The organism is Clostridium sp. CTA-5 (assembly GCF_054768135.1).
In genome coordinates this window covers 1-115,343 of sequence record NZ_BAAAAT010000005.1, presented here as the reverse complement: position 1 = coordinate 115,343, position 115,343 = coordinate 1, and the positions used below count along the sequence as shown (strand labels likewise).

The 115,343-nt window shown below is 26.9% G+C and carries 96 protein-coding genes and 2 riboswitches (1 of these 98 running past the window's edge); of the genes, 20 read left to right on the top strand and 76 right to left on the bottom strand.

The window, feature by feature from the left end; all coding sequences use genetic code 11:
• The 3 genes from ACYUET_RS11195 to ACYUET_RS11185 form a co-directional block, all read right to left on the bottom strand.
• A protein-coding gene (locus tag ACYUET_RS11195) for a methyl-accepting chemotaxis protein (protein ID WP_460279649.1) crosses the window boundary here: on the bottom strand, positions 1-387 show its 5' end (the start). The gene continues 1,674 nt to the left of window position 1, outside the view; only the first 387 of its 2,061 coding nucleotides appear in the window; the start codon lies at positions 385-387; the stop codon falls past the left edge of the window.
• Positions 388-763: 376 nt separating this feature from the next.
• Positions 764-1,399 (bottom strand): DUF5105 domain-containing protein, encoded by a 636-nt coding sequence (locus tag ACYUET_RS11190; protein ID WP_460279647.1) that lies wholly within the window; start codon positions 1,397-1,399, stop codon positions 764-766.
• A 92-nt stretch (positions 1,400-1,491) separates the two neighbouring features.
• Positions 1,492-2,295: a nuclease-related domain-containing protein gene (locus ACYUET_RS11185; RefSeq protein ID WP_460279645.1), complete on the bottom strand. Its 804-nt coding sequence runs from the start codon at positions 2,293-2,295 to the stop codon at positions 1,492-1,494.
• A gap of 398 nt (positions 2,296-2,693) precedes the next feature.
• Between ACYUET_RS11185 and ACYUET_RS11180 the strand changes: the two genes are divergently transcribed.
• Positions 2,694-3,251: a class I SAM-dependent methyltransferase gene (locus ACYUET_RS11180; protein ID WP_460279644.1), complete on the top strand. Its 558-nt coding sequence runs from the start codon at positions 2,694-2,696 to the stop codon at positions 3,249-3,251.
• Between the two features lie 280 nt (positions 3,252-3,531).
• On the opposite strand, the gene ACYUET_RS11175 is transcribed toward ACYUET_RS11180, so the two are convergent.
• From ACYUET_RS11175 to ACYUET_RS11155, 5 genes are all read right to left on the bottom strand, one after another.
• The gene (locus ACYUET_RS11175; RefSeq protein ID WP_460279642.1) at positions 3,532-4,635 is read right to left on the bottom strand and encodes a 2-aminoethylphosphonate aminotransferase; all 1,104 of its coding nucleotides are present in this window, start codon (positions 4,633-4,635) and stop codon (positions 3,532-3,534) included.
• Between the two features lie 216 nt (positions 4,636-4,851).
• A complete protein-coding gene (gene aepY / locus ACYUET_RS11170) occupies positions 4,852-5,985 on the bottom strand; it encodes a phosphonopyruvate decarboxylase (RefSeq protein ID WP_460279640.1) in 1,134 nt (377 codons plus the stop codon).
• 2 nt (positions 5,986-5,987) lie between these two features.
• A complete protein-coding gene (gene aepX, locus ACYUET_RS11165; protein ID WP_460279639.1) occupies positions 5,988-7,286 on the bottom strand; it encodes a phosphoenolpyruvate mutase in 1,299 nt (432 codons plus the stop codon).
• Between the two features lie 14 nt (positions 7,287-7,300).
• Positions 7,301-8,035, bottom strand: a complete 735-nt coding sequence (locus ACYUET_RS11160) for a phosphocholine cytidylyltransferase family protein (protein ID WP_460279637.1) — start codon at positions 8,033-8,035, stop codon at positions 7,301-7,303.
• A 382-nt stretch (positions 8,036-8,417) separates the two neighbouring features.
• Complete coding sequence (locus ACYUET_RS11155) at positions 8,418-9,572, bottom strand: AI-2E family transporter (protein WP_460279636.1); 1,155 nt, start codon at positions 9,570-9,572, stop codon at positions 8,418-8,420.
• Between the two features lie 305 nt (positions 9,573-9,877).
• On the opposite strand from ACYUET_RS11155, the gene ACYUET_RS11150 reads away from it, so the two are divergent.
• On the top strand, positions 9,878-10,162 hold the full coding sequence (locus ACYUET_RS11150) for a hypothetical protein (protein ID WP_460279634.1): 285 nt from the start codon (positions 9,878-9,880) through the stop codon (positions 10,160-10,162).
• Positions 10,163-10,364: 202 nt separating this feature from the next.
• Here the strand turns inward: ACYUET_RS11150 and ACYUET_RS11145 are convergent, their stop codons facing one another.
• Positions 10,365-11,018, bottom strand: a complete 654-nt coding sequence (locus ACYUET_RS11145; RefSeq protein WP_460279632.1) for an HAD family hydrolase — start codon at positions 11,016-11,018, stop codon at positions 10,365-10,367.
• 517 nt (positions 11,019-11,535) lie between these two features.
• Between ACYUET_RS11145 and ACYUET_RS11140 the strand changes: the two genes are divergently transcribed.
• Together ACYUET_RS11140 and ACYUET_RS11135 are read left to right on the top strand one after the other, a co-directional pair.
• Positions 11,536-12,483, top strand: coding sequence for a ribonuclease Z (locus ACYUET_RS11140; protein ID WP_460279630.1), 948 nt, complete (start codon positions 11,536-11,538; stop codon positions 12,481-12,483).
• A gap of 138 nt (positions 12,484-12,621) precedes the next feature.
• The gene (locus ACYUET_RS11135) at positions 12,622-14,223 is read left to right on the top strand and encodes a Na/Pi cotransporter family protein (RefSeq protein WP_460279628.1); all 1,602 of its coding nucleotides are present in this window, start codon (positions 12,622-12,624) and stop codon (positions 14,221-14,223) included.
• A 201-nt stretch (positions 14,224-14,424) separates the two neighbouring features.
• On the opposite strand, the gene ACYUET_RS11130 is transcribed toward ACYUET_RS11135, so the two are convergent.
• Positions 14,425-15,411 carry a LacI family DNA-binding transcriptional regulator gene (locus ACYUET_RS11130; protein ID WP_460279626.1) on the bottom strand — a complete coding sequence of 329 codons (987 nt, stop codon included), beginning with the start codon at positions 15,409-15,411 and terminating at the stop codon, positions 14,425-14,427.
• Between the two features lie 230 nt (positions 15,412-15,641).
• Here ACYUET_RS11130 and ACYUET_RS11125 point away from each other — a divergent pair, with 230 nt between their 5' ends.
• Positions 15,642-16,247: a DUF445 domain-containing protein gene (locus ACYUET_RS11125; RefSeq protein WP_460279624.1), complete on the top strand. Its 606-nt coding sequence runs from the start codon at positions 15,642-15,644 to the stop codon at positions 16,245-16,247.
• A 119-nt stretch (positions 16,248-16,366) separates the two neighbouring features.
• On the opposite strand, the gene udk is transcribed toward ACYUET_RS11125, so the two are convergent.
• Both udk and ACYUET_RS11115 read right to left on the bottom strand, forming a co-directional pair.
• Positions 16,367-16,987 carry a uridine kinase gene (gene udk, locus ACYUET_RS11120; RefSeq protein ID WP_460279622.1) on the bottom strand — a complete coding sequence of 207 codons (621 nt, stop codon included), beginning with the start codon at positions 16,985-16,987 and terminating at the stop codon, positions 16,367-16,369.
• A gap of 306 nt (positions 16,988-17,293) precedes the next feature.
• Complete coding sequence (locus tag ACYUET_RS11115) at positions 17,294-18,301, bottom strand: hypothetical protein (protein WP_460279620.1); 1,008 nt, start codon at positions 18,299-18,301, stop codon at positions 17,294-17,296.
• A 382-nt stretch (positions 18,302-18,683) separates the two neighbouring features.
• Between ACYUET_RS11115 and ACYUET_RS11110 the strand changes: the two genes are divergently transcribed.
• Positions 18,684-19,163 (top strand): CarD family transcriptional regulator, encoded by a 480-nt coding sequence (locus tag ACYUET_RS11110; RefSeq protein ID WP_460279618.1) that lies wholly within the window; start codon positions 18,684-18,686, stop codon positions 19,161-19,163.
• A 228-nt stretch (positions 19,164-19,391) separates the two neighbouring features.
• On the opposite strand, the gene ACYUET_RS11105 is transcribed toward ACYUET_RS11110, so the two are convergent.
• The 7 genes from ACYUET_RS11105 to glnA all read right to left on the bottom strand — a co-directional run bounded on the left by ACYUET_RS11105 (position 19,392) and on the right by glnA (position 30,244).
• Positions 19,392-19,547, bottom strand: a complete 156-nt coding sequence (locus ACYUET_RS11105) for a zinc-ribbon domain-containing protein (protein ID WP_460279617.1) — start codon at positions 19,545-19,547, stop codon at positions 19,392-19,394.
• 202 nt (positions 19,548-19,749) lie between these two features.
• On the bottom strand, positions 19,750-21,345 hold the full coding sequence (locus tag ACYUET_RS11100; protein ID WP_460279615.1) for a cell shape-determining protein: 1,596 nt from the start codon (positions 21,343-21,345) through the stop codon (positions 19,750-19,752).
• A 150-nt stretch (positions 21,346-21,495) separates the two neighbouring features.
• On the bottom strand, positions 21,496-21,774 hold the full coding sequence (locus tag ACYUET_RS11095) for a hypothetical protein (RefSeq protein WP_460279613.1): 279 nt from the start codon (positions 21,772-21,774) through the stop codon (positions 21,496-21,498).
• Positions 21,775-22,158: 384 nt separating this feature from the next.
• Positions 22,159-23,631, bottom strand: coding sequence for a glutamate synthase subunit beta (locus ACYUET_RS11090; RefSeq protein WP_460279611.1), 1,473 nt, complete (start codon positions 23,629-23,631; stop codon positions 22,159-22,161).
• A gap of 12 nt (positions 23,632-23,643) precedes the next feature.
• A complete protein-coding gene (gltB, locus tag ACYUET_RS11085) occupies positions 23,644-28,218 on the bottom strand; it encodes a glutamate synthase large subunit (RefSeq protein ID WP_460279609.1) in 4,575 nt (1,524 codons plus the stop codon).
• A gap of 99 nt (positions 28,219-28,317) precedes the next feature.
• Complete coding sequence (locus ACYUET_RS11080) at positions 28,318-28,878, bottom strand: ANTAR domain-containing response regulator (RefSeq protein ID WP_460279607.1); 561 nt, start codon at positions 28,876-28,878, stop codon at positions 28,318-28,320.
• Between the two features lie 34 nt (positions 28,879-28,912).
• On the bottom strand, positions 28,913-30,244 hold the full coding sequence (glnA, locus tag ACYUET_RS11075) for a type I glutamate--ammonia ligase (RefSeq protein ID WP_460279606.1): 1,332 nt from the start codon (positions 30,242-30,244) through the stop codon (positions 28,913-28,915).
• A 411-nt stretch (positions 30,245-30,655) separates the two neighbouring features.
• On the opposite strand from glnA, the gene ACYUET_RS11070 reads away from it, so the two are divergent.
• Positions 30,656-31,966 carry an aspartate kinase gene (locus tag ACYUET_RS11070; RefSeq protein WP_460279604.1) on the top strand — a complete coding sequence of 437 codons (1,311 nt, stop codon included), beginning with the start codon at positions 30,656-30,658 and terminating at the stop codon, positions 31,964-31,966.
• A gap of 365 nt (positions 31,967-32,331) precedes the next feature.
• On the opposite strand, the gene ACYUET_RS11065 is transcribed toward ACYUET_RS11070, so the two are convergent.
• The 10 genes from ACYUET_RS11065 to ACYUET_RS11020 all read right to left on the bottom strand — a co-directional run bounded on the left by ACYUET_RS11065 (position 32,332) and on the right by ACYUET_RS11020 (position 46,178).
• Entirely contained in the window at positions 32,332-32,685 is a 354-nt protein-coding gene (locus tag ACYUET_RS11065) for a DUF1667 domain-containing protein (RefSeq protein WP_460279602.1), read from the bottom strand.
• Position 32,686: 1 nt separating this feature from the next.
• Positions 32,687-33,940, bottom strand: a complete 1,254-nt coding sequence (locus ACYUET_RS11060; protein ID WP_460279600.1) for an NAD(P)/FAD-dependent oxidoreductase — start codon at positions 33,938-33,940, stop codon at positions 32,687-32,689.
• A gap of 12 nt (positions 33,941-33,952) precedes the next feature.
• Positions 33,953-35,383 carry an FAD-dependent oxidoreductase gene (locus ACYUET_RS11055; RefSeq protein WP_460279598.1) on the bottom strand — a complete coding sequence of 477 codons (1,431 nt, stop codon included), beginning with the start codon at positions 35,381-35,383 and terminating at the stop codon, positions 33,953-33,955.
• 135 nt (positions 35,384-35,518) lie between these two features.
• Positions 35,519-37,018: a glycerol kinase GlpK gene (gene glpK, locus ACYUET_RS11050; RefSeq protein WP_460279597.1), complete on the bottom strand. Its 1,500-nt coding sequence runs from the start codon at positions 37,016-37,018 to the stop codon at positions 35,519-35,521.
• A gap of 94 nt (positions 37,019-37,112) precedes the next feature.
• The gene (locus tag ACYUET_RS11045) at positions 37,113-37,670 is read right to left on the bottom strand and encodes a glycerol-3-phosphate responsive antiterminator (RefSeq protein WP_460279595.1); all 558 of its coding nucleotides are present in this window, start codon (positions 37,668-37,670) and stop codon (positions 37,113-37,115) included.
• 325 nt (positions 37,671-37,995) lie between these two features.
• On the bottom strand, positions 37,996-39,297 hold the full coding sequence (locus ACYUET_RS11040) for a homoserine dehydrogenase (RefSeq protein ID WP_460279594.1): 1,302 nt from the start codon (positions 39,295-39,297) through the stop codon (positions 37,996-37,998).
• A gap of 266 nt (positions 39,298-39,563) precedes the next feature.
• The gene (locus tag ACYUET_RS11035; protein WP_460279592.1) at positions 39,564-40,319 is read right to left on the bottom strand and encodes a metalloregulator ArsR/SmtB family transcription factor; all 756 of its coding nucleotides are present in this window, start codon (positions 40,317-40,319) and stop codon (positions 39,564-39,566) included.
• Between the two features lie 171 nt (positions 40,320-40,490).
• The gene (locus ACYUET_RS11030; RefSeq protein WP_460279590.1) at positions 40,491-41,171 is read right to left on the bottom strand and encodes a Crp/Fnr family transcriptional regulator; all 681 of its coding nucleotides are present in this window, start codon (positions 41,169-41,171) and stop codon (positions 40,491-40,493) included.
• A gap of 344 nt (positions 41,172-41,515) precedes the next feature.
• Positions 41,516-43,993, bottom strand: a complete 2,478-nt coding sequence (locus tag ACYUET_RS11025; RefSeq protein WP_460279588.1) for a CoA-disulfide reductase — start codon at positions 43,991-43,993, stop codon at positions 41,516-41,518.
• A gap of 676 nt (positions 43,994-44,669) precedes the next feature.
• On the bottom strand, positions 44,670-46,178 hold the full coding sequence (locus ACYUET_RS11020; RefSeq protein WP_460279587.1) for a DUF1846 domain-containing protein: 1,509 nt from the start codon (positions 46,176-46,178) through the stop codon (positions 44,670-44,672).
• Positions 46,179-46,388: 210 nt separating this feature from the next.
• Here ACYUET_RS11020 and ACYUET_RS11015 point away from each other — a divergent pair, with 210 nt between their 5' ends.
• Positions 46,389-47,312, top strand: a complete 924-nt coding sequence (locus tag ACYUET_RS11015) for a fused DSP-PTPase phosphatase/NAD kinase-like protein (protein WP_460279585.1) — start codon at positions 46,389-46,391, stop codon at positions 47,310-47,312.
• A gap of 66 nt (positions 47,313-47,378) precedes the next feature.
• Here ACYUET_RS11015 and ACYUET_RS11010 read toward each other — a convergent pair whose 3' ends face one another.
• From ACYUET_RS11010 to ACYUET_RS10910, 21 genes are all read right to left on the bottom strand, one after another.
• Positions 47,379-48,335, bottom strand: coding sequence for a hypothetical protein (locus ACYUET_RS11010; RefSeq protein ID WP_460279584.1), 957 nt, complete (start codon positions 48,333-48,335; stop codon positions 47,379-47,381).
• Positions 48,336-48,344: 9 nt separating this feature from the next.
• Entirely contained in the window at positions 48,345-49,832 is a 1,488-nt protein-coding gene (locus ACYUET_RS11005; RefSeq protein ID WP_460279582.1) for an MBOAT family O-acyltransferase, read from the bottom strand.
• Between the two features lie 261 nt (positions 49,833-50,093).
• The gene (aspS, locus tag ACYUET_RS11000) at positions 50,094-51,893 is read right to left on the bottom strand and encodes an aspartate--tRNA ligase (protein WP_460279580.1); all 1,800 of its coding nucleotides are present in this window, start codon (positions 51,891-51,893) and stop codon (positions 50,094-50,096) included.
• Positions 51,894-52,055: 162 nt separating this feature from the next.
• On the bottom strand, positions 52,056-53,309 hold the full coding sequence (gene hisS, locus ACYUET_RS10995; protein WP_460279578.1) for a histidine--tRNA ligase: 1,254 nt from the start codon (positions 53,307-53,309) through the stop codon (positions 52,056-52,058).
• Between the two features lie 97 nt (positions 53,310-53,406).
• Complete coding sequence (locus ACYUET_RS10990; protein WP_460279577.1) at positions 53,407-54,831, bottom strand: coproporphyrinogen III oxidase; 1,425 nt, start codon at positions 54,829-54,831, stop codon at positions 53,407-53,409.
• Positions 54,832-55,081: 250 nt separating this feature from the next.
• Positions 55,082-55,681, bottom strand: coding sequence for an MBL fold metallo-hydrolase (locus tag ACYUET_RS10985; RefSeq protein ID WP_460279575.1), 600 nt, complete (start codon positions 55,679-55,681; stop codon positions 55,082-55,084).
• A gap of 25 nt (positions 55,682-55,706) precedes the next feature.
• Complete coding sequence (gene dtd / locus ACYUET_RS10980; RefSeq protein ID WP_460279574.1) at positions 55,707-56,156, bottom strand: D-aminoacyl-tRNA deacylase; 450 nt, start codon at positions 56,154-56,156, stop codon at positions 55,707-55,709.
• 14 nt (positions 56,157-56,170) lie between these two features.
• Positions 56,171-58,366 carry a RelA/SpoT family protein gene (locus ACYUET_RS10975; RefSeq protein ID WP_460279571.1) on the bottom strand — a complete coding sequence of 732 codons (2,196 nt, stop codon included), beginning with the start codon at positions 58,364-58,366 and terminating at the stop codon, positions 56,171-56,173.
• 108 nt (positions 58,367-58,474) lie between these two features.
• Positions 58,475-58,993, bottom strand: a complete 519-nt coding sequence (locus ACYUET_RS10970) for an adenine phosphoribosyltransferase (RefSeq protein ID WP_460279569.1) — start codon at positions 58,991-58,993, stop codon at positions 58,475-58,477.
• A 57-nt stretch (positions 58,994-59,050) separates the two neighbouring features.
• Positions 59,051-59,914, bottom strand: a complete 864-nt coding sequence (locus tag ACYUET_RS10965; RefSeq protein ID WP_460279567.1) for a DHH family phosphoesterase — start codon at positions 59,912-59,914, stop codon at positions 59,051-59,053.
• Positions 59,915-60,101: 187 nt separating this feature from the next.
• Positions 60,102-60,995, bottom strand: a complete 894-nt coding sequence (secF, locus tag ACYUET_RS10960) for a protein translocase subunit SecF (protein ID WP_460279565.1) — start codon at positions 60,993-60,995, stop codon at positions 60,102-60,104.
• The gene (secD, locus tag ACYUET_RS10955) at positions 60,988-62,244 is read right to left on the bottom strand and encodes a protein translocase subunit SecD (RefSeq protein WP_460279563.1); all 1,257 of its coding nucleotides are present in this window, start codon (positions 62,242-62,244) and stop codon (positions 60,988-60,990) included. Before secD ends, secF begins: the two co-directional genes overlap by 8 nt.
• Positions 62,245-62,554: 310 nt before the next feature.
• Positions 62,555-62,923, bottom strand: coding sequence for a TIGR04086 family membrane protein (locus ACYUET_RS10950; RefSeq protein WP_460279561.1), 369 nt, complete (start codon positions 62,921-62,923; stop codon positions 62,555-62,557).
• Positions 62,924-62,976: 53 nt separating this feature from the next.
• Entirely contained in the window at positions 62,977-63,252 is a 276-nt protein-coding gene (gene yajC, locus ACYUET_RS10945) for a preprotein translocase subunit YajC (protein WP_460279559.1), read from the bottom strand.
• Positions 63,253-63,399: 147 nt separating this feature from the next.
• Positions 63,400-64,533, bottom strand: coding sequence for a tRNA guanosine(34) transglycosylase Tgt (gene tgt / locus ACYUET_RS10940; RefSeq protein ID WP_460279557.1), 1,134 nt, complete (start codon positions 64,531-64,533; stop codon positions 63,400-63,402).
• A gap of 365 nt (positions 64,534-64,898) precedes the next feature.
• A complete protein-coding gene (gene queA / locus ACYUET_RS10935) occupies positions 64,899-65,924 on the bottom strand; it encodes a tRNA preQ1(34) S-adenosylmethionine ribosyltransferase-isomerase QueA (protein ID WP_460279555.1) in 1,026 nt (341 codons plus the stop codon).
• 14 nt (positions 65,925-65,938) lie between these two features.
• Complete coding sequence (gene ruvB, locus ACYUET_RS10930) at positions 65,939-66,979, bottom strand: Holliday junction branch migration DNA helicase RuvB (protein WP_460279554.1); 1,041 nt, start codon at positions 66,977-66,979, stop codon at positions 65,939-65,941.
• Positions 66,980-67,025: 46 nt separating this feature from the next.
• Positions 67,026-67,619, bottom strand: coding sequence for a Holliday junction branch migration protein RuvA (ruvA, locus tag ACYUET_RS10925; RefSeq protein ID WP_460279552.1), 594 nt, complete (start codon positions 67,617-67,619; stop codon positions 67,026-67,028).
• Positions 67,620-68,122: 503 nt separating this feature from the next.
• The gene (locus ACYUET_RS10920; protein WP_460279550.1) at positions 68,123-68,704 is read right to left on the bottom strand and encodes a hypothetical protein; all 582 of its coding nucleotides are present in this window, start codon (positions 68,702-68,704) and stop codon (positions 68,123-68,125) included.
• Between the two features lie 229 nt (positions 68,705-68,933).
• Positions 68,934-69,521 (bottom strand): rubrerythrin, encoded by a 588-nt coding sequence (rbr, locus tag ACYUET_RS10915; protein WP_460279548.1) that lies wholly within the window; start codon positions 69,519-69,521, stop codon positions 68,934-68,936.
• 267 nt (positions 69,522-69,788) lie between these two features.
• A complete protein-coding gene (locus ACYUET_RS10910; RefSeq protein ID WP_460279547.1) occupies positions 69,789-70,658 on the bottom strand; it encodes a radical SAM/SPASM domain-containing protein in 870 nt (289 codons plus the stop codon).
• A gap of 306 nt (positions 70,659-70,964) precedes the next feature.
• On the opposite strand from ACYUET_RS10910, the gene ACYUET_RS10905 reads away from it, so the two are divergent.
• Entirely contained in the window at positions 70,965-72,059 is a 1,095-nt protein-coding gene (locus tag ACYUET_RS10905; RefSeq protein WP_460279545.1) for a glycerol dehydrogenase, read from the top strand.
• A 155-nt stretch (positions 72,060-72,214) separates the two neighbouring features.
• Here ACYUET_RS10905 and ACYUET_RS10900 read toward each other — a convergent pair whose 3' ends face one another.
• From ACYUET_RS10900 to hflX, 11 genes are all read right to left on the bottom strand, one after another.
• Positions 72,215-72,865: a flavin reductase gene (locus ACYUET_RS10900; protein ID WP_460279544.1), complete on the bottom strand. Its 651-nt coding sequence runs from the start codon at positions 72,863-72,865 to the stop codon at positions 72,215-72,217.
• Positions 72,866-73,119: 254 nt separating this feature from the next.
• Positions 73,120-73,965, bottom strand: coding sequence for an agmatinase (speB, locus tag ACYUET_RS10895; protein WP_460280050.1), 846 nt, complete (start codon positions 73,963-73,965; stop codon positions 73,120-73,122).
• Between the two features lie 177 nt (positions 73,966-74,142).
• Positions 74,143-74,997: a polyamine aminopropyltransferase gene (speE, locus tag ACYUET_RS10890; protein ID WP_460279543.1), complete on the bottom strand. Its 855-nt coding sequence runs from the start codon at positions 74,995-74,997 to the stop codon at positions 74,143-74,145.
• A gap of 3 nt (positions 74,998-75,000) precedes the next feature.
• On the bottom strand, positions 75,001-76,455 hold the full coding sequence (locus ACYUET_RS10885; protein ID WP_460279541.1) for an aminotransferase class I/II-fold pyridoxal phosphate-dependent enzyme: 1,455 nt from the start codon (positions 76,453-76,455) through the stop codon (positions 75,001-75,003).
• A 17-nt stretch (positions 76,456-76,472) separates the two neighbouring features.
• Positions 76,473-77,300: an adenosylmethionine decarboxylase gene (gene speD / locus ACYUET_RS10880; RefSeq protein WP_460279539.1), complete on the bottom strand. Its 828-nt coding sequence runs from the start codon at positions 77,298-77,300 to the stop codon at positions 76,473-76,475.
• A gap of 305 nt (positions 77,301-77,605) precedes the next feature.
• Positions 77,606-77,776, bottom strand: coding sequence for a hypothetical protein (locus ACYUET_RS10875; protein ID WP_460279537.1), 171 nt, complete (start codon positions 77,774-77,776; stop codon positions 77,606-77,608).
• A gap of 408 nt (positions 77,777-78,184) precedes the next feature.
• The gene (locus ACYUET_RS10870; protein WP_460279536.1) at positions 78,185-78,925 is read right to left on the bottom strand and encodes a YebC/PmpR family DNA-binding transcriptional regulator; all 741 of its coding nucleotides are present in this window, start codon (positions 78,923-78,925) and stop codon (positions 78,185-78,187) included.
• 612 nt (positions 78,926-79,537) lie between these two features.
• The gene (locus ACYUET_RS10865; RefSeq protein WP_460279534.1) at positions 79,538-80,185 is read right to left on the bottom strand and encodes a YigZ family protein; all 648 of its coding nucleotides are present in this window, start codon (positions 80,183-80,185) and stop codon (positions 79,538-79,540) included.
• The gene (locus ACYUET_RS10860) at positions 80,186-81,601 is read right to left on the bottom strand and encodes an aminotransferase-like domain-containing protein (RefSeq protein ID WP_460279532.1); all 1,416 of its coding nucleotides are present in this window, start codon (positions 81,599-81,601) and stop codon (positions 80,186-80,188) included.
• Positions 81,602-81,616: 15 nt separating this feature from the next.
• Positions 81,617-82,525 carry a nucleotidyltransferase domain-containing protein gene (locus tag ACYUET_RS10855; protein ID WP_460279531.1) on the bottom strand — a complete coding sequence of 303 codons (909 nt, stop codon included), beginning with the start codon at positions 82,523-82,525 and terminating at the stop codon, positions 81,617-81,619.
• 270 nt (positions 82,526-82,795) lie between these two features.
• Complete coding sequence (hflX, locus tag ACYUET_RS10850; protein ID WP_460279529.1) at positions 82,796-84,613, bottom strand: GTPase HflX; 1,818 nt, start codon at positions 84,611-84,613, stop codon at positions 82,796-82,798.
• Positions 84,614-84,923: 310 nt separating this feature from the next.
• On the opposite strand from hflX, the gene hpt reads away from it, so the two are divergent.
• Positions 84,924-85,445, top strand: a complete 522-nt coding sequence (gene hpt / locus ACYUET_RS10845; RefSeq protein ID WP_460279528.1) for a hypoxanthine phosphoribosyltransferase — start codon at positions 84,924-84,926, stop codon at positions 85,443-85,445.
• 124 nt (positions 85,446-85,569) lie between these two features.
• Here the strand turns inward: hpt and yunB are convergent, their stop codons facing one another.
• The gene (yunB, locus tag ACYUET_RS10840; protein ID WP_460279527.1) at positions 85,570-86,238 is read right to left on the bottom strand and encodes a sporulation protein YunB; all 669 of its coding nucleotides are present in this window, start codon (positions 86,236-86,238) and stop codon (positions 85,570-85,572) included.
• Between the two features lie 106 nt (positions 86,239-86,344).
• Between yunB and ACYUET_RS10835 the strand changes: the two genes are divergently transcribed.
• Together ACYUET_RS10835 and ACYUET_RS10830 are read left to right on the top strand one after the other, a co-directional pair.
• On the top strand, positions 86,345-88,828 hold the full coding sequence (locus ACYUET_RS10835; protein WP_460279525.1) for a transglycosylase domain-containing protein: 2,484 nt from the start codon (positions 86,345-86,347) through the stop codon (positions 88,826-88,828).
• Between the two features lie 365 nt (positions 88,829-89,193).
• Positions 89,194-90,594, top strand: a complete 1,401-nt coding sequence (locus tag ACYUET_RS10830; protein ID WP_460279523.1) for an alanine/glycine:cation symporter family protein — start codon at positions 89,194-89,196, stop codon at positions 90,592-90,594.
• Between the two features lie 104 nt (positions 90,595-90,698).
• On the opposite strand, the gene ACYUET_RS10825 is transcribed toward ACYUET_RS10830, so the two are convergent.
• The gene (locus ACYUET_RS10825; RefSeq protein ID WP_460279521.1) at positions 90,699-91,526 is read right to left on the bottom strand and encodes a YcdB/YcdC domain-containing protein; all 828 of its coding nucleotides are present in this window, start codon (positions 91,524-91,526) and stop codon (positions 90,699-90,701) included.
• A 230-nt stretch (positions 91,527-91,756) separates the two neighbouring features.
• Positions 91,757-92,851, bottom strand: a complete 1,095-nt coding sequence (locus ACYUET_RS10820; RefSeq protein ID WP_460279520.1) for a GNAT family N-acetyltransferase — start codon at positions 92,849-92,851, stop codon at positions 91,757-91,759.
• A 341-nt stretch (positions 92,852-93,192) separates the two neighbouring features.
• Between ACYUET_RS10820 and ACYUET_RS10815 the strand changes: the two genes are divergently transcribed.
• From ACYUET_RS10815 to ACYUET_RS10795, 5 genes are read left to right on the top strand one after another with little or no spacing between them, the layout of a single operon-like run.
• Positions 93,193-93,732: a helix-turn-helix domain-containing protein gene (locus ACYUET_RS10815; protein ID WP_460279518.1), complete on the top strand. Its 540-nt coding sequence runs from the start codon at positions 93,193-93,195 to the stop codon at positions 93,730-93,732.
• Between the two features lie 23 nt (positions 93,733-93,755).
• A complete protein-coding gene (gene potA, locus ACYUET_RS10810; protein WP_460279516.1) occupies positions 93,756-94,805 on the top strand; it encodes a spermidine/putrescine ABC transporter ATP-binding protein in 1,050 nt (349 codons plus the stop codon).
• Complete coding sequence (locus ACYUET_RS10805) at positions 94,798-95,640, top strand: ABC transporter permease (RefSeq protein WP_460279515.1); 843 nt, start codon at positions 94,798-94,800, stop codon at positions 95,638-95,640. The genes potA and ACYUET_RS10805 overlap by 8 nt, the downstream gene beginning before the upstream one ends.
• A complete protein-coding gene (locus tag ACYUET_RS10800) occupies positions 95,634-96,419 on the top strand; it encodes an ABC transporter permease (RefSeq protein ID WP_460279514.1) in 786 nt (261 codons plus the stop codon). Before ACYUET_RS10805 ends, ACYUET_RS10800 begins: the two co-directional genes overlap by 7 nt.
• Position 96,420: 1 nt before the next feature.
• Positions 96,421-97,485: an ABC transporter substrate-binding protein gene (locus tag ACYUET_RS10795; RefSeq protein ID WP_460279513.1), complete on the top strand. Its 1,065-nt coding sequence runs from the start codon at positions 96,421-96,423 to the stop codon at positions 97,483-97,485.
• A 53-nt stretch (positions 97,486-97,538) separates the two neighbouring features.
• On the opposite strand, the gene ndk is transcribed toward ACYUET_RS10795, so the two are convergent.
• Positions 97,539-97,952, bottom strand: coding sequence for a nucleoside-diphosphate kinase (gene ndk, locus ACYUET_RS10790; RefSeq protein WP_460280048.1), 414 nt, complete (start codon positions 97,950-97,952; stop codon positions 97,539-97,541).
• Positions 97,953-98,214: 262 nt separating this feature from the next.
• On the opposite strand from ndk, the gene ACYUET_RS10785 reads away from it, so the two are divergent.
• A complete protein-coding gene (locus ACYUET_RS10785) occupies positions 98,215-98,487 on the top strand; it encodes an acylphosphatase (protein WP_460279511.1) in 273 nt (90 codons plus the stop codon).
• Between the two features lie 110 nt (positions 98,488-98,597).
• On the opposite strand, the gene ACYUET_RS10780 is transcribed toward ACYUET_RS10785, so the two are convergent.
• The 3 genes from ACYUET_RS10780 to ACYUET_RS10770 all read right to left on the bottom strand — a co-directional run bounded on the left by ACYUET_RS10780 (position 98,598) and on the right by ACYUET_RS10770 (position 101,641).
• Complete coding sequence (locus ACYUET_RS10780) at positions 98,598-100,025, bottom strand: alanine/glycine:cation symporter family protein (protein WP_460279508.1); 1,428 nt, start codon at positions 100,023-100,025, stop codon at positions 98,598-98,600.
• 73 nt (positions 100,026-100,098) lie between these two features.
• Positions 100,099-100,183, bottom strand: a riboswitch (glycine riboswitch).
• A 2-nt stretch (positions 100,184-100,185) separates the two neighbouring features.
• Positions 100,186-100,277: riboswitch (glycine riboswitch) on the bottom strand.
• Positions 100,278-100,436: 159 nt separating this feature from the next.
• On the bottom strand, positions 100,437-100,871 hold the full coding sequence (locus ACYUET_RS10775; RefSeq protein WP_460279506.1) for a GNAT family N-acetyltransferase: 435 nt from the start codon (positions 100,869-100,871) through the stop codon (positions 100,437-100,439).
• A 29-nt stretch (positions 100,872-100,900) separates the two neighbouring features.
• A complete protein-coding gene (locus ACYUET_RS10770; protein WP_460279504.1) occupies positions 100,901-101,641 on the bottom strand; it encodes a PHP domain-containing protein in 741 nt (246 codons plus the stop codon).
• 550 nt (positions 101,642-102,191) lie between these two features.
• Here ACYUET_RS10770 and ACYUET_RS10765 point away from each other — a divergent pair.
• Positions 102,192-102,983: an HAD family hydrolase gene (locus tag ACYUET_RS10765; protein ID WP_460279502.1), complete on the top strand. Its 792-nt coding sequence runs from the start codon at positions 102,192-102,194 to the stop codon at positions 102,981-102,983.
• A 125-nt stretch (positions 102,984-103,108) separates the two neighbouring features.
• Here the strand turns inward: ACYUET_RS10765 and ACYUET_RS10760 are convergent, their stop codons facing one another.
• Positions 103,109-104,068 carry a D-2-hydroxyacid dehydrogenase gene (locus ACYUET_RS10760; RefSeq protein WP_460279500.1) on the bottom strand — a complete coding sequence of 320 codons (960 nt, stop codon included), beginning with the start codon at positions 104,066-104,068 and terminating at the stop codon, positions 103,109-103,111.
• A gap of 199 nt (positions 104,069-104,267) precedes the next feature.
• On the opposite strand from ACYUET_RS10760, the gene ACYUET_RS10755 reads away from it, so the two are divergent.
• Positions 104,268-105,134: a 50S ribosomal protein L11 methyltransferase gene (locus tag ACYUET_RS10755; RefSeq protein WP_460279498.1), complete on the top strand. Its 867-nt coding sequence runs from the start codon at positions 104,268-104,270 to the stop codon at positions 105,132-105,134.
• Positions 105,135-105,471: 337 nt separating this feature from the next.
• Here ACYUET_RS10755 and ACYUET_RS10750 read toward each other — a convergent pair whose 3' ends face one another.
• The 7 genes from ACYUET_RS10750 to ACYUET_RS10720 all read right to left on the bottom strand — a co-directional run bounded on the left by ACYUET_RS10750 (position 105,472) and on the right by ACYUET_RS10720 (position 115,003).
• Positions 105,472-107,832 carry a glycogen/starch/alpha-glucan phosphorylase gene (locus tag ACYUET_RS10750; RefSeq protein WP_460279497.1) on the bottom strand — a complete coding sequence of 787 codons (2,361 nt, stop codon included), beginning with the start codon at positions 107,830-107,832 and terminating at the stop codon, positions 105,472-105,474.
• Between the two features lie 2 nt (positions 107,833-107,834).
• A complete protein-coding gene (gene malQ, locus ACYUET_RS10745; protein WP_460279495.1) occupies positions 107,835-109,322 on the bottom strand; it encodes a 4-alpha-glucanotransferase in 1,488 nt (495 codons plus the stop codon).
• 36 nt (positions 109,323-109,358) lie between these two features.
• The gene (locus ACYUET_RS10740; RefSeq protein ID WP_460279493.1) at positions 109,359-110,372 is read right to left on the bottom strand and encodes a LacI family DNA-binding transcriptional regulator; all 1,014 of its coding nucleotides are present in this window, start codon (positions 110,370-110,372) and stop codon (positions 109,359-109,361) included.
• 164 nt (positions 110,373-110,536) lie between these two features.
• Positions 110,537-111,475 carry a PucR family transcriptional regulator gene (locus ACYUET_RS10735; protein ID WP_460279491.1) on the bottom strand — a complete coding sequence of 313 codons (939 nt, stop codon included), beginning with the start codon at positions 111,473-111,475 and terminating at the stop codon, positions 110,537-110,539.
• Between the two features lie 15 nt (positions 111,476-111,490).
• Positions 111,491-112,600, bottom strand: coding sequence for an ABC transporter ATP-binding protein (locus tag ACYUET_RS10730; protein ID WP_460279489.1), 1,110 nt, complete (start codon positions 112,598-112,600; stop codon positions 111,491-111,493).
• A gap of 280 nt (positions 112,601-112,880) precedes the next feature.
• Positions 112,881-113,918, bottom strand: coding sequence for a hypothetical protein (locus ACYUET_RS10725; protein ID WP_460279487.1), 1,038 nt, complete (start codon positions 113,916-113,918; stop codon positions 112,881-112,883).
• Between the two features lie 29 nt (positions 113,919-113,947).
• Positions 113,948-115,003: a phosphodiester glycosidase family protein gene (locus tag ACYUET_RS10720; RefSeq protein WP_460279486.1), complete on the bottom strand. Its 1,056-nt coding sequence runs from the start codon at positions 115,001-115,003 to the stop codon at positions 113,948-113,950.
• Positions 115,004-115,343: the final 340 nt, after the last annotated feature.

Below are 115,343 nucleotides of genomic sequence, written 5' to 3'. Positions count from 1 at the left end.
TAAAATAAGTTGATGCATGTTTTGAGTTAGTTCAGGATTAATGATAACTGCTACCCCTAGCAACTTATCATTATCAGATATTAACTTATTTACAAATGGATTAATATTATTTAAAAAACCATCTACATACTTATCATCTTTATATAACATATTCGTATCTAATGTAGTAGATATTAAATCGACTATATTATCTGCATAGTTTTTTGTTGAAATAAGACCTTCATTTATATTTTGAGCTTTATTTTTAGATATCTCTAATAAAGTATTTTCTGCTTCCGCTCTTAACGTTTTTTTGCTTAATATGCCATTTGATGTAGTAATTATTATTGATGTTATTAAACAAAAAAATAGAATAGATGTAATTATTTTTGTTGATATTTTTTTCATTTCTTCCCCCTTAATCTTATCTTATGTATGATAATTTAATTTTAAAAAACTTAAATATATATCTTTTAATTAATTTAATACATTTATAATCTTTTATATAATTTTCATATAAAATTATATCTTTAATTAACAATATCTAGTCAGAAACATATATATCATAAATTTTCTATATAAGTTCCTCACCAGACTAATAAAAAATACTATTTATAAATATTCTAAATTTATATTAATGAACAAACTTTATTTGAACTTATAGATAATTTTAAAATATTCATTATATATCTCGTTTAATTACTACATATCTTTATAAATAAAATTCTAGCTATATATAATAACTATAATTATATTTCTAAGTAATTCTTTTCTAATGTTTGATTTAACTAAATAGTGTTTCCCCTACTTTTTCCATTTCTTTTTCATCTACAAACCAATAATCTCCGTTTCTTGTCAATGTAACTTTTATTAGTGTAGGATTGTCCACTATAATACCTTCTTCAAGATATTTAGCCCAAATTTTAAAAATTTCTTGGGTCATTTCACTTTGAGAAAGAGTACTACTTTTTTTACTTTGACTTTGAATAAATTCATCTTCAGTTTTCTGAATTATCTCCTTTAAATCTAATCCCCTTATACTCAATTCTACTTCTGCTTTACTTTTAGTTTGTGATATTTGATTTGCCTCATAATCTACTTTTGAAATACCACTAATAATACTCTTATTTAGTAAAGATACTATTTCCTCAGTTATTACATCTTTATTTATAGAAAAAATTGAATTTGCATCTTCTGTTAATTCAGACTTTAGTTCTTCTTTAATTTGCTCATAATCCTCTTCTGTTATTCCTATCTTTGACATTTCATCTTTTTTGTCTTTTAAGACTACATCAAGAAAAATTTCAATACTTTTTTCTGGGGTTTCACACACTTTTTTATTTTCTTTAGATGAAACTATCATTGGAGTTAAAATTATAGTAATTAAAAAAATAACTAATATCTTTTTTAACTTTTTCATATTTTTCTCCCAATATAAAAATACTTTCTTATATTTTATACCAAATTGTATATTTTTTCCATAAGTTTATCTAGTTCTAATAATTTAATAACTTAAAGTATATGTTTTATATTCCACAGAATATAAATTATTGAACATATTGCAAATAAAAATTTTATATAAATAATTGTTTTATCAAAAAAATTTTTTTTGCTATTTTCTTTATATCCAAATATAGAACTATCTCCTGTTTTTCTATTAAGTATCTTTTTTTCTAAATCTATTATATTGTATTTACAATTATATTTATAATTATAAATATAATCTTTTAAATCTTTGTATAATAAAACTTTATAATTTATATTTCCTTTTACTGATAGTGTAGACCTATCATTTGCAATTACTAAAATATCTACTATATTTATATTTTTACCAACTACATCCTTTATAACTTTATGATGCCTCTCTATTTGGTCTTTAGGATTTTTAATAGTTTCGCTTTTACCATTTTTTATTCTTATCCATTCTCCAGATTTATTAATAGTAATATCACCAGAAAAGTTCTTTACTTCTATATTAAATATTCCATTTGAAGAAATTATAAGACTATCTAATTCTTGAGTTAAATCATTTCCTCTTAAGTAAAAACTACTTATGACTTTATATTTATCTTTATTTAAAGTGTTTAATATGCTTTTAACCTTATCTTCTCCTTCTTTTCCAGCTTTTTTTATCATTTTATTTCTTCTATTATTTACAATTACATCTTTAAATAAAATATATAACAAAACACATAAGTAAATAATAAACATTATAATAATACTATTTTGTGAGTTTAAAAAACTAAATATCTTTTTAAATCCAATTGTTATAATAATTATTGAAATTATCTGAATAATACATTTTAAAAATTTCATTTTCATCTACCTCCAGTATCTTTTTAATTTTACTAGAAATTTTCTTTTAAGTTAAGTAAATTCTTTTATAACTATAACTTACATAATATAAATTTTTTCATATTTTGTTAAAAGTTATAATGAACTTATTGAAGTGAACAATGAACAATGCTACACTTATATTGTTCAATAAATGAACACATTGAATAATGTTTGTTATTTTTAATTAAGGCACATGAAATAAAATACCAAGTCCAAAACTGCCATGAATATTTTTCATCAGGCAAGGATACAAAGTATTATCATAGTGGACCTATTATAGGATTTTGTTGACGCAAGATGATGGAAAATATACTAGCAGATGGACTTGTTATTTTTTTGATTATGCCTAACTATTTATAAATGGAGGAAGAGAATATATGGAAGACATGAGTTACTGGAAAGAAGTTTGGGAAAGAAAAGGGAGAGATACAACAAAAAAGCTAGAAGTACTAGACGGTTATGAAGATACTACTGCCAATGTAGAAGAAATCGCAAAAAATATTATTAAAGAATTAGATATAAAAGAAACTGATAGTATTCTAGAAGTTGCATGTGGTGCAGGTGGGTTGGCACAATATATTAATTGCAAATCATATGTTGGGGTAGATTATTCAACCTCTCTCGTGAAAAAACATATTGAATTACTTAATAATTCTGTAATACATGGAGAAGCAAATAATCTAATATTTAAAGATAAAACATTTGATAAAGTTTTTTGTTTTGGTGCATTTCACTATTTTCCAAATCAAGAATATGCAAAAAAGGCAATTGAAGAAATGAAACGAGTTGCTAAAGAAGCCATTTTTATTGGTGATTTACCTATTGTATCACATAGAGAAGAACATCTACTATATGATAAAAATAATTTTAAAGATTGGAAAATAATAGATGGATATTATAATCCTAATAGATTTAATGTAGTTTATAAATTATAAAAAAGTAGCTAGTAAAACTTAACTAAGTTTACTAGCTACTTAACAATTTAATCTTAAACACATGAAAATAAATAACAAATCCAAAGTTGCAATAAACATTTTTTATCACTAAAGGAGATAAATTGCCCTCATAGCGGCTCTATTATGGCAATTTGACGATGAGCAGAGAACCGAAATCTATGATTTTGTGTGAATCGCTTACTCAGCGAGCTTATGCGAGTCGAGCTTCCTCTGATGGAAAATAAGCTAACAAATGGACTTGTTATTTTTTAATTATGCCTTATGCTATTGTATTAAAGTATTCTTCTAATAATTTAATAAACATCTCCATATCTTCTGGATATATTTCTCCTATATTAGCTATTCTAAATGTATTTTCAAGTGATATTTTCCCAGGATAAATTGTAAAACCTCTATCATATAAATATTGATGCATCTTTTCAAAACTATAATTATTTATTTGTGGTTCAATAACTGATGTTATTAACATTGAATGATTTTTTTTATCTACCAACTTATCCAAACCTAACTTTTCTAACCCATCCCATAAAATATTGCAACACATCTTATATCTTGAATATCTTTTTTCTATTGTTTCATTATTACACTCTATTATTGCTTGCTTCAATGCATATATTACTTGAACTGGAGGTGTAAATCTCATTTGATAAGTATTTTTAAAATACTCATATTGTTTATACAAATTTAAATAAAGATTTCTTACTTTATTATTTTTTATCTTTTCTAATGAATCTGTATTTGATATTACAAAACTGATTCCTGCCATCCCCTGTATACATTTATTAGAACTAGACACTAAATATTTAATGTTCATTTCTTCCATATCAATAGGTATTGCTGCAAATGAACTCATTGCATCAACAATCATTTCTATATTATAATATTTACAAATTTCTCCTATTCTTTTTATATCACTTAGTAATCCTGTACTTGTTTCATGATGGACAACTGATAGATGTGTTATTTTCTTTTTACTATGTTTAATTGTTTCTTCTAATTTAATAAAATCTATAGCATCTATAGGAGAGCTTTTAAATTCTATATAATTTAAGTTATATATTTCAGCTATTTCACACATTCTTTTTCCATAAGCACCATTATTAATTATTAAAATATTATCATTATTATCAACTACTGAACTTAAAATAGCTTCAACTGAAGCTGTCCCTGAACCACCAAACAAGATAGTAGTATATTTATCATTTGAAGCTACCATTTTAGTTAACTCTTTTGATACAAACTCCATAATAAGTCCAAATTCTTTCTCTCGTGGACAAATATCTGGTACTACTTGAGCAAACTTAACACTATCAGTGGTTGTTGCTGGTCCTGGATTAAGTAATATATTTCTCTTAACTTCCATTTAATATTCCTCTTTTCATATTAAATAATTAAAATCATTTAAAACAAAGTTATTACGTCACATTTTATTTCAAAAAATTATCTAATTTAAAATTATTATTTTTTTGCTATGTTTTAAGTGAATGTTGGTATTATACTACAATAATAATACGGTTTTAAAACATAGCCTATTTTTTTAATTTCAAAAATTTTATACTTTTCTATGCTAGAATATTGTTTATCTCAAATAGTTCATAAATAATTCTTTATTTTTAATAGGAGTAATAGTTGGTCTTCCTAAGTCCTTTCTTGCTCCTTTTTTTACTTTAATTTCTAATAATATAGGCCCTTCTACATCTTTTATTTTTTTCAAATAGAATAGTAAATCTTTTTTATTACTACATGAATAATACTCTTTATAACCACATGCTTTAGCTATTTCTAAAGTATTTATTTCTAAGCCTACAGTTTTTTGTCCTCCAACTGAATCATGTGCTCCATTATTAATAACTATATGTTTAAAATTTGCAGGACCTTTATTTCCAATTATAGCAATTCCTCCAAGATGCATTATTAAAGCACCATCTCCATCTATACAATAAACCTCTCTATCTTTCTTACCTAATGCTATTCCTAATGCTATCTGTGATGCATGTCCCATAGAACCAACAGTCAAAAAATCTTTATCATGTTTTTCTTTTCTTTTTTCTCTTAATTCAAATAGTTCCCTTGAAGCCATACCTGTAGTTGATACTATTACTGAGTTATCTTTAATATTATCAATAAATATTTCTATTGCTTCTTCTCTACTCATTTCAAAGTTTTCTTTTTCCTCAATTTTTTTAGAATTATACTCATTAAATGTACCTTTTTTTATAACTAATGCATATGGTTCCTTGTATTCGTTCATATACATGTATGCTTTAGTTAATATATCTTTCATATCTTGATTATTTGTGTTTTTACTTAAAACATCATATTTTATATTTAAGACTTCTAATAATTCAATAGTAATTAAGCCCTGCTTTTTATGTTGAGGCTCATCCTTTTTTTCTGGTTCTCCTCTCCATCCTATAATCAACATCATTGGAATGCTATATACAAGTTTATCTGTAAGAGAAGCAAGTGGATTTATTGCATTTCCTAATCCTGAATTTTGCATATATACAACGCCTATATTACCAGTTGCTAAGTGATAACCTGCTGATAATGCAATTGCATTGCCTTCATTTGCTGCAATTATATTAAATTTATCCTGTACATTATCTTTAATATAAGCACAAAAATCTTTTAATAATGAATCAGGAACTCCTGAAAAGAAGTTCATATTTTTACTGATTAATTCATAATAAAAACTTGAAACTTCTATCATTATTACATTCCTCCTGGTATTAATGTTAATATTTCTTTTATTGGCATACAGTTTTTTGATGCTTCTTTACATCTATCATTTTCTAATATACTCTTTGCTGTATTTACCATAGCAGGATAAGCACTTCTTATTAAATGATTTGCATATATTACTACATTAACTCCTAAATTAGAAAGTTCTTCTTCTGTAATAAAATTATACGAAGTTGGTACTACTATAAGTGGAACTCTTTTATTAAAATCTTTATATCTTTTACAGAATTCAATTATTTCACTTCCATCTTTTTCTTTACTATGAATCATAATACCATCAGCCCCTGCATTTATATACGCATTAGCTCTATTTATGGCATCTTCCATCCCTGCCTTTGCAATTAAACTTTCTATTCTTGCAATTATCATAAAATCTCTAGTAACTCTAGCTTCCCTTCCAGCTTTTATTTTATTACAAAAGTTTTCTATAGTATCTTGAGTTTGCTGAACATCTGTTCCAAATAATGAATTCTTTTTAAGTCCTACTTTGTCTTCTATTATAATGGCAGATACGCCCAATCGTTCTAATGTCTTTACTGTATAAATAAAGTGTTCTATTTTTCCACCTGTATCACCATCAAGTATTATTGGTTTTGTAGTAACATCCAGAATATCATTAATAGTATTTAACCTAGATGTTAAATCAACTAATTCTATATCTGGTTTTCCTTTAGATGTTGAATCACAAAGTGAACTTACCCACATACCATCAAATTCTTTTATTTTTCCATTCTTGTCTATCTTAGTTTTTTCAACAATTAATCCTGTTAATCCATTATGGGCTTCCATTATTCTAACTATTTTCTTAGAATATATTAATTCTTTAAGTTTTTTCATTCTAACTTGAGGAGTTGTTCCTATTCCCATTAACGCCTCTTCCAATTTTGTTATTGACACTCCCTCTGTATATTTTACTTCTACTAATTTTCCATTCCATTCCTTAATAGCATCTATTACTCTATGCCTAAGATTTTTTTGAATCCCTTCTTTCCAATCGTCCCCATGCAAAACATATTTGGGTTTAATTTTTATCAAATTAGGAACTTGATCTAATGTGCTTTGAGGTACAACTTCAGTAACACCCTTAATATTCTTAACTACTTCCAATCTCTCTTTATACTTCATTATTGGATTTCTCCAATATTCAGAAATAACCTCGTCTGTATGTAATCCTATTATTACATCACCTAATTTTCTAGCTTCATTAATAATATTTAAATGACCATGGTGAATTATATCTCCACTCATTGAAACATATACTTTTTCCATAATAAATCTCCCCCTTATTCTTCACCTATTTTATTTAATCTTGGAATTATATAATCTTTTACTCTTTTAAGATGGTATTTATCATCAATTTCTCCCCATATTAAATTGTTTTCTTTGATATACCCAACTTTTTTTCTTTTAGCAACATCAAAAATTGCATATTCATAATGATATTGTTTAATAGAAGAATTATTAAATTCTTTTAACATTTCCTTATACAATTCTAATGATATTTTTGAAATACCAACCAATTCCCCATATATAGTTTTAATTTTTTCTTTATTTTTAGAAACTTTATATAAGTTCTCATCTTTAATCTCCACATAACATTCATCTCCTGAATTTGTCATTCCACTTAATAAAATACAATCTTTTTTTGAATAATTAATAACTGAATTTAATGCTTTTTCTTCATAAATAAGGTCACCTTCAAGCAATAAAAAATCTTCATTTATATCATTTTCTAGTATTGCTAACGAAGACATGCTTCCAGTATCTTTATAATCTTTATTATATTTTACATAAATATCACTTTCACATTTTGCCATTTCATTATAGAAATTACTTAAGTGTCCTGTAACTATATATATTTTCCTTATACCACATTTTCTTAGTTTACTAATAGATCTATCAACTAATGTTTTCCCATTAATTTCAATAAAACCTTTAGGTATTGCATCATTAGTTATCTCACATATCCGACTCCCCATACCTGCTGCTAAAATTACAGCACTATTTATCTTACTCAACCTCTCTCTACCATTCCTTTCTAATACCAATTAGTTTTTATATAATATATAAAAATTATATTTTGTTCATTTTTTGAACAACTTCATAGTATCACTATTCACTGTTCAATACAATATGTTCATGTGAAATTTTTCTAATAAAAAAAAATCGCCAAAGTGACTCTGGAGCCGTCGATTTTTTTACGCATATGCCTTTTCGAACTTATGTGAGAAAAATCTGGCAGGCGAATATATTTTCTTTTTATTCTTTAGGTTTTATTTCTTAATCTTTAAGCAAAAATATATTCTAAGTTATCCACAAATTTTTAAAATATAATTTCCTAAAAAATAAAAAATAGCCTAAAAGTATTTGTTATACTTTTAGGCTATTAAAAACTTAATTTTACATATAATCTATTGTTTTAATCTTCAAACCCTTCTTTTTCAATTTCGCTTCAACAACTTCTTTAATGATAGAATAAATTACTGCAAATAATGGAACACCTATAATCATTCCTATTAAGCCCAAAAACTTTCCTGCAACCAATATTGAAAATAGAATCCAAAAAGCAGATATTCCTATTGAATCTCCTAAAATTTTAGGTCCAATAATATTACCATCTATTTGTTGAATTATTAATATAATTATTAATAACCATAATGCCTTTATAGGAGAAACAAATAGTATTATTATAACTGATGGAACAGCACCTATAAATGGTCCAAAGAATGGAATAATATTTGTAATTCCTACTATTACAGATATTAAAATAGTATATGGCATATTCACTATTGTTAATACTATAAATGTTAATACTCCTATAATAGAAGAATCTACTATTTTCCCTATTAAAAATTTTCCAAATGTATCATTACTTCTGTGAGTTATTTCTATAACTTTTTCTGCTGCATTTTTAGGAAATACTGCATATGTTATCTTTTTGCTTAATCCACAAAACTTTTCTTTATCTATTAACAAATAAATTGATATTATTGTTCCTAATACTATATTCCATATACTAGATGCAACAGCAGTTACTACACTTCCTAATACAGGAAGCAAATTAGTTGCAACTTTTATAGTATAATTAATAAAATCATTAAAATTATCATTTATTAATGATAGATATTCCTGAGAAATATTTAAATCTAACAATAATTTATTAATAAATTTTGTAGAGTTATTAATATAAATTGGAACATCATTAATTAATCCAACAATGCTATCAACAAGTTGTGGTAATACAAATTGTATGAATAAGTATAAAAGTAGAAATCCTGTAATATATGTAATTAATATTCCTATTCCTCTTTTAGTTTTTGAACTAAATCTCTTAAACATATTTAATTTTTCTTCATAAAACCTTAAAATAAAGTTTAAAATGTATGCTATAGAAAATCCTATAATAAATGGTTGTAGTATTATTACTGTGTCACTAATTTTATCTAATAATACTCCTAATTGTGATATAGATAAATAAAATATAATAATAGCACTTATTACAATAAATGAATATGTAGCTATTGTGTTATACTTTTCATTCCAGTTAATCTTCATGTTTACCTCACTTCATTAAATCTACGTTACATTTATTTTAACATAATAATATTATTAAAACATTATCATTATTTATTATAAAATTTATATATAGTGCTTTCAATAGAATTAATAAATATTTAATATAAAATCACTATTTATTAATATTAATAAAGTTATATTATCTAAATTTAAATATATCTTTTCAACTTTAAATATAAACATAAATTTTTGGATTTAATTTAAGTTACCTATTGAAATTGATTATCATTTGTAATATAATTAATTCATATCAAAATACTATATTTTAAAAATGAGGTATATTTATGACAACATATTTAATTACATATCATTTAAATCATCATCAACATGGTCAAGATGATAATTTAAGCAGAAAAATAAAATCATTAGGTTCATGGGGACAAATTATGCCTTCTACTTGGGTTATAGTAAGTTCTATGACTTCTGAAGAAATTACACATTCTCTTAAAGAGTTTTTAGAACCTAAAGAGCTCTTATTTGTATCAAAACTTACAAATGATAATTTTGGTATTTTACCTTCTGGTGCATTACCTTGGATTGATGAATGTGTAAAAAAAGTTTCTATATAAAATTTTATTAATTAGTTATCCTTTATTTTATATAACAATAGAATAACTCATATATATTTTAACCAAACACAACTTAAAGGACTATCTCAAAAACATATTTATCAATTTGAGATAGTCCTTTATTTATTCTTATAATTTAAAACTGTAAAAATATTATTTTAAATATATGTTTATAAAGTGTATTAATATTAACATATATTCTTTATATTAATATATTTAATAATTCATTTAAATCTTTAATTATAGTATTAGCTCCTGCCTCTTTTAGCTCATCATAATTTCCATATCCATACAACACACCAATACTATCAAGTCCTGATTCTTTAGCTCCAATAATATCATGCTTTCTATCCCCTATCATTACAACTTTGGATAAATCTTTTATATTATTTTCTGATAAAACATATTCTATGACTTCACTTTTTTTAGAACGTGTTTCATCCATATTACTTCCACCAATAAATGAAAAATATTTTTTTAAGTTAAAATGATCTAATATTTTTTCCGCAAAAAACTGTGGTTTAGATGTTGCAACCATAAGTATTTTCCCGTTATTTTTTAGTTCTTTTAAAAATTCTTCCATTCCATTATAAACGACATTTTCAAAAAGCCCTACCTCACTAAAACGCTCTCTAAATTTTTCTATTGCTTCAACTGTTTGCTTTTCATTAAATTTATAATCCTGACTAAAAGTATCTTTAAGCGGAGGTCCTATAAATTTAGTTAATGTATTAATATCCTCAACTTCAATATTAAAATATTTTAGTGCATATTGTATTGATTTTGTTATACCTATCATTGGATCTGTTATAGTTCCATCTAAATCCATAAAAATATAATCATAATTTTTCTTCAAATTGTATTCCTCCAATAATTTAAATTAAGCAAATATAAATAAATGGCAAGTCCAAAGTTACAATTGATATTTTTCATCAGGCAAAGAGACAAATTGCCCTCATAGCGGGCCTATTAGGTCAATTTGACAATGCAGCATAATGGAAAATAGGATAGAAAATGAACTTGTTGTTTTTGGATTTTGCCTTATTCTATAAACTTATCTTTTAAGTTAAATTTATCCTTATTAATTAATATAAGTATAACATTTGTTTTTAAAGCTTGTACACTTTTAAAAATAACTTATGTTTTAAATAACTAATAATATCCCATAATGATATATAGTCTAAGTACTATTTTAATCATAATTTCAAATTATATAAGTTCCAATAAATTTTGTTCATTAATATAACAGATTGTAAATGTATTAATTTAATTAGAACATATATATTTTATTAATTATTAATTATTAGTGTAAAATAATACTATAATATAACTACTAAATATAAATTATTAATATAAATTGGAGGATTATTATTATGGTTGATTTATGTGTTCTAGGAACATTAGGCGGTATGCCAATGATAGATAGATTTATGTCATCTACTCTTATAAATGTAAATGGGAGAAAATTTTTAATAGATTGTGGTGAAGGAACCCAAGTTGCAATGAGAAAAACAGGATGGGGATTTAAATCTGTAGATATAATATGCATAACTCATTCCCATGGAGATCATACTGTTGGATTACCAGGCCTTTTATCTACAATTGGTAACTCTGGAAGAACAGAAAAACTTACTATTATTGGGCCACCTGGAATAAAAAATATTGTTAATGGTTTAAATGTAATAAATCCTTACTTACCTTATGAATTAAATATTATGGAAAATACAAATGCTTCAATAAATTTTCACATAAACAATAATAATATCTCTTTATGTGAAGATAAAAATAAAAGTAATTTTACATTATCTTCTCTAGAATTAGAACATTCTACTAAGTGCATAGGTTATAGTTTCTATTTTAAAAGAAATGCTAAATTCTCTGTAGAAAAAGCAACTAAAAATAATGTTCCTAAACTTTTATGGAGTAAACTTCAAAATCGCGAAACAATTATTTTTGAAGATAAAGAATATTATCCCTATATGGTCTTAGATAATGAAAGAAAGGGAATTAAAATATCTTATATAACAGATACAAGACCTACTAAAAATATTCCATTTTTTATAAAGGATAGTGATTTGTTTATTTGTGAAGGTACTTATGGTGATGATAAGGATATTGAAAAAGCCGTAAAAAATTGTCATATGACATTTACTGAGGCTGCAACCCTAGCAAAAGAGGGAGCTTGTAACGAATTAATTCTTACTCATTTTAGTCCTGCTCTTGCTGAACCTAATAATTTTTTGATTAATGCAACTAATATTTTTGAAAAATCTATAATAGCATATGATGGATTAATTAAAACTTTAAAATATTTAGATTAATTGAATTTTTCAATACATATTATATAAAAATTTTGTTAAAATTAAGTTAAATTCCTCTTTTTTTGTTTATAAAAAGTTATAATTTATATGTGTGTATAATAATTGGCATTATAAATTTACTTTAAAGGAGAGAGATACTTGAATAGTATAAATATGTTTATCGAACTGCTAGGCGGACTAGGATTATTCCTTTTTGGAATGAAATTAATGGGAGATGGCTTAGAAAACGCTGCAGGGGAAAAACTTAAAAATATTTTAGAGAAAGTTACAAGTAACAAATACATAGGAGTAATAATCGGAGCTATTGTTACTGCAGTTATCCAAAGCTCTAGTGCAACTACAGTAATGGTTGTTAGTTTTGTTAATGCAGGACTTATGACACTTATGCAAGCTGCTGGTGTAATAATGGGAGCTAATATCGGAACAACAATAACTGCTCAATTAGTCTCTTTTAATCTAGATAAAATGGCTCCTTTATTTATAGGAGTTGGGTCTATTTCTTTATTAATTGCTAAAAAGAAAAAAACTAGAGATATAGCTTCTATAGCTTTAGGATTTGGTATATTATTTCTTGGAATGAATATTATGTCTGCTTCAATGAAGCCACTTGCAGAATCAGAAGCTTTCACTCAACTGTTAACTGTAATAGGTGAAAATAGATTTTTAGGTATTTTAGCTGGTCTTGTAATGACTGCAATAGTACAAAGTTCTTCTGCAACTACTGGAATATTAATAGCTCTTGCAATTACTGGAACAATACATATGAATATTGCATTACCTGTTATTTTTGGTTGTAATATTGGTACATGTGTCACTGCACTTTTAGCTTCAGCTAGTGGAAATAAAACTGCTAAAAAAGCAGCTTTAATTCATTTATTTTTTAATGTTATAGGTGTAGTAATATTTATTCCGTTTATGACCCCTTTAATTTCATTAATAGAAAAAATGAATCCTACAGACGTAGCTAGACAAGTAGCAAATGCTCATACTATATTTAATTTAACTGTTACTATAGTTCTTCTTCCTTTAGCAAAATATCTTGTTATTTTAGCTAATAAGATTTTACCTGGTGAAGATAGTATTGAAACTGAAGGTGCTATGTATTTAGATAAAAAATTATTAGAAACCCCTGTAGTTGCTAGTGGACAAGTCTTCAAAGAAACTATAAGAATGGGTAATGCTGCTAAAGAAAACATTAAATTATCAATGAATGCTTTTTTAGAGGAAGATGAAGAAGCTATAAAGAAAGTTTATAAACAAGAAAAAATTATAAATAATTTAGAAAGAGAAATTACTGATTATCTGGTTTCATTATCAAATTATGAATTACCAGATAAGGATAGTAAATTATTAAGTATAACTTTCCATGTTATAAATGATATTGAAAGAATCGGAGATCATGCTAAAAATATAGTTGAATTAGCGGCAGAAAAGATTAACAATAACGTAAATATAGGAACTGAAGCTAAAGATGAATTAATTAGTATGTATGAGAAAACCATTGAATCACTTACTTTAGCACTTGATTGTTATGAAAAAAATGATTCAAATATTGTTAAAAATATTAAAACTATTGAAGCTAAAATAGATAAATATGAAAAGATTCTTAGGGAAAATAATATTAGAAGATTAAATGAAAAAAAATGTTCAGCTAATTCAAGCACAATTTTTCTTGATTTAATTAGTAATTTAGAAAGAATTGGTGATCACTCTATGAATATTGCTGAAACAGTTATTTAAATTTAAAATAAAAATGAGATTAGTGTAAAGACCAATATTGTCTTTTATACTAATCTCATTTTTTTATTCATACTATATTTTAAAATACAGCTTTGGTTTCAATTTTTATAATTTTATTTATGTTTAAACAACAGTAAAAAGTTCTATGTATATTATTTATTAAATTTCATATTTTGAATAATATTAAATTTAATAATTACTCTATTTACAGCTCTCTCTCACCTTTAAATCTGTACTTATAATAACTTTTTTATTAAATCTATTATTATTATTTATTTTTTCAATAAATAAATCTACAGCCGCTATTCCTATGTAGTCTGTATAGACTTTAGTAGTAGTTAATGATGGAATTAAATATTTTGCTGAAGATTCATCATTAAAACCAACTATGCTTATATCTTCTGGTATAATCAAGCCCTTTTCTGATATAGCTTTATAAGCTCCTACTGTCATAGTATCATTAGCTATTAAAAAAGCTGTTGGAACTGTTTTATTTTCTAATGCTTTTTTCATAAGCTTATATCCTTCCTCATAATTGGCTTCAGTTCCAATTTCAATGAACTTTTCATTTAACAACCCTTTATTCTTCATATAATTCCTAAAGTTATGTTCTTTACTTTCTGATAAGCACTCTTTATCAAGTATATATCTTTCTTTATTTCCGATATATCCTATACTTTTATGCCCTAACTCTAATAAATAATCTAAACTATTATTAATAGCTTTCTCTGAATCGATTATAACAGAATCAAACCTCTTTTCATCTGGTGAATAATCAGCAAAAATTATATTTTGAGTAATATTCAACATTTCTTCAATTTCATTATTATTAAAAATTCCTATAGCTATTATTCCATCTATATTTTTGTTTTGTAATACTCCATTTTCAAAATAGATATTTACTGTATTAATTAATAATTCAGCACATTTTTTTTCTACAGTTAATTTGATAGATAAATAATATGGATCTATTAAATCTTTTTTATTATCGCAATGAACTATTCCTAATGTATGTACTTTTTTCTTTTTTTTATTTTTTGACGATTTATAATCAAGCATATCTGCTGCTTCAAAAATTTTTATTTTTGTTTCTTCTGATACGTTCAGAGTTTCATCAAAGTTAAGTACTCTAGAAACTGTTGATGATGACACCCCTACTATATTCGCAATTTCCTTTATAGTTGCCATTAACTCTCACCCTACTTTCTTTCAAAAATTTAAAAATTATTCTCAAATTAAATATCCACTTATTATTGATTAATCTATACTATATTAAATTTAATATAATTATATCAAATTTTTCATTTCTTTGAATGAGTTGTTTAAAGAATTAAACTGCTATATATTTTTATATGCTTATGGTATACTATTTAATGATTTTTAATTATAAAAAATAACTTTAGGAGGAAACAATAACTATGAGTAAATTACTAATAATATTATTTTTAGCTATAGTTGGTGGACTTATTGGATGGATTACAAATATATTAGCCATAAAACTTCTATTTAAACCTATTAATCCAATCAAAATACCCTTAATAAATGTTGAAATATTAGGTTTAATTCCAAAAAGGAAAAATGAAATTGCTCAAAATATAGGACAAGTTATTTCTGAAGAATTATTATCGGTAGATGACTTATTTAATGACATAATGACAGAAAAAGATAAAGAAAATTTTAGTGAATACATAAAAACAAAAATTACTACAATAATATCAGAAAAAATGAGTTTTATACCTGGACCATTTAAAGGGATGATTCAAGGATATTTAGATGATATTATAAATGAAGAATTACCACCTATAGTAAATGACTTAATTAATACAGCAACTATGAAAGCTAAAGAAAAAATTAATATTCAAAAAATTGTTGAAGAAAAAATAAATAAGTTAGATTTATTAGAACTAGAAAAAATAATTGTAAGCGTTGCAAAAAATGAGCTTAAACATATAGAATTATTAGGTTTAGTCCTTGGTACCCTTATAGGACTAATTCAAGGAGTAATTGTTTTATTTATCCCTTAATGAAAAATTTCTCTTATGCTATATAGTTTTTAATACATACTTAAAACATAGAAAATTAAAAGAGACTAGCTCAAATAACAAAATGTTTTTGAACTAGTCTCTTTTTATGTATAATATAATTAATCACAATTAATAAAATTTCTTATTTTTTCTAAAAGCATACTTAATGCTACAATGTTACAACCACCTTCTGGGATTATAATATCTGCTCTTTTCTTACTTAGATCTACAAACTCTTCATGCATTGGTTTAACTGTACTAAGATATTGATTTATTACAGAGTCAATATCTCTTCCTCTTTCTTGAACGTCTCTTAATAACCTTCTTATAATTCTAACATCAGCGTCTGTATCTACAAAAACTTTAATATCCATTAAGTCACATAATTCTTTATTTTCAAATATTAATATTCCTTCAACAATAATTACCTTTGCTGGTTTAACTATAACAGTTTCAGTAGTTCTTGTATGATCCACAAAAGAATAAACTGGATGATTGATAGCTTCACCTTTCTTTAAAAGTTTAAGATGCTCTATTAAAAGATCTGTTTCAAAAGAATCAGGATGATCATAATTAAGCTTTTTTCTTTCTTCCATAGGAATTCCATCATTTGATTTATAGTAGTAATCGTGTGAAAGAATAACTACTTCATTATCAAACTCTTCCTTTATATTTAGGGATAAAGTTGTTTTTCCTGAACCAGTTCCTCCAGCTATACCTATTACCATTATATCTTGCATAATATAATTTCCTCCATATCATTTATCTTCAAATTTTATCTATCTTAATGTAAGAATTTTTTACTTAAAGATTATTAGATTTTAATACACATGAACATGCCTAAATCCTAATTTATACAAAAAGTAATCTTCTTGCAAAGAAAGTTCTATTTTTTTCCCATATTATAATATATCATAGCTTATAGTATTTATCTATATTAAATTATTTTTTAATATAATAAGTATATAAAAAAGCAACTCCATTTTAATTTGAAATTGCTTTTATATATATGTTCTAATTAAGTTAATACATTTATAATTTTTTATTTAAAGAACAGATGATTTTTTATAAAAGTAAACTGTTAATTTATTATCTGTTGAAATAACTGCTTTTTCTTTTTTTTCTTTACCATCAATATCATCAAAAAATTCAATTGCTCTATTTATAGATTTAATTCCATCTGATTTTGTTTCTTCTTTTCTATACAATATTGCTAAATTATTAACCTCCTTATTATCAAATGATGATATATAGTTTATTGTTCTATTATCTGTCTTAGCTTTTGGAGTAAAAAACTGCAATTTATTATGAGTTTTTTCGTTCTCATTATTTGTTTCTTCTATTATATCTATATTCCTTTGCTCATTTCTTTTCTTTAAGTAATATGAAATATCTTCAATCTCAAGATTATTTAATTCTTTTTCTATTTTCTTTCCTGTATTTCTAAATTTAATAAAAATCAAACTTAATTCCTTATATTCATTAACTTCTTCCCCATAATCTTTTTTAAACTTTGATATTAAAAAAGTTATTTTTTCTTCATTATATAAATTAGTAAATGCTAATTCTTTTGCAACTTGTTTTATTATAAAATAGATCTTTTTATATTTCATAAATTTAAATGTCATCATACTAAAATAAGCAGCTAAAATACTTCCTGTAATAAATAACATTATTACACTTCTGAATATAATTGAACATATTATCATTAACCAAAAATTTATCTTAAAAAACTTATATTTTTTTATTCCAAGTTTTATATTTTTATCATATGACAAAATTTCATTTATTATATATTTCTTATTTTTAGCTCTTATTCTTTTCTCCATATTTAACTTTTTAAATTCCTTAATGTTTAATTTCTTCTTCTTAAATAACCATAATTGTTTTTGCTTTTTTATAATTCCATTTTCTCCATATATTCTTATTCCTTTTTTGTTTATAGAAATATGATTTTGTTTATATTTTGTAATAATTGTGATTCCACTATCCTTAGCTATCTTTATTTTTATTTTTTTACCAATATCAAAAGTTTTTTTATAATTAACCTTCATTGCCTTAACCACCTTTTTTATTATATTGTGATAGAGTATTGCAAAAAGTTACTATTGTATTATGCTATTATTTTTAATTACTTATTTGTATTTTATTGTAATTATTTTCCTTAATTTTACATCACATAATATTACTAATCAAGCCTTTTTACTTTCTTAGTTGAATTTATATATTTTTCTTCATAGTTGTATATTTTTCTTCATAATAACTAATTATAGAAATTTTTATATAATAGATATAAAAAAATAGTATTATTTAAGCTAAAAAAAAATCATTTTTTTTATTGACAAGCTCATATAAAATATGATAATATTATAAATTTGATATTTTTTTGTATTTGTGTTATACTATAAATATAAAAAATATATGGAGGTGCATTTTTTGTTTAAAGCCGGTGATAAAGTGGTTTACCCAATGCAGGGAATAGGAATTGTTGAAAAAATTGAAGAAAAAATTTTTTCTGGTCAAAAAAAACAATATTGCATAATAAAAATGCTAAAAAATAATATGGAAATAATGATTCCAACTGATAGAATATCCGCTTCTAACATACGTATGATCAGCGATATAAAGACTCTAGAAAACATATTAACTCACATTCAAGATAACTCTGATATTCAAGAAGATCTTACTTCGAAACAAAGATACCAAATAAACATGGAAAAAATTAAAACTGGTTCATTAAGAGATAGTGCTGAAGTAGTTCATGACTTAACTTTAATTAATAAACAAAAATCTCTAAATTCTAGTGAAAAGCAAATATTAAACACAGCTAAAAAACTATTGATAGATGAAATTACTCTTATAAAAAATATATCTGAAATTGAAGCCACTAATTTATTAAAATCTACTATTAATTAGATATGAATTTTTAATTTTTTATTCATAGCAAAAGCCACATAAACAATATTTATGTGGCTTTTGCTATTTTATTACGTACAAAATATATATGACATGTTTGAATTTTTATACTCAGCTAGTCCTAAATCTAGATAAAACCAAGCTTTCAGTTACAGAAAATTATAAAATTTTCTATAACATAAAAAAAGCTATAGAAATAAATTCCTATAGCTTAACTTTCATATAAAATTATCTTCTATTGTTTTGTTGCTTTCTTGCTCTTCTACAATCAGGACATCTTACTGGTTCATTTTCGAATCCTTTTTCTTTGTAGAATTCTTGTTCTCCAACTGTGAATATGAATTCTGATCCACAATCTTTACATACTATTTTCTTATCTTCCATTTCAATTCCTCCAAATTAAAGACTTAGTTAACTAATACTTTCTCAATGGAGAAATGTTAATGTAATTAAATCTTTATTATATTTTTTTGTTCTTTGTGAACTATTTTAGTATATCATCTATTAATATTAAATGCAAGTTATTAATAAATAATTTTTTTCATTTTTTCAATATTTAATTTTATTAATTTATATTACTTAAATTTTATTCTCCAATTAATGATAAATTTTCAAAAGAATTTGTAATAATATGTCTACTATCGCCAATTTTAATATACTTTACAGATATAAGATCTCCCTTATTTGTCAATGCTACATCTCTAGAAGTTTCGGTTGAAACTGAAAAAATATTATCTATTCCCTTTAACTTTACGTCATAAATACTTGTTCCTTCTTTAACTATGACTCCAATTCTTTCAACCTCTCCTTTTATAGTCTCTTCCTTATTTTCACCTTCCAATGAAATATTAGTATTAGTTAATAATTCTAAATACTTATTAAGTGTAGATTGAAGACTATCTCCAACAGCAACTGTATTATAATTCTTAACATTAACCATGGCATACTGTTTAACTAATCCATTAGAATCTTTTAAAGTCATAAAATAAGTTGGTTCATTTTGGATATTTATTAAATATGGAAATGTAGCTAAATATCCATATTGTTGTACTTTTCCTTGTGCTGATTGCATGCTTGCTTCTTCTGTTGCACCTGCTGTTTCATATAAAGTTGTTTTACCACTTCTTGTATCTGTTAATGTAAAACCTACTAAACTCTCATCACTCCCTACAGAAGTTACACCAGTATAATAATAACAAACATCATTATTATATATTATATTCATACCATTAGTTGTTTTAAGTTTATCTTTATCACTAAAGTTTAAAACACCATGTACTAGTTCACCCCATTTATCTATATATCTTCTTATATAATCTTGTGGCTGTATCCTATCTACCCATTCAGGTAAATTATTAGTATTATAAATTTTAGTTTCTCCTGTTTGTGCATCCATTACCAATGCACCTATAGCTTTTGATTCTAACATTCCAATAGCATTGTCATACCTTGTTACTACCCAATATGGTCTTCCTGTATCATCTAATTCAAAACTGAAATCTGTATGTCCAGCTTTCATATCTCTAAAAAATGTTGCTCTTTTTAAATTAGAAAATAAATATGATGAATTTAAATACTTAAGCTTAATATCTTTGCCATTAAGTTTTGTTACTAACTGAACATCATTTTGATTTGTAGCACTAACTTTTATGTATCCTAATGTACCCTCTCTATTTGTAAACCACTTAAATAATGATGAATGTTCTAATGGTGCTACATAATATAATTGTCCATTTACATTTTGTAAATCTAATTCTCCTACATATACTTGACTACCAAGACTTGCAATTTCCCCTAACTTTTTATCAGCAAGTTTTCCTGCTAATTCTTTATCTATTATTGGTAACTGATTTAAATCAATATATTCTATTTGACTTGAAAATTCAACTTTTTCTACATCTCCAATTAAATTTCTATGTGCATTGTAACTTATTATTGGACTAAATATTAATATTAAGATAATATATGCTAATGCAGCTATTCCTCCAGTTATAATAATTTTTTTATTTTTTACTAAAATACCATATACAACACTAGTTAATACAAATATACTAACTATTAACATTGAGTTTAAACTTAAATCAAAAATTAAATTACTTGTTAATAATAATAAAACTCCTATAAATAAATAAATTGCTAATAGTAATTTTAAAAATTTTACAATATTATTTTTATTTCCCATTTTAACCCTCCACTGTGACTATTTATTTGTAACTATTTATTATGGTTGATATTATATCATAATAAGTTTTTCATTACCATATTTATATAAAAAAGATAAAGTATTATAATGAAAATACCTTATCTTTATTTACTTTAAATAAATATACTATTATTTTTTATCTACTTCTTCATATTCAACATCAATTACTTTTCCATTAAAATCATCTTCATCTGTTTGATATGTAATATTTTGATTATCTTCTGGAATATTTATATGTTCTTTTTCTTTCTTTTTTTTCTGTATAAATGATACTATTTTTATTAACAAATAAGCTATTACTCCAACTAATAAAATATATGGAAGAAGACTTAAAAACAAAGTTACTATTAGAGCTAATATACATGCTCCCCCAATAAAATATAGTATACTTTTTAGATTTCCCCTCATAATATACTCCTTTGCAAATTTTAATTTCTTTGTTTTATATTATACCTTAAATTTAAAACCAGCGCAATAAGTAATATTAAATATTTCATTAAATGGTTATTAAAAACTTATTGCGTTTTGTTTTAATTTTAAATTCACTTACCCAAGTTGTTTTCTCCATTTTCCATTATTTATACTTCCATGTTTTTTATTAGATAATTTTTAAAGCTAATATACTACTTTTCAATTAACATTTATAAAGAAATTGCTAAGTGACTGTGGAGCATCGATTTTTTTAGCCATGCACCCTTTCCAAACGTAGTACAGGAATAATTGTGCGACATAAAAAACTAGCACTAACTTAAGTTAATGCTAGCTAAAACTTTTCTTTTCTTAAAACTAATTTTATTTTCTTAAAAATTTATCTATTCTAATTGCTGCACTTATACCTTCATTAATAGCTGTAACTACTAATGATTGCCCTCTTCTTGCATCACCAGCAACGAAAATTTTAGGAATATTAGTTTTAAAATTACCAAACTCAGCTTTTATATTGTCTCTTTCATCAAATTCAACTCCAAAGGCATCTTTAATATAACTTTGTGACCCTGTAAACCCCATAGCAATTAATACAAGTTCAGCTTTCCAATTTTTCTTTGAATTCTCTACATAAGTTAATGAATTTCTACCTTGAGCATCTTTTTCCCACTTAACATTTACAGTATCAATACTTTCAATATTGCCTTCACTATCTTTATGCAATTCAATAACTGTTGTTAGATATTCTCTAGGATCCTTTCCGTATATAGCTTTAAACTCGTCTTGACCATAATCAATTTTTAGAGTTTTAGGCCATTCTGGCCAAGGATTATCTTCTTTTCTTTCAGCACTTGGTTTTTCCATTATTTCAAATTGAACTAATGATTTACATCCATGTCTAAGAGATGTTGCAACACAATCTGTCCCAGTATCTCCTCCTCCAATTACAATTACATTTTTATCTTTTGCTGAAATATAATTTTCATCTTGGAGATTTGAATCTAAAAGACTTTTTGTATTTGCTTTTAAAAAGTCTACTGCAAAATAAATTCCTTTTGCATTTTCCCTACCTTCTGCTTTAAGATCTCTTGGTTGTGATGCTCCAGTAGCCAATACTACTGCATCATATTCATCTATTATTTCTCTAGCATTGTAATTTTCTCCAACATTTGCATTAGTTATAAATTTAACTCCTTCTTCAGCCATTAAACTAACTCTTCTCAAAATAACATTCTTATCAAGCTTCATATTAGGAATTCCATACATTAATAATCCACCAATTCTATCACTTCTCTCATATACCGTCACTTTATGCCCGCATTTATTTAATATATCCGCTGCCGCAAGTCCTGCTGGTCCAGAACCAATTATAGCAACTTTTTTTCCTGTTCTTTTTAATGGTGGATTAGCAATTACATTTCCATTTTCAAATGCAGTATCAATAATTGCTCTTTCATTTTCCTTTATAGTAACTGATGGTCCATTTAATCCTATCGTACATCCTGCTTCACAAGGTGCTGGACACACTCTTCCTGTAAATTCAGGAAATGGATTAGTTTTTCTTAATCTTTCATAAGCTAAATCCCATTTTCCTCTATATATTAAATCATTCCATTCTGGTATTAAATTATGAAGTGGACATCCTGATACCATTCCTGAAAACAATACTCCCGATTGACAAAATGGAACTCCACAATCCATACATCTTGCACCTTGGATACATTGGTTTTCTAAAGGAAGTCTATTATGGAATTCATCATAATCTGTTAATCTTTCTTTTGGATCTCTGTTTTCTCCTACTTCTCTATTATATTCTAAAAATCCAGTTGGTTTTCCCATATCTTATTCCTCCTATCTTCCTTTAACTTCTTCAAATGTTTTCATTAATGCTTCTTCTTCATCACATCCAAGATTTTTATATTTTTCAACTATTTCCAATACTTTTTTATAATCTCTAGGAATTATTTTTATAAAGTTATATTTTTCTACTTCAAAATTAGATACTATTCTGTTTCCTTTAGACGATCCTGTAGCTTTAACATGTTCTTCTATTAAATTCTTTAATTCTTCTTCATCATCTAAATCTAATTCCTCTAAAAGAACCATCTCATCATTTATATTTATTTTAAAGTTCTTATCTTCTTTATAAAGATAAGCAATTCCGCCACTCATACCTGCTGCAAAATTTATTCCTATTTTACCTAAAACAACAACTTTACCACCTGTCATATACTCACATCCATGTGCTCCAACACCTTCAACTACTGCTGTAGCCCCTGAGTTTCTTACACAGAATCTTTCACCAGCAATACCATTTATAAATACTTTTCCTAAAGTTGCACCATATAAAGCTACATTACCAATTAAAATATTTTCTTCCGCAATAAATGTTGATTTCTTTGGAGGATAAACTATAAGTTTACCACCTGATATACCCTTTCCAAAATAGTCATTAGCATCGCCTTCAACTTCAAGTGTCAAACCTTTAGGTATAAATGACCCAAAACTTTGACCTGCTGCACCATTACATTTAATAACTATAGAATCTTCTTTTAATCCTTTTGATCCATGTTCCTTTGTTATTTCAGAACCAAGCATAGTTCCTAAAGTTCTATTAATATTAGTTACATCCAGTTCAAATTTTACATTTTCACCATTTCTTATTGCATCTTGGCATTTACCAATAAGTACTTCCTTATCTATTACTTCATCTAATTTATGATCATATTTTCTTCTTTCATCAAACTTAACCACTTTACCTTTAAATTTATCTGGTGTATATAATATAGAACTTAAATCAATATTTTTTGCTTTCCAGCCATGAATATTTTCTTTTTGTTTAAGCCTATCTACTCTTCCTACCATTTCATCTAATTTTCTAAAACCAAGACTTGCCATTATTTCTCTTAATTCTTGTGCTATAAAATACATAAAATTAACTACATATTCTGGTTTTCCTTTAAATCTTTTTCTTAATTCTTCATTTTGAGTTGCAATTCCAACTGGACAAGTATCTAAATTACATACTCTCATCATGACACATCCAAGTGATACTAATGGTGCAGTTGCAAATCCAAATTCCTCAGCACCAAGAAGTGCTGCAATTGCTACATCTCTTCCCGTCATAAGCTTACCATCAACTTCAACCTTAACTCTATCTCTTAATTCATTTATTAATAAAGTTTGGTGTGCTTCTGCTAATCCAAGTTCCCATGGAAGCCCTGCATTTTTAATTGAATTTTTAGGTGATGCACCTGTACCTCCATCATAACCTGATATAAGTATTACATCAGCTCCACCTTTTGCAACACCAGCTGCAACAGTACCAACACCACATTCTGATACTAACTTTACAGACACTGCTGCATTTGTATTAACATTTTTTAAATCATAAATTAATTGTGCTAAATCTTCTATTGAATAAATATCATGATGTGGTGGTGGTGATATAAGTCCAACTCCAGTAGTTGAATGTCTTGTTTTTGCAATCCATGGATAAACCTTAGTAGCTGGTAATTGTCCTCCTTCACCTGGTTTTGCTCCTTGCGCAAGCTTTATTTGTAATTCATCAGCATTTACTAAATATTCAGATGTTACTCCAAATCTACCAGATGCAACTTGTTTTATTGATGATCTTCTTGAATCACCATTTTCATCTCTATTCCATCTTTCTCTATCTTCTCCACCTTCACCGGTATTAGATTTACCGCCAATTCTATTCATAGCAATAGCTAATGCTTCATGTGCCTCTTTTGAAATTGATCCATATGACATAGCTCCTGTTTTAAATCTTTTAACTATTTCAGAAACTGGTTCAACTTCATCTAATGAAATACTTTTAGAATTATAATTAAATTCTAATAATCCTCTTAAAGTTATTTCAGATTCTTGATTATCAATTAAAGAAGAATATTCTTTAAATAAATTATAATCTCCTATTTTAGTTGCCTCTTGTAACTTGTGAATAGTTAATGGATTATATAAATGTTCTTCTTTTTCCTCTCCTGATCTAAGCTTTTCATATCCTGGAGAATCTAACTCAAAATCAGAAGCATAAGTTTTATCTCTAAATGCATTTTCATGATTTATTTCAGCTTCTCTTTGAATTTCTTTTAAGCCAATGCCTCCAATTCTACTTACAGTATTAGTAAAATATTTATCTATTACTTCTTTACCTATACCTATAGCTTCAAAAATCTGTGCTCCTTGATAAGATTGAATTGTTGAAATTCCCATTTTAGAAAGTATCTTGATTATACCTTTAAGAATAGCCTTATTGTAATTATAAACAGCCTTTTCATATTCAACTTCAAGCATTCCTTCTTCAATAAGATTTCTTATAGATTCATATGACATATATGGATTTATAGCTGATGCTCCAAATCCTATTAATGTAGCAAAATGATGTACTTCTCTTGGTTCTCCCGTTTCTAGTATTAATCCTACAGATGTTCTAGTTCCCTTTTTAACTAAATATTGATGCAATGATGATACTGCAAGTAATGATGGTATTGGAATCTTAGTTGAACATACACTTCTATCTGACAATATTAGAATAGTATATCCTTTTTCATATGCTTCTTGTGCTTTGTCAAACATTTCATCTAATGCATCTTCTAGGGATTCGCCTTTATCAAATACAATATCTATAACTTTTGATTTTAAATTTCCTTCATTAAGTGCCTTTATTTTTGATAATTCTTCATTATTTATTATCGGTGAATCAAGCTTTATAAGCTCACAATTTGTTGGCTTATCTTCTAAAATATTGCCTTCTGGGCCTATATAAACATTAGAAGCTGTAACTATTTCCTCTCTAATTGCATCTATAGGTGGATTTGTTACCTGTGCAAATAATTGTTTGAAATAATTAAATAATGGTTGTGCTTGCTTTGATAATACTGATATCGGAGTATCAACTCCCATTGCTGAAAGTGGTTCTGAAGCATTTTTAGCCATTGGAAGGATTGTTGTTTTCACTTCCTCATAAGTATAACCAAAAGCTTTCTCTAATTTTTTTATAGTTTCTTTGTCATATTCTATTTTTAATGATTTGCTAACTTTCATCTTATCTAAAGTTAATAATTTTTCTTCAAGCCATTCTCCATAAGGATGCTCTATAGCATAAGTATGTTTTAATTTCTCATCATCAATAATTTCTTTTTTCACTGTATCTACAATTAACATTCTACCAGGTCTTAATCTGTCTTTCTTTTCTATAATTTCTGGTGAAATATCTAATGCTCCAACTTCTGAAGATAAAATTAGCCTTCTATCTTTAGTTATATAGTATCTAGATGGTCTTAATCCATTTCTATCTAAAACTGCTCCAACTTTTTCCCCATCAGTAAATACTATTGATGCTGGACCATCCCATGGTTCCATCAATGTAGCATTATACTCATAAAATGCTCTTTTTTCCTCACTCATAGTTTTACTTTTTTGCCATGGTTCAGGAATTGCCATCATAACAGCTCTTGTTAAATCCATACCATTCATATATAAAAATTCTAAATTATTATCTAAAATTGCTGAATCAGATCCTTCTTTATTTATAATTGGTAATACTCTATTTAAATCTTTTCCAAGTACTCTTGATTTTACATTAGTTTCTCTTGAGTAAACTTTATTCACATTTCCTCTTAATGTGTTTATCTCTCCATTATGAATCATAAATCTATTTGGATGTGCTCTTTCCCAGCTTGGAAATGTGTTAGTACTAAATCTCGAATGTACTAATGCAAGAAATGTTTTAACTCTTTCATCATTTAAATCTTTATAAAATTCTCTTAATTGAGTTGATAATAACATTCCCTTATATACAATAGTCTTAGATGAAAAAGAAGCTATGTAAAAAGTTTCATTAAGAAATTTACTTATCCAAGTTGCTCTTTTTTCTAAATTTCTTCTAATTATATAAAGTTCTCTCTCAAATGCTATTCCTTTTTTTATCCACTTTGGTCTTTTTACAAAAGCCTGCATAATTACTGGCATTGCTTCTAAAGATGCTTTACCTAATATTGAAGGATTTACCGGAACTTCTCTCCAAGCAAACAATTCTATACCTTCCTCTTTAATAATCTCTTCTAAAAGGTTAATTGCTTCTTTTCTTGCCTTTTTCTCCTGTGGTAAAAATACCATAGCAACTGCATAGTCACCTTCACTACCAAGAGTTATTCCTTTTAATTTTAATTCTTCTTTGAAAAATTTATGAGGTATGTTAAATAATACTCCTGCCCCATCTCCAGTATTTTCATCCGAACCAGTTCCGCCTCTGTGTTTTAAATTTTCTAAAATAGTTAAACAATCTGATAAAATTTCATGAGATTTTTCACCATCAATATTTACAATAGTACCAATACCACATGCATCATGTTCAAAACTTTGTCTATATAAACCTTGTAAATTAGAATCAAAATTTTCCACTTAAATTCCTCCTTTTAAAAATATATCCATTTGTAGCAAAATAACGAGTAAATATATCTCTTTTTTAGACATAATTACTCGTAAATTTTATCTACACGGTCATTGTGATTCACTTAAAATTAAATTAGCAATTTCTCCTAATTTCCTTCCAGAATCCATACTTAATTTTTGCATATATCTAAAAGCTTCATTTTCTGTAATACCTGAATCTAACATCAATTTACCTTTAGCTTTTTCAATAAGTTTTCTTTCTTCTAAAGTATGCTCTAACTCTTCAACCTTTTCTTTTAATTTTTTAATTCTTCTTTTACTTTGAAATATTAAATCAATTGCATTTGTCAAAAGCACATTTGATATTTTAGTTCCAATACAATATATATCTGTATCTTCTTCTATAAATGATTTATATGGTTCATTCACAATGGCTAAAAAGCTAGTAGTGTCTACTAATGTTTCATAAACATCTAATAAACTCATATCTTTAAATTTATGTCCTACTAAAACTAGATCTGGAGAATTTTTTATTACTAATCTAATTAATTCATTACCTGAATTACATAATGCTATAACATTATACCCTTCTTGCATTAATAGATTCTTTAATTTTGTGGCTGTTTCTGTATTGCTTAAAGCTATAACTATTTTTTCTGTTTTTGCCATTGCAATTCCCACCTTAAAATAAGAATGATTTATATTAGTATTTACTTAAATAATTTTCTAATTCCCAATTATGAACTTTTGTTCTATAATCATCCCACTCAGCAGCTTTTGCTTTAATATAATTATTAAATGTATGCTCTCCTAATGCTTTTTTAGCTAACTCACTTTCTTTCATGAAATTAACAGCTTCATATAAATTATCTGGTAAATTATCTATATTATTATTCTTTCTTTCTTTATCTGTCATATCAAAAATATTCGCTTCAACTTCAGCTGGTACTTCTAAGTTATTTTTTATTCCGTCTAATCCTGCTTGTAAAAGACAAGCTAATACTAAATATGGATTAGAACTTGGATCTGGGCATCTTAATTCCACTCTAGTTCCTGCTCCTCTAGATGCTGGTACCCTTATTAATGCTGTTCTATTCTTACAAGACCAAGCTAAATAAACTGGTGCTTCATAACCTGGTACTAATCTCTTATAAGAATTAACTAATGGATTTGTAACAGCAGCTAATCCCTTAACATTTTTTAATAATCCAGCTATAAATTGATATGCTATTTTACTTAAGCCTTTAGGATCATTTTCATCAACAAATACATTTTTTCCATCTTTAAATAATGACATATTGACATGCATACCTGAACCATTTATTCCAAAAATTGGTTTAGGCATAAAAGATGCATATAATCCATGTCTTTGAGCTATAGATTTAACAACTAATTTAAATGTCATAATATTATCTGCTGTTGTTAATGCATCTCCATACTTAAAGTCAATTTCATTTTGTCCTTCTGCAACTTCATGGTGAGAAGCTTCTATTTCAAATCCCATATCTTCTAAAGCTAAAGTTATATCTCTTCTAGCATTTTCACCCAAATCTGTAGGTGCTAAATCAAAGTATCCTGCTTTATCTTGTGTCTTAGTTGTAGGATTTCCATTTTCATCAGTCTCAAATAAAAAGAATTCACACTCTGGTCCAACATTCATTTCATATCCAAGTTCTTTTGCTTCTGCTATAGCTCTTTTTAATATATATCTTGGATCTCCTTCAAATGGTTTACCATCTGGCATATAAACATCACATATTAATCTAGCAACTTTTCCTTGTTGAGGTCTCCATGGAAAAATAACAAAACTATCTAAATTTGGTCTTAAACTCATATCTGATTCTTCAATGCTTACAAAACCATCAATTGATGAACCATCAAACATACATTCATTATTTAATGCCTTTTCTAATTGCTTGTCTGTTATTGCTACATTTTTTAATGCTCCAAACATGTCAGTGAATTGAAGTCTTATAAATTTAACCCCATTTTCTTTTACTAAGTTTATAATATCCTCTTTTGTATACTTTGCCATAATATATCCCCCTTTTTATTAAAAAAAGGCGTACAATGAACCTTTATAATTGTCCATTGAACGCCTTTGCTCAATCATTTTTTCTTATTATATATTATATAAAAAACTAATTCAACTACTTTTTAATAAAATATTATTATTTTTTTATTTTACAAAGTGATTTATTATTTAAAATCAAATATATTTACAATATAGTCTGATTAACTTCTATTATTTTAATAAAATGTTAATCACAAATTTATATATAATTTTTACCACACATATTTTTTTATTACTTATTCTTATATTTAAGTTTATAGTTTATCATATATAAAATTGTTGAATATTAAATAATAAGTTGTTACAATGTTATTATATGTAAATTTATATATTTTACATATAATAACACTACATTTTTAGGGGGCTATAAAAATGAATACTATTATAACAAAATTTGGTGGAAGTTCTTTAGCAGATGCTAATCAATTTAAAAAAGTAAAACATATAATTGATTTAAATAAATCAAGAAAATATGTAATACCTTCAGCACCTGGCAAAAGAAATTCTAAAGATTCTAAAATAACAGATTTACTATATCTTTGTCACGCTCATGTTGATGCTGGTATTTCTTTAGATGATGTTTTTAGTCATATTCAAAAAAGATATATTGGTATAGTTAAAGATTTAGAATTAGACTTTGATATAGAATACCACTTAAATACAGTAAAGAAAAATATCGAAAGTGGTGCTTCTAAGGATTATACAGCAAGTAGAGGGGAATACTTGAATGCATTAATTCTAAGCAACTATTTAGGTTATGAATTTGTTGATGCAAAAGATGTTATTGTTTTTAATAATAGCGGAACTTTAGATTGTAAAAAAACTCTTGACTTATTAAAACAAAAACTTTCACCAACTAATGGTGCTGTAATTCCTGGTTTTTATGGTGCTGATGAAAAAGGAGATATAGTAACTTTTTCTCGTGGTGGATCTGATGTTACTGGAGCATTAGTAGCAGCAGGTTTAAATGCTGATCTTTATGAAAACTGGACTGATGTTTCAGGTTTCTTAATGACTGATCCTAGAATAATTGATAATCCAAAACCTATAAGTACAATTACTTATACTGAACTTAGGGAGCTTTCTTATATGGGTGCTTCTGTACTACATGAAGATGCTATTTTCCCTGTAAGAGAATTAGGTATCCCTATTAATATAAAAAACACAAATAGACCTGAAGATAAAGGAACATTTATTGTAGAAGATTCATTTAGTGATGATACTCAAATTATAACTGGTATTGCAGGCAAAAAAGATTTTACTGTAATTTCTATTTCAAAAGCTCTTATGAATTCTGAATTAGGATTTTGTAGAAAATTATTATCTATCCTTGAAAATAATAATGTTTCATTTGAAAATATGCCTTCAGGAATAGATACTGTATGTCTTGTTATTTCAGATTCACAATTAAAAAACAAAAAAGAACGTATTTTAGATGAGATTAAAAGAACTTGTAATCCTGACTCAATAGTTGTTCATCCAAATATGGCATTAGTTGCTACAGTAGGTAAAGGAATGGCTAAACAAAAAGGAGTTGCTGCAAAAATATTTCATGCCTTATCAGAGGCTGATGTTAATATTAGAATGATTGATCAAGGCTCAAGTGAAATTAACATATTAATCGGAATAGAAAATGATAATTTTGAAAAGGCTATAGCTGCAATTTATCATGCTTTTAATTAATAAATATTTTATAGATAAGACTATGTTTTAAAACATAGTCTTATCTTATTTTTCAAACAAAAAAACTCGGCTTTAAGTAAGTGTTGATTAGTATAATATCAACACTATTTTAAAATATAGCCAAATAAAAAAATCGTCAAGGCGACTGTGGAACCATCTATTTTTTTACGCATCTAGATTTTCGAACATATGTGAAAAAAATCTGGCAGGCGAATATATTTTCTTTTTATCCTTTAGTGGTACTTATAATACCTTTAAATCAAGATATTCTAAAAGTTATCCACAGATTTTAAAATATATAATTTTCTAAAGAATAAAAAAATGTTGGAATTTTACTTCCAACATTTTTTTATAATAGATATTTCTTATATTGCTTTCATATTTCTAGCAGCAACTATATCTACACCAGTTCCTAATACATCTTTTACAATAACATCTCCTATTTTAACTGGAGCTTGTACTTCTACTTCTTTTAAAACTTCCATACATTTAAAGTTAAGTCCTTTTGGAATAGATCCATTAGTTTTAACTGGAATAACTGGAAGTGATCCACCTTTTACTTTAACAGTTGAAGTTATTACTCTAACTGGGTTAGTAACTTCATTTATTCCATATTCTGCTCCTCTTTTACAAGTGTTTCCTGTTACTGTTTTATTTTCAGCATCTACTTTTAAATGACAACCCATTGGGCAGCTTATACAAATTAATTCTTTTATCATCTTATTCACCATCCTCTAATGATATTGTAATATCACCTTTAACTTTTTCTAATAAAGGTTTGCTTAAAATAACTTTTTCCATTTCTGATGGTGCTAAGTGAGTTCTCTTAAACTTAGCAATTTCTTCACCATTACATCTTACAACTAAAGCTTTATTATGATAAATATTATTAACTCTCATAAATATTGTTAATTTATCATCTACAGCTTCTACATCAAGCTTTTGAGGTACTGTATAATTAATGTTTTGTCCATTGATTATATTAACATAGCTACCTTTTTTAAGTTCTTTTTTAATATATTTAGCTGCAGATTTTCCAGCATGTTTTGACTCTTGAGTTACAAAGTCAACTAAGTCATGAACATGAACTACATTACCACAAGCAAATACTCCATCCATTGATGTTTCCATGCTTTCTGTTACTACTAATCCATTTGTTCTATTATCTTTTTGTATACCTGCATTTGTTGATAATTCATTTTCAGGTATAAGTCCAACTGATAATAATAATGTATCAACTTCAAATTCTTTTTCTGTTCCCTTAATTGGTTTTCTATCTGGACCAACTTCAGCAATAACAACTTTTTCTAATCTTTCTTGACCTACTATATCAATAATAGTATGTGATAAGAATAGTGGAATATCATAGTCATTTAAACATTGAACAATATTTCTGTTTAGTCCATTAGAGTATGGGCATAATTCTACAACAGCCTTTACCTTTGCACCTTCAAGTGTCATTCTTCTAGCCATTATAAGTCCGATATCTCCAGATCCAAGTATTAATACTTCTTTACCCGGCATATATCCTTCCATATTTATATATCTTTGAGCTGCACCTGCAGTGAATACACCCGCTGGTCTGTCTCCTGGAGTATTTATAGCTCCTCTAGTTCTTTCTCTACATCCCATTGCAAGTATTACTGCTTCTGTTTTTAAAGTCATGTAACCTTCTTCTGAATTAATTGCATGTACAGTTTTATCTGAATCTATATTTAATACCATTGTATCTAATTTAACTTCTACATTTGTATCTTTTAGCATATCAATAAATCTGCTTGCATATTCAGGACCTGTTAATTCTTCTTTAAAAGTATGAAGCCCAAATCCATTATGTATGCATTGATTTAGGATTCCTCCCATTTCTTTATCTCTTTCTAGAATTAGTATTTTTTTGACTCCTTCATTATATGCTTCATATGCTGCTGCAAGTCCTGCTGGACCTCCACCAATTACTATTAATTCATAACTCATAATTAAAGCCTCCTACTTAGTTTTTCCTGTTAAAATGTATGAACCGTCTTTTTCTTGCACTACTTCTTCTAGTTTAACTCCAGATTCTCTTGATATTATTTCTTGAACTCTAGGTCCACAGAATCCACCTTGACATCTACCCATTCCTGGTCTACATCTTCTCTTAATACCATCTAGAGAAAGAGTTCCAAATGATCTCTTTATAGCATCAACGATTTCACCTTCAGTAATGCTTTCACATCTACAAATCATTCTTCCATATTGAGGGTTCTTCTTTATTAATTTAGCTTTTTCTTCAGCTGGTAATTCCATGAAATGAACTTGTTCTCTCTTAGCAACAAAATTATCTTTTTTAGCTAATTCAAGTCCTGCATTTCCTAAAATTTCAACTACAGCTTCTGCTACAGCTGGTGCAGAAGATAATCCTGGTGATTTCATTCCAGCAGCATCTACAAATCCTTTAACTTCATCATTTTCTTCAACTATAAAGTCACCAGTACTTGGAGTAGCTCTAAGTCCTGCAAAGTTTCTGATACTTTCTCTAAAATTAATCTTAGTAGTAGTATGAAGAGAAGCTTCTCTTATAGCATCTAGTCCTTCTCCTATTGTTCCTAAATCTTCTTTATCATCTATATCAATAGCATCAGGTCCGATAATAAGATTTCCATGTACTGTTGGACTAACTAAGATACCTTTACCCATTTTTGAAGGACAAGGGAATATTGTATGAGATACTACAGTACCTTGAGATTTATCCATTACATAGTATTCTCCACTTCTAGGAGTAATACTAAATGTTTCTTTGCATATTAAATTATGAATTTTATCTGCGTAAAGACCAGCAGCATTAACTATATATTTAGCTTGAATTTTTTCTCCATCAGCTGTTTCAATTGTAAATATATTATTATCTTTCTTTATTGAAACCACTTCTTTTTTAAGCTTAATTTCTCCACCATTAGTTACACCATTTTCACACAATGCAATCGTATACTCAAATGGTCCTACAATTCCACCAGTTGGTGCATATAGAGCTCCATGAACTTCATCTGTAAGATTTGGTTCCATCTCTAATAATTCTTTTTTATCTATAACTCTTAGTCCTTTAACACCTATTTTAGTTCCATTTTCACAAAGACCTTTTACAGTTTCCATTTCTTCTTCTGAATGAGCTACAACTAATGAACCATTTCTTTTAAAAGGAACTGATAATTCTTTACAAAGGTCTTCAAACATTTCATTTCCTTTTACATTGTACTTTGCCATTAAAGTACCTTCTTTTGGATCAAATCCAGCATGTACTATTGCTGAGTTAGCTTTTGAAGTACCCATTGATACATCCTTTTCTTTTTCTAAAACAGCCACTTTTAAGTTATATTTAGTTAATTCTCTAAATATAGAAGCTCCAATGACACCAGCTCCAATTATTGCTACATCATACATATTTTATCCTCCTTTTATATAACAAAAGAGCCAAACACAAATACACGTTATACATAACCTGTTTTTGCGCTTGACTCTAATTCTCTAAGCACTTTTAATTTATATTTACATTATAACACAAATGTTCAGGTTTGTCTACTCTTCTATCCAACCTTTTACTCTTGAAACTGCATTTTTCCATCCTTTATATAGTTTTTCTCTCTTAGCACTATCAAAAGTTGGAGCATAGCTTTGGCTAACAGCCCATTTAGTTGCAATTTCTTCTTTTGATCCCCAGAATTTAACTGCAAGACCTGCTAAATAAGCAGCTCCTAAAGCTGTAGTTTCAGTTATTATTGGTCTAAGAACTTGTGTATTAGAAATATCAGCTTGGAATTGCATTAATAGATCATTTCTACTAGCTCCTCCATCAACTCTAAGTGATGCTAATTTACATCCAGCATCTTCTGCCATAGCTGTTAATAAGTCATTAGTTTGGTAAGCTATTGCTTCAAGAGCTGCTCTGATTATATGATTTCTATTAGCTCCTCTAGTTAATCCAAAGATAGCTCCTCTAGCATACATATCCCAGTATGGTGCACCTAGTCCAACGAATGCTGGAACAACATAAACTCCACCATTGTCTGGTACTTTCTTAGCGAAGTATTCTGAATCTGCTGCATCATGGATGAATTGAAGTTCATCTCTAACCCATTGAATTACAGCTCCACCAACGAATACTGAACCTTCTAAAGCATATTCAACTTTATTATCAATACCAACAGCGATTGTAGTTACTAGTCCATTTTTGCTAAGAACCATATCTTCTCCTGTATTCATAAGTAAGAAACATCCAGTTCCATAAGTGTTTTTAGCACTACCTTTTTCGAAACAAGTTTGTCCAAATAAAGCACATTGTTGGTCTCCAGCCATACCAGCTATTGGAACTCTAACGCCCCCAACACCGCCAAGGTTTGCATATCCATAAACTTCAGAAGAATTTTTAACTTCAGGTAACATTGATGTTGGAATTCCTAATCTATTGATTATCTTTTCATCCCATTTTAATTCTTTTATGTTATAAAGAAGAGTTCTTGAAGCATTAGTGTAGTCGGTTACATGAACCTTACCATTTGTTAATTTCCAAACTAACCATGTATCAACTGTACCAAATAATAAATCTCCTTTTTCTGCTTTTTCTCTTGCACCTTCAACATTATCTAAAATCCATTTGATTTTAGTTCCTGAGAAATAAGCATCTAATAATAATCCAGTGTTTTCTTTTACATATTCAACAAATTCTGCATCTTTCTTATATTCTTCTACTATTGGGGCTGTTCTTCTACATTGCCATACTATAGCATTGTAAACTGGTTCTCCAGTGTTCTTATCCCATACTATTGTAGTTTCTCTTTGATTTGTTATACCTATTGCTGCGATTTCATCAGCACTTATGTTTGTTTTTGCTAATACTTCTTGAAGCACTCCATATTGGCTTGACCATATTTCTAACGGATTATGTTCAACCCATCCTTCTTTAGGATAAATTTGAGTAAATTCTTTTTGACTTACCCCTACAATATTTTGCTCCTTGTCAAATACAATTGCTCTTGAACTTGTAGTTCCTTGATCTAATGCTACGATGTAATTACCCATTTAATTCACCAATCCTCTCAAAATAATTATATAAAATAAAGCCGCACAAAACACACCTATGTTTTATGCAGCTATTACTCTAATACACTTAAGCCTACATATTCCAAATTTCTTTTTTAGTTGTGGAAACGCAAGTTGCTCCTGAACTCAATGCTAACATTACATCTTCTTTATCAGCAATCAAACCTCCTGCAATAACAGGTTTATTCGATTCATCTGAAATAATTTTTATTACCTTTGGAATAAGTCCAGGTAATATTTCTAGCGCATCACAATCTAACACTAAATGATTTTTTGCATTATTTAAAGCGATTGTATCAAATATAAATACTCTTTGTATTGCTACTAGTCCATAACTTTTAGCAGTTTTAACTACCTGAGGTTTTGTACTTATAATTCCATTAAATTTAGTTTCTTGTTTTATAAACCTTATTACAACTTCTTTGTTTGTAAAACCTTCAACTAAATCAATATGTATTATGCCTACCTTTCCTCTAGAAACTATCGACTCACTAATTTCCTTAATATTCATTACATCTCCAAATAATACAAATATAATTTCAGCTGAGGAGTCTAATGCTAAATCTAATTGTTCTTTATTTTTTACTGCGGCTATGATAGGATTTTGTTCTAGTAAATTTCTAATACTCATTGTCCACCCTCTATTAAACGTTTTCTTTTGATGTTTTTATTATTACATATTTGTATAAAGTTGTCAACATCGTTATTTATTTAACACTCATATTATTTATATTAAATTAAAAAATTCATTTTTAATTTAAGCATTATTTTATACTCCTTCTATTATATTATAATTATTTTTAATAATATTAGTGTTATTTTTAAATACTTTTTATTTTTTATGTATTTTAATTTTATTTTTAATAATTTTGTTTTTATTAGAATTGTTATAAAAAAAAAATAATTGTATAGAAAAGGATCAGTAATTTCCTATGAAATTACTGATCTTTTTTATTCTAGTTTTTAAAATCTTCTATTCTAATTATATTGTCTATATTATTTACACTGATAAGGCTTGAAATTTCATTGCATGAGTCATATATTTGTTTTTGACTAGTTGTATGAGTAACTAAAACTATTGTAACGTTCCCTTCTTCATTTTGATCTCCTTTTTGGATAACTGAACGTAAGCTTACATTATTTCTTCCAAGTATAGCAGTTATTTCGCCTAGTACTCCCGGTTCATCTAATACAGATGCTCTTATATAAAATCTACTTTCAACTTCTTTTATATCAGCTATTTCTCTATCCCATAGATTATTTTTTACTACTGAGTTATTGTTTTCTAAATCTATATTGCTTCTTAATATTGCAATAACATCACTTACCACTGCACTTCCAGTCGGTAAATCCCCAGCACCTCTTCCATAGAACATTAAATCACCAACAGCATTTCCTTTTACAAATACAGCATTAAATGAATCATATACATTTGCAAGCGGATGCTTTTTAGGAATCATTGTAGGGTGGACTCTTAACTCTAATTTTTCATTGTTTTCTTTAACAATTGCAAGTAGCTTTATTACCATTTTGAATTCTTTAGCATAGTCCATATCTATCGGTTTAATATTTGTAATTCCTTCTCTATACACATTATCTATATCTATTTTAGTTCCAAATGCCAAAGATGATAATATTGCTAGTTTATATTGAGCATCATATCCTTCAATATCTGATGTTGGATCAGCTTCAGCATATCCCATATCCTGAGCCTCTTTTAGTGCTTCATCAAATCCTAAACCTTCAGATTCCATTTTAGTTAATATATAATTTGTTGTTCCATTTACAATCCCGTATAATTCTTTAATTTTATTAGCAGTTAAACTCTCATCTATACCATTTATTATTGGTATTCCACCTGCAACACTAGCTTCATATTTAAACATTAATCCTTTGCTATCTGCCTTTTCAAAAAGTTCATCTCCATTTGTTGCAAGTAACATTTTATTTGCAGTAACTATATGTTTACCTTTATCCATACATTGAAGCATATATTCTCTAGCTGGTTCTATTCCTCCCATAATTTCAAGAACTATTTTAATAGAATCATCATTTAATATTTCATTAAACTCTGTAGTTATAAGTTCTTCTGGAACGTCTATACCCCTAGATTTATTTTTGTCTCTTACAAGGATTTTGGCTATTTCTACTTCATAGCCAGATCTTTTCATTATCTCTTCTTTATTAGAATTTAAAATCATACAAACACCACGACCAACATTCCCCAATCCTAGTAGTGCTATTCTAACTTTTTTCATTTTGGATTCCCCCTCTTTATGCATAAATCTTATATTACTTCATTATAATGTCTATATATATTTTTTTCCATATTATTTATAACTTTTTATTAAATAATATTATTTGTATATTTCAAATAAATATAACTACATATAAATAATATGTGTTTTTTAATTAATTATAAAAATGGACTATTTCAAAAAAACATATTTGTGTATTTGAAATAGTCTTCTATTTATTATATTTTAATTAAATGTTAATATTTATTTTCAGACAATCTCTTAAATTAATGTTCGCATCCATCATGGTTACATGTATGATTAGGAGAAAATTCTACTAACTCTAATTTTTTTAATGCTTCTAAATTTTCTTTAATGCTTCCTTGTGCAGACTTATATACTTTAATCCCCATTGAATTTAATTTAGTTATGGCCCCTTGACCTATTCCCCCAACAACTACAGCATCAACTATCTCTCCAGATAAAGCTTTTATTGGTTGACATTTACCATGTTCATGTCCTAAATCTCCATTGTTTAAAACTTTAATCTCTTCAGTTTCTGTATCACATACTATAAATAATGGTGCTGTTCCAAAATGTCCATATGGTATACTATTAACACCTTCATTTGATTTTACTGGAAAACATACTTTCATTTCTAAATCCTCCTTAAAATTTCCTTTATGAGAGCACTTTTTATGTTTACAACTATATATGCATTTACGTTCACTATTTTCTGTATTTTGTATATCGGTTTCTAGAGTAATATTAGAAAAATCATTACTAATTAACTTTTTTATAAACATATCAATTTGATTTAAAATTTCTTCATTTAAATCATAAATAATATGATAGCCTATTTTATATCCTATTACTAAATCAGCCTCTTTTAAAATTTTTATATGTTGAGATACTGCAGCTTCTGTAATATTTAAATGCTTCGATATTCCTTTTGCACACATACTCTTTTTTGATATTAATAACAATGTTTTCACTCTAGTTTCATCTGAAAGAGCTTTAAATACATTTATAGTTTTATTCATAATAACCCTCACCTATTTAATTAAGTAATTACTTAATTAAATTTTAATACTTTATTTTGATTTTTTCAAGTTTTATTATTTATTATCTTTTAAGCATGAATTAATATTTTAGTATAATGACAAAATACCAGTGAAATTTCCTTTTAGAATTCTTAAGTAATAGTCAAAATTTTATAAAAGTTTTTCTAAAGATTTTATTATTTGTATCTTTCCTCTTTCTAATTTTATATATCCTCTTTTTTCTATACTTTTTAATTTTCTACTAACGACTTCTCTTGCTGAATCAATTTCAAAAGCTAATTCGCTATGAGTTGTATATATTATTTTACTCTTTTTACTTATTAATAATTTAATTAACCTTGTTTCTAACGCTTCATGGACTCTTTCTTCTTTATTAGATACAATAAGATTAAATTTTTTGTACAAATCCCTATACATATATGACAAAAATTCATTATTATTTAAAAAATATTTTTTCATAATTTCTAATGGAATTATACATACTAATGAATCTTGAATAGCTTCTCCTATTATATTTAAAGATTCAAATTTTAGTAAACAACTTAATGCTTCGTGGCATAATTCTCCTTCTTTTATATTATAAAGGTTAGTTTCTTCTCCTTCTTTATTAATTTTTTGAATTTTTATTGTTCCTTTTATTACAAATAAAATTCCTGAACATTCTTCTTTTGCAGATGATATATATTCATCTGCATATAAAACTTTTAGGATTCCATGTTCCATTATAATATTATTATTTTCTTGATTTATTTTATTTAATATCGGATAAATATTAAATAATTCTTCTATATATTCCATTTTATTTTCTAATATATCATTTTTATATTTCATTTATTTTCCTCCAAACATATTTCAGATTACTCTCTAGTAATTAAAATTTCAAACTTATTCTTTTATTATAATATAATCACAACATAATAAAGATAGATAAAAAGATATAGAAATTATATAAATAAAAATTTCTACATTATAAAAAAACAGTAGGTAATTTTGTTTTACACTAAATTATCTACTGCATTTTATATAAGTAACTATTCTAATCATATATTTTACTATACTAAACTGACTTTATAATATAGTAAAGTAAATAAATCCATATTCTTTTTACTTATATTATAAGTAAATATTAATATTTTAATATAATAAAAAACTTTCATTATAATTAAATATAGTTTTTATATAAATAAATTTAATCCCGAATCCTCGGTAGCACCTAAATAAGATGCAACTCCTCCTAATTCAACTCCATCAATAAATTCTTCTTTTTTTATTCCCATTAAATCCATACTCATAGAGCATGCAACAACGTCAACCCCCATTTTAATTGCATTAGTTATTAAAGTTTCTAAATCATCTACGTTATGTTTTTTCATTATTTGTTTTATCATTGCAGGTCCCATTCCCATCATATTCATTTGAGATAATGGTAATTTTCCTGGGTGTCCAGGCAACATAAAATCAAACATTTTTTCCATAGAATCTTTACTAACTCTAGGTTTATTTTTCTTTTTTAATACATTAAGTCCCCAAAACGTAAAGAACATTGTAACTTTTTTACCCATAGATGCTGCTCCTGTTGCTATAATAAATGAAGCTATTGCTTTATCTAAATTTCCACTAAATACTACTAATGTTGCTCCATTTTTCTCTGAAGATACTTTCAAAGTTTTATTTTCCTCATTCATACCTTTTTTTATATAAGCTACAAAAGCCTTGTCTTTAGTAAGAAATTCAGATTTTAATAGAGTATTTCCTGTATTATCACACCAAGACTTAATATCTTTACTAAATCCAGGATCACTAGCTTTTACTTCTAATACTTCCCCATCATTCATTTTACTTACTTCTTCAAACACTCTTTTTATTGGTCCTGGACATTGAAGACCACATGCATTTAAAGTAGTCTTAGCATTTATCTCTGTTATATCTAAATCCTCTAGTTTCATAGCTGCAACTTCATCCTTTACTTCTTTAATCTTTCTATATTGATTAGAAATACTTTCTTCTGCTCTCTTTACATATAAATATGTTTTTATTCCACCATCTATATTAGTACACTTTATTCCGTTTTGTTCTAATATTCTACATGCAACATATCCTCTTAATCCTACTTGACAAGTAACATATATATTTTTATCTTTAGGAATTTCACTTAATCTCTCTCTTAAATTTTTTAAAGAAATATGCATAGAATTATCTACAGTTCCTGTTACTAATTCAAAATCTTCTCTTACATCTAAAATTATAGATTCTTCTTTATTTAATTTATCAATTTCATGCCATTGAATTGTTTTTACATTTCCTTCTATAATATTTGATGCATAATATCCTAGCATGTTAACTGGATCCTTAGCTGAATTATATGGTGGTGCATAACAAGCTTCAATATCTTGTAAATCAAAAACTGTAAGTCCTGCTTTAATTGCAGTTGCAATTATATCTATACGTTTTTCAACCCCGTCCATTCCAACAGCTTGTGCTCCAAATATTTTTCCATTTTTATCATCAAACAACATTTTAATAGCTATTGGAAAAGATCCTGGATAATATCCTGCATGAGATCCCGGATGGATATGAATAGTTTTAAAATCTATTCCCATCTTTTTTAATACCTTTTCATTATTTCCAGTTGATGCTACTGTATAATCAAATACCTTTGCAACTGATGATCCAAGAGTGCCTTTATATTCAATATTTTTTCCACATATATTATCTGCTACTATTCTACCTTGTCTATTTGCTGGCCAAGCTAGTGGAATTAATGTTGGCTTTTTACTTCCAAAATCTATTACCTGTACTGCATCACCTAATGCATAAATATTAGGATCTGACGTTTGCATATACTTATTAACTATAATAGCTTCTCTCTCATTTAATTCAATATTAGCTTCTTTCGCTATTAACGTTTCCGGCTTAACTCCAATTGATAATATAATGAGGTCTGTCTCTACTTCTTTTCCACTTTTTAAATTTATTTTTCTTCCGTTATTTTCAAATGATGTTACTGAATCTTTTAAAATTAATTCAACATTTTTATCTATTAAATGTTGATGAATTATACTTGCCATTTCTATATCAATAGGTCCCATTACTTGATCACTTGCTTCTATTAATGTAATATCTATTCCTATATCATATAGATTTTCAGCCATTTCAATGCCTATAAATCCTCCACCTATTACAGTTGCATGCTTAGGTTTAGATTTATCAATGTAATCTTTAATTTTATCCATATCATTCATATTTCTAAGTGTAAATAGATTGTTACTATCATTTATTCCTGGTATCAGTGGTTTTATTGGATTAGCTCCTGGAGATAAAACTAAAATATCATAATTTTCTTCATACATTTCTTGTGTTTTATGATTCTTAATAGTAACCTTCTTATCTTCTTTATTTATTTTTATTACTTCACTTAAATTTCTTATATCTAAATTAAATTTTTTTGACATTTCTTCTACTGTTTGAACAATTAATTGATCTCTATCACTAATTGTTTCACCTATATAATATGGAAGACCACAGTTTGCAAAAGATATATATTCTCCTTTTTCTACCATAATTATTTCTAAATTTTCATCTAATCTTCTTAATCTAGCTGCTGTAGATGCTCCTCCAGCAACACCACCAACAATAATAACTTTTTTAGCCATATTATTTCTCTCCTTATTATAATTTATTTCTTGAAGTAATAAATCTAATAGTATAATCTGCTTAAATTCAAATTAATATTATAAAAAATCTTCTAAATATCTTAAATTTACTTTTTAAAAACTTATCATTTATTTTAGTTTATTTTATAAAATAATTTTTTTCTGTAACTTTATCACATATCAAACATCTTAATATATCTATTTTTCATCAACATAATATCTAAAATAATTTATAAATAAAAATTGAAAAATAAAGGCTATATTTTAAACTAGTGTTGATATTATATTATAGATAGAACTGGTATTGGAATTTACTTTTTAGAATTATTAATGAAGATTTTTCAAATTAATTGCTTGTCAGCAATCTTTGATTGGGAACATGCATTAATTTGACTAATACTTATTCTAGAGTTCTTAAGTGAGAGTCACAAGTAAGAATCCAAAAGTGAAAATCCAAATTTTATATTTGGTTATTTGAACTTTCACAGAGTGCAATTTTATATTTTGTTTCTCGAACTTACTGAACGAATGTATAAGAGTCAAGTTTCCTATTACAATTCTGTCCACAAACTTATCTGCAATATCAACATACACTTAAGACATAGATAAAATAAAAAGAGATAATATATCTTTTTTATTAAAAGTATATTATCTCTTTTAAGTTATTTAATTATTTTTAATTATTATAATAAAGACTTTCTGATGGATAATTCGGATCAGATGTTACTTCTATTCCTAATTTACCAAAAGTTAATTCATCAGCTCTTGAAAGTATAGTTGTTGAATGTGCTTGACATCCTTTTAATAAAGCTAATTTTTCCATTGCAACTCCTGCTGTTGGATTTGTTGCTGCTGAAATACTTAGTGCAGTAAGAACTTCTTCTAAACTAAGAGAAGTATTCCTTTCCTTAAATGTTTTAGCTTTAAGACTGATTATTGGTTCAAGAATAACTGGTGATATTAAATAAATGTCATCTGAAATATTTGCCAAATATTTTATAGCATTTATTGTAACCGCAGCTGCTCCATCCATTAAATCTGAAGTTTTTCCTGTTAATATAGTTCCATCTTTAAGTTCTAATGCCACCGCTGGACATATATCATTAGAATCAGATTTTTCTTTTAATTTTAAAGATTTTTCTCTTGCTGGAGTAACTACTTTTCTATCAGTTTCTTTAAGATTTAATTCTTCCATTATTAGTTTAGATCTATCAAATGTTTCTTTATCAACATATCCTTTTTTATATTCGCATCCAGTTTTAAAATATCTTCTTATTATTTCTTGCTTAGAAGCTTCCTTAACAACATCATCGTCAACTATTCCAAAACCAACTCTATTTACACCCATATCTGTTGGTGATTTATAAACTGATTCTTTTCCTGTTATTTTTTCTATTATTCTTTTTAATACTGGAAAAGTTTCAATATCTCTATTATAGTTAACAGTAACTTTATTATATGCATCCATATGGAATGAATCTAACATATTAACATCTTTTAAATCAACTGTAGCTGCTTCATATGCAATATTTAGTGGATGTTTTAATGGAACATTCCATACAGGGAAAGTTTCAAATTTTGAATACCCTGCAGCATTTCCTCTTTTAGATTCATGATATAACTGACTTAAACATGTAGCAAGTTTTCCGCTTCCTGGTCCTGGTGCTGTAACTACCACTATTGGTTTAGTAGTTTCTATATAAGGGTTTTTACCATATCCGTCTTCACTAACTATTGTATCTACATCAGTAGGATATCCCTTAGTTGCTTTATGTTTATATACCTTAATGCCTCTTCTTTCTAACTTATTTATAAATACTGTAGTTGCTGGTTGTCCATCATATCTAGTAATAACTACACTATTAACTTCTAAATCATAGGCTCTTAAATCGTCAATAAGTCTTAGTACATCCATATCATATGTAATACCAAAATCGCCTCTTATTTTGTTTCTTTCTATGTCTCCTGCATAAACACATATTACAACTTCTACTTTCTCTCTAAGTTTATGTAATAATTTAATTTTTGCATTTTCATCAAATCCAGGAAGTACTCTCATTGCATGTCTATCATTAAAAAGTTTTCCACCAAACTCTAAATATAATTTGTCATAATCATTAACTCTTTCTAATATATACTTCGATTGTTCTTCTAAATATTTTATATGATCAAATCCTGTTTCCATATTATACCTCACTCGCTTTTTCTTTGTAAAAATTCATTATTATATTATTACACAAAGTATCATTATTGTAAATTATCTATTTTAAATAAATTTAATAATAAAACCCATTTATATTTAACAATTATTCTATTACTTGAATATAAAACATTTTCATAGCAAATATTAAATTAAAGTATTTTTTTACTATAATAAAATGAGGTGACTTTAAATATGTATAAAAAATCCAAATTTAAAATTATTATTTCTTTTCTTTTATTGTTTATAATAACTTTTTCTTTTATCTTAAATAGTAGTACTGTTTTTGCTTCTAATAATAATGAAGAAAAAAATATAAATCTTGTTATAGATAATTTGAATTCTAATATAATGCCTTCACACTTTCGGACTACCTCCGATATTTCCAAACTAAAAAATAATTCATCTTTAAATCTCTCTGGATTAGATAAATTAAATGCTTCAGGTAGTCAACAGTTTTCTAAAAATAATATATCTCTTATAAAAAATGCTATAAATACATCTTATCCATTAACTATAATTGATCTTAGACAAGAATCACATGGATTTGTAAATGGAGTTCCTGTAAGCTTTAAGAATGAAAACAACAATGCTAATATAGGTTTAACTAACAGACAGGTTGTTATAACTGAAAAAAAAGATTTATCTTCTATAAAATTAAATGTTCCTCTTACATTTCATAATCATCCTGAAATAACTATAACTCCAACAGAAGTTAAATCTGAAAAAGAAATTACTAAAGATAATTCACTTAATTATATAAGAATACCTGTTACAGATGGTGGATTGCCAGATGATAGTATGGTTGATTATTTTATAGATGTAGTAAAAGAATGTTCAAAAGATATGTGGTTTCATTTTCACTGTAAAGAAGGCGTAGGAAGAACAACTACATTTATGATAATGTATGATATGATGAAAAATTATAAAGAAGCTACTGCTGATGAAATAATACAAAGACAATTTCTGCTTGCAAATTTTTCTGATAAAGACATAGAATCATTTTCTTCGCCTAAAAGAATTTCCTTTTTACATAAATTCTATGAATATTGTAAACAAACAGATGGTAACTATAATACTAAATGGAGCACTTGGATAACTACAAATCAAAATAAGTAATTTTAACTATATTTTAATTAACCATGGATATTTGAAAATATATTTTATCTTCAAATATCCACAACTTTATCTATAATCTGTCAGTTTATAATTATTGTGTAAAAATTCAGCTAAATCTAAACTTACTTTCTTTGCACCCCAAATGTTAGTATGACCCACATTGTTCATATCCTCTTTGAAATCAAAATTGATTTCTTTCATTTTTTCATCTGAAGAATAATTAATAAATGGAATATTATTTTCCTCTGCTATTTGGTTTACTCTATTATACATTGCTGCATCATCTATATACCAGTGTTCAAAATCATTACTAGAATAATCATAAGGGGCATTAACAAAGATCAATTTAAACCCTTTTTGTTTTGAAAGTTCTATAAACTTATAAAGATATTCTTTGGATTTAGGTGGTATATCACCAATTTCTTCACTATATTGATTCCCTTTTATCTCTTCTCCATATTTTTGTGTTCCAGCTTCAAATCCTGTTATCTTTGAATTTTCTCCATTATTTTGTTTGTTTTTACTTAAACTACTCCATCTATCATGATATTTTAATATTGGAAAAAGATAATATATAAAATCACTCTTTGGTGTACAATTCTCAATAGCATGCAATTTATTATAAGAAAGCCTCATGTTGTCTAAAACATTTCTGATATATCCTTCTTCACCATACTCATTTTTTAAACCTATATAATATAAATCTAAAACTACTATTTGGGTTTCTGGATGTATTTTTAAAGCTTCATTTAATAAATAATATGTAACATCTATTGGTTGCCCTCCTGTTCCATAATTAAAACTACTTATCCCATAGTTATCATATAATATTTCTGGATCTATTAAACCATTCATATGGCTTGAACCCATCAATAAAACCTCGTATGAATTCTTCTTATTATATAACCCTTCTTTTAATTTAATAGCATGACCTGGTGTTACAAATATTGGCGATATTAATGCTAATATAATAACAACTATTATTGTTATATTTATTCCTTTTAAACAAAACTTTCTAACCATATTACTCTCCTAAAATTGACAATATATAAATTGTTGTTCACTATATCCTGAACCATAAACACCCAATATAATAATTATTAAAATTATAGATATATAAATCCCCCATCTATATATTATTTTCTTGTGTGATAATACTTCTAAAAGATTTATTTTTTCTTTTAAAATATCAATAATTATTACTATAACTATACCTATAACAGCTACTATAAATTCATCACGTGATATAATTAAATTAAACAATGTACCATCTTGCAAAATACTTTCATTATGTAAAAATAAATTCCTAAATATTATTTTTATATCATTAAATGAATTTGCTCTAAAAAATATCCACGCAAAACTTACAAGGAAAAATGTAGTCAACACCTGAAGAACTTGATAACTAACAAAATCTTTTCTTATACCATACCTTCTAATAATCTTATCTTTTATTCCTCTAGTTATCCCTCCTACAATTTCATAAATTCCGTGTAATACTCCCCATATTATAAAAGTTAATGATGCACCATGCCATAAGCCACTAAGTAAAAATACAATCATAATATTTAAATATTTTCTAAAAGTTCCTTTTTTATTTCCACCTAATGGTATATATACATAATCCTTAAACCAAGAACTTAATGTTATATGCCATCTTCTCCAAAAATCTTTTATAGATTTTGATAAATACGGTTGCCTAAAATTTTCTGGAAGAATAAATCCCATAACTTTTGCAGCTCCTATTGCTATATCTGAATAGGATGAAAAATCACAATATATTTGAAATGTAAAAAATATTGAAGCTATTATAATTTGACTTGCTCCATATTCGGAAGGTGAATCAAACACTGTATTAACCACTATAGCTAATCTATCAGCAATAAATATTTTTTTAAAAAACCCCCATAACATTTGGATTAATGCATTTTTAACTCTTAAATATTCAAAATTATGTACTTCATTAAATTGATGTAATAAATCTTTAGATTTTACTATTGGTCCTGACACTAATTGAGGAAAAAAAGAAACAAAAAGAGCATACTTGCCTAAATTTTTTTCTGCTTTAATATCTCCTCTATATACATCAATCGTATAACTTAAAGCTTGAAAAGTATAAAATGATATACCTACTGGTAACATAAAATCGAAAGAAGGAAATTTAATCGTAATATTAAATATTGAAACCAAAATATTGATTCCTCTTGTAAAAAATTTATAATATTTAAATAAAAACAATATTCCTAAATTAATAAACAAGCTCATTAATATCAGAAACTTTTTTATCAATTTTGATTTACTTTTTTCATTAATTAAATTGCTTTTTTCAATTAATAATCCAGTTAAATATGTACTTATTGTTGAAGCAGCTATTAATATAGCATATTTAGGATTCCAACACATATAAAAATAATAACTAGATACTAATAACCATATCCATTTTAATTTGGATGGTATAATAAAATAAATTATAGTTACTATTGGAAAAAAAATTAAGAAATCTATTGAATTAAAAGTCATATGTTTTCCTCCCATTATTAATTTAAATTTTAGTTTTAAATAAAGACTAATATTATATAGTGTTAAAACTTAGGTTTAACTTTATATATTTCTAATAAGTATAATATAAGTTAATATTGTATATTTTACCCATAAAAATAGAAATTATAATATTTTTATATATAAAGTTTATTTTTTTCATATAAAAAAGGTAGAATCCACTTCTAGATCCTACCTTTTTATACTTATATATATTACAAATAAACTCTACTATATCTAATATTATTCTTCTGATTTTTTATCTTCTTTAGGTAATACTGATATACCAAGTTCTAACAATTGCTTTTCATCAGCTATATTTGGTGCTTCACTTAAATAGCAATATGCATTTTGGTTTTTAGGGAATGCAATTACATCTTTTATATTTTCTGTTCCTGCTAAGAACATTATCATTCTATCAAGACCAAATGCTAAACCGCCATGTGGTGGTGGTCCAAATTTAAATGCTTGTAATAAGAATCCAAATCTTTCCCAAGCAGCTTCTTCTGTAAATCCTAATGCTTTAAACATTCTTTGTTGAAGTTGCATATTGTGTATTCTTATAGAACCTCCACCTAATTCTTCTCCATTTAATACTAAATCATAAGCTTTAGATCTAATATTACCTGGATCAGATTCTATAAAGTCTAAATCTTCATCCATTGGTGCTGTAAATGGATGGTGACAAGCTGTATATCTATTTTCTTCTTCACTATATTCAAATAATGGGAACTCAGTGATCCAAGTGAAATTAAATTCATTTTTATCTTTAATTAAATCAAATTGCTTAGCTAATTCTAATCTTAATGCTCCCAAGCTTTGGAATACTACTGAATTTTTATCTGCTACTATTAAAATAGCATCTCCAGTTTCTGCATTCATAGTATCTACTATTGAATTTGTAACATCATCAGTTAAGAACTTAGCAATTGATGATTTAATTCCATCTTCTTTAAGTTGAATCCAAGCTAATCCTTTTGCTTTATAAGTCTTAACAAATTCACCTAATTTATCAAGAGGCTTTCTTCCAAGTGATGCTCCACCTTTTAAACATAATGCTCTAACAGATCCACCATTAGCTATAGCATCCTTAAATACTACAAACTCTAAATCTTTAACATCTTCTGTTATATTAGTAATTTCCATTCCAAATCTTAAATCCGGCTTATCTGATCCATATTTTTCCATCGAATCTTTAAATGTCATTCTCTTAATTGGAAGAGAAACATCTACCCCTGCAACTTCTTTAAATACATGTGATATTAATCCTTCATTCAAAGCGATTATATCTTCTTGCTCAACAAAACTCATTTCTAAGTCAACTTGAGTAAATTCTGGTTGTCTATTTGCTCTTAAGTCTTCATCTCTAAAGCATTTAACTATTTGATAATATTTATCAAATCCAGATACCATTAATAATTGTTTAAATATTTGTGGTGATTGTGGAAGTGCATAAAACATTCCTGGATAGTTTCTTGAAGGTACTAAATAATCTCTAGCTCCTTCTGGAGTACTCTTAGTTAACATTGGTGTCTCTACATCTAAGAAACCATTATTTTCTAAATAGTCACGTATTGCTTTTGTTGTTTTACTTCTTATCATAAAGATTTTTTGCATATCTGGTCTTCTTAAATCTAAATATCTATATTTTAATCTGATATTTTCAGCTGCATCTAAATCTTCTTTAATATATATTGGTGGTGTTTCTGATTCTGAAAGAATTTTTATAGATTCGCACTTTAATTCAACCAAACCTGTTGGCATATTTTCATTTGTGCTCTCTCTTTTAACAACTTCTCCAGTTACAGCAATACAGTATTCAGGCTTAACTGATTTCGCTTTTTCAAAAGCTTCTGCATTGATTTCTTCTCCAAAAACAACTTGCATAATACCAGTTCTATCTCTTAAATCAATAAAATCAAGTCCTCCAAGTTTTCTATTTCTTTGAACCCATCCCATTAAAGTAATCTTTTTACCTATATGGTTTTCTCTAGGTTCTCCACACATCATTGTACGCTTTAAACCACCTAAAGCTTCACCCATTTGTCATTTCCTCCTAACACTTTTTCCAAATTCTAATTTACATTTCATGAAATTTAATAACGTTAATTATATTCTGTTGAATATGTTTAACCAATCATTATCTTCCATTTAATATAAATTATCCAAGTATTATATAAATAAATATGTAACAAAAACATATTCTTATTTAACTATTTTTTTAATTGCTTCTGTATCATTTAAAGAAACATCAAAAGTTTCCCCATCTGACATCCTCTTTAAAGTTATTTTTTTATCTTTCAATTCATCTTCACCTAAAATGGTAGTAAATAAGGCTCCTAATTTATTTGCAAATTTCATTTCTGCCTTTACACTTCTACCCATATGGTTAATTTCACAGTTTACTCCTAATGTTCTTAAATTGTGAGCTAATTTAAATGCATATTTTCTTTCTTCTTCTCCTCTAGCTCCAATATATAAATCAATTAAAGCCTCATTAGGTATTTCTATACCTTCCTTTTCTAGCATCATTATCATTCTTTCAATACCAATACCAAAACCTACTGCTGGCATAGAAGGACCACCAAGTTCCTCTATAAGTTTATCATATCTTCCGCCACCACATACTGTAAATTCAGAACTTAATATTTCAAAAATAGTCTTAGTATAATAATCTAACCCTCTAACTATTCCTGGATCAATTGTATATGGAAGTCCTAATATATCTAAATACTCTTTAACTTTAGTAAAATGAGTATCACATTCTTCACACATAAAATCTAAAATTATAGGTGCATTTTTTGTGATTTCTTTACATTTTCTTTCTTTGCAATCTAAAATCCTCATCGGATTTTTTTCAAATCTGCTTTTACAAGTATCACAAAGTCCATCATAATTTTCTTCTAAAAACGTCTTTAATGCCTCATTATATTTAGGTCTACAATCAGGACATCCCAAATTATTTATATTTAAACTTAAATTCTTTAAACCTAATTCTTTTAAGGTATCCATAGCTACACATATAGCTTCTGCATCTATTGAAGGTTCCTTAGAACCAAAAACTTCTAATCCACATTGATGGAATTGTCTAAGTCTTCCTTTTTGAACATTCTCATATCTAAATGCTGGAGTTATATAATATAACTTTGTAGGTTGTGCCTCATTAAATAATCTATTTTCTACAAAAGCTCTAACTGCTGATGCTGTTCCTTCTGGTTTTAATGTTATACTTCTATCACCTTTATCTTTAAAAGTATACATTTCCTTTTGAACTATATCTGTTGTATCACCAACACCTCTTAAAAATAGTTCTGTATGTTCAAACATAGGAGTTCTAATTTCTCTTATTCCATAAGTTTTTGCAACATTTCTAAATGTATTTTCTACATAATGCCATTTATAAGCATCCTGTGGTAACATGTCCTTTGTACCCTTTGGTGCCTGCATTTCCATTGCCATTTATATTCCTCCTTAAATAGGAAAATAAAACTTATTTAAGCTTTTTATAATATGATTTATAAAAACTTAAATTAATTTATTCTCACAATAATATAATTTAATACAAAGTATCAAGTAATTCTATTTTCCTCTCAATCATTTCATCTACCCTTGAAACATACTCTTTAATATCCTTCAAGTTTGGAAATCTTTCAAGTCTATCTTCTTCTAAAAATATTACTTTGCTGACAGCAGCTGCTCCCAAGGCAATAATTGTTTGTTTTTCTTCAATCATCTCAATATTATAGATACATTCCTTACCCTTTTTAGCATATCCTAAATTCTCCATATTTCCAACCATATTTTTTTGTCTATACATATAATATGGATAAATATCAAGAGTTTTTGCTAAATTCCTGCTTTCTTCGTACATTTTCGTTATTTCTTCTTGATTTGGAATATCAATTCCTTTTTTTAAAACAAAATTCTCATACATTCTTGATCCTCTTTTTAATGCAAGACCATGAACTGTAATACTATCTGGTTTTAAAGCTATTAGTTCATTTTTAGTTTTAATAACTTCATTATGACCTTCACCTGGTAATCCTATTATTATATCCATATTTATATCTTTGAAACCAAGGCTTCGTGCCATATTAAATTTTTCTTTAACATCTTCTACTGAATGACTTCTCCCTATTAATTTTAAAGTTTTATCATTCATCGTTTGAGGATTAATACTTATTCTACTAACATCATAATCTCTCATAGTTTCCAATTTGTCTAAGGTTATAGTATCAGGTCTACCACACTCAACAGTAAACTCCTTTACATCTTTATCCTTAATAAAAGCACTATATATCTCTTTCATTATAAACTTAAACTCTTCATCATTAACAGCAGTTGGAGTTCCCCCTCCAAAATAAACAGTTTCTATTTCAAGATTTTTTTCTTCAATATACTTGTTAATACCTCTAATTTCTTTAGTTAATGCCTCTATATATGGCATTACCATTTTTTTGTTTCCCTTTATAGGATTTGAGGTAAAAGAACAATATAAACATTTCGTTGGGCAGAAAGCCATTCCAATATAAATAGAAATTTTATTTTTATCCTTATTTACAAATCGTTCTTCAGCTTTTGCAACCTCTATGCAAATTTTTGCTTTATCTTCATGAGCTAGATAATAATCTTTGAATATTTCTATAACTTCTTTTTCTGTCTTTCCTTCTTTTAACAATTTAAGTGCTATCTTTGATGGTCTAATTCCTATTAAAATTCCCCATGGATATATATCTCCAGTTAATTCTTTTAAACAGGAAAAAATGAATCTTCTAAGAGAATGTTTAATATTCTCTCCTAAAGATTCTTCTTTAACATATTCCTTATAAGAAAATTTCATAGTTTTATCATCAATATAAAAAATATATTCACTTTCTTCTTCACTTAAGAATTTAATCTCTTTTAAAGGAAAATATATATTAAATAATTGATACACTTCATATCTGTACTTTAAATTATTTAAATTAATTTTAACTTCCATAACTTCTCCTTTTGACACATAACAAAATGGCTATGCCACTTTTAATAAACAATTAAAAATTGACAATGGAAAATTACATATAAATCTCTACGAGATTAAAAAAACATATTTTATTAAAGTTTTTTTAATTTCTTTGTCAATTATTAATCGTACATTGTCAATCCACAGAATCCTTAAGCCTAGATTTTATCAGTATTTTATACTTCAAATTTTCTATACTTTCCTGTAAAATGAAAGGCTTAAATGTGCCTTATAATAAAAATGTATTTCTTCTTTTTTCATATCCTATATTAGACATAGGTCCATGTCCTGGATAAACTTCTATATCATCTCCAAGTATAATTAATTTTTCTTTTATACTCTTGATTATTTCTTTAAAATCTCCACCTGCAAAATCAGTTCTTCCAATTGAAGCTTGGAAAAGTGTATCTCCGGTAAATAATTTATCTTCAATTAAAAAGCAAAGACCACCCTTAGTATGACCTGGAGTCTCTATTACTTTAAATTCCTTATCTCCTAAACTTAAAGTATCTCCCTCTTTTAAATATCCTGATGCTTTAGGTAAACTTCCAAAAACATAATTATCTTTTTCCATGTATTCTTCATCTATTTTACTTATAAAAAACGGAACATTTAAAGATTTACTAAGTTCAACTACCCCACCTACATGATCCACATGACCATGTGTTAAAATTATATATTTAACTTTAACATTTAAAGATTTAATAATTGACTCTATTCTTTGAGCATCTCCACCTGGATCAATAACTCCACATTCTTTTGATTCTTCATCTATTACTAAATAACAATTTGCATCATATATTCCTGCTGGAATTGTTTTTATAATCATTTGCAGTACCTCCTAAATAAGAATTTTAAAAATTCTTTTCACTATCTAGCATTATTGTAACTGGACCATCATTATTTATTTCAACTTTCATATCTGCACCAAATTTTCCTGTACTAACAGGCAAGTTTGCTTCTTTTAACATTTCTATAAAATCTTCATAAAGTTTTTCTGCCTCTTCTCCAGATTTTGCTTGCATAAAATTTGGCCTTCTACCTTTTCTGCAATCACCATATAAAGTAAATTGTGATATAAGTAAAATTTCTCCTTTAATATCCAATAATGATAAATTCATTTTTTCATTTTCATCTTCAAATATTCTTAAATTTATAATTTTATCTTTTATATATTTTAAATCTTCAATATTATCATCTTTAGATATACCTATTAATACATTAAGTCCTCTACCGATAGAACCTATTATTTCCCCATCTACTTTAACACTTGATGAAGTTACCCTTTGTACTATTGCTCTCATATTTTCATCATCCCTTAACTATTCATTCTATAAACATCTATTACACCCTTAAGTCTTTTAATTTTTTTCATAAGATCTTTTAATTCATCTATAGAATTAATTTTTATTTTTATTCCAATTAAAGCTATGCCTTCTTTAGCTGCATTGGCATTTAATGCACTTAAATGTAATTTTAAATCTGTAATTACACTCATTATATCTGCAAGCATTCCCATTCTATCTTCTGTCTTAACTTGAATTTCAGCAAAATAAGCGTTTCCACTTGGTGTTCCCCAAGATACATCTACTACCTTTTCGCCATCTGTATCAATTAAATTTTTAAGATTACTACAATCTTTTCTATGCACCGATACCCCTCTTCCCTTTGTTATATACCCTAATATTTCATCTCCTGGTACAGGGTTACAACATTTTGCAAATCTAACCATAAGATTACTTTCACCTTTTACAGTTATACCATAATTTTGTGAGTTTTTTTGTCTATCCGTCTTAGAAATATGGTCTTCGATAGTTTTATTTAAAGATTCTTGTGCATCCTTTTCTTTAACTGGTACATTTTCTTCTTTAAGTCTTGATACAAAAGATGATGCAGAAATTCCACCCACTCCAATTACTACATGCAAATCTTCCACGCAGTGAACGTTATATCTCTTTATTAATTTCTCATAACTATCACCTTTTGCTATATCTGAATAATTAACACCTTGTTTCTTAAGTTCCTTATCAAGAAGTTCTTTTCCTTTTATAATATTTTCTTCTTTTTTTGCTTTTCTAAACCACTGTTTTATCTTACTCTTTGATTGATTACTCTTAGCTATATTTAGCCAATCCATATTAGGACCTTTTGAATTTGGTGAAGTAAGTATTTCAACAATTTCACCTGTCTTAAGTGTGTAATCAAGAGGAACTATTTTTCCGTTAACTTTAGCTCCAACGCACTTATTTCCAACATCAGTATGTATTCTATATGCAAAATCAATAGGAGTTGCCTTACTACATAAATTTATTACTACACCTTTTGGTGTAAATACAAATACCTCATCAGAAAAGAGATCAATTTTAAATCCTTCTATAAATTCTTCTGCATCTGAAGTTTCCTTTTGCCATTCTAACATATCTCTAAGCCATACTAATTTTTTTTCAAATTCTTTAGCATTATCTTCTTGTGAGGAATCTCCCTCTTTATACTTCCAGTGAGCAGCAATTCCATACTCTGCTGTTTTATGCATTTCAAAAGTTCTTATTTGTATTTCAAATGTTTTTCCCTGTGCTCCTATTACTGTTGTATGTAGAGATTGATACATATTAGGTTTTGGCATAGCTATATAATCTTTAAATCTACCTGGAATTGGCCTATAAATTGTATGTACTATTCCAAGAACTCCATAACAATCTTTTACTGAATTCACAAGAACTCGGATTGCTGTTAAATCAAAAATCTGTTCAATACTCTTATTTTTATTAACCATTTTTTTATAAATACTATAAAAATGTTTAGGTCGTCCTTCAATATCTGAATCAATGCCCGCATCTTCTAATCTTTTCTTTAAATCAATTACAACATTATTTATATATGTTTCTCTTTCAACTCTTTTTTCAGCTATCTGATGTACTAATTCATAGTATTCTGTTTCATGAAGATATCTAAAACATAAATCTTCAAGTTCCCATTTAATTTTAGACATACCTAATCTATGAGCTAATGGAGCATAAATATTTAATGTTTCTTTAGCTTTCATTTTTTGTTTTTTTGCTGGCATAAATTTAAGTGTTCTCATATTATGCAATCTATCAGCTAATTTTATAATTATTACCCTTATATCTTTAGCCATTGCCAAAAGCATTTTTCTAACATTATCAGCTTGTTGTTCTTCTTTAGTTTTATATTCCATCTCACCAAGCTTAGTAAGCTTAGTAACACCCTCTACTAGATTAGCTATTTCTTCATTAAAAGTATTTACCATTAATTCATACGAACATTCTGTATCCTCAATCACATCATGAAGTAATCCTGCTGCAATTGTACTGGTATCCATACCAAGCTCTGCAAGAATTTCTGCTACATCAATAGGATGAATTATGTACGGCTCACCTGATTCTCTTTTTTGCTCCTTATGAGCTTCTTCTGCAAAAGAATATGCTTTTTTAATAATTTCAACATCAACGTTATGACAATTATTATGAATCTTTTCTAATAAGTTTTCAATCATAAGGATTTGCTTCTCTCCTTTTGCTAAATTTCTATAAATTCAAAGGCTGGTTATATAACCAGCCCTTTTCTATAATTATATATTATTTTACAACTATTTTCAATAAATTTAAATATCATACTGTACTAATGATATTACATCATAATCTTTTAATTTATCTCTTCCCTTAAGTTCAGTTAATTCTATTAAAAAATCGATAGAAACAACTTCTCCTCCTGCTTGTTCTACTAATTTAGCAACACCTTCTAATGTACCCCCTGTTGCTAATAAATCATCTATAATTGCAACTCTTTGACCTTTTTTAATTGCATCTTTATGAATTTGAAGAACATCACTACCATATTCTAAATCATAGTTAACAGATATAGTTTCCCCCGGTAATTTACCTGGCTTTCTTACTGGAACAAATCCAGCTCCTAATGCATATGCAACAGGAACGCCAAAAATAAACCCTCTTGCTTCTGGTCCAACGATTAAATCTATATTTTTATCTTTTAAGTAATCTACAAACATGTCAATTGAGGCTTTTAAAGATTCTCCATCACCTATTAATGTTGTTATATCCTTAAAGCTTATTCCTTCTTTAGGAAATCCATCAATTATTCTTATACTTTCTCTTAAATCCATTTTTATTCCTCCTGAAAACATTATTTAATCAAACTATGTATAAAATTATTATTGATTTTATTTAAACAGCATACATTTCTTAGAACTATATAAATACTTAACTATCTGATCTGCTCTATCTTTGTCAACTGTAGTTAATAATTCTAATACTATCCTGGCATTGTCCATAATTCCCACTGCTCCTATTGTAGGAGTAATAAATTCTATCATCTCATTTATAGAATCATAATTAAATTCTATTATATTATTAAATTCTATTACTGATCTCAACCCATTATTGTTAGTATTAAGCAAAAATTTTCTTCCTTCTTTGACTAATACTGCATTTTCCCCTTTAATCGGTACATTTGTACATTGTACTCCCATAAGAATTAAATCTAAATATTTATTAATACTTTTCATATTATAATATATCGCAATTGCTTGCATTAACTTAAATGTTAATCCACTTATAGATAAATCTTTATATCTATATTGGCATCCTTTTTGTTTTGGATTAACATAAATGTATTCATCAACAAGTTCACTTTCCTTGTTGTCAAAAACAATTAAATCTATACCCAAATTATTGCATAAAGCTACTTCCTCATGAGATTTTAAACCTACGCCTAGAGTTATTAACAACTCAGCACCTAAAAAATCTACATTATTTCTTATATCTTTACAATTAAGTCTATCCCTAGTTTTTACCCCATCATATATAAGATATTCTACATCTGCATTCAAATATTTTAAAACAAGAATTAGCGATGCAACAGCACAAATACCATCGACATTTGGAATCCCGTAAACAACTATTTTCTCTCTATTATTTACTGCAGAAACTAATCTTTCTAATGCTTTATTCATACCTTTAAGGATAAAAGGGTTGTATCCAGTAATATAATTTGGACAATAAATACTTTCCCAGAACTTACGCATGGCTTACTCCTCCATAAAATTAGAAAACATTTATATTATAATTGATAAAATGAATTTTTACAAATATTTTATTAAAAAATGAATAAACCTCCATTATTAACTATGGAGGTTTGCTCTTTTATTTAATCTTTATATTAATTTAAAATATACTTTTATTTATAAATTACCTAAATTCACTTTAATATATCTATGCTTTTTGTAAAGATCTGTTTTTATTTGTTATTTTATTTTTCCCATTTTTTCTGTTATTTAAATAAACCCAAACTGGAGATGCTACAAATATAGAAGAATAAGCACCTGCTACTATACCTATAATTAACGGTACTGTAAATTCTCTTACTGTTGGTACAAATATATTTACAGAAACTATAGTAAATAATGTTGTTAAAGATGTATTTATAGATCTTGACATAGTTTCAGTCAAACTTGTATTTGCAATTTCTATAGGATTAGATCTTCTCATATTTCTGAAATTTTCTCTTATTCTATCAAAAATTACAATAGTATCATTCATTGAATAACCTATTATAGTTAATACAGCTGCAATAAATGGAGTATTAACTGAAATGTTAAATATAGCATACACACTTATTGTTATTAAAACATCATGCAAAGTAGCGACTAAAGCTGCAATACCAAAATTAAGCTCAAATCTAATAGCTATATATATTAACATTACAATACATGACATAAGTAATGCAATTAATGAATTTTTAGTTAACTCTTGACCAATAACTGCACCTATTTCCTCTTGAGAAAGTAATGCATTGTCATCTAATTGGTATTTATCTTTTAATGTATTCATTATAGCCGATACTTTTCCACTATCTAAATTTCCTGATTTTACTTCATATTGATTATTATCTATCATATTAGCAACTGCATCTGGAGCATATCCTTTTATTATATCATCAACTTCTTGTTTATCTATTCCTTCTTTAAGTTGAATTGTTAATTGTGTACCACCTTTAAAATCTATTCCAAAATTTAATCCCCTGGTAAATAAAAAACCTAGTCCAATTAAAATTACAATTAGAGAAATAGAAAGCCATATCTTTGATTTTTCTATTATTTTAAGCATGTTCTACCTCCCTCTTAACTCTAAAATATGATAACTTATTAAGCATACCTATTTCGACAGCTAAATTCATTAACAATTTAGTTACTACTAAAGCTGTGAATAAACTTATAATTATACCAATCATTAATGTAACCGCAAACCCTTTAACAGCACCTGATCCGAAAAAATATAATATTAAACCTGCTAAAATTGTTGTTACATTTGAATCTACTATTGATGAAAGAGCATTTTCAAATCCTTTTTTAATAGCAGTTTTAGTAGATATGCCTTTTCTTAACTCTTCTCTAATTCTTTCAAAAATCAATACATTAGCATCAACCGCCATACCAATTGTCAGAAGTAATGCTGCTATACCTGGCAGTGTTAATGTTACTCCAATTTGTACAAATACATATAGTGTAATAGTTATAAATAAACTTAGAGCTATGCTTGCTAAAAGTCCTGGAACCCTGTAATAGCATATCATAAATAAGAACACTATTCCTATTCCTAGTGCCCCTGCCTTTAAGGCATTAGGAAGTGCTGTAGCACCTAACTGAGCACCTACATTCTTTACAGAAGCTGCCTTAACAGCAACAGGTAATGCTCCTGAATTTATAACTCCAGCTAACTTTTTAGCTTCGTCTAATGTTTGGCTACCAGTAATAACTGCATTCCCATCCACAATTTGTGTTTGAACAGTCGGACTTGTTAATAACTCATCATCCATATAAACAGATATTTTTTGTCCTACATACTTTCCTGTTGCTTCTGAAAAAGCTCTTTGACCATCTTCATTTAATTCTAATGATACAACTGGTTGACCATTTTGCTGATCAAGTACTGCTGATGCTTTCTTTACATCTTTACCTGCAAGAATTTCATCACCATTCGGACCCTTAAATATTAAATTTCCTGATTTACTTAAACTTTCAACAATTTCTTGTGAATCAAATGCACCTGGAATATCTACTCTTATTCTTTTTTCCCCTTCTGTTGTAACAACAGTCTCAGAAACTCCAATTTTATTTACTCTTAAAGAAATATGTTCTTTTGTGCTTTCTAATTGCTCTCTAGTAACTTTATCTTCTTGAATTTCCATTAATACTGAAACTCCACCTTGTAAATCAAGACCTTTTGTTATCACTTCATCGAAAGATTTAAATTTCCATCCATTTATAACCACTCCTTTAAATCCAACAAAAGCTGAGAAAAATGCTACAGCAACTATTAATATAAATAATACTGCACTTTTTCTTTTTTTCTTCATCGTAATCCCCCTCTACTATATATAGTTTTATTTTAGTACGTAAAACCCAAATCATTGAACTTATAGTATAAAACTCACCGTAACATTTTATTATGTAAAACATATATACTTAAATATAAGTTTAATGATTTAAGTGATATATTGTTATTTTATCACTTTTACACCAAACTTATACTTTAACTACAATACAAAGTGATTCTTAAATTTATTTAATATACTATACTAAACTGTTGAAAAAATATCAATAGTGTTCAAGATATTACCAATACAAAAATGATTATATCACAATAAAAATTCTTAATAAAGATTTTTATAGATTTATACCTAACATTCCCGCCAATAATCCAATCACCATGGATATAGCAAATTTAGCAACATCAAAAATTTTAAATGTTATAGCTCCACCTATGTAACTTGATAATATAAATAAAACTAAATAATAACTTAATCCTATCCCAAGACCTACAAGCCAGCCTTTTGATGAATTTGCTTTTGCTCCTATTATAGAACCAATTGCTAAACTTACTAAAGATATAATCACATATAGCATACTAAATATACTTGGCGTAAAATCAATAACTTTCATAAATATAGACAATATTATTACACCAATTAAACTTAAAATTATTGCTCCAAACAAACCTTTAAATACTGATTTTACATAATTATTACTTTCCATTAAAATAACACCCCCTAATACTCCATTTTATGAAGTATTAAGAGGCATTATGATTAATTTTCCTTGTTTATTTTAGAAGATATCCCATTCCTCGAAATTTTAACTTTAGTCTTTGCTGCACTTGTTTCTATAACAACATATTCTTCATCAATCTTTGATATTTTGCCTATGATTCCACCTCTTGTAAGGATTTCATCATCTACTTTTAAATCACTTAACATTAAGTTATATTGCTTTTTTCTTTTCTTTTCAGGTAATATAAGTAGAAAATAGAATATAACAAATACTACTATAAAAGGTACAATGTTTGTTAAAATAGCCATGTTCATTTTTTACCTCCATAAAATTCTTTAAATTTAAGAACTAGTCTATCCAATTTTTAGAACTAGATATACTCTAAATTTACCAAGTAAATTTAGATATTCTATGATAGTTAGTTTACAATTATTTCATTGCAATGTCAATCCATACCATTACTATTGGTTCCATTCTGCTAATTTACGCATTTTAAACTCTTCGAAATAATCTCCATCTATAGCATCTCTTATATCTTGCATTAAGTTATTGTAAAAATATAAATTGTGTAATACACATAGTCTCATTGCAAGCATTTCTTTTGCTTTAAATAAATGTCTTATATAAGCTCTAGTGTAATTTTTACATGCTGGACATTGACATCCTTCATCTATTGGTCTTTCATCTAACTCAAATTTTGCATTAAATAGATTTATTTTCCCATTTCCTGTAAAAACATGACCATGTCTTCCATTTCTAGCTGGTAATACACAATCAAAGAAATCTACTCCTCTGTCTACTGCTTCTAATATATTAGTTGGTGTACCAACTCCCATTAAATAAATTGGCTTATCTTCAGGTAAATATGGTACTACTGCATCAATTACTCTATACATATCTTCATGAGTTTCTCCTACTGCAAGACCACCTATGGCATAACCATCTAAATCCATCTTAGTTATAGTTTTAGCATGCTCTATTCTTATATCTTCATAAACTCCGCCTTGATTTATACCAAATAACATTTGTTCTTTATTTAAAGTTTCTGGTAATGAATTCAATCTATCCATTTCATCCTTACATCTTTCAAGCCATCTTGTTGTTCTAGCTACAGAATTTTTTACATATTCTCTAGTTGATGGGTTAGGTATACATTCATCAAATGCCATAGCTATAGTAGACGCTAAATTACTTTGTATTTGCATTGACTCTTCTGGTCCCATAAATATTTTTTTTCCATCTATATGAGAATTAAAGTATACCCCTTCTTCCTTAATTTTTCTTATTCCTGATAAAGAGAATACTTGGAATCCACCTGAATCTGTTAATATTGGTCTATCCCAATTCATAAATTTATGTAATCCACCAAGTTTTCTTACAACCTTATCAGAAGGTCTTAAATGAAGATGATATGTATTGGAAAGTTCAACTTGGCATCCTATCTCTTTTAAATCCATACTCGAAACTGCACCTTTTATAGCTGCTAAAGTTCCAACATTCATAAATACTGGAGTTTGTATTGTTCCATGAGGAGTTCTAAATTCTCCCCTTCTTGCTTTTCCATCTTTCTTTAGTAAAGTATATCTTTTACTCACAAGCGCTCACCTCTTAATTATATTTTTAAGGAAACTAATACCTTTATATCTTTGGCATTAGCTAAGTTATAAGAACAAAGTTTTTAGCTTAGTTCTCACTTATATTGAAACACTTGACTATGTCACCTCATCAATGTAATTCAAACAATTTTTTATTTATGCTATTTAGAATATTTATATTCTAGCTATTCCACTTTTTTAAATTAACACTTAACAATAAATAATTATTGTGTATATACTGAAAATTTAAATGTGCAACAAAAAAGTACACAGCTATTTCATTTATTAAACAATTCTTATTACAACATGTATAAATGCACTATATAATTTTTTAATAAATTGTTTTTTATTTATTATAAATCAGCTTATTTAATAAACATTGCATCTCCAAAAGAGAAAAATCTATATTTTTCCTTTACTGCTTCTTCATACGCATTCATAACATGTTCTTTTCCTGCCAAAGTAGAAACTAACATTATTAATGTTGATTCTGGTAAATGGAAATTTGTTATAAGTTTATCTACAACTTTAAATTGATATCCTGGATAAATAAAAATATTAGTCCATCCACTTTGTTCTCTAACAAATCCATTTTCATCTCCAATAGTTTCTAAAGTTCTTGTTGATGTTGTTCCAACAGAGATGACTTTATTTCCCCTTTTTTTAGTTTCATTTATTATATCAGCACTTTCTTTTGAAAGCATATAAAACTCTGAATGCATTTCATGTTCTTCTATTTTATCAACTTTTACTGGTCTAAATGTTCCTAAGCCAACATGAAGTGTTACATAAACTATATTAATACCTTTTTCTTTTATTTGTTCTAATAATTCTTTTGTAAAATGTAGTCCTGCTGTTGGTGCTGCTGCTGAACCATTTTCTTTAGAATATACTGTTTGGTATCTTTCTCTATCTTCTAGCCTTTCATGAATATAAGGTGGAAGCGGCATTTCTCCTAATGAATCTAAAACTTCTTCAAATATTCCTTCATAGTAAAATTCTACTATTCTATTTCCATTTTCCTTAACTTCTATTACTTCTGCTTTAAGTTTTCCTTCACCAAAAGTGAATCTTCTTCCTACTCTCGCTGATTTACCAGGCTTAGCTAGACATTCCCACTTATCTCCTTCCATTCTTTTAAGTAATAAAAATTCTATTTTACCACCAGTTTCTTCTTTTTCCCCAATCAATCTTGCTGGCATTACTCTTGTATTATTTAATACTAAAGTGTCACCTGAATTTAAATACTCTATGATATCATGAAAAGTTTTGTGAGTTATTTCTCCAGTTTCTTTGTCCAAAACCATAAGTCTTGAAGAATCCCTTTTTTCTAATGGATGCTGTGCTATTAGTTCCTCTGGTAAATAAAAATCAAAGTCTTTTACGTTCATTACTATATCTTCTCCTAACTATTAAAAAAACTTCTTTGTTCTCTGTTAAGTTCTTTATGTTTACTATTATTGACTCTTCCTAAATGTTTATAAGCTTTATCCGTTGCAACTCTCCCTCTAGGTGTCCTTACAATAAAACCTTGTTGTAATAAATATGGTTCATAAACATCCTCTATAGTTCCAAGCTCTTCCCCTATAAAATATGAAAGAGTTTCAATTCCTACAGGACCACCATTAAAATTATCTATAATCGCTTCTAATATTTTATTATCAACTTTATCAAATCCTTGACTATCTACTTCTAATAATTCTAATGCTGCCTTTGCTTCTTTAAGTGAAATTACATTATTAGATTTAACTTCTGAATAATCTCGTACTCTTTTTAGCAATCTATTAGCAATTCTAGGTGTTCCTCTAGACCTTGTTGCAATTTCCAAAGCCCCTTCTTCTGTAATCTTACATCCAAACACTGCTGCACTTCTTATTATAATTTCCTTTAGTTCAGTTTCATTATAATACTCCATTGCACAAAGCACTCCAAATCTATCTCTTAAGGGAGATGTTAACATTCCTACTCTTGTTGTTGCTCCTATCAGTGTAAATTTAGGTAAATCAAGTCTTATAGATTTTGCTGCTGCCCCTTTACCTATTACAATATCTAGAGCATAATCTTCCATTGCTGGATATAATATTTCTTCTACGCTTCTATTTAACCTATGTATTTCATCTATAAATAAAACATCATAATCTTTTAAAGTTGTTAAAATAGCTGCTAAGTCTCCTGCCCTTTCAATTGCTGGACCAGATGTAATTTTTAAATCTCCGCTCATTTCCTTGGCAATAATATTAGCTAATGTAGTTTTTCCTAGACCTGGTGGACCATATAAAAGTACATGATCTAATGCTTCATTTCTTTTCTTTGCAGCTTTTATAAATATGTCTAATCTTTCTTTTACTTTTTCTTGACCAATATATTCCTTGATTTTTTGAGGTCTTAAACTAAGCTCTGAATTATCATATTCACTTAATTGACTTGGTTCCACTATTCTTTCCACTTAAATACACCTCCCTCTTTATTAAGTAAAATAAGTGCCAAATATTTTATCCCATTAACGCTTTCAATGCATTTTTTATTATATTTTCAACACTTTCAGTTTTATCTATAGTCTTAAGAACATTTTCTGCTTCTTTTTCTGTATATCCTAATGCAATCAATGCACTTAATGCCTCTGATATTGCTAATGTATTTTCTTGTATACCTTCAAATTCATCAATATTTTCTACTAATTCGTTAGATTTCAATTTATCTTTAAGCTCTAAAATAATTCTTGCAGCAGTCTTTTTTCCTATTCCTACTCCACGACAAAGATGTTTCTCATCTCCAGTTATTATTGCATACTTTAAATTATTCAATCTACTTATAGAAAGTAGTGATAAAGCAGCTTTTGCTCCAACACCATTAATTGTACGTAACAATTTAAACATATCTAATTCTTCTTCAGACTCAAATCCATATAATCCAATAAAATCTTCCCTTACAATCTGCTCAATATACAACATAACATTTTCTCCAGATGCTGGCATAGAGGACATTGTTGCACCTGAAGTGAAAATTTTATATCCTATTTCATTATTTTCGATAACTATATAGTCTTTATTTATTCCAATGTATTTTCCTTTTATATATTCATACATAAATTTAAATCCCCCTATATTTTAAATAAAATATATATTTACTTAAAACCTAACTTATACTTTATCATTTTACAATAAATCTTTCAATAAGGCACATAAAAGAAAATATATGTTCGTAATTATAGATAAATTTTCTCTTTATTTTAATATAATAAATACTTTAAAATATATATTTAAAAATAAAAATAAGCCATATAACTGTTTTAAAATAATTTTTACAATTACATGGCTTATTTTAGGCACATGAAATAAAATAATAGCTTAAAGAAGCATTGTATATTTTATGTCAGACAAGTAAGTAAATTTAGTTAATGGTGAGCTATTAACTAAATTTACTGATGCAATATCACACAAAATAAACGAGCATACTGGTCTATTATTTTTCGAATGTGCTTTATATTTAATAATTAATTTATAACTAATACATCTATTAAGAAATTAATTATAATAAAACATAGTTTTATTATAATATGTTACCGTTCACTTAAAATACAATATAACTTTTAAGAAATTAATTCCGAAATACTTTCTTCTGCCTCATCTTTAGAATCATATTTAAGTTCAAAATTCTTTATTTTATTTTTATCACTATCTCTTAAACTTTCAATAGGTTTATTGTCTAAAAATACATCTTCATTATTTTTTATAGAAGCTACTCCATCTTTATTTGTTTCATATATAGCTAAATATCCATCTTTGTCACCAATATAATATTTATTTGGTTCCAAAGAATTTGAAACTTTTCTTTTAAACATAAATTCTCCATTTGACATAACATCAAGGTTATAACCAGTATTTTTTAGAATTTCGATTAACTGTTCCTGTGTCAAATCACCATTAATGTTTAATTGTTTTTTTATTTCAGATATTGTCATATCACTTTCTTTTTTATCACCTGCAAATAATGAAACTTTAATATTATCATCTAATTTATTGGTAGCAATATCAGTATTTACTTTTCCTTGAGAGGTTTGGGCTAACCCTCTATAGTTGGTTGATCTATCTACTAAATAATAAGTCATTGAAAATATAAGTGCTAGCATTAAAATGCAAAAAATCATTATTTTTCTTTTCTTATTTACCATATTTATCACTCCTTGGTAGAAGTATTAACCTAATATTAAAAATTTATGCATATTTATGGTAAATTTTATTAAATACATTTCAAAAAACCTGATATATGTAGCACTTATACTAACATATATTAATTATTCTATTTTCTTAAATAAAAATTTGCTATCTATTATAAATCAATCTAAAATTAACTTTGAAACAAAATATATCTTTCATTTTTATCAAATTATCATTTTATGACTACTCAAATAGAGAGTTATTAAACAATAAAAACCAACCTTGAGGATGTTCACATACTGGACAATTTTTTGGTGCCTCTTTACCTTCATATATAAATCCACAATTAGTACACATCCATTGAACTTCTGTATCTTTTTTAAATAAACTTCCTTGCTCTAATTCATTTGCAAATCGTTCAAATCTAGTTCCATGTACTTTTTCTATTAACCCTATATTTTCAAATATTGTTGAGATTGCTGAAAAACCTTCTTCTTTTGCAACTTTTGCAAAATCACTATATACAACATTAAATTCTTCAAATTCATTGTGCTGCGCTCTTTTAAGTAAGTCTAATGTTGTAGCATAAGTATCAATAGGATATGCTGCAGTAATTTCTATATTTTCACCTGCACTTTGTTTTAATTGGTTAAAAAATACTTCTGCATGTTCCTTTTCCTGATTAGCTGTATATTTAAATAATGATTCTATTATGTTAAATCCTTCTTTTTTAGCTGTAGCTGCTGCTATATCATATCTGTTTCTAGCTTGACTTTCACCTGCAAATGCCCTAAGTAGATTTTCTTTAGTTTTACTATCTTTTAACTGCATATTAAATCCTCCTACTAAAACACATATAAGAAAATAATATTTCAAATATGTACCTAAATATTATCTTAGGCACATGAAATAAAATAATAGATAAACTATATAGCTTATATTTTGTTTCGGACAAGGAGACAAAATATGAAGCAAAACATACTTGTTTATTATTTTTTGAATGTGCCTTATATTTAGTATTGAAGATTTAATCATAATTATACATATTTAACAACTAAATCAATAAAGTATACAATTAAAATTATATTTATTGGCTTATTATCTTACTCTGTTTATAAAACCACACTTTTTACATAATTCTTCAATTGCAATTCTTTTTGAAAAACCATCATATATATCTTTTGCTCTTTTAGAATTTAAAATTTCTTCAAGTTCACTATCAAATATATTTCCAAGTGGTATATTACCTTCACTATCTAAACAACATGGTACAACAGTTCCATCTACCAATATACCTATTTGATCTCTTAGACCATAACAAAAAGCTCTCTCCCCTAATTCATCACTATTTATAGAAGGCCACTTAAATTTTTCTCCCATGCTAAGATATAAATTCTTAGCTAACTTAACGCTATTTTTATCTCTTAATGCCCCTTTTAAGTCATAGTTTAAATTAAAACTATTTTCGAGTATTTTAAAGATATCAATATTCATATTATTACTAGCTTTATATTTTGTATCTAAATTCCATAATCTTAACGAACAAATTATATTACTTTTCTCTGTAGCCTCTTTAGAAAATTTAATTATATCATCTAGATATTCTTCAAAATTTATATCTTTATTATTTGCCTCAAAACTATGAAGTGAAATATTAACTTGTCTTAATGCTGGCGATTTAATCAAAACATCTTTTACTTTTTTAATTAAAGTACCATTTGTAGTAATATTCGCTTTCACTTTATATTCATCACTTAACTCTAGAAATCGTTCAATATTTTTATTTAAAAAAGGTTCTCCCATCAAATGAAAATAAACATAATCACTATATGGTTTAATACACTTTAAAATATGTTCAAATGATTTTTCATCCATAAAACCTAATTTTCTAGAAGTCTTAGGACAAAAATTACATTCTAAATTACAAACATTTGTTATTTCTATATATACTCTTTTAAATTTTTTCATTTTTATTCACCCTTTAATTCCTGACTTTCTTAATTTTAATCTATATTTTTAACTTTTATGAAATAATTAATTAGTAAATCATATTATACTAATTAATTAATAATCTTTCTAGAAAAAATACCTTTTTCCCATTAAATATACAGTATTTTCAACATTTATTTTTAATTTTTCTACTATTATATTATTTATTTACATATTTAGAAATTTTCAAACTATTTAGAATTTATAGCTAATTCATACGTTTTTTATGTTATAATATACTCGTAACTTGAGTAAATTTAATTTTATACGTTTGGAGGAGAGGTTATGGCAAATATTATAATTTCCCCAGGGAAATATGTACAAGGTAAAGGGGAACTTGAAAATATATCTAAACATACTAAAAATTTAGGAGAAAACTTTTTTGTTATTGTAAGCACATCTGGTATGAAAAGAGTGGCAAACATTATTAAAGAAAGTTTCTCTGATACTAATACAAATTTAACTTTTGAAATTTTTAATGGTGAATGTTCAGAAAGTGAAATAAAAAGATTACAGAAAATCTTTGAAGAAAATAACTGTGATGTTGTTATTGGTATAGGTGGAGGAAAAATTTTAGATACTGCAAAAGCTATTGCTTATTTTGAAAATGCTCCAGTCGTTATAGCTCCAACTATTGCTTCTACTGATGCTCCTTGTAGTGCATTATCAGTTATATATACTGACGATGGAGTATTTGATAAATACTTACTTTTAAATAAAAACCCAGACCTTATTTTGGTAGATACCCAAATAATTATTGGTGCTCCATCAAGACTTTTAATATCAGGAATGGGAGATGCTTTAGCTACTTATTTTGAACTAAGAGCTTGCAAAAGAGCAAACAGCTTAAATATGTCAGGAGGTCACATAACTTTAGCCGCAGAAGCATTAGCTAAATTATGTTATAATACATTATTATCTGAAGGATTTAAAGCAAAAATGGCTGTTAATAATAATGTTGTAACAAAAGCAGTAGAAAATGTTGTTGAAGCAAACACTTTGTTAAGTGGTTTAGGTTTTGAAAGTGGAGGATTATCTGGAGCACATGCAATTCATAATGGATTTACTATACTAAAAGAATGTCATAACTTATATCATGGTGAAAAAGTTGCATTTGGTACAATAACTCAATTAGTTCTCGAGAATGCTCCTTTAGATGAAATTAAAGAAGTTATAGATTTCTGTTTAAGCGTTGGACTTCCAACTAATTTATCTGACATGGGAATTAAAAAAATTGATAAAGATGATATTATGAAAGTAGCCGAAGTTTCTTGTGCTGAAGGTGAAACTATCTATAATATGCCTTTTGATGTGACTCCTTATGACGTTTATTCTGCAATTTTAACTGCTGATAAATTAGGATCCCATTATCATAAATAATTCTTGATCAAACAGTAGTATTGATGCATAAAATTCAATTACTAATTGATTATTATACTTTAATATCAACATTTACTTGAAGACAAATTATTAATGAAAAAAATTAATAGCCTAGAAAGTAACTAATTTTTTAAATTACTTTCTAGGCTTTTCTACTAATTAACTTTAAAAAAAGCTGACTTTGGTTTATGACATATTGGACAAATATAATCATCAGGTAAATCTTCAAAATCTATATCACCATCATAAATATAGTGGCAAACTGAACATTCATATACATCTTTTACGTTATCTATAGTTTTTGATGGCTTTTCATTATCTTTCTTTTTCTCTACTTTTCCAGATTTAAGATCTCTATAATATGCGTATGTCATTGATTCTTCATCGTTTAATTTTTTAGCATTTACTACCTCTGCTATAAACATATTATGGGTTCCAAGGTCTATATCCTTTACAACTTTACAAGATAATGTAGCTATACAATCCTTTTCTACCACGGGATTATTAAGTTCATCTAAAATATATGGCATATCCTTAAATTTATCGACATCTCTACCACTACTATATCCAAAATGGGCAATTGTATTTAATGAAGCATTTTTACTTACAATTGATACTGAAAATTTATTTGATTTTTTAATTAACTCATTAGTAAAGTTCTTCTTAAGTACTGTAACACTAACTCTCATCGGTTCTTGAGTTACTTGACTCAATGTATTAATAATACATCCATTCATTTTTCCTTCTACTTCAGTTGTTAAAATATATACTCCATATGTTATTGTAAATAATGCACTTTGATCCATATAACTGTTCCCCCTACCTTTTATAATCAATAATAATTATTTTATAATAATTATACTCTTTTTGTAATATTATATCAATATTTATTCAAAAATTTCCCATAATATTTCTATATAATTTTATTTAATATTTATTAAAGTATATTTAAAATAGGTTTAAATATATAAGTTTATCAAAATTAGTCATATATTTTATAACAAAAATAGGATAAAACCTATTTTTGTTTTACCCCAAATTTACTATGTATTATAAAATTTTAATATATAGCCAATAATAATTCTCTTAAAATCTTACATGCAGTTGCTGTAGATGTTCCACTTTGATCATAAATTGGTGATAATTCATTTATATCGCAACCAACAACATTAAGTTGTGAAACATTTATAATTGCTTTTAATAATTCTTTAAATGTGACTCCACCTGCTTCTGGAGTTCCTGTTCCCGGAAATACTGATGAATCTAAAACATCTAAGTCAATTGAAAAATACACTGGCTTACCTTTTAAATATTCAATAGCTTCATTAATCCCAGCAAAATCAAATTTATTTGTTGTTACATGGTCTTTTGCCCATAAAAATTCTTCTCTCTCACCAGATCTTATTCCAAACTGAAAGATTTTTTTATCTCCTATAAGGTCCCATACTCTACGCATAACTGTTGCATGTGAAAGTTTTTCACCTAAATAATTATCTCTTAAGTCCGCATGAGCATCAAAATGTATAACATGTAAATCCGGATATTTTTTTAAAACTCCTTTTACTGCTCCAAGAGTAACTAAATGCTCTCCACCTATCATACATGGTATTTTATTATCTTCTATTATATTAGAAGCAAATTCTTCTATTTGTTCTAATGACTTATTAGCACTACCAAAACATAATTCCAAATCTCCACCATCAAAAATATTTATATCTTCTAAATCTTTGTTTTGATATGGACTATATGTCTCTATTCCAAAAGATTCACTTCTCATAGTTTTACTTGCAAATCTTGTACCTGGACGAAATGATGTTGTAGAATCAAAAGGAGCTCCAAACACAACAATTTTTGATTCTTCATATTTATTATCACAACCTATAAAAGTTTCAATATTTCTATGCATTTTCATACTCAACTTCTCCATTCTAAATAAAACCTATACACAAATATGATTATTATTTATGTATAAGTTTTTATTTTTATTAAGGCATATAAATAAAAATAACAGTTGAAATATATAAGAATACTTGCTTATTATTTTTAATGTAACTAATTCAAACAAATACTCATGAAAATATTTTTATTTATTATTTTCATCTAATAATTCTTTAACATAATTAGGAAGTGCGAAACATCCTACATGAAGATCTGTATTATAATATTTTGTTTTAAGACCTAATGCATTCCAAGCATCAGCATTTAAATCATTTATTGGATCATATTTTTTTGATGCAAAGCCAAATAACCAATGGCCTGATGGATAAGTAGGAATATGAGCTTGATATACTCTATTTATTGGGAAAAATTCTACTATCTTTTCATGTGCAGATTGCATTGATTTTGCATAATAATCATAATAAGGACTTTCATGTTGGTTTACTAAAATTCCATCATCAGTTAATGCTTTATAACAATTTCCATAAAACTCTTTAGTAAATAATCCTTCACCTGGTCCAAATGGATCTGTTGAATCTACTATTATTAAATCATATTCATTTTCTTTATTACGTACAAATTTTAATCCATCTTCAAAGAATAAATTAACTCTTTTTTCATAAAGTTGACAAGCAGTTTGTGGAAAATACTCTCTACATAATTCCACAACTCTTTCATCAATTTCAACCATATCAATTTTTTCTATAGTTTTATATCTTGTAAGTTCTCTTACTGTTCCACCATCTCCAGCTCCAATAACTAATACTTTTTTAATATTTGGATTAGTTGCCATTGGTACATGAACTATCATGTCATGATAAATAAACTCATCTTTTTCTGTTACCATCATTAATCCATCAAGAGTAAAAAATTTTCCAAACTCTTTAGATTCTAAAATATCTATTCTTTGAAATTTACTTTGCTCACTATGTAGCTCTCTATCAACTTTAATTGAAAATCTTACATCTTCAGTATGTTGTTCTGTATACCATAATTCCATTTATCATTCCTCCACAATATTAATATTTTCAATTTTTATATCTTCTGTTCCTGTTAAAAAACATCCTTTATCTTTTGCATATTCTATATAAGCTAAAATTTCTTTAGTAATTCTTTCTCCAGGCGCAAGAATTGGTATTCCTGGTGGATAACACATCACAAATTCACCACATATCTTTCCATCACTTTTATTTATAGGTAAAGATTTTTTTTGTGAATAAAATGCTTCTTGTGGGGTAAGCGCAACCTCTGGATTTATATATTCATGATCAAACATTCCTGCTTTATCTTTTGAATATAATCTTTTTATTTCTGATAACGATGAAATTAATCTTTCTATTGTAAGATTTCTATCACCAACAGAAATAATTGCAAGAATATTTCCAATATCACCAAATTCTATCTGTATACCATATTCATCTCTTAAAATATCATATACTTCAACTCCAGCTAAACCAATATCTCTAGTAAAAATTGATAATTTAGTTTTATCAAAATCAAACACGGTATCACCATCAATTAATTCTTTTGAAAAAGCATAATATCCATCAATTTTATTTATTTCATCTCTTGCATATTCTGCAAGCTCTGTAACTTTTTTAAAAATCTCTTTTCCATTTAGCACTAAATCTCTTCTTGCCAGATCAAGTGATGACATTAATAAATATGAACCACTTGTTGTTTGTGTTAAATTAATTATTTGACGAACATATCCAATATGTAAGTCACAATTAAGAAGTAAAAAAGAGCTTTGAGTTAGTGATCCTCCAGTTTTATGCATACTAACAGCTGCCATATCTGCTCCTGCTTCTATTGCTGAAACTGGCATATTCTCTCCAAAATAAAAATGAGTTCCATGCGCTTCATCTACTAAAACATACATTCCATTTTCATGTGCAAGCTTAGTAATTTCTTTTAAATTTGAACAAATTCCATAATAAGTTGGATTGTTTACAAATATAGCTTTTGCATCTGGATGTTCTTTTATTGCTTTTTTTACATCTTCAACCGACATTCCAAGAGGTATTCCAAGTTTTTTATTAACACCTGGATTTATATAAACTGGAATTGCTCCACTGATAATAAGAGCATTAATTGCACTTCTATGCACATTACGTGGCATTATAACCTTTTCACCTTTTTTACAAACACTCATAACCATTGCTTGAACAGCAGAAGTAGTTCCATTCACCATTAAAAATGCATGTTTGGAACCAAATGCTTCTGCTGCAAGTTCTTCTGCTTCTTTTATAACAGATACAGGATGACAAAGATTATCAAGTGGCTTCATTGAATTTACATCAACCGAAACACATTGTTCACCTAAAAATTCTTTAAGCATAGGATTACCACGTCCTTGCTTATGTCCTGGAACATCAAATGGTACAACTCTAGCTTTTTTGTATCTCATTAATGCTTCATAAATAGGTGCTTTTGATTGGGATTCTTTATTTTTCATTCTCTATCTCCCTCTCATTAATATATATTAGCTCCACTGAAAATCTCGATCATTTCTTTTCTTAAATTATTTTCAATTTCAAGCCTTTGTTTTGGTTTAAGTTCATAAACATCTTTATTAAAAAGATAATTTTGAAGTTCAAGTTCTTTAATTAACATTTTTGTATGAAATATATTCGATTGATATACATTTATATCCGTAGAATCATACTTTTTTAATGTTTCATCATCAATATAATCTTGTATTGATGTCATCTTATGATCTATAAATAATTTTTTACCATCAACCTCACGTGTAAATCCTCTAACACGATAATCTATAGTTATAATATCTGAATCAAAACTTCCTATAAGATAATTTAATGCATTCAAAGGAGAAATTTCTCCACATGTAGAAACATCAATATCCACACGGAAAGTGGCAATGGAATTATCTGGATGATATTCTGGATAAGTATGTACTGTTACATGACTCTTATCTAAATGTCCTACTACAGTTTCTCGTGTTTTTAATATATCAATTTCTCCATGATTGCAAGATTGATCTATTAGATGAACTGGGAGTCCTTCTTCCGTTATAAGAATAGTTACACTTGCACCTTGTGGGTCATAATCTTGTTTTGATACGTTTAATACATGTGCACCAATAATTTCTGTTACATCACACAATATGTTTGTAAGTCTCTCTGAATTATATTGTTCATCAATATAAGCAATATAATCCTTTTGTTCTCTCTCACTTTTTGCATAGCATACATCATAGATGTTAAAGCTAAGTGTCTTTGTGAGGTTGTTAAAGCCGTATAATTTAAGCTTATTTTCCAACCTAACATCACAACCTTTCATTAAAAATAAATTTTACTTATGCTATTTGATAGAATGCTCTAACTACACTTAATATTAAATATTTTTATTTACATTCTTACCAATACTTAACTCTAAGTTTAGTTATTCTTATCTTATAACTTTTTACATTTTACTATATTTTTATTCACATTACTACTATTTATATTAATTTTTTATTAATATATTTATTGTATACGCTTGTTTTTGCTAAATTTTGATATTTTTTTATACGTAAAAAAGGTAAATCCATTAGGATTTACCTTTTATTCCTTTTTAATTCATATGAAATTTATTATTAAAAATTATTATCCAATCATTAAAAATTTCTTATAATTTTCTATAATATCTTCTTTATTATTTTTTTCTAACCACTTATCATAAGCAATAAGATTATCTTCTAATACAGATATTTTTATTTTATTTTTAATATTTTTTTCTTTTTCTGCAAAAACATTAATTTTCATTAAATTACCCATTAAACTTATCCCCCTCTATTTTTATTACTTTTTTCCAAGATTTATTTTTTGCTATATTTTAAAGCTCCGATTCGCTTATATTTTCCTCATCTATAAAAATATTACATTTAAATTGTCTTAACTTCAAAAGATTTAATATAAATTTATTAGTATACATATTACATTAAAAATTTATCTATATTACAACAAACAATAAAAAAGCCCTCCATTTTTATGTAGCGCTTCAGTCTTATAATTTATATATTATAATTTTGTTTTAATATTTCTAAATATAAAAAATAAAATTTGTCTTCTTGGCAATACTAAAGTTTCTATATGTTTATTATACCTCATCTACTAAATAAAATCAATAAAGCACTACATGTAGTTTATTCCATGTAGTGCTTTATATATCTAAAATTAATTATTCTATTCTTCCCATCCTTCTGGGAATTCAGCATTGTGATAAACCTCTTGGATATCATCATCATCTTCAAGCATATCAAGCATTTTTTGTAACTTCTTAGCATCTTCGCCTTCAATAGCACTTAGTGTATCTGGAATCATTTTAACTCCTGCTTCTAAAAACTCTATTCCTTCTGCTTCTAATGCTTCTCTTACTGCTCCAAAATCTTCTGGAGTTGTTGTAACTATAAATACTTCTTCTTCATCAGCATTAAAGTCTTCTGCACCTGCATCTAGAGCCATCATCATCATTTCGTCTTCATCTCTATCTGCTTTTTCTATTACAATTTCTCCTTTTTCTTGGAACATAAATGATACACATCCTAATGCTCCTAAGTTTCCATCTGCTTTAGAAAATGCGTGTCTTACGTTAGCTGCTGTTCTGTTTTTATTATCTGTAAGAGTTTCAACAATTACAGCAACACCTGATGGACCATAACCTTCATAAGTTATAGTTTCGTAGTTAACTGAATTTGCATCTCCAGCTGCTTTTTTGATTGCTCTTGCTATATTATCATTTGGCATATTTGCAGCTTTTGCTTTTGCAACTACATCTCTTAATTTTGCATTAGTTTCTGGACTAGCTCCACCATTTTTTACTGCTACCACTATTTCCTTACCAATTTTAGTAAAAATCTTTCCTCTTTTTGCGTCCGTTTTACCTTTTTTAGCTTGAATATTATGCCATTTTGAGTGTCCTGACATACGTTTTCCTCCTCACTTTAATTCAAATATATAAGTTGCATTAATAAACCTACAAATAAAATTTATGATACATCCATAATCTTATAGATTTTTTATTACAAATATATAATTAATTTTCTTTAATTTAAATACAAAATTCAACAAAAATTATACCATAACAACCTTTTCTATTCAAGCAACCACAAGAATATATAGGAGTATTCATATTCTTACTCTGCAATTACTTAATGAATAACAACAATTTTAGAGTATTTTTTTAACAGTATTGATATTCTAGTATAAGCCTAAACTGGCATTAGAATTTGCTTTTTTAGAACTCTTAAGTGAGAGTCAAAAGTGAGAATCCAGATTTTATATTTGGCTCTTCGAACTTTCACAGAGTACAATTTTATATTTTGTTTCTTAAACTTACTGGATGAATTCATATGAGTCGAGTTTCCTATTTGAATTCTGTCCATGAGCTTTATCCGATAGCTAGTATCTGTAATTTCATAACAGCTACACGCTCCTGGATAACGACTTCTAACCCTTCATTCAAATACAAGCTTTTTTGAAGGCTAAGAATTCTGTTTATACTACAATATCAACGTCCACTTAAAACATAGCGTAATTTTAAATACACTTATACAATCTATTTTCTTCTTTAAAATAAATCTCTTCATCACTTTTAGTTATTATTATTTTTCCGCTACTTGATTCTATCATTTCTCCTTCTATAGACTCTACAATATCTTTTTCTGCTAAAATATGTGCAACTACCTTGTCAGTATATTCAACTTCCTCTATGTGCCAAGAATTCTGTCCGCAAATATATTGAACTTTTCCAAGTAAATCATAATCCATTTCCAAGCTTATTTTTACTCCAAGTACCTTTTCAACAATCCCAGCAGATTTTATTGCAATACTAGCACCCTTTGTATACGCTCTAGTAAGTCCCCCTGTTCCAAGTAATACTCCTCCAAAGTATCTTGTTACTACAATAGCGCAATCCGTTATTCCTGCCTTTTTCATTACTTCTAGTATTGGTATTCCAGCAGTACCTTGTGGTTCTCCATCATCTGAATATCTTTGAATATTCAGATTTTCTCCAACAACATAAGCCCAACAATTATGTCTAGCTTGCTTATGCATGTTTTTAATTTCTGCTACAAATGCCTTAGCTTCTTCTTCTGTTTCTACTCTTTTAGCATATCCAATAAACTCTGATTTTTTTTCTTCAAATCTATCTTCACCTAAATTTCTTATAGTAATATACGACATTTAAAGTAACTCCTCTCTTAAAATCTTAAGTCCTTTTTTTATTTTTTCTATATCAGTCTGATAAAAACCTATTCTAAATGTATTTTGTCCATCGTTTGGTGATGTAAAAAACATAATGCCTGGAGTTATATATACTCCTTTTTTCTTTAATTTTATAAACAACTCTTTTGATGTTATATCTTCTTTTTTTATAGTTAAATAAAAATTAAGCCCACCTTTAGGATCAATATACATAACTAAATCTTTAAGTTCATTATCTAATATCTCTTTCATAACTTTATATCTTTTACTATACTCTAAATTTAAATACTTAATATTTTCTTTCCATTTATTCTCACATATATATAACTCTAATGCTCTTTGCATAAGACTTGATGTTGTTATATCTGTATTAAACTTAGAATTTTGAAGACTTTCTCTAAAAACTTCTGGTGCTACTAAATACCCAAGTCTTATACCTGGTAAAAATATTTTAGAAAAGCTCTTTATATAAATAACTCTTGCATTTTCATCTAACCATTTAAATGGAAGATATCTTATTGTGTCTTCATAAATAAGTTCTGATAAATAATCATCTTCTATAATATAAAAATCATATATTTCTGCTAATTCAAGTATCCTCTTTTTCTTTTCTAAACTATAGCTTATTCCAGTAGGATTTTGAAAATAACTCATTGTGTAAAAACACCTTATCTTGTTTTTTTGAAGTATTTTTTCAAACTTATCTAAATTCACACCATCATTTTCAACTGGAACTTCAAATATATTTGCTTTTCTCCATTTAAAAACAGATAAAGCCCCACCATATGTAGGCTTTTCAACAATTATATTATCATTAATATTTAAGATTCCCTTAGACACTATATCGATCCCCTGTTGTGCTCCTGATATAATAATCATATCATCTTCATTTAACTTACTATCCCAAAAATTTTTATTTATTGTTGAAATAAGATTTTTATATCCATACATATTATTAGATATCAAAGCATTTACACCATCTCTATCTAACACTTTATTAATAGTTTCTTTTAAATCATCTATTGGAAAAAGTACTTCTGTATTAGTTTCTCCTGTAAAATCAACAATATCTGGTAGGTCATCTATTGATAATTTCTTTAAGCTATTTGAATATTCTTTTCTAAATAAAAAAGAAATTTCTTTAACTTTTGCATAACTTCCACTTCCAACTTTTTGATATGCATATCCTTCCGATTTAAGTTTTTTATAAGCATTAACTATGGTTATCGAATTAACATTTAAGAAATCTGATAATTCCCTTATTGTAGGTAGTTTTTGCCCATCTTTTATTTTTTTCTTTTCTATCAAATTTTTTATAAAGTTTGCTATTTGAATATATTTAGGTATCTCTTCTTTAAATTCTAGTTTACTATATATATCAATAGAATTAATCATAGCATGACTCCTTAATTATATATTACATGTCTTATGTGAATATACATTTTCGTTTATTAGAATTAAATCTTCTTCTAGCTTTAACATTCTAACTTCCTTTTTAACTAAATTTCTTTTTAATAATTCCTTTAATATATCTTCTATTTTTATATCAAATTCTTTAAATGTTTCGTCATTTTTTATCTCATATGAACTTAAAAATATCTTCTTTTCATATAAAAATTCTAATAAAACTTTGCTAGCAACAGTTATATTAATATTTAAAAACTTATCAATATATTCAAGAGTATACTCAATATTTTCTTTATTTATTGGATTGTGAAATAAGCTATTTATAATTTTATTAAAGTTATCATTCAAGTTACTTGCCATTCGTACTGAATCTTTACTTACTGTATAACCATTTAAATTTAAATATAATTTAGAAAAACTATCTAAAGCTCTTATTAAAACTTCATAAGAAGTCAATATACTATCATTTTGCAAATATTTTTTAGTAACTCCAATATCCTTTATTAGTTTTCCTAAATACACTAAATTCCATCTTCCAATATGTTTGTCTAAACTATATCTAGCTTTATTGAAAGTCCCAGTTATTTCTTCATCTCTTGAAAATACTATTTTAGAGGATAATAAAAGATTTCTAGCAAATCCTTTTTTTCCGTCACTTTTATATAATTCCAAAAAACTTTCTTTACTTAACATTTTTATATGAACATTTATCCCTAAACTTTCTGAGTATACATCTCTAATATCTTTAAATTTATTTTTATATAAAACAAATAAATCTATATCAGATTCTTCCCAAAGATCTCCATTAATTATGCTTCCAAAAGCAAATATAGCTAAAACATTTGGGTTAGTTTTTAAATTATCTATTAACTTTTGAAAAGCCTTTTGATAATCTAATATGGATTTTATCATTAATATCACCTCATTTTTTCTTAATTAACATTATAACGTAAATATAATTCCATTTAAAGAAATCTAATTTTAAAAATAATATTCCAATATGCTTGTATACTTTTACTATATTATTTTATATAGTTAATTTTCTAATATATCTATTTTTCTAATCAATATTTTAATATAAGTTATACAGAAATTTCACTTTACTAAATCTTATAAAACATAAAAAATAGAGATACATTTAATTATATCTCTATTTTTATTAAACATTATTATTTTATATAATTATTCTACTATTTTTACCACACATTCTTTAGCTTTGTTATATACTTCATCATCAACCTCTACAAGCATAAATGTACCATCTTCTCTATACTCTTCACTTATAACTCTCCCATTTCTATGTAGAAACGATTGAATACTACTCTTATCATAAGGTATTAAAAACTCTACCTTTTTATAGTTATAAGGAAGCTTTTCCTCTATTAATGATAAAAATTCCTCTAAATTTACTCCTGTTTTAGCTGACAATTTAATAATATCTTGTGCTCTTGCCTCTTCATCATTTTGTATAAATTCAATAAAACTATTTATTTGTTCTTCAGTAGCTTTATCAATTTTATTCAAAACTAATATTCCATCTTTATCTATAGCATTTAGTTCTCTAAGTACTTCATTTACAGCCTTGTATTGCTCGATAGCAGTATCAGATGATATATCAACTACATGACATAAAAGATCTGAGAATATAACTTCTTCTAATGTTGATTTAAATGCTTCAACTAAATCATGTGGAAGTTTTCTTACAAATCCAACTGTATCAGTTAATGTTATTATCCCCTTATTTTTTAGAGTTAATGCCCTTGTTGTAGTATCTAAAGTAGCAAATAACATATCTGCCTCAAATACTTTTTCTTTTCCTTGAGTATCTTTTCTTGCTGATAAATCGCATAGAGTATTTCTTAATGTAGATTTTCCTGCATTTGTATAACCAACAAGTGAAACTTTAGGTATACTTTCTTTATTTCTTTTTTCTCTTTGGACTTCTCTAGTTTTCTTTATTTTTTTAAGTTCACCCTTTAAGTCATATATTGTTTCCATTATATGTCTTCTATCAGTTTCTAATTTCTTTTCTCCTGGTCCTCTAGTACCTATACCACCTCCAGTTCTTGATAGTATGGTTCCAAGTCCTTGTAATCTACTTAATCTATATTTAAGCTGTGCAAGTTCTACTTGTATCTTAGCTTCTTTTGTCTTTGCTCTTGTTGCAAAAATCTCTAATATTAATGTAGTCCTATCTATTACCTTAGCTCCTAATGCGGCTTCTAAATTTCTAACTTGTGAACCTGAAAGTTCATCATCAAATATTACTACATTTGCTCTTTCTATTTGCCTCATTGAAGCTATCTCTAAAACCTTACCCCTTCCTATAAAAAAGGCTGGGTCTATCTTATTTCTGCTTTGAAAAACAGTTTTAAGTACTGGAATATTGCAAGCTAATGTAAGTTCTGCTAGTTCTTCTAAGCTTTCTTTAGTATCAGCTCCTACTAATATTGCTTTTTCTTCTGTTTCTTCAATAACATCATTTGTTTTAATTAAATTTTCTATAAATCTTACCTTATCTAATATATTTACAGAAAGTATTTCATCTAAAGAAAGATTCATTTGCTCATCATGTTCTAATTTATTATTATATAATCTAAGCATTCCAAGTGAGAAATCTATTATATTCCCATCTTCATCTATTGCTACTGACACAATTGAATCTAATTTTAATTTTAAAAGTGCAGTTATATCTAATGCTGAAAGATTACAATATCCATTAGGATGAGTATGAATTACTCTAACTCCAGATAATCTTTTTTCACTTATATCAATAACTGGAACTTCTACTGATGTTGAATCTCCAATTGCAACAGATGTTACATTTCCTTTTCTATTTATTGCAACACTTACTTCTCTTTCAATAATTCCAGAAACTCTAGCAATTATATTTAGAATTTCTACATTACATATCTCATCTTTAGACGTTCTAATAGTATAAATTCTTTCTAATTCTTCTAAAATAGAATTTCTAATTCCTTCAATATTTCCAACTATCATTTAATTACCACCTCACATAAAACGAAATAGCCCTATAATGCTATCTTGACAACTTTCATATAATTTTATACTATTAATCATTTATTGTAAACAAACCCAAGTACTTTTACTAATTATAACAAATATGTTATCTTGACAACATTATTAATATTTTATACTATTAAAATATTACATAAAAACATAATGATATAATTAGAGGAGGTGACCTGTTGTTAAATCTATGATAAATTCATTTGATTTTATAACTAGTTGATTGGGGTTTTTATAATTTTTTAATAAATGTTTTTATAGATTTGAACAACGGATTGACATGGAAAATAAGAAACGTAATATACTTTTTTCTAAAGAAGAGATTGATGCTAGAATAAAAGAATTAGGAAAGGTTATTACTGAAGATTATAAAGATAAAGATCTTTATGTTTTATCTTTATTAAGAGGTAGTTTTATCTATGCCGCTGATTTAGTTAGAGAAATAAATGTAAAAACTAGAATTGGATTTATGACTACTTCTAGTTATGGACATGATGAAACATCTTCTGGTAATGTTAAGGTCGTTAATGATATTCCTGATAATATTGAAGGACTTGATGTTCTTATAGTAGATGATATCGTAGATACTGGTATAACAATGAACTTTGTTGTAAACCATGTAAAAAAACTTGGTGCTGCTTCAATAAAAACTTGTGTTTTACTTGATAAACCTTCAAGAAGAAAAGTTGAAATTAAACCTGATTATTGCTGTTTTACAATTGAAGATTTATTTGTAGTTGGTTATGGATTAAATTACGGTGATTTTTATAGAAACGTTCCTTATGTATTTAACTGGGAATAATTATAGAATATTAAACTATTATTAAATAATTTAATAATGATATTATATTTTAACAATATAGGCCTATCTTAAAATGTATTTATACCATTTAAGATAGGCCTATATTGATTAAAAACAATTATATTTATTTTGAAATATTCTCCTTAATGTTTCCATTAAAATCAATTGCAGTATTAGGTATTTTTCCAACTATAATAGTATCTGAAACTGGAACTTTTGTGCTTATTTCAAGATCATCAGTTTTAGTTGGTAATATTATTCTAACTTTCGCTTCCACATTTAAATATATTATATGTCTGGTTTGATTAATCCCTGCACTTTCAAATTCCGATTCATAAAAAGCATTAATGTTGCCTAAATTTTTAACTCTAATTGGTACTTTGGGACCTAAACTATAATAAAGACTATTCTCAGTAAACCATCCTAAAGGTACATCAACCTTTATATCGCCTAAATTTTCAAGTTCTTCATTACACTTCATTGATAACTTTGACATTAAATAATTTAATTTAATAGTATCAGCTTGTATAAGACTTATATTGCCTTCATTATCTTTTTGTATTTTTATCATCTCTTCATAATTAAATTCTTGTGAAAAAATATCAATACTATTTTGATTTATTATATTAAGCACTCTAGATTTTACAGTCATTTCAGACATTTTAGTAAGAGATGGTATTAATTTTTTATTTAAAAAAAGCATTAATGCATTAAAGATAATAAGTACGGTTATAATAACAATTATTATAATTGGAAAATTTTTATATTTTTTGCGTCTTGTATAGTATTTCATTTCAGCACCCTTATATGTAGTTATTAGTTTACTCTTATTATAAGTATGCTATAATAATAAAGAATATTATTTAATATTAGTGAATTTATACACTTAGGAGGATAAAATGTCAGTTGAAAAAACTCCAAATAAATCCCAAAAAAATAAAAAACGTAGAAAAAAAAGTCGAAAGAAAAAACCTGCTTCCAAAATTTTTAAAAATATTGTAACTGGTTTTTTAACTTTAATATTAATAATTTCTGTTATTGCTGCAGGATATTTATTAGCAATTATAAAAACTACACCGCCTTTAAACGTTGAAGCTGTTTTATCACTAAATCAACCATCTAGTCTTTATGATAGCAATGGTGATTTTATGGATAATCTTCACTCTGATGAGGAACGTTATGTTATAGAATCTAATGAAATGCCAACTAGTTTGAAAGATGCCTTTATTTCCATTGAAGATGAAAGATTTTATAAACATAATGGTATAGATATTCAAAGAATTGCAGGCGCTGCCTTAATGGATGTTAAAAAGATTTTAACTGGGCAAAAAGGATTGCATGGTGCCTCTACACTAACACAACAACTACTAAAAAATACAGTATTAACAAATGAAGTGAGTATAAAAAGAAAAGTTAAAGAAATTTATTTAGCAATAGAATTGGAAAATCAATTAAGTAAAGATCAAATTATTACAGCTTATTTAAATACAATTCCACTTGGTGGGCAAATATATGGTGTTGAAGCTGCCTCATTATCGTATTTTGGTAAAAATGCTAAAGACTTAAACTTAATTGAATGTGCTTATTTAGCCGGTATAACCCAAGCACCAAGTTATTATAGTGCTTATAATGATAGTAATAAAGAAGATCCCTCAAGATATATTAACAGGACAAAAACTGTAATATCTAAAATGTATGAATTGGGATACATATCAGAGGCTGAATATAATGCTGCTATTGGAGATTTAAATAATAATAAACTAGTTTTTAAATCAAGCAAGAAAGATTATAGATTGAATTATGAATGGTTTGTTTATCCTACCGTTTCTCAAGTTAAGAGAGACTTAAAAGATAAATATAAATATACAGATGAAGAAGTTTCTAAGCTAATGGTTAATGGTGGACTTAAAATATATACTACAATGGATAAGAAACTTCAAGATTTTACTCAACAAACTTTAGATAATTATAAAAATTTAAATGTTGGTAATTCAGAAACATATGATAAAAATGGAGTTCCATTATTGCAAGCTTCGGCAACAATTATGGATTATAGAACTGGTAAAGTCCTTGCTTTAGTAGGAGGAAGAGGCAAACAACTCCCTCAATCAATAAATAGAGCTTACAGTGATTTGCGTCCTATTGGATCAACTACAAAGCCATTAACAGTTTATGGGCCTGGAATAGACCAAAAAATAATAACTGCTGCCACTTCTATTGATGATGCACCATTATCTCCTGAAGTTTATAAGCATTATCCTGAATATGCGCCTCCAAATGTTTTAAGAAATTCACCGGATGAATATTTAGGACTTATAACTCCACGTGAAGGAATAATGTATTCTAAAAATACAGCTTCAGTTATAACTGCAAATACTATAGGATTGAAAACCGGAATATCTTATGGAGAAAACTTAGGTTTAATTTTTAATAGTTCTTCAAAACAATCTATTGCTACTGTAGCATTAGGCCAATTTAATAATAGTCCTAATGATAGAGACGGTGGAAACACATATAAATTATCAGCTGCTTTTGGATCATTTGGTAATAATGGTTTATATACAGAACCTATACTATATACAAAAGTTGTAGACTCAAAAGGTAAAACTCTTTTAGATGGCAAACCACATCAAAAGCAAGTATTTTCACCTCAAGCTGCTTATATTATGTATGATCTATTAAAAGGTCCTGTTAACTTCTATGGTGGTGCTCCAGCTAAATGGAGCGATATGCCTGTTGCTGGTAAAACTGGTACTACTACCGATGCTAAAGATTTATGGTTTGCAGGTCTATCACCTTATCTATCCGGATCTATATGGGTTGGATATGATACACCTAAAACAGTTTTAGGTGGTTCTGGAACTGTCTGTGCTAACCTCTGGGGAAAAATAATGGCTAAGGCACATGAAGGATTAGAAGTAAAAGATTTAGAGGAACCTAGTGGGATTGTTAAGGTTGCTATATGTAAAGATTCAGGTAAATTACCTAGTTCTTTATGTTCAGCTGATCCAAGAGGAAATAGAGTAAGTGAAGAACTGTTTATAAAAGGAACAGAACCTAAAGAAACTTGTTCTACTCATGTTTCTACTAGTATAAATAGTTATAATAATAAAATTGCTGGTCCTAATACACCATCATTTTTAACTAGAAATAGAATATTTATAACTAAAAAATATCCAAACCCAATAACCCAAGATTATCCTTATGTACTACCAAGTTCACAAGATAGCTATACAGGAAGCGAGCAAGCTCCACAACCTCAAGCTCCTCCACCAGTTGAACCTAGTGAAGAAGAAACTCCTGACGATGCTCCTCCTGCTGCAAATAATAATGAAAATAATTCTATACTAAATTCTTTACTTAAACCATTAAAACCGGATTAAAAACCTCAAATTTGCTTTTAAAATAGATTATTGATAAAATCAATAATCTATTTTTTTTAAATAACTAAGTTACTAACTTCTATAATCATAAAATAGTACCTCCGTCTCTTTTTATAAATAAAATGCATAACTCATTGTATTGTCTTTCATTTTTTAATTTATATACTTTTTTACATTTTTAATAGTATTTTACGCCAGTTATTTAAACCTAATAATACTGTTGTTTTCAACCTATTTTATATTTTAAAAATTAATACTTTATATAGTGATATGAATTAACTTATTAGTAAACTTGCATTTTTTCTTATAACAAGATAAAATTAAAGTAATATATATATTACTTTAAAAATGGGGGAGGTAAAATTTTGTTAGATTTTAATAAAATTATTACAACATTTAATAATTTCTTATATACTTATATCCTTATTGCACTATTAATTACGTTAGGAATATACTTTACATTTAGAACTAAATTTGTTCAATTTAAATTTGTTAAAGAAATGTTTAGATTACTTGGAGATGGTTTCAATTCAAATAAAGAAAAAGGTGGGGTATCATCATTCCAAGCTTTTTGTATAAGTACTGCTTCAAGAGTAGGAACTGGTAATTTAGCGGGTATAGCAATTGCTATATCTATAGGTGGCCCTGGAGCTATTTTTTGGATGTGGTTAATAGCATTAATAGGTTCAGCTTCAAGTTTTGTTGAATCTACACTTGCTCAAATATACAAAATTAAAGATAAAAATGGAGCATTTAGAGGTGGCCCTGCTTATTACATAGAAAAAGGCTTAAACAAAAAATGGATGGGTATCTTATTTTCAATATTAATTACAATAACGTTTGGCTTAGTGTTTAACTCAGTACAATCAAATACTATATCACTTGCGTTAAATGAAGCTTTTGGAATAAATACATCAATAGTTGGACTTATAATAACGATTTTAACTACATTTATAATCTTTGGTGGAGTTCATAGAGTTGCTAAAGTTTCAGAAATAATAGTTCCTGTAATGGCTTTAGCATATATATTTGTTGCGTTATTTGTAGTCTTTAGAAATTTCACTGAACTTCCAAAATTATTTGTAGTAATTTTTGAAAATGCTTTTGGATTTAAACAAGCTATCGGTGGAAGTATTGGTGGAACAATGCTTATTGGAATAAAAAGAGGATTATTCTCAAATGAAGCTGGAATGGGAAGTTCTCCAAATGCTGCTGCAACTGCCAACGTTTCACATCCTGTTAAACAAGGATTAATTCAAACTTTAGGAGTATTTACTGATACATTAATAATTTGTAGTTGTACTGCTTTTATAATATTACTTTCAGATGTTGATTTAACTAGTGGATTAACTGGAATTCAACTAACTCAAAATGCTTTAAATTCCCAAATCGGAGAGTTTGGAAGTATATTTATTGCTATATGTGTATTTTTATTTGCTTTTAGCTCTATAGTTGGAAACTATTATTATGGTGAATCAAATTTAGAATTTTTAACTAAAAACAAAATATATTTAACACTTTATAGAATAGCTGTTGCTTCAATGGTATTTTTTGGTTCTATAGCAAGCTTAGATATTGTATGGAATCTAGCAGACATATTCATGGCTTTTATGGCTTTAATAAATTTAACTGCTATAACTCTTCTAGGAAAGTTTGCATTCAAAGCTTTAGATGATTATGTTAAACAAAAAAAATCTGGAATAAAAGAGCCAGTCTTCAAAGCTTCTTCTATCCCTAGTTTAAAAAATGCTGATGAATGGGATTAAAATTTAATAATAGGACGAGTTAACATAAAAAATAGCTATAAAAATGAATTTCAAATCATTTTTATAGCTATTTTTAATTGCTGAAATTAATCATAATTCTTTTATTATTTTATACTATTAATTACTTCTTTACTTGCAGTACTTATAAATATTTTTAATGTTATATCAATATTATCTTGATTCTTTCCTTTTACAACGACAACATAACATAACTCTGATATAGGTTTATCTTCAGCTTTATCTTTTTTATCAGCATAAGCCATTTGAGTTTTTTCAATTATTTGAGCTTCTTTATTATATTTGTTAAAATAATTTATAGCTTCACTCTCAGCTTCACTTTCAGAAATATTTATTATTGGTTCTTTACATTCTTTTTGAGTTGACAAATTTGCATAATTCTCTAAATTACCTGTTTCTTTATTTATATTTATTGTTATTTCATCAAAATAAAATGGATAACCATTCTTAGAGTTCAAATAAATAAAAGAATAATAAGGTAATTCATCTGTACCTTCATCTGTTTTTATATTTTTAAATATAACTTCTCCAGAATATATTTTACTTAAATACTTATCTGCTTTTTCTTTAGCTTCTTCAACTGTTATTTTAGAATTTGCTTTTATAGTTTCTTTGTTAGCAAATCCTATAACATTATAATTTTTATCTAAGTCTATTCCAAATGAATTTGCCATTACAGTTTTATAAATTAATTCATTTTTAGTTTTAATAGTTCTCACTCTTTTATATTTTATATTCTCTAATTTTTCCTGTTTATTTATTGCATCCATATTATATAATTTTTCTATGAAATTTTTTGCTACTTTTATTTCTTTGGACCCTGAACCTACAAATCTATATATTACAAAAATTGCACTTATAATAAGTATTCCTAAAATAATACTAGCCATTATTTTAGTATTTTTAGAATTCATCAATACCCTCCTTGATAAAATTTATTAATATATATATTTTACAATAGCATTTATATTTTATCAAATTTAGGCACATAAAATAAAATAATAGACCAAAGTAGCATTGTACATTTTGTGTCAGATAATGAAGCAAGTTCAGCTAATAGTGAGCTATTAACTAGATTTGCTAACGCGGTATGACGCGAAATAGGCAATCATACTGGTCTATTATTTTTTGAATGCCCTCATATTTATATAAAGCCTAACTTCTCTTTAGTTCTATCCATTAACTCCTTACCAGAAGTTTTTAAAATTATGGATAAACTCATCTCTATTACCCCAATTAAGTTTGAACTTATCATAACCTTTCCATTATCAACAAAATTTTTATTAATTACCTTAGTGGTATTTAAATTATTTGATTTAATTAAATTATGTATATCATCAATATCTGGAACAAGCATCCCATTTAAAGAATTTGTTTTAATTAAAAATTTAATTGCTTCTCCAACTGTACATATATAATCACAATCATTATAATGTTTTAATATATATCCTATTATTTTATTATTTTTAAATATATATTCTATATTTTTAGTGTCTGGTAGAATTATAATATTGGGATTTAATAACTCATCCTGAATTGTAGGCAATTCAAATTTTAAATTGTTGCTACAAGTAATATTATTTAATGTATATATGCTTTGAATATTAAATATTTTTTTATTGGCTAAACTATTTGCGTTATTAAGTATACTACATATCAAAGTATAATTTGTTATATCCATCTCATTATACATAATTATAGAAACAGTTTTAACTTTATTATCTCGCAAATTTAAAAAATCATTTTTAGTTAATTTATATGTAATCTCTTCTTTATATTGTCTAACTTCTTTAAAACCAACTTTTTTAGCAAATATTTTACCTTCTTCATTTTTAACATTGTCCATCATTATTTCGCCTTCAAAATCAAAGAAATAATATTCTAGCATTAACTTCATAGCTTCTTCAGCATATCCGCTTTTTCTGTATTTATAGAATATTTTTACATTAGATCTTGCTATTTTAGTAATAGGATCATATCCATGAAAGCTTACTTCTCCAACTGGTTCGTCCTCAAGATTATATATTAGACAATAAAAATTTTTTCTATCTGTTGGATAAACCATCTTCTTATAAAAACTATCCCATTTATTTTCTGTAAAATTATATACTCCTCCAATATCTTTCATAGTTTCTTCACTTGACCATAATTTTGATGTAAATACTAATTCCTCATATTCGGGTTGTTTTATATATACTAATTTTCCGTTTCTTCTATATAGACCATCTTTTTTTTGCATAAAATCACCTGATATTTTTAATCTTCTTTTTAATATCTCATATTTTTCCTTATTTATCAATACATTATGCAAAAAATGGATATTTAAAGTTATTATTTTAAAATTAACTGTTTTAATATAAATTCTTAGTATATATATACTTATAACTCTACTTTACTAAACAGCATTTCCAATTTACTTGTAAACAGTATTGTAACGTAAGAAAATATTTTTTCATTTTTTCAAAAAAAATCTTGATTTTTGCTTTTAAAGTCTATATAATATGATTGTTTGTTTAGTAATTTTAAACTTAAGGTTTAGTAAAAGTGAGTATATTATATATTCAATGGAAGGTGTAAATTGTGCAAATTGGAGAAAAAATTCGTGTATTAAGAATGGAAAAACAATTAACTCAAGAAGAGTTAGCAAATAGATGTGAGTTATCAAAGGGATTTATATCTCAATTAGAAAATGATTTAACTTCTCCATCCATTGCTACCCTAATGGACATACTTGAAATTTTAGGCACTAATTTAAATGAATTTTTTAGTGAAACAAAAGAAGAAAGAGTTACTTTTAGTAATGATGATATGTTTACAACAGAAAGTGAAGAACTTAAATATTCTTTAATGTGGCTCATACCAAACGCTCAGAAAAATGCTATGGAACCCATTATGATAACACTCAATCCAGGAGGACAATATATTGAAGAAGAACCTCATGAAGGCGAAGAATTCGGCTATGTACTCTCAGGAAGTATTTATCTTCATTTAGGAAAGAAAAAATATAAAGTCAAAAAAGGTGAAAGCTTTTACTATAAACCAAAAGTTAATCATTATATTTGTAATGCTGGTAAAACAACAGCAAAAGTTATTTGGATAAGTACTCCACCATCATTTTAAATTTTAGAAAGAGGTGTTCTTTTATGAGCGATAATATAATACAACTACATAATATTAATAAATCTTATGGTGAACAGCAAGTATTAGATAATTTATCTTTAAACATTAAAAAGAATGAATTTTTAACATTATTAGGTCCTAGTGGATGTGGTAAAACAACCACACTTAAAATAATTGCGGGATTTGAAAATGCTGATTCTGGTGAAATAATGTTTAAACATGAAGATATTTCTGCTCTTCCACCTTATAAGAGAAAAGTAAATACTGTATTTCAAAAGTATGCATTATTTCCTCATATGAATGTATTTGAAAATATCGCTTTTGGATTAAAGTTAAAAAAGATGCCAAAAGATGAAATAAAAAAAAGTGTTGAAAAAATGCTTAACTTAGTTGCTTTAAAAGGATTTGAAAAAAGAAGTATCGATTCTTTAAGTGGTGGACAACAACAAAGAGTTGCCATAGCAAGAGCATTAGTAAATAAACCTGAAGTTTTACTTTTAGATGAGCCTTTAGGGGCATTAGATTTAAAACTTAGAAAAGAAATGCAAATAGAACTAAAAAAGATCCAACAAGAAATTGGTATTACTTTTATATTTGTAACTCATGATCAAGAAGAGGCTCTTACAATGTCTGATACCATTATTGTTATGAATAAAGGAGTAATTCAACAAATGGGTGCTCCAGAGGATATTTACAATGAACCTGCAAATGCTTTCGTTGCGGATTTTATAGGTGAAAGTAATATTTTAAATGGGATAATGATTGATGATTTTAAAGTTAAATTCTGTGAAAAAGAATTTACTTGCGTTGATAAAGGTTTTGAGAAAATTGAAAATATAGATGTTGTTATAAGACCTGAGGATATAAAAATAGTTAAAGCAAAAGATGGAATGCTTAAAGGTAAAGTTGAATCTGTAATGTTTAAGGGAGTTCACTATGAAATACTGGTTTCTGTAAATGATTTTACATTTATACTTCATAATACAAAATATGCAGAAGTTGATACTGAAATAGGATTAGATATATATCCTGAAGATATTCATATTATGAAAAAGAGTGCTGATAATGAATAAGAAAAAAACTTCAATTTTAGCATATCCTTACGTTATTTGGAGTGCCTTATTTATAGTTATTCCTTTAATTATAGTATTATTTTTCAGCTTTACAACAAAAACTAATTTAGGTTATTCATTCTCATTAGACAACTATAATAAATTAATTAATCCTCAATATCTATATATATTTAAACAATCATTATGCTTAGCATTTGAATCTACAATAGCATGTTTAATTATTGGCTACCCTATTTCATACATAATTGCAAAAATGGATACACGTAAAAGAAATTTTTTAATTATGTTATTTATTTTACCAATGTGGATGAATTTTTTATTAAGAACTTATGCTTGGGTACCTATATTAGGGAAAACTGGTTTAGTGAATCTTTTACTTAGAAACTTAGGTATTGGACCTATCTCTTTTCTTTACAATGATGGAGCAGTTTTATTAGGAATGGTTTATAATTTCTTACCTTTTATGGTTCTCCCAATTTATACTTCTTTAATAAAAATGGATCAAGATTTAATAAATGCAGCACATGATTTAGGTGCTGGTAGAATTAAGGTTTTTACAAAAGTTATAATGCCACTTAGTATTCCTGGTATGATTTCTGGAATTACAATGGTATTTATGCCTGCTGTTTCTACATTCGTAATCTCAAGATTATTGGGTGGCGGTCAATATATGCTATTAGGTAATTTAATTGAACAACAATTCACAACTATGGGTGATTGGAACTTAGGCTCTGCAATTTCCATAATTATGATGATAATTATATTAATTTTTATGGCTATTACATCTAGGTTTGAAAATAGTGACAGTAAAGAAGGTGGTGGACAACTATGGTAAATAAATTGGAAAATTTTATAAAACGTTTTTATTTATTTCTTATTTTTCTATTTTTGTATACACCTATTTTTACTTTAATGATATTTTCATTTAATGGTTCTAAAACTATGGGAAAGTGGACTGGCTTTACTTTTAAATGGTATAAAACATTATTTCATAACCAAAGACTTATGTCAGCACTTTACTATACAATATTAATTGCAGTTTTAGCCTCTATTATAGCTACAATAGTAGGTACCTTAACTGCTATTGGTATAAACCAAATGAAAGGTAAAAAGAAATCCTTAATTTTAAATGTTAATTATCTTCCTGTTTTAAATCCTGATATAGTTACAGGTATTGCTCTTATGAGTATGTTTATATTTATAAATTTAAAATTCGGATTTATTACTATGCTTTTAGCCCATATTACATTTGATATTCCTTATGTAATACTTTCAGTACTGCCAAAACTAAAACAGCTTCCTGAAAATACATTAGAGGCTGCTGCAGATTTGGGGGCAACACCTTGGTATAGTATTAGAAAAGTTATACTTCCTCAAATTAAACCAGGTATTATTTCAGGATTCCTTATGGCATTTACTATGTCAATTGATGATTTTGTTATAAGTTTCTTTACTACTGGTCCTGGTGTAACCAATCTTTCTATAGAGATTTACTCAATGGCAAGAAGAGGAATTAAACCAGAAATAAATGCTCTTTCAACTTTAATGTTTTTAACTGTTTTAACCCTATTAATCATAGTAAATAAAAAGCAAAATTCTGTAAGAGGTGATTAGTTTGAAAAAATTCAAAATTTTTGGTGCTTTAGCTCTAACTAGTTTATTAAGTTTAAGTCTTTTTTCAGGATGTTCTAATGGAAAAACACAATCTACTGGAACAGTTTACTTTTATAACTGTGGTGATTATATTGATGAAGATCTATTAGCTAAATTCGAAGATGAAACAGGAATTCATGTTGAGTATTCAACATATGATACAAATGAAATAATGTATCAAAAACTAAAAAGTACTCCTGGTAGCTATGATTTAGTAATACCATCTGATTATATGATTCAAAAAATGATTAAAGAAGATATGGTTGAAAAATTAAATTTTGATAATATAACTAATTACGATTATATAGATGATAATTTTAAAAACTTGGCATATGACCCTACTAATGAATATTCAGTTCCTTATATGTGGGGAACTATAGGTATAATATATAATCCTGATATAGTAAAAGAAAAGGTTACTAGTTGGGATATTTTATGGGATGAAAAATATAATAATAAGCAAATAATCATGTTTGACTCAATGAGAGATACTTTAGCTATCGCTTTGAAAAAACTAGGATATTCTATAAATAGTACAAACCCTGATGAAATAAATGCAGCTACTAAAGAATTAATAAAACAAAAGCAATCTTTATCTCCTCTTTATTATGTAGATGAGGTTAAAGATAAAATGATTAATGAAGAAGCTGCTCTTGCTACAGTATGGTCTGGAGATGCAAATTTTATAAAATCAGAAAATCCTAAATTAAAATATGTAATTCCAGAAGAGGGTTCAAATAAATGGTTTGATGCAATGGTAATTCCTAAAGGTGCTAAGAATAAAGAAGAAGCAGAAATGTTAATCGATTTTCTTTGTGATCCAGAAAATTCAAAACAAAATGTTGACTATATAGGTTATTCAACCCCTAATAAAGAAGCATATGAAATGTTAGATGATGATATAAAAAATGATAAAGGAGCTTATCCAACTAAAGAAGTATTAGATAAATGTGAAGTATTTATTGATTTAGATAATTCATTAAAATTATATGATGATGCTTGGATGAAAGTTAAAACATCTAACTAATAGCAAAATCCTTAGATAGTATATACAACATCTAAGGATTTTGTTATTTTAAATTATTGGTTTAATTCTGGAAACCATAACTCAATTTCTTCTTTAGCACTATCCAAAGTATCTGATGCATGAACACAATTTTCTGTCTTACTTCTAGCATATCTATGCCTTATTGTTCCTTCTTCAGCATCATCAGGGCTAGTTGCCCCATTTATTTTCCTTACTTTTGCTACTGCATCTTCACCTTGTAATATAATTGCACATAGGGGACTCCTTGTTATAAAAGTTATTAACTCTTCATAAAAGTCTTTTCCTTTATGTTGAGAATAATGTTTTTCTGCAATTTCTCTTGTTGCTTGCATAAGTTTTAAATGAACTATCTTTAATCCATTAGCTTCATAACAACTTATAATGTTTCCTATTATATTTCTCTCTACTCCATCCGGCTTAATTAATACCATACTTTTTTCCATAATTTAAGTCGCCTCCTTTAATTGATTACCTATATTATATACAATTTTCCTAAAATTATAAATAATTTTATTTTTTTCCAGTTATGTTATTATAAAAATATCTCTACTTGTTCACTTTAAATCTAAAGATTAACTTATAATAACTACTGTAAATGATTTCATTATAACACTTATTCTCACTTTTAAAAAGTAACTATCTAAAATATAATTTTTTTATAGCATAGCTCTTTAATAAATTGTAATAATATTTTTAGGAGGTAACATTATGGTTAGATATTCGTTAATAGTAATAGGAAGAGTTCAAGGTGTTGGCTTCAGGTTTTTTTCTCAATTAAAAGCTACTGAACTTTCTTTAACTGGATATGCTCAAAATCTTGATTCTGGAAATGTAAAAATTGAAATACAAGGAAAACAAGCAAATATTGATGATTTTATTTCTTATATAATGGTAAGTAACAAATTTGCTAAAGTTATCGATATAGATATAGCTCCCATCCCCCTAATTTCTAATGAAAAAAAGTTTAAAATAAAGTATTAATTTTTTACGTTTTAAAACATAGCTTAAAATTTTATATTTATTTAGATAAAAAAGGTGATATCTTCAAATACAAACTTAAAGATATCACCTTTTTATTATTTCTCTATATTTTAAGCACTAACTTCATTTGTGCACTGTTTCAATTTCATTTCTTCAAAGAATTCTTCAGTTTCTTGAATTACAACTTTTCTCAGACCTATTAATGCCACTAGATTAGGAAATGCCATACAACCATTAACTATATCTGCTATTATAAATATCAATTCTAATGGTAAGAATGGTCCTATAGCAACTAATACTATATATATTATTCTATATGGTAAAATTGATTTAGTACCAAATAAATATTGAATACACTTTTCTCCATAATAATTCCATCCAAGTATTGTTGTAAAAGCAAAGAATATCAAGCCTATATTAACAATGTACTTTCCTAAAAATGCTATTGGTAATCCAACTTGGAAAGCTGCTGATGTAAGCCCAGCACCCTCAATTGTTGCTCCTAATTCAAATACACCAGTGTAATCACTTGTAATAATTATTGCAAGTCCTGTCATAGTGCATATAATTATTGTATCAAAAAAAGTACCTGTCATTGATATTAGGCCTTGTCTAACTGCTGATTTGGTTTTTGCTGCTGCAGCTGCTATTGGTGCACTACCAAGTCCTGATTCATTTGAAAATACTCCTCTAGCTATACCATTTCTAATTGCCATTGTAATTGTAATGCCTAATACACCGCCTCCAATTGCCTCTGGATTAAATGCACTTTTAATTATTAATCCTAATGCTGATGGAATAGCTTGTGAATTAAATATAAGTACCATTATTGATCCGATTATATATGCTACTGCCATAAATGGTACAAGTGCTTCTGAAACTTTAGATATTCTCTTTATTCCACCTAAAGTTACTAAAGCTACTAAGACTGTTACAACTACTGCTGTAACTTTTAATGGAATATTAAAATTAGCTGCTGCTGATGCAATTGAATTAACTTGTCCAAATGTACCTATTCCAAAAAAGGCAACTCCTACACCAAAAAGTGCAAATAATTTTGCAAGCCATTTGATTCCAAGACCATTTTGAATATAATACATCGGTCCTCCACACATTTGACCATTTTCATCAACTTCTCTATACTTTATTGCAAGTACTCCTTCAGCATATTTAGTTGCCATTCCAAAAAATGCTGCTATCCACATCCAAAATAACGCTCCTGGTCCTCCTGCTTTAACTGCTGTTGCCACTCCTACTATGTTTCCTGTTCCTATAGTTGCTGATAAAGCTGTACATAACGCAGCAAAACTAGATACATCTCCTTCTGCATCTTCACTTGTAGTTTCTTCATCTTTTCCAAATACATATTTTAATGCCATTGGTAATTTAAATATTTGTAATAATTTAAGACGAATTGTTAGGTAAATTCCTGTTCCTAACAAAAGAATAAGTAATGGCGGGCCCCAAATAATACTGTCAATTGTTTCAAAGAAATTTTGTACTCCCGCTGTTGATAATAATAGATTTGATAATAACATAAAAAATCCTCCTTAATTTTTATTATGGAGGAGAATAAGAATTGAACCAAAAATTAATTTGACTAAATCCTATCCCCTGTCCTTTTACCTGAGAGTTTCAGTAATTATATAAATTACCTTGCTCCTTCGGTGCTCATATAAATGAGTCTCTCCAGAGGCTCGTCCAGTAGCGGTCCCAATACCTGAAAGATTTCCCTCTTCGGTGTATTAATATAATTCTCATTATATTAATAACTCTCCCACTACCTTCATCCGAACGTTCTTTAATTTATGGTTCAATTATATATGTATTTTTTGATTAATGCAAGTATTTCCAGTTTTTCTAAATTTATAAATACCTGATTTCTTTATATTTATTAAGTATAAAAACTTATATAAATCTTACAATAACGAATATTTATTATTATTTAATTATATACTTTTTGTCATTATACTTAAGGAATTTTCTTCTTTAAAATTATTTTTTATATAGAAATTTTTCAACATATTATTTTGTGTAAATAATATAAGAAAATCTACTCCTATTCTTTTAACTTCGTATTCTATAGCATTAATTAAAATACTTCCTATATTATTTCCTTGTGATTCATTTGAAACAAATACCTCTTTTATATTTAAATGTTTTCCTTCATACCATTCTTCACAATTTGCAAATATAGCACCTTTAATTACATTATCTTCTACATATTTAATTCCAACGAAATTTGGACACATATAAATATCCTTTAATCTTTTATATGCACTTTCATAAGTCCATTTATCATTCCAAGGTTCTCCATTAAACACTTTAACAAACAACCTTGCACATTCTTTTAAATCACACTCATTAACTCTTAATATATTCATACCCTATCACACCCTATCTAAAAAATTTATTAATCTAAATTTAAATCATTTAATTTTCCTTTTTTCTTTAACATTTTTAATAAATCTTCTGGAGTTTTATTAATTATCAGTTCCTCTGGAAATTCTATTGATTCTAACATTTTAATCGCTTCAGTAAACTCTCCTATTTTTGTGCAAAAATGTGCATCACTATTTATAACTAACTTAGCACCATATCTCTTACATAATAAAGCAATTTCAGTACAATTATCTTTACTTCCTACTCTAGAAGTCGTAAAAGAACTATTGTTAATCTCAATTAAAACGTTATTTTCATACGCACACTTTACTACTTCTTCAAAGTTTACTGGTATTTCTGGATTTCCAAGATGTCCTACAACATCTATTTGACCTTGTTTAATTGCATTTATAAATGCTCTTGTATTTTCTTCCTTAGTTCCTACTTTATAAACCCCCGGATGAGGATGGATACTACCTATAACAACATCTAATTTTTTTAATGTATCTGAATCCATATCTAAATTGCCATTATAATCACTTATATTTGCCTCTACACCATAAAGCATAGTAACACCATATATTTCCCTTGGAAGCACTTTAAAATTGTTAAAATACCATATATGAGGAGAATTAGGCATAGTTATACCATGTTCTGTAGTTCCTAATACTTTTATTCCTTTTTCTGAAGCTGCCTTTGCATTTTCCATTAAAGTGGAATAAGCATGCCCACTTGCTACCGTATGAGTATGAATATCTAATGCATATTTCATAAAAATCCCTCTTTTCACTTTAATCACATAAAAAACAATAGAACAGTATGTTCATCTATTTTGCGTCAGCAAATTTAGCTAATAGCTCGCTATTAACTGAACTTGATTCCTTGTCTGACACAGAATATACAATGCCTCTTTTGCCTATTATTTTATTTCATGTGCCTTAATTCTTTTTATCTTTACCAACTATCATACTAACATACTTAAATTATAAATCAAACCCAAGAAAGTTTTTATATGGAATGTTTAAGATATTTAACAACATTATTATTTACTTTTAATACATTTTATAGATTAATGCCTAATCCATTACTTCTTTAAAGCAGTTAATATTTATGATATTATTATTTAAGGCAAATTCAAAAAAATGATAGACCAGTATGTTTGTATATTTTGCTTCATATTTCGTCGGTAAAATAAGCTAATAGCTCACTATCAACTTATTTTGTCTTCTTGTCTGAAACAAAATGTACGCCATATCGTTAATTTATTATTTTATTTCATGTGCCTAAATAGCTTTTATAGGTATAAACTTAAGGAGGATTTTATGATTAAATTAATTGCAACAGATATGGATGGTACTTTATTAGATGAAAATAGTAATTTACCTGAAAGTTTTACAGAAGTTTTAAACTTAATAAGAGAAAAAGATGTTAAATTGGTTATAGCTAGTGGAAGACCTTATGCTACATTACAAACAAATTTTGGTCCTATGGCTAACTATTTATCATATATAACTGATAATGGTGCTTTAGTATTTGATAATAACAAATTAATATTTAAAGATGTTATGTCTAAGGATATTGTACAAGATATATTAACAAAAGCAAAAACTATAAATAATACCGCTGTCGTATTATGTGGTGTTGAATGTGCTTATATAGAAAACTGTTCTGATGAATACTTAGAAGAAATTAAAAAATATTATGTTAATTATGAAGTAGTTGATGATTTAACTAAAATTAATGATGATATAATTAAAGTTACTATTTGTGATTTAGAAACATCTGCAAAAAATTCAAATACAATTCTTGAGCCTTTATTTGGAGACAAGCTTAATGTAGTTGTTGCTGGTCCATTATGGTTAGATATAATGAATAAAACTGTTAATAAAGGGATTGCATTGAAGAAAATAATGGAAAATTCAAATATAACTAAAGAAGAGACAATGGCGTTTGGAGATTATTACAATGATATAGAAATGCTAAACCAAGCTGAATACAGTTTTGTAATGAAAAATGCCCCAGAAGATATGAAACAACATGCAAAATACATAGCAGAAAGTAATGAAGATTACGGAGTATTAGGTGCAATAATGGAGCATGTAATACTAGCATAATATTTTTAAGAGTTAATATTGTAGTATAAACAAATTTCTAACCCTCAGATGAAACTTGCTTTCAACTTAGGGTTAGAAATTGTTATCCATGAGCTAGTATCTGTTATATAAATCACATATAATAATTAAATTTCTACTCTATTTCTTTTTTCACCTTTATTATATGCTTTAATATTTTCTATTAGGTTATCAAATAATCTATCTCGAGCTTCTTCACTTGCCCATGCTATATGTGGAGTTAAAACTATCTTTTCTTTATTTTTAACACTTAATAAAGGGTTATTTGAAGGTATTGGTTCTACTTCAAAAACATCTAATGCTGCTCCACCTATAATATTTTCATCTATTGCTCTAGCTAAATCTTCATCTACAATTATAGGGCCTCTTCCCATATTAATTACTATCCCATGATCTTTCATTTTACTAAATGCATCATAGTTCATTAATGCTTTAGTATTATCATTTAAAGGAGCATGAATTGAAATTATATCTGCTTTCTTTAATAATTCTTCAAATGATACTCTTTCATAATCTGAAGTCGAATTCTTACCTGATGTTGAATAATAAATAACTTTTGCACCAAAAGCTTCTGCAATCTTAGCTACTCTTCTTCCTATTGCTCCTAGTCCAACTATTCCCCATACCTTACCATCTATATCTTTATATGTTTCATCTAGATTAGTAAATATCTCTGATTTTGAATATTCTCCAGATTTTATATAATTATCGAAATAACCAATTTTATCATATAAGTGTAATAGTGTAGCAAAAGTATGCTGTGCTACTGTATTAGTAGAATATCCTGCCACATTAGTTACAGCAATTCCTCTACTTTTTGCATAGTTTGTATCTATATTATTAAACCCTGTTGCCATTTCACATATTAATTCTACATTATTAGCTTCTTTTAAATTTTCTTCATTCAAAACTACCTTATTAGTTAATATAATGTTAGCATCCTTTATTCTTGACTTTACATCCTCTTTTGAAGTTACATCATAATATGTAACCTTTCCAAACTCATTTAATTTAGAATAGTCTACATTGCCTAAAGTTTTTCCATCAAGTACCACTATTTGTTTCATAAAAAAACTCCCTTTCCTTGTTTTTCACTTTCTTTTATTATATCATAAGCTAAGATATATAAAACTTATGATATATATACTTCTAACTAGAATATTGTTAATTAAAGATATAATTTTCTATAAAAATCATATAAAAGATTATAAATGTATTAACCTAATTAGAACATATATATTTAGATTTTAAAGGAGATTTTTATTTATGTTTATTTTTACTTATAAAATACCATTTCAAGATGTAGATAGCACAATTGAAAAACTACAATTTAACGATATTTTTAATGTCTTTTATGAAAGTCCATTAGAAATAACTACAGATGAATTTGGATATGGCTACTTAGAAAAAGAAAATGTAATTATTGATTTTAAGGTAGTTTTTGATGGTGAAAAAGATAACCTTGCTTCATTTGAATCTTTAGTTAACTCTATAATAGATTCAAAACCAATTAATATGATTGAGGAAAACTACACTTATGAAGAACCCAATTTTCCTGCTATACATTTAGACGATACATGGGTATTAGCATCACCTGATGAAGACTTTCCTAATAAACAAAAAATTAATTTCATATCACAAGGTGCATTTGGTACTGGATTACATGAAACTACACAAGATATATTAAGATATATCTTATCTAAAGATTTTACTAATCTTGATGTATTAGATATAGGTACAGGATCTGGTATACTTGCCCTAGCTACAAGTATTAAAAATGCAAAAAAAGTTTGTGCACTAGATATTAGAGATGTACGAGAAGAAATTGAATTTAATTCTTCTTTAAACAATATTAATAATATTGAAGTATTTGTTGGAGATGCATTAAATAATGAAGTTAACATAGAAGGTAAATTTGATTGGATTTACATAAATATAGGCGGAGAAGAAACAGAAATATTTATGGACTATATTAATTCCCATATTAAACAAAATGGTAAATTATTAGTCTCTGGATTAGTTGAATGGAGCTTTAATTCTGTTAAAGATGTTGTTGAATCTAAAGGTTACAAAATGGAAGAAAAAATACAAACAAATGAATGGTGTACTGCTATTTTTAATAAAATAAATTAAAGTTATGTTTTAAATAAATGTTCATATTATAGTTATGAGTGCGAACTGGCATTGAAATTTTCTTTAAGAACTCTAGAAATAAAGATTAGTATAATTAATGCATGCCCCCAATCAAAGATTGTTAACAAGCAATTAATTGTAAACTAAAACTTATTTGACTTATGTACATTCGTCCAGTAAGTTTTGGAAGCAAAATATAAAATTACACTTTGTGAAAGTTCATGTTGCCAAATATAAAATTTGGACATTCACTTTTGACTCGCACTTAAAACATAGAAAAAAATAATAAAGCTGATTCAAATTTTAATGTATTGAATCAGCTTTTATTTTATATTATTTATTGTATAGATGTCTTTTTAATATCCCAAATTTCATCACAATATTGTTTAATTGTTCTATCACTTGAGAATACTCCTGCACTATAAAGATTAGCAAAACATTTTTTAGCCCATTTCTTATTGTCTTTATAATCTTCAAAGACTCTATCTTGAGTTTCCTTAAATGATTTAAAATCTGCTAATAGATAATATTGATCTCCTTCTTTTAATAATGAATTATAAAGATCTTCAAAATCTCCACTTCCACCATCATTAAATGTGCCATCAATTAAAGTATCTAATACTTTTTTAATGTTTTTATCTTCTTTATAATAAGTCTTTGGATCATATTCTTCCTTAATTTCGTCTATATCTTCAACTCTTAATCCAAAAATATAGTTATTTTCTTCTCCGGCTTCATTAACAATTTCTATATTTGCTCCATCATAAGTTCCAAATGTCGGTGTAGCATTTAACATAAATTTCATATTGCCAGTTCCAGATGCTTCTTTTCCTGCTGTTGAAATTTGTTTTGATAAATCTGCTGCAGGGAATAATCTTTGAGCATATGAGACTCTATAATTATGAACAAATACTACTTTTATTCTTCCATTTATATCTTTATCATTATTAACAAGCTCCGCTATTTCATTAATAAATTTAACTATTGATTTCGCTCTTACGTATCCTGGAAAAGCTTTAGCTCCAAATATGAAACTTGTTTTAGGAATATCTATATTTGGATTTTCTTTTATTCTATAGTATAAATCTAATATATATATAGCATTTAATAATTGTCTTTTATATTCATGTAATCTTTTGATTTGAATATCAAATATTGAATTAGGATCTAATTCTACTCCTTCTTCAATTTTAATATACTCTGCTAATTGAGTTTTCTTTTGAAGCTTAATATTCATAAGCTCTTCTAATACTTTATCATCCTCTTCAAACTTCTTTAAACCTTTTAATAAATCTAAGTTTTTAACCCAATCTTCAGTGCCTAATAATTTAGTTATGAATTCTGATAATTCAGGATTGCATAATCTAAGCCATCTTCTTGGAGTAATTCCATTAGTCTTATTTTGGAACTTTTCTGGATAAAGTTTATACCAATTATTTAATTCTTTATCTTTTAATATATCTGTGTGTAGCTTTGCAACACCATTTACAGCTTTTGATACAAATATAGCTAAATTAGCCATTCTCATTTGTCTATCAAATATAATTCTAAATTCATTAATTTCCTCTTTATTATAATGTTTCTTCTTTAATTCGTTTATTAATTCTTTATCTATATCTCTAACTATTTCTAATATTCTAGGGAATAGTTTTTTTATTAATTTAATGTTCCACTTTTCTAATGCTTCCGCTAATATTGTATGATTTGTATATCCAAAAAAGCTCTTAGCATATTCTAATGCATCCTTAAAATTAACACCTTGTTCATCCACTAATAATCTAATAAATTCAGGTATTGCAAGTGTTGGATGAGTATCATTTAATTGAACAAAATTATTTACACTTATATTACCGAAATCGGTACCGAATTTTTGTTTATGTTTTCTTATAATATCTTTTAATGAAGCACTTACTAAGAAATATTGTTGACGTAATCTTAATATTTTCCCTTGATCATTTGAATCATTTGGATATAATACTCTTGAAATATCTTCTGCTCTATTCTTTAAGCTAACAGCTTTATCATATTTTTGTTCATTAAATAAAGTAAAATCAAATTCCTTAATAGGTTCACATTTCCATAATCTTAATGTATTTATATTCTTTGTTTTATATCCGATTATTGGTGTATCATATGGAATAGCTCTAACTGTCATATCTGAGAATTCAACTATTTGAGCTTCCCTTTCTTTTCTTACACTCCAAGGATCTCCATATTTTAACCAGTTATCTTCACTTTCAGTTTGAAATCCACCCTCAATATTTTGGTTAAATAAACCGTTGTTATATCTAATTCCATATCCATTTAAAGGCATGTCTATTGTTGCTGCTGATTCCATAAAGCATGCTGCAAGTCTTCCAAGACCACCATTACCAAGGCCAGCATCTTCTTCAATTTCTTCTATCTTATTTATATCTATATTTAATTCTGATAATACTTCTTTAGCATCATCATATAAGCCTAAATTCATCAAATTGTTTCCAAGAGCTCTACCCATTAAATATTCAGCTGAAAAATAATTTGCACTTCTTCCTGAATTATAAGATTCACTAGTATCTTTCCAATCATCTACTATATCTTCTAATACAGTTAGTGAAAGTGCATTAAATATTTCATATTCTTTCGCATCTTCTACTGTTACTCCATATTTTACTTTTAAATATCTATTAATACCTTTTCTCATATTCTCTTTATTCATACTTAATCGCACCTTCCATACATTTTTGTTATATTATATATTTTATTTGCTAATTTATCTGTAAAAACATCACTCTTAAATCTCCATCTCCAATTAGTCCCTAATGTAGATGGTACATTTATTCTAGCCTCATTCCCTAAATTTAAGAAATCTTGCATTAATCCTACTGCTAAATATGCTTTACTACTCCAAACACCACGTATAAATCCCCAATTATAACCTTCTTTTCTATTTAAGCCAAGATATTTTATAGCATTTTTAATTTCTCTTTTACTACCAGTCTTTTCAAACCAACCTCTAAATGTATTATTATCATGAGTTCCTGTGTATGCTACATATTTTTCTTCATAATTATGAGGCAAATCTTGATTTGAAGAATCTGATGTAAATGCAAATTGTAATATTTTCATTCCTGGGAATCCTGAATCTTCTCTAAATTTAACAACTTCATCTGTTAGAAAGCCTAAATCTTCAGCAATAATTCTAATATCTCCAAGTTCTTTTTTTATTGCGTTAAATAATTTCATACCAGGGCCTTTTACCCATTCACCATTTTCAGCTGTTAAATCACCATAAGGTACTGACCAATAAGATTCAAATCCTCTAAAATGATCTATTCTTGTTACATCGTAAAGTCTTGCACTTTGTCTCATTCTATCAATCCACCATTTATAATTGGTATTATCTATATACTCCCAATCATAAATTGGATTTCCCCAAAGTTGACCAGTTTTTGCAAAATGATCTGGTGGACATCCTGAAACCTTTAATGGAACTAAAGTTTCTTGATCTAATAAAAATGCTTTTGGATTAGCCCATACATCAGAACTATCTTCTGCTACATATATTGGAATATCTCCTATAATTTCTATTCCTAAATCGTTAACATATTTCTTTAAATTATTCCATTGTTCAAAGAATTTATATTGAACGAATTTCCAGTATTCGATTTCATCTTGAAGTTTAGTTTTATACTCTTCTAATACTTCTTTCTTTCTAAGTTTTATGTCCATATCCCAAGTTTGCCAACTTTTTAATTCAAATTGTGATTTTATCGCCATATATAATGAATAATCATCTAGCCAAAAATTTTCTTCTTCTTCAAATTTTTTTAAAGCATCTGGTTTATTAACTTTAAATCTCTCGTAAGCTATTCTTAAAATCTTCATTTTTTCTATAAATAATAAACCATAATCTATATCTTCTGGATTATTCCCAAAATTAACATTACTGTAATCATACTTCTTTAATAAACCTTCTTCTTCCAATAAATCAAAATCAATAAAATATGGATTACCAGCAAATGCTGAAAAAGACTGATATGGAGAATCTCCATAACTAGTAGGTCCTATAGGTAGTATTTGCCAATATCTTTGTCCTGCTTTCTTTAAAAAATCTGCAAATTTATATGCTTCTTGTCCTAATGTTCCTATACCAAATTCTCCTGGTAAGGATGCTATTGGCATAAGAATACCACTTTTTCTTTCCATTATTCTTCCTCCTTCAATTTCAAGCCCTTAATTTTTTTATATTAACCTTTTACAAGACTCTCTTTCAATCAATTGAGTATCAAGTAATATGTGCTTATGTTCTTCACTACCATTAATTAATGCTAATAATAAATTCACACTTATCTCTGACATTAAATTTCTAGGTTGTTTTACTGTTGTAATTCCTGGATTATAGTATTTACTTTCATCCATTCCATCAAATCCAACAATAGATATATCCTCTCCAACTTTTAATCCACTATCAACTACAGCTTTTGCAGCTCCAATTGCCATCAAATCTGAAAGAACAAAAATAGCAGTTACATCTTTTCTTATTTTTAATAAGTTCATAGTTTCTTTATATGCTTTTTCACAAGAATAATCTCCTATTAAAATAAGTTCATCATTTATATTTATATTTTCTTCTTCTAGTGCATTTTTATATCCGTTCAATCTCCACCAACTAACTCCAAAATCGTTAGTTTCTCCTAAAAGTAATGCTATGTTTTTATGTCCATTATCTATTAAATATTTTGTTGCATCATAAGCAGCTTTAACGTTATCAATCCCTACAGACGAATAATTTGCTTTACCTTTTTTAGACATAGTATTTACTGATGTTAATATTATTGGTGTATCTAATCCACTAAAACTTTCATCGGTAATATCAATAAAGTTACCACCTAAACATATAACTCCTTGCAATTTTTTCTCTTTAATAAAACCTATAAGGTTTTCAACATCTTGACAAAAACTAAAGTCATTTTGTTGAAGAATCATAGTATATCCTGCTTTATCAATAGTTTTACCTATAACATTTATCATTTGTGAGAAGAATGGGTTAGATACACCTTTAATTAAAACGCCTATATTTTTCGTATTATTTTGTTTTAATATTCTAGCACTATTATTAGGTATATATTTATTTTCTTTTATTACTTCCCATACTCTTTCTCTTGTACTTTCTTTAACGTCTGGATGATTGTTTATCACCCTAGATACAGTACTAACTCCAACCCCTGCAAGCTTTGCAATATCTCCTATATTCATAATACTCCTCCTATGATATTTCTAAAGTTATTAGAAATTACCGGTATCGATTCCGTAATAATACTATTATACCTCTATTACTTCCTATATATCAACAAAGTATTTAGTTTGTTCTACAAATTGTTACATCTATTTCGGAACCGTTACCAGATACTCAGAAAAAATTACTTTTTTCCTTTCCATATAAAGAATGCTATTTTAAATAATATAGCTTCATTAAAACTTCTAATATCATAAGAAGTGTACTTTTTTATCTTATCTAATCTATAAATTAATGTATTCCTATGAACATATAATTTTTTTGCTGCTTCGCTTAAGTTCAGATCACAATTAAAAAACACTTCAATTGTTTTTATAGTATCATCATCTAAATTATTAAATCCGTTATTAAATTTACTTAATATTTTTAATTTACTTTGTTCACTTAAACTATCTATAATACTTTCAAATAGCATACTTTTTTCATTAATAATCCTATTAGATAAATTATATTTTTTAGCTAATTCAATTTTACATATGTTCTCTTCATATAAATGACTTATAGAATTATATTCTTTAATTAAACAGTAACTTATATAACATCTTTTATATAAATCAACATCAATAGTCTCTGTTATACTAAATATATGTTCTTCTATTTCTTCAAATACTCCAATTAAAACTACATAACCATCATATTCAAATATAGTAACATCCATATCTGAATATATATTCTTTAAAAGTTGTATTAATTCATGTGCTTTTTCATTTAAAAATATAGTTATTAAATAAGTATCTATCAAAGGATACATTACTTCTTCTAATTTCTCTTTTGATATATATTCATTTTTCAATAATGAAATTGCAATTTTCTCCTTAGAACAATATTCTTCCTTATATTTATTTTCAATGCAAAATTTAATAATCTTTAATGAATCTTTAAATCTATCATAAGTTTCAATTATAAATAATTCATTTTTAATATAAAATCTATTTTCCACTAAATTTTTTTCAGAAGGAAGTATTGGATTAGCTCTAAATATAACTTCATTATTTAAGCAAACCTGAAATGGTATCTCACAGCTTTTATATAATTCTTTTAAATAAGTAACTAATCCATACATACTTTCACCTCAAAATTAAACTATTCTTAATTCACTATCTTTATCAAATATATGAATACTTTCGTTTTCTACATATAATTTTATGGAATCACCTGTTTTAGATTTAGTAGTTCCATTAACTCTTGCAGTCATGTTATGTCCCGCAACTACAAAATAGATGTAACTTTCAGCTCCCATAAGTTCAACTACTTCAACATTACCTTTTATAATTGATGATGGGTTTGCTGCAATAATTTCATCGTTATCATCTAAATGTTCAGGTCTAATTCCAAAAATAACTTCTTTATTTACATATCCCTTGTCCCTTAATGTCTTAACCTTATTTTCTGGTAACAATATACTATTTTCTTCAAAGTTACAATATAGTTTACCATCTTTTTCAATTACTTTACCATTAATAAAGTTCATTTGAGGACTTCCTATAAATCCAGCAACAAATATGTTTGTTGGAGTATTATATATATTTTGTGGAGTATCTACTTGTTGTATTATACCATCTTTCATTACAACAATTCTAGTACCCATAGTCATAGCTTCAACTTGGTCATGAGTAACATATATAAATGTTGTTTGTAACTTTTGATAAAGTTTAGCTATTTCTGTTCTCATTTGAACTCTTAATTTAGCATCAAGATTTGATAATGGCTCGTCCATTAAGAATACCTTAGGTTCTCTGACAATCGCTCTTCCTAATGCAACCCTTTGTCTTTGTCCGCCAGATAAAGCTTTTGGCTTTCTAGTTAACAAATGTTCTATATCTAATATTTTTGCTGCTTCTTTAACTTTTTTATCTATTTCATCTTTTGGCACTTTTCTCAATTGTAATGCAAAAGCCATATTATCATAAACTGTCATATGAGGATATAAAGCATAGTTTTGAAATACCATTGCTATATCTCTTTCTTTTGGCTCTACATCATTAACTAGTCTTCCATCTATATATAATTCACCTTTAGAAATTTCTTCGAGACCTGCTACCATTCGTAAAGTTGTTGACTTACCACAACCTGATGGTCCAACAAAAACTATAAACTCTCTATCCTCTATTTCAAGGTTAAAATCACTTACAGCAGTTACATTACCTGAGTAAATTTTATAAATATGTTTTAATGACAAACCTGCCATTTTAATCACTCCCTTTAAAAAATATCCTAATTTTTCTATGTCTGTTTATGTATATATTGTACAATTGTAATCCTTTAAACTCTATATTAAGAATTTACAAAACTCCTTTACTTTTTTTGTGAAATACTACTAAAAAATATAAATCCATTGCAAAAGTTTACAATATTTACTCAAAACTATAGACAAACATAAAAATACTATGATTAATTTTAAACTTAAACTAATTAATCATAGCATTTTTTCTTAAACAAATTTTATTAAAACTTACTATATGCTCTTTTTATATATTATTTTTTATTAATTTATTTCCTACTTTAGAGATAACTCCCTTAGAATATGATTGAACTAATTCACCCTTATAATTAATTGACTTATTACTTATTAATTCTAATACACATTTCTTGTCTTTATCATTAACGTAAACTTTACCAGAATAATCTACTAATATGTCTTCCTTATCAACCGGCTTATCTAATTTAAGTTGTTTCCATTCTTTATATTTATCAGATGCAACAGAATAACATATTTTATCTACCTTTCCGTTACTCTCTGATCCAAAATATACATTATCCTCTATATCAGTTCCTAATACTTTAGGATTTTTAAAATTAGGTATTGATAAATTTCCTCTACTATCTAATATTGTTACATTTGAACCCATTTCCATTATTGCATTAGCTGCAGTAGTTGGGACTACAATATTGCCTATGTCTTTATTGTCTCTTTTCTTTTCTAACTCATTCATTATATTTGCATAATATAAATCACATTTTCCATTACTTTTTCTTATTTTTATATATAGACTATGAGTTCCTATTGAAAATGGTATGTCTTCAACTTTATCCTCACTATTTTCAACCTTAACTTTCAATTTATTTACGTTAAAATCAGAAAGTTCTGTTTCATCTCCGCTTTTAGCATTAAATGCTACAGGTTTAAAATAATATTTTCCTTTTTCTTTTATCTTTTGAATAACCATTATACTATCTGAATTCGTTACCCATTTATAAAATACAACTTCTCCATCTACACTACTTTTTAATTCTTTATCTTTATTATCATTGCTATCTAATACCTTTATCTTTCCATTTTCTAAAGAAGCAACAAATCTTCCGTTTGAAGATACTTTAAAATCATCTAACCCTTCTTTTAATTTAATTTCTTTTTTTTCATTTTTAGTAGATTCCTTATCATCAGATTTTTCTATTTTTATTTTCATATCTGATGATAAATATATATTTTCTATATATAAAAACATGGTATGTTGAATTAACAATGCTATAACCGTAAAACTTATTATTATTCTTGATTTTTTCATAATTTATTTTCTCCTAATCATATATTTTTTTATTGTTCAACGTAAAAGGCTGTAGCTACTGTCCTCTCACCATCCCAAGCATTAGGAGAATTTATTACATCACCTTTATAGTACATTGTTGTTGAATATCCTCCATCAAGCATACCTGCATTTACAGCACCACGCTCCATCATAATCTCTTGAACATCATATAAGCTTGCTCCAGGTTTAAATAATTTTCTACCATCTAAAACCAAAAATAGTACTGTTCCATCTTCTTTTTGTCCTACAGAAGTTCTAGGATTAAGTCCCTCTTCAAATTTATTTTTCACTTGTTTTTTACCATTAATAATAATATTAGGTTTTCTAAAACACATTGCCTCTTGAATATTTAATTTTTTTAATTCTGAAAGAGTATGATCTCCAACTATCAAAATCCCACTCTTAGTAAATGCAATTACATTTTCAGTTTTATTTTCATTATAACCAGAAGTAGGATATATAACTTTTCCGTTAGAAATTACAAATCCCCCTGGCTGTCCTCCTGTACCTGCATAAACTACCCCATCAGAGGATTTATCTACAAATGATCCTCCATTAATAGCTGCTACTGCATTATGTTCTTCTGCCATTTCACTAGTCTTTTGTCCTAATTTACCTAAATATTTAGTCATAGCTACTTTTACTTTTAATGGATTTTTTATTTCCAGCATATAACCATCATATCTATCAGTATGTATATCATATTTAATTACTTCATTTCCAGTCTTACATTCAACATTTACTTTATTTATATCAATAGACGCATTTGTTTGAACACTCTCTTCACTCTCTTGAGTATTTTGATTTATTCCTAATATCTTATCTAAAGTATCTTGTGGTACAAATTTATTTATTAAATATGAGTGTCTTGTTGCAAGTACAGTAGATATTAAAACTTTTCTTGTCTTATCATATGGACCATATAATAAGACTATTGGTGTCGTTATTGCTAAAAAAACACTAACATATAATATACCCATAATAATTAATAGTTTTTTTAATTTTTTCTTTTTTCTTCTTTTTTGTTTTTGTCTTATTGGCGTTTTTTTAATTTGTTTATTCATACATTCCTCCCAAATTACGGAAACCACATTCATAGTATTACCTATTATACTAAACTTTTACACAATATAGGTTACAAAAAAATTACTATATTTATAAAATAAAAATGGACATATCTCAAAAACATCTTTTTGCATTTGAGATATGCCCAACTTTTTATTAATCGCTATGTTTTAAAACAGTGTTGATATTCTAGTATAAGGGCGAACTGGCATTGGAATTTACTTTTTAGAACTCTTAATGAAGATTTGTACAATTAATTGCTTGTCAGCAATCTTTGATTGGGAGCATGCATTAATTGGACTAAGCTTTATTTTAGAGTTCTTAAAGCAAATTCCCCTG

Bases quoted from the DNA above. Each gene is read 5' to 3' on its own strand.
- ACYUET_RS11190 (WP_460279647.1), bottom strand. From the start codon at position 1,399: ATGAAAAAGTTAAAAAAGATATTAGTTATTTTTTTAATTACTATAATT.
- ACYUET_RS11185 (WP_460279645.1), bottom strand. From the start codon at position 2,295: ATGAAATTTTTAAAATGTATTATTCAGATAATTTCAATAATTATTATA.
- ACYUET_RS11180 (WP_460279644.1), top strand. From the start codon at position 2,694: ATGGAAGACATGAGTTACTGGAAAGAAGTTTGGGAAAGAAAAGGGAGA.
- ACYUET_RS11175 (WP_460279642.1), bottom strand. From the start codon at position 4,635: ATGGAAGTTAAGAGAAATATATTACTTAATCCAGGACCAGCAACAACC.
- aepY (WP_460279640.1), bottom strand. From the start codon at position 5,985: ATGATAGAAGTTTCAAGTTTTTATTATGAATTAATCAGTAAAAATATG.
- aepX (WP_460279639.1), bottom strand. From the start codon at position 7,286: ATGGAAAAAGTATATGTTTCAATGAGTGGAGATATAATTCACCATGGT.
- ACYUET_RS11155 (WP_460279636.1), bottom strand. From the start codon at position 9,572: ATGAAGATTAACTGGAATGAAAAGTATAACACAATAGCTACATATTCA.
- ACYUET_RS11150 (WP_460279634.1), top strand. From the start codon at position 9,878: ATGACAACATATTTAATTACATATCATTTAAATCATCATCAACATGGT.
- ACYUET_RS11140 (WP_460279630.1), top strand. From the start codon at position 11,536: ATGGTTGATTTATGTGTTCTAGGAACATTAGGCGGTATGCCAATGATA.
- ACYUET_RS11130 (WP_460279626.1), bottom strand. From the start codon at position 15,411: ATGGCAACTATAAAGGAAATTGCGAATATAGTAGGGGTGTCATCATCA.
- ACYUET_RS11125 (WP_460279624.1), top strand. From the start codon at position 15,642: ATGAGTAAATTACTAATAATATTATTTTTAGCTATAGTTGGTGGACTT.
- udk (WP_460279622.1), bottom strand. From the start codon at position 16,987: ATGCAAGATATAATGGTAATAGGTATAGCTGGAGGAACTGGTTCAGGA.
- ACYUET_RS11115 (WP_460279620.1), bottom strand. From the start codon at position 18,301: ATGAAGGTTAATTATAAAAAAACTTTTGATATTGGTAAAAAAATAAAA.
- ACYUET_RS11105 (WP_460279617.1), bottom strand. From the start codon at position 19,547: ATGGAAGATAAGAAAATAGTATGTAAAGATTGTGGATCAGAATTCATA.
- ACYUET_RS11100 (WP_460279615.1), bottom strand. From the start codon at position 21,345: ATGGGAAATAAAAATAATATTGTAAAATTTTTAAAATTACTATTAGCA.
- ACYUET_RS11095 (WP_460279613.1), bottom strand. From the start codon at position 21,774: ATGAGGGGAAATCTAAAAAGTATACTATATTTTATTGGGGGAGCATGT.
- ACYUET_RS11090 (WP_460279611.1), bottom strand. From the start codon at position 23,631: ATGGGAAAACCAACTGGATTTTTAGAATATAATAGAGAAGTAGGAGAA.
- ACYUET_RS11080 (WP_460279607.1), bottom strand. From the start codon at position 28,878: ATGGCAAAAACAGAAAAAATAGTTATAGCTTTAAGCAATACAGAAACA.
- glnA (WP_460279606.1), bottom strand. From the start codon at position 30,244: ATGGCAAAGTATACAAAAGAGGATATTATAAACTTAGTAAAAGAAAAT.
- ACYUET_RS11070 (WP_460279604.1), top strand. From the start codon at position 30,656: ATGAATACTATTATAACAAAATTTGGTGGAAGTTCTTTAGCAGATGCT.
- ACYUET_RS11065 (WP_460279602.1), bottom strand. From the start codon at position 32,685: ATGATAAAAGAATTAATTTGTATAAGCTGCCCAATGGGTTGTCATTTA.
- ACYUET_RS11060 (WP_460279600.1), bottom strand. From the start codon at position 33,940: ATGAGTTATGAATTAATAGTAATTGGTGGAGGTCCAGCAGGACTTGCA.
- ACYUET_RS11055 (WP_460279598.1), bottom strand. From the start codon at position 35,383: ATGTATGATGTAGCAATAATTGGAGCTGGTGTCATTGGAGCTTCTATA.
- glpK (WP_460279597.1), bottom strand. From the start codon at position 37,018: ATGGGTAATTACATCGTAGCATTAGATCAAGGAACTACAAGTTCAAGA.
- ACYUET_RS11045 (WP_460279595.1), bottom strand. From the start codon at position 37,670: ATGAGTATTAGAAATTTACTAGAACAAAATCCTATCATAGCCGCAGTA.
- ACYUET_RS11040 (WP_460279594.1), bottom strand. From the start codon at position 39,297: ATGAAAAAAGTTAGAATAGCACTACTAGGATTGGGGAATGTTGGTCGT.
- ACYUET_RS11035 (WP_460279592.1), bottom strand. From the start codon at position 40,319: ATGAATAAAACTATAAATGTATTTAAAGCTCTTTCAGATGAAACTAGA.
- ACYUET_RS11030 (WP_460279590.1), bottom strand. From the start codon at position 41,171: ATGAAATATAAAAATGATATATTAGAAAATAAAATGGAATATATAGAA.
- ACYUET_RS11025 (WP_460279588.1), bottom strand. From the start codon at position 43,993: ATGGCTAAAAAAGTTATTATTGTTGGTGGTGTTGCTGGAGGAGCATCT.
- ACYUET_RS11020 (WP_460279587.1), bottom strand. From the start codon at position 46,178: ATGGAAACAGGATTTGATCATATAAAATATTTAGAAGAACAATCGAAG.
- ACYUET_RS11015 (WP_460279585.1), top strand. From the start codon at position 46,389: ATGTATAAAAAATCCAAATTTAAAATTATTATTTCTTTTCTTTTATTG.
- ACYUET_RS11010 (WP_460279584.1), bottom strand. From the start codon at position 48,335: ATGGTTAGAAAGTTTTGTTTAAAAGGAATAAATATAACAATAATAGTT.
- ACYUET_RS11005 (WP_460279582.1), bottom strand. From the start codon at position 49,832: ATGACTTTTAATTCAATAGATTTCTTAATTTTTTTTCCAATAGTAACT.
- aspS (WP_460279580.1), bottom strand. From the start codon at position 51,893: ATGGGTGAAGCTTTAGGTGGTTTAAAGCGTACAATGATGTGTGGAGAA.
- hisS (WP_460279578.1), bottom strand. From the start codon at position 53,309: ATGGCAATGGAAATGCAGGCACCAAAGGGTACAAAGGACATGTTACCA.
- ACYUET_RS10990 (WP_460279577.1), bottom strand. From the start codon at position 54,831: ATGGAAGTTAAAATTAATTTAAATAATTTAAAGTACAGATATGAAGTG.
- ACYUET_RS10985 (WP_460279575.1), bottom strand. From the start codon at position 55,681: ATGATTATAAAAACAATTCCAGCAGGAATATATGATGCAAATTGTTAT.
- dtd (WP_460279574.1), bottom strand. From the start codon at position 56,156: ATGAGAGCAATAGTACAAAGGGTAACTTCATCAAGTGTTAAAGTAGAT.
- ACYUET_RS10975 (WP_460279571.1), bottom strand. From the start codon at position 58,366: ATGATTGAAAACTTATTAGAAAAGATTCATAATAATTGTCATAACGTT.
- ACYUET_RS10970 (WP_460279569.1), bottom strand. From the start codon at position 58,993: ATGGATTTAAGAGAAAGTATAAGAATAATTGATGGATTTCCTAAAGAA.
- ACYUET_RS10965 (WP_460279567.1), bottom strand. From the start codon at position 59,914: ATGCGTAAGTTCTGGGAAAGTATTTATTGTCCAAATTATATTACTGGA.
- secF (WP_460279565.1), bottom strand. From the start codon at position 60,995: ATGCTTAAAATAATAGAAAAATCAAAGATATGGCTTTCTATTTCTCTA.
- secD (WP_460279563.1), bottom strand. From the start codon at position 62,244: ATGAAGAAAAAAAGAAAAAGTGCAGTATTATTTATATTAATAGTTGCT.
- ACYUET_RS10950 (WP_460279561.1), bottom strand. From the start codon at position 62,923: ATGGAAAGTAATAATTATGTAAAATCAGTATTTAAAGGTTTGTTTGGA.
- yajC (WP_460279559.1), bottom strand. From the start codon at position 63,252: ATGAACATGGCTATTTTAACAAACATTGTACCTTTTATAGTAGTATTT.
- queA (WP_460279555.1), bottom strand. From the start codon at position 65,924: ATGAACGTAAAAGACTTTGATTTTTATTTACCAGAGGAACTAATAGCA.
- ruvA (WP_460279552.1), bottom strand. From the start codon at position 67,619: ATGTATGAATATATAAAAGGAAAATACATTGGAATAAATAAAGACTAT.
- ACYUET_RS10920 (WP_460279550.1), bottom strand. From the start codon at position 68,704: ATGGTAAATAAGAAAAGAAAAATAATGATTTTTTGCATTTTAATGCTA.
- rbr (WP_460279548.1), bottom strand. From the start codon at position 69,521: ATGCAGTTAAAAGATAGTAAAACTAAAGAAAATCTACTTAGGGCATTT.
- ACYUET_RS10910 (WP_460279547.1), bottom strand. From the start codon at position 70,658: ATGAAAAAATTTAAAAGAGTATATATAGAAATAACAAATGTTTGTAAT.
- ACYUET_RS10905 (WP_460279545.1), top strand. From the start codon at position 70,965: ATGGCAAATATTATAATTTCCCCAGGGAAATATGTACAAGGTAAAGGG.
- ACYUET_RS10900 (WP_460279544.1), bottom strand. From the start codon at position 72,865: ATGGATCAAAGTGCATTATTTACAATAACATATGGAGTATATATTTTA.
- speB (WP_460280050.1), bottom strand. From the start codon at position 73,965: ATGCATAGAAATATTGAAACTTTTATAGGTTGTGATAATAAATATGAA.
- speE (WP_460279543.1), bottom strand. From the start codon at position 74,997: ATGGAATTATGGTATACAGAACAACATACTGAAGATGTAAGATTTTCA.
- ACYUET_RS10885 (WP_460279541.1), bottom strand. From the start codon at position 76,455: ATGAAAAATAAAGAATCCCAATCAAAAGCACCTATTTATGAAGCATTA.
- speD (WP_460279539.1), bottom strand. From the start codon at position 77,300: ATGAAAGGTTGTGATGTTAGGTTGGAAAATAAGCTTAAATTATACGGC.
- ACYUET_RS10875 (WP_460279537.1), bottom strand. From the start codon at position 77,776: ATGGGTAATTTAATGAAAATTAATGTTTTTGCAGAAAAAGAAAAAAAT.
- ACYUET_RS10870 (WP_460279536.1), bottom strand. From the start codon at position 78,925: ATGTCAGGACACTCAAAATGGCATAATATTCAAGCTAAAAAAGGTAAA.
- ACYUET_RS10865 (WP_460279534.1), bottom strand. From the start codon at position 80,185: ATGTCGTATATTACTATAAGAAATTTAGGTGAAGATAGATTTGAAGAA.
- ACYUET_RS10860 (WP_460279532.1), bottom strand. From the start codon at position 81,601: ATGATTAATTCTATTGATATATATAGTAAACTAGAATTTAAAGAAGAG.
- ACYUET_RS10855 (WP_460279531.1), bottom strand. From the start codon at position 82,525: ATGATAAAATCCATATTAGATTATCAAAAGGCTTTTCAAAAGTTAATA.
- hflX (WP_460279529.1), bottom strand. From the start codon at position 84,613: ATGATAGTTGGAAATATTGAAGGAATTAGAAATTCTATTTTAGAAGAA.
- hpt (WP_460279528.1), top strand. From the start codon at position 84,924: ATGGAAAATAAGAAACGTAATATACTTTTTTCTAAAGAAGAGATTGAT.
- yunB (WP_460279527.1), bottom strand. From the start codon at position 86,238: ATGAAATACTATACAAGACGCAAAAAATATAAAAATTTTCCAATTATA.
- ACYUET_RS10835 (WP_460279525.1), top strand. From the start codon at position 86,345: ATGTCAGTTGAAAAAACTCCAAATAAATCCCAAAAAAATAAAAAACGT.
- ACYUET_RS10825 (WP_460279521.1), bottom strand. From the start codon at position 91,526: ATGAATTCTAAAAATACTAAAATAATGGCTAGTATTATTTTAGGAATA.
- ACYUET_RS10820 (WP_460279520.1), bottom strand. From the start codon at position 92,851: ATGCAAAAAAAAGATGGTCTATATAGAAGAAACGGAAAATTAGTATAT.
- potA (WP_460279516.1), top strand. From the start codon at position 93,756: ATGAGCGATAATATAATACAACTACATAATATTAATAAATCTTATGGT.
- ACYUET_RS10805 (WP_460279515.1), top strand. From the start codon at position 94,798: ATGAATAAGAAAAAAACTTCAATTTTAGCATATCCTTACGTTATTTGG.
- ACYUET_RS10800 (WP_460279514.1), top strand. From the start codon at position 95,634: ATGGTAAATAAATTGGAAAATTTTATAAAACGTTTTTATTTATTTCTT.
- ACYUET_RS10785 (WP_460279511.1), top strand. From the start codon at position 98,215: ATGGTTAGATATTCGTTAATAGTAATAGGAAGAGTTCAAGGTGTTGGC.
- ACYUET_RS10780 (WP_460279508.1), bottom strand. From the start codon at position 100,025: ATGTTATTATCAAATCTATTATTATCAACAGCGGGAGTACAAAATTTC.
- ACYUET_RS10775 (WP_460279506.1), bottom strand. From the start codon at position 100,871: ATGAATATATTAAGAGTTAATGAGTGTGATTTAAAAGAATGTGCAAGG.
- ACYUET_RS10770 (WP_460279504.1), bottom strand. From the start codon at position 101,641: ATGAAATATGCATTAGATATTCATACTCATACGGTAGCAAGTGGGCAT.
- ACYUET_RS10765 (WP_460279502.1), top strand. From the start codon at position 102,192: ATGATTAAATTAATTGCAACAGATATGGATGGTACTTTATTAGATGAA.
- ACYUET_RS10760 (WP_460279500.1), bottom strand. From the start codon at position 104,068: ATGAAACAAATAGTGGTACTTGATGGAAAAACTTTAGGCAATGTAGAC.
- ACYUET_RS10755 (WP_460279498.1), top strand. From the start codon at position 104,268: ATGTTTATTTTTACTTATAAAATACCATTTCAAGATGTAGATAGCACA.
- ACYUET_RS10750 (WP_460279497.1), bottom strand. From the start codon at position 107,832: ATGAATAAAGAGAATATGAGAAAAGGTATTAATAGATATTTAAAAGTA.
- malQ (WP_460279495.1), bottom strand. From the start codon at position 109,322: ATGGAAAGAAAAAGTGGTATTCTTATGCCAATAGCATCCTTACCAGGA.
- ACYUET_RS10740 (WP_460279493.1), bottom strand. From the start codon at position 110,372: ATGAATATAGGAGATATTGCAAAGCTTGCAGGGGTTGGAGTTAGTACT.
- ACYUET_RS10735 (WP_460279491.1), bottom strand. From the start codon at position 111,475: ATGTATGGATTAGTTACTTATTTAAAAGAATTATATAAAAGCTGTGAG.
- ACYUET_RS10730 (WP_460279489.1), bottom strand. From the start codon at position 112,600: ATGGCAGGTTTGTCATTAAAACATATTTATAAAATTTACTCAGGTAAT.
- ACYUET_RS10725 (WP_460279487.1), bottom strand. From the start codon at position 113,918: ATGAAAAAATCAAGAATAATAATAAGTTTTACGGTTATAGCATTGTTA.
- ACYUET_RS10720 (WP_460279486.1), bottom strand. From the start codon at position 115,003: ATGAATAAACAAATTAAAAAAACGCCAATAAGACAAAAACAAAAAAGA.